Here is a 115,343-nt window from a genome sequence, read left to right as displayed (position 1 = left end):
AGTTCTGATAAGGTAATTACAGCACCTTTGGCAGAGCTATAGGCAGCTAATCCAGGAAATTTCATGCTTCCTTGAATTCCACCCATACTACTCACTGTTACCACATGACTCCCTTTTTGCATAAACGGTAGAAGGGTTTTAGTCAATTCAGCAACTGCAAAAACATTCACTTTATAAACCTCTTCAAAATCTTGCGTAGTTAGTTGTTCAAAAGGTTTGTTAACCAACTTTCCTGCATTATTGATAAGGATATCTACCTCTTTCCATTTAGTTGAAACAAATTCAACTGCTTTTTGTAAATCTCTTTCGTTCGATAAATTAACAGAGATAATAGTGATGTTTGGGTGGCTAACCAGTTCTAAAGGTTTTGTGTTTCTTGATAAGGCTAATACTTGATGTCCTTGATTAGCAAACTGCTGTGCTAATTCAAAACCAATACCTCTACTAGTTCCTGTAATAACAACGTTCTTCATGTAATTGTCAAAATTTAAAAAGGCAAGCTACATAAAAATCACTACATTTATTGTTTAATCATTCTTAAATTATCATGAAAAAAAGACTTTTTTTAGCGGTTCTCCTAACAATGTCAATCACAACATTTGCTCAAAATACCTATATATTTTGTGGGAAATTAATTGATACAGAAAAAGGTAAAATAAAAGAACAACAAACTATAATTGTAAAAGGTAACAAGATTATTGATGTGTTAAAAGGATATGTGAACCCTGAAAACACTGATGATATAACGATAGATTTGAAAGATAAGGTGGTAATGCCTGGATTGATTGATATGCATGTGCATATTGAAAGTGAACATAGTCCGAAAACAAGACTGGAAAAATATATTTTGAATGATGCTGATAGAGCTTATAACTCAGTTAAGTTTGCCGAAACCACTTTGTTAAACGGCTTTACCACGGTAAGAGATTTGGGAGGAACAGGGGTTAATATTTCTTTAGCTAAAGCAATTAAAGCGGGAAAAATTGTAGGTCCGAGAGTGTTTACTGCGGGGAAATCTTTAGCAACGACAGGAGGGCATGCAGACCCAACAAATGGAAGCAGTAGAAAGCTAATAGGAAACCCTGGGCCAAAAGAAGGAGTGGTAAATTCGGTAGAAGATGCTCGAAAAGCGGTTAGACAGCGTTACAAAAATGGAGCAGATTGTATAAAAATTACAGCTACAGGAGGCGTATTAAGTGTGGCCAAAAGCGGAGACAATCCGCAGTTTACTATTGAGGAAATAAAAGCAATTTGTGAAACAGCTAAAGATTACGGAATGCATGTAGCGGCTCATGCTCATGGAGATGAAGGAATGCAACGCGCTATAATTGGAGGGGTAAAAACGATTGAACATGGAACTTATATGAGTGATGAAACAATGGAGTTGATGAAAAAATACGATGCATATTTGGTACCAACTATTACAGCTGGAAAAGAAGTAGAAGAGAAGGCTAAAGTAAAAGGCTTTTATCCAGAAATTGTAGTGCCTAAAGCATTAGCTGTTGGTCCACAAATACAAGGAACTTTTGGAAGAGCTTATAAAAAGGGTGTAAAAATAGCTTTTGGTACTGATGCAGGAGTTTTTAAACATGGTAAGAATGGAAAAGAGTTTGGGTACATGGTTGAAGCAGGAATGCCTGCTATAGAAACGATACAGTCTGCAACAGTGACTAATGCAGCATTATTAGGCATGAAAAATGAGTTAGGACAGATTAAAAAAGGGTTTGTAGCAGATATCATTGCAGTAGGAGAAGATCCTATTCAAAATATTCATACGATGGAAAAAGTAGTTTTTGTGATGAAAGGTGGGAGGGTTTATAAAGAAATTATGAATTGAAAAACAGTACGTTAAAAATAAAAAGGAATGCTCAGCATTCCTTTTTTTATAGATATATATCTATAGTATTGCCCCCCGACAAATATTTTGATGTTTAGTGATTTCTTTTTTTAAAAAGAGCTATTCAATTTTATTAATAAAGAATAGCTCTTAACTAACCAAACTTATTAATTTATTTTATTACTATGAATGAAACAAATACACTACAAATATATTTTAGATTCTATGCTCTTTTACTTTTAATTCGATGAATGGAGTGTTTTTTAGGTTGAGAAGAAGCCTACTACAGATAAGTTATGTAAAGAAAAAAACAAGTAACATGTTTTTTAATTTGAATTTATTTTTGTAAAGAATTTATAAAAAAGAACAAAAAAGGAATGCTCAGCATTCCTTTTATTTATAGATACGTATCTATAGTGTTGCCCCCCGACAAATATTTTGATGTTTAATGATTTCTTTTTTAAAAAAGAGCTATTCAATGTTTATTAATAAAGAATAGCTCTCAACTAACCAAACTAATTAATCTATTTTATTACTATGAATGAAACAAATACACTACAAATATATTTTAGATTCTATGTTCTTTTACTTTTAATTCGATGAATGGAGTGTTTTTTAGGTTGAAAAGAAGTGTACTACAGGTAAGTTATGTAACGAAAAAAACAAGTAACATATTTTTTAGCTTGAATTCGTTTTATAGCTTGTAAGCTATATATCGCTTGATAAATATTTTAATGTTTAATGACTCTTTTTGAAGAGTTAAAAATTAGTATGTTGGTAAGCTCCAATATCAGAGGAAGTGCTTCTGTCTACACCTAAAATATCATTAGAAACAGCAGAAGGTTTAGCTTTATTAATGGCATCACTATTTTCACCAATGATAAACTCATTTTTAGTAACATCTTTAAAGTTAGGCTCTCCGTTTAAAATGTTATTTTGATAATGTTCAGTATCATTAAAATTCAATTCAGTATTATCTGTGAATGAATTATTAAGGTCATTAAATTTTATTAAGCAATTTTCAACCGAGTAATTAAAGGTTGTACCATCAATTCTATCAAGAATAAATTCAACGTTGTTGTTTCCTTCAATAATACAGTTTATAAAGTTAGCGGTAACCAAATCATTAGTCTCTGTAACTTCTTGGTTATCATTATTAAGATAACTAATGTGGTTGTTGACTAAAACCGAAGGTAATTGACGAATACTATTGTTCCAAAAGTTAGCAAAAGTAGCATGGGTAAAGTTATATTTACCACCAAAAGTACAAGCTAATGCAGATTGTCCTGCGCTACCTATTACTAAGTTTTCTCCTTCAATATGTGTATTTCTACCTAAAACACCATAGTTTGAACTGTTATATATTTCAGTGTTTTTTATTGTTAGCGTGGGAGAGGAGGTATCTTGTCCGTCAACAAGAAGTCCAACAGTTCCATTTTTAATTTGAGTATAATTTAGTTCGTTGTTAAAACTACCTTCACGTATCCAAATAGCTCCCCATTGTCCTGGAATTTCGCTAAACTGATGTTCTAATCGGTCTCCTTCAAAAATTACTTTTTCATCTAAAGTTCCATTCACTTTAAAGTTTGCATCTTTATCAATAATTAAGCCTGAATTATTGTGAAAATGAATTTTAGCTCCGGCTTCAACTGTTAGTGTTTTACTTGATGGTACAGCAGCGTAACCGTAAATGACATAAGGTTTTTCATTAGTAAAGGTTAGTTCTTCGTCAGTTAAAAAGCGACCCTGAATTTCGGTTTCTTTACCGTTAATAGTTAATGTTTCAATACCCGAACTGTTTTTAGAAGGAAAAATAAAATGAGCGTCTTGTACTAAAGTAACTAAATCTACATCTTGTTGGTTTTCTCCATTATCAAATAATATTTTATCAGTATATAAAGGATCGGTAATGGTGTTAACATTAATAGTAGTTTCTATAAAAATATAAATACTATCATTTGCCAAAATATCAATATTATTGAAACTGTCACCAGCTAATCCATCTACATTCAATCGATAATTTGAAGTATTTCCATTTTCCAATTTGATTTCTGGAATTGTAATAGTTTTACTACTCTTATTGTATACTTTTAAGTTATACGTAGCAGAACCTATATTGCTAAAAACAGTGTCTAGAAATACGGTGTCTTTTGAAAACTGTAACTTCCCATAACTAGGTACTGTATTGAAGTCTTTTCTACAAGATATTACAATAATGGATAGAATAAGTGCTAGTATGGGAAGGGTATTTTTCATGGTTTAGGATTATTGTTTGATTAATTCTATTTCAAATAATTTTCCCCAATGTTTTCCTGTAACAAATAAACGATTGTTTTCAGAATCATATGCAATTCCGTTTAGTACATCATCTTGAGTCTCCAAAGTTTGATCTTTAGCAACAATATCTCTCAATCCATTTAAGTTAGCTACACCTTCAACGACACCTGTTTCTGGATTGATAATAACTATTGAGTTTTGTTGCCATTTATTAGCATAAACTTTACCATTTATAAGCTCAATTTCATTTAAATTATCAACGGGATATTTGTTTGTGTATACTTGAACACTTCTTTTTTCTTGCTGATTATTGGCGTCTAAAAACCAAATTTTGTTACTTCCATCCGTTTTAATAAGCTCAGAACCGTTATGTGTTAATCCCCATCCTTGATTACTATTGGTGTAATTAAAGCTGCCAAGTTGTTTAAATGTTTCAAAATCGTATATAAATCCTTTTCGAGCGTGCCATGTTAACCAATAAATTTTATTATTAAAAATGGTCATTCCTTCACCAAAGTATTTTTCATCCAAATCTATCTTTTGTAAAACTTTTCCAGTTTCTAATTCAACTTTTCGTAAAGTAGATTCACCGTTTCGCCCCGTACTTTCATATAAATAACCGTTTTTATATTCTAGTCCTTGAGTATAGGCTCCTTTATCATGTGGGTAAATGTTTACAATTTTATAAGAGTATACAGCAGGAGCCTCTTTTGCTAAAATCTCAATAGAGTTGTTTAATTTTTTTGATTTATTAGGATAAAAAGCCAATGCGGTAACAGCATGTTTTCCTACACCAAAATCGGCAGTATTAATAGTAACACTTGTTTCGTTAGTATTTACACGTTTGTTGTTTACATAAAGGTGTACAGAATCTATCTGCTCCCCCTTCAATTGTTCAAACTTAATAGCGGCTTTTTCGCCTAGAGTGGTTTTTTTAGTAGTGTTTAATTTAAATTTGTAATTAGTTTCACTACAAGAAGTTATGAGTAAAGTAGTTAATCCTAATGATAAAAGTTTATAAAAACGCATATATAAAATGTTATTTTCTATAGTTTATAAAGATGTACTACAAATTAAAGCAAATTATTTGTTTGCAAATTAAAAAAAAGGGTTAAATTTGCACCCTCAAATAGCCATTGCAGGTTTTTGATATATGAAAGAACTATAAAGCTTTACCAACTTTATAATTTTTTCAACAAAAATAAAAGATTTTAAATTTACAAGAGATGAAAAAAGGTATACATCCAGAAAATTATAGAATGGTAGCGTTTAAAGACATGTCTAACGGAGATGTTTTTTTAACACGTTCAACTGCTAACACAAAAGAAACTTTAGAAGTAGAAGGAGTTGAGTATCCATTAATTAAATTAGAAATTTCAAGAACTTCACATCCTTTCTACACTGGTAAGTCTAAGTTAGTAGATACTGCAGGGCGTATTGATAAGTTCAAAAATAAGTACGCGAAATTCAAAAAATAATTTCAAGTATTCAAATATACAAGAAAGCTCTGGCTATATGTCAGAGCTTTTTTTATGCTAAAATTGTATTTTTGCAAAAAAATAAAAAAAAATGAGAGATACTATCTTATCTGTTGTTATTGTAATAAATATTTTATGTGGTGTGTTAGTTTATTTCATGCCAGATATGGGAAATTACATTTTACTAACAGTAGCTACAGCAGTTACTCTGTTAGCAATATATGATGCTTTTATTCAAAAAAAGCATTCATTAATGAGAGCTTTTCCAGTAATTGCTCGTTTACGTTGGGTATTTGAAGAAGAAAGAGAAAAAATTCAACAGTATTTTATTGAAGACGATTTAAACGGAAAGCCTATTAATCGTGAAAAAAGAAGTATTGTTTATCAGCGATCAAAAAAAGAAATTGAAACAGTACCTTTTGGTACTCAACATAATGTATATGCAAAAGGGTATGAGTTTGTGAAACATTCACTATTCCCTAAAGATCATCATCATATCAAAGGAGAAAGAGTACTTATTGGTTCAGATAAGTGTACACAAAAATATGACTCTTCTATAATCAATATTTCTGCAATGTCTTTTGGTTCGTTGAGTAAAAATGCAATTATGGCATTAAACCAAGGTGCTAAAATGGGAGGCTTTGCTCATAACACAGGCGAAGGAGGAGTTTCTCCTTATCATTTACAAGGAGGAGATTTAATTTTTCAGGTAGGTACAGGGTATTTTGGAGCAGGGAAAAGTGTAAATGGTAAACGTGTTTTTGATGCTGAGGTTTTTAAGAAAAATGCTGTTAGAGAAGAGGTAAAGATGGTTGAAATAAAGCTTTCACAAGGAGCTAAACCAGGTCATGGTGGAATTCTTCCAGCAAAAAAGAACACGAAAGAAATTGCTGAAATTCGTTCTGTAGAGCCTTTTACACGAGTAGATTCACCACCGGCACACGATGCTTTTTCTAATTTTGACGAAATGGTTGCATTTATTCAACAGGTGAGAGAATTATCTGGAGGGAAACCCGTTGGAATTAAGTTTTGTGTTGGAGACAACGATGAAATCGAAACGATGATTAAAGCTTTTGCTGATGCTAATAATTACCCTGATTATATAGCTGTTGATGGAGGAGAAGGAGGGACAGGTTCAGCACCTTTAGAGTTTTCAAACTACATTGGTACACCTTTATTAGAAGGACTATCTTTTGTAAATAAGATGTTGAAAAAATACGGACTAAAAGACCAAATAAAAATTATTGCAAGTGGTAAAGCTATTGATGCTTTTGATGTGATTAAATATCTAGCATTAGGAGCCGATGCAATTGGTATGGCTCGTAGCTTTATGTTAAGTTTAGGCTGTATTCAGGCACGTGAATGTAATTTAGATACTTGTCCTGTGGGTGTAGCAACACAAGAGAAGGACTTAGTAAAGGCTTTGGTAGTTAAGTATAAGAATATGCGTGTAAAGAATTACCATAATAAGACAATTAGTGCCATTAAAGAAATGGTTGCAGCTATGGGAAAAGATTCAATTAAAGATGTAGAGGCAAAACACATTTTTAGAAGAAAAAGAACAGGAGAAATAACTTCGTTAGATAAAGTTTACTACACTAAAGAAAAGGTTTTAGTTAGTTAAATAAAGAAAACTAGTTAAAATTGGATACTAGAGTAAAAATAAATTCAAAAACATATCAATTACAGCGTTACCCCAATACTTCCGATAAAAGTTTACGAGCTTGGAGTAACGCTGAACTCTTAGTGTTAGATTATATAACCGATAAGTATATAGAGGGGTTACACCTTTTTAATGACCGTTTTGGAGTGTGGAATTGCGCTTTACAGCATAAAAAAGTTACGACTGTTTGGACGTATGCTAGTCAGCAAAAAGCAATTCGTCAAAATTTAAAACTGAATAACATTTCTACGGAAGTCGATTTTAAAACTCCTTTAGACAACTTAGAGAGTATTGATTTAGCATTGATTAAAATTCCAAAGTCATTAGAGTTGTTTGAGTTGTTTTTACAACAAATACATAAAGCTTCACATGAAAATACTGAAGTAGTTTGTGGGTTTATGACTAAATATTTTTCAGTTTCTTTTATAAAAGTTGCTGAACAATATTTTGAAGAGGTTACTCAGTCAAAAGCATGGAAAAAAGCACGTTTGTTGATTTTAAAAGTACCTAAAAAAGAAGTCAAGCATAAGGATCTAATTAATACCATCCATTGGAAAAGCAAAGTCTTACAGCAATATTACGGTGTGTTTTCTTCTGGAAGCATAGATATAGGAACGCAATTTTTCTTAGAAAATTTAGAAGTTAAAACAGAGGAGTTAAAAGTATTAGATGTAGCTTCTGGAAATGGAATTATAGCTTATGAAGTTGCTAATCAAAATCCACGAGCAGCAGTAACTTTAGTAGATGATTTTAACTTAGCTATTGAATCATCTAAAGTTAACTTAGAAGGAAAAAAAGCAGAGTTTGTATGTGATGATACTTTAGAAAAATTAGATAAAAACTCATTTGATTTAGTTGTATCAAATCCACCTTTTCATTTTGAACATGAGAATAATATTGAAGTGGCACTAAACCTTTTTAAAGGAGTAGAAAATTGTTTGAAAAACAAAGGGAGGTTTTTGTTAGTCGCTAATTCCCATTTGAATTATAGTACGCACCTAACAAAGCTTTTTACTTCGGTGAGTGTGTTAGAACAAAATAAAAAGTTTCAAATAATAGAATGTATAAAAAAACGCTAAGAATTTTCTTAGCGTTTTTTGTTTGATTTGTAAACTTTAATACTACCAATAATATGATAAACCGAACATTAAATCAGTTGAGTTTATATTAAAGTCGAAAGAACTCCAAGTTCTTTTTGATGAATTTCTAGGCTCTTGTGTGCCATTGTTGTACCCTAAAGCTCCTATGTTAGCCTCTAAAGCTAAATTTTTGTTTAAGAAATAAGTTATTCCTGGTCGAACACCAATAAAATATTCGTTTGTATGACCTCCATTAGAATTTAAAGCATTATTATTTTCATATTCTGAATAGCTATATCTAAATTCTCCTTGTAACGAAATAGTCAATTTCTTTCCAACAGGAAAATATTTTTTGATGTAAGGGAAAACTCTAAAATGATTAGTTGTGTTTACTTGATTATTTGTTGTGTTTCCTGACTCGCTTTCCGTGTATCCATACCCTAAGCCCAACCCTAGAATTAAGTTGTCGTTGAAAGTATAACCTATCTTAGGGGAGAAGTTAAAATTAAAATACTTAGAAGTATTAGGTGAATCTTCAAATTCGGAATTGGTGTGTCCTAAAGAAACATTCCCACCAACATACCACGTATCTTTTTCAATAGTTAATTTTTCATTTTCTTTTTTTTCTTGCCCATAAGCAAATGACAATGCAAGTAGCATTGTACTTAATAATAATTTCTTCATAATTAAATTTTCTTTTATAGCAATCAAAAGTACTTGTCTTAGATTAATAAAAGGTTAGCTTAATGAAAAATCATAGGAAAATTCCTCTTCAATAATTTGTTCTGTACAATTTTTTAAATCATTTACAAATTCATCAATTTGAGTTTTTGTTACGTTAGGCATACAAATAACATGAGAAATGTTCCCTTCAGTAGCTAACTGCCATTTATCTTTAATACTTTGTGGAGTTTTTGGTAATACAACAGTAATTGCATTAGGGTTTCTCCAAGCATTTACTCCAATTTTTTGTAATTCAGCTTCGCAGTATTCAGCTACAGCTAAACTATGCTGATAACGCTGTTGTAAACCTTCGACACCTAATTGCTTTAAAGCATACCACAAGAATAAAGGAGAATGTCCGTTACGAGAGCCTGTAATAGTAGTGTCAAAAGAGCCGATGTACGAAATACCTTTAGCAATTCTATCTCTATTTGATCTTTTAGCCATTAATACACCAGTTGGGATTGGTGAACCAATAAATTTATGTCCACTAATAGATATACTGTCTGCACCATCCATAAAGTCAAAAGGAAGGCGAGGTTGCATGAACGGTCCAAAAGAGCCAGCTAAGGCAGCATCACAATGAATATAATGGTCTTGGATAGCAAGGTTGCTTAAAATTCCTTTAATTCTACCTATATCGTCTTTTGCTTCTTTCATCGTTGTACCAAAAGTTGCCAATACAATTACTGGTTTATGACGGTTCATACGAACAGTGTTTTCAAAATCTTCATAATCCATCTCGCCATTTTCTTGCGATTTAATTACAATACTTGGGATATTTAATAAATGGATATTCTTTCGCACACTATAATGAGTAGATTCAGAATAGTATACCATAGCCTTAGGAAATAATTCACGAGCAATGTATAAACCATACAGGTTACTTTCTGAGCCACCATTGGTAACATATCCCCAAAAGTCTTTCGGATTTGCTCTAAATAGTTTTGCGAAAAATGCAATAACCTCACGTTCCATTTCATGGGTTCGCACACGATAAGTGCCTTGCTCGAAAGGATCACCAAGGTTGTTAATTGGATATTGAAAAAAATTATTTAATTCTGAATAATCGAAATCTTTTGACACAGGATACCCTAAAAAAGTATCACGAGCAGAAACCAATTCTTCTTGTAACTTATCTAGTTTTTGTTGATCTTCTAATGATAATTTTCCTTCGTTAACCATAGTATATTAAAATTTAAGCGGGCAAATGTAAGCGAATCAATATTATTTGTCAGCTATTTGTTTAATATTTAGATTATTTTTCTAATTTATTTTTTTTGGTAGATAAATAATCTGGTTAGGGTTCTTTTTTAAGTGTAAAAGGAGATATATTTTAAGAGTAATATTAAAGAAAATAAAAAGCCCATCTAATTTAGATGAGCTTTTAAACTTTATAATTTAAATTTGATTAGACCTTATTCTGCGGCTTTATCAACCACAACACGATTCTCACGATTCGCAACTTCCCAAGCTGTATGAAAAACCAAACGAGTTCTGTTCTCTAACATTTCATAATTGATTTTGTCAGGAGTGTCAGTTGGTCTGTGATAATCGGCATGTGTTCCATTAAAATAAAAAATAATAGGAATGTTGTGCTTAGCAAAATTATAGTGGTCAGAACGATAATAAAAACGATTAGGGTCGTTATCATCGTTGTATTTATAATCTAAATCGATGTTAGTATACTTTTTATTCATCGCTTCAGAAATGTTATGTAATTCAGTACTTAACTTATCAGAACCGATTAAGTATACATAATTTGGATTTCCTTTATGGCGGTCATCAACTCTACCAATCATATCAATGTTCAAGTTGGTAACAGTATTAGCCAATGGGAAAATTGGATTTTCAGTATAATATTTAGATCCTAATAAACCTTTTTCTTCACCTGTAACGTGTAAAAATAAAATAGAACGTTTAGGGCCTTTACTAGCATCGGCAGCTTGTTTAAAAGCTTCCGCAATTTCTAAAATAGCTACAGTTCCTGATCCATCATCATCGGCACCATTGTATATTTCTCCATTTTTAACTCCCTCGTGATCTAAGTGAGCTGAAATAACTACTATTTCATCTGGTTTTTCCGTTCCTTTGATAAAAGCAACAACATTTTCAGAATCTTTTAAAGTCATTCCTCTACGGTTGTTACTTAAGTATTCAGAAGGTACTTCTTGAAAGTAATCATCACCACCTAAAGGAGAAGCTACTCCTTGACTAACATAAAAATCTTTTAAATACTTTACCGCTTTTTTTTGTCCAGGCTCCCCCGTGTTTCTTCCTTCAAATTCATCTGAAGCATAGATAAATAGATGTTTTCCTAAATCTTTTGCAGTAATAGTTTTGGCATATTTAGCTGCAAAATCAGTAGTATCATTATCAGTACTAGCTGTTTCTTTGCTAGAACCACAGGCTATCAGTGCAGCTGCACTAGCCATGTAAAGTAATTTTTTCATCAATAATTAAGGTTTGTTTAGTTCGATTAGTTTCAAAAGTAAGAAAATGTTACAATTGCTCAAATTTAATTTTTCTTGATAACGAATTGTTCTAATGTTTTGTTAAAACTTATTAATTCTTTTGGAAAAAGTTTTTCAAAAGCATTTTTACTAATTAAGTCTTGTGAAGTACCTGTATATAGTTGTTTTTCAGAAAGAAGTATGAATTCATCTGCAAGTTGAATGGCTAAATTCACTTCGTGGGTAGATATAATGATAGTTTTTCTTGTATTCTTTACGAGTTTTTTTAATAAAGAAAACACTTTGAATGTATGATGTATATCTAAATGAGCAGTAGGTTCATCTAAAATAATGATTTCGGTATCTTGAGCTAGTGCACGAGCAATAAGTACACGTTGTAGTTGACCATCGCTCAATTCATAAAATCGTTTGTCTTTTAAATGGGAGATTTCTGTCTGTTCAATTGCCCAGAGAATTTTTTTTAGATGTTCTTGAGTTAGTTTGTCAATCCAGTTAGTGTAAGGTTGACGTCCAAGAGCAACGAGTTCAAAAACCGTTAGCTGACTTAGCGGTAAACGTTCGGTTAATACTAAACTCAGCGTAGTAGATAATTCTTGATTAGTATAGGTTGAAAGTTCTTTTTGATTGATTTTTACAGTTCCGTTCAAAGGTTTTTGAACCTTAGAAATGGTACGGAGTAAGGTTGATTTTCCAATTCCATTTTTACCTAACAAAGCAACAAATTTTCCTTTTTCAATAGTTAAATCAATATCTGAAGCAATAAGTGTTTCTTGCTTTTTTGATTTATATCCTATTGAAAGGTTTTCTGTTTGTAAGACGATATGTTTTTGTTGTTGCTTGATGTTTACTTGTTTAACTGTTTATAATCTTAATTTTATACATATATTTTCTTCTTCCTAATTAATAGCCATATAACTACAGGTGCTCCAAATAATGATGTTATTGCGTTAATAGGTAAGGTGAATTCGCTTGTGGGTAACTGCGCTATACTGTCACAAATTAACAGAATAATTGCTCCAATTAAAGCAGCAGCAGGTAATAATACTTTATGGTTTGATGTAGAGAAAATCATTTTAGCAATGTGTGGAACAGCTAGTCCAACAAAAGCAATAGGACCTGAAAAAGCAGTAATTACTCCTGTAAGAATACTTGTGATTAGTAAAATAATGTTTCTACTTTTTTTAATGTTAATACCTAAGCTTTTTGCATAGTTTTCACCTAATAAAAAACTGTTTAAAGGTTTTATGACAGAAAATGTTCCGAGAATTCCTACAAGGTAAATAATTCCAAAAACAGAAAGTTCAGCCCAAGTTAGATTCCCCAAACTTCCAAAGCTCCAAAATAAATATTGTTGTATTTGTTCAGCTTCACTAAAAAAAGCTAATACGCTAATAACTGCTGATGTTAATGAGCCAAACATTAATCCAATAATTAAAATAGACATCGTATTACGAACTCTATTTGCAGCTATGATAACTGCTGATAATACTAAGAAAGATCCTGAACTTGCAGCAATGGCTAATGCCCAGTTAGAGTAAATAGCTACAAGAAAAAATCCTCCAAAAACACTAGAACCTAAAATGAGTAATGCTACACCAAGGCTTGCACCAGAAGATATTCCTAATACAAAAGGGCCTGCAAGTGGATTTCTGAATAATGTTTGCATTAATAAACCACTTATAGCTAATCCTGACCCAACTAGCATTGCTGTAATTGCTTTTGGCAAGCGGTAATTAATGATAATGGTTTCCCAACTATCTTTTACAACAGGGTTACCAAATAAGGAGTTGAAAATTTCTTTTAAAGGAATAGATACGGAACCTAAACTAATGTTTAGTAGTAGAAAAATAATCAGTAAAACTGATAAAAGTAAAAAGTGAACTGTGTATGTTTTTGATAAATTCAATTAACTAATTGATTTTAAAAAAGCGACTAATTGTTGAATAGCTAATCCTCTATGACTTATTTTGTTTTTTTCTTCTGAAGTCATTTCTGCAAATGATTTGTTGTATCCTTCAGGCTGAAAAATGGGATCATATCCAAAACCTTGTTCACCTTGCTTAGATGTTAAAATGGTTCCTTTACAAACTCCATCAAATAAAAATTGCTTTCCATCTAAATTTAAACAAATAGAAGTTCTAAACTGAGCATTTCTATCAGTTTTATTGTTCAACACTGTTAATAGTTTTTGCATGTTGTTTTCTGCATTAGCAGGTTCACCAGCATAGCGAGCAGAATATACTCCTGGTTCTCCATTTAAAGCTTCTACCTCTAAACCTGTATCGTCGGCAAAACAATTATATCCAAACTTTTCAGTAATATAATTTGCTTTAATTTTGGCGTTTCCTTCTAAAGTAGTTGCGGTTTCTTCAATATCATCAAAGCAATCGATGTCCTTCAAAGAAAGTAACTCAATAGAGTTAGGTAACATTTTTTGTACTTCAGCAAGTTTGTTTAGATTGTTAGTAGCAAAAACTAGTTTCATGTGTTGAAAATTAACAAAAGCAAATGTATTCAATTTTTATCATCTTTGCTGGTGTTTTTATTTTTATAAAAAAGGTATTCGTCTTGAAAGTCTTGTAAATAAAGAGGTGTTGTGTGAAGGTAGGGTTAAGGGTTATTAAGTGCCCTAAAAGGGTTCAAGGCCTCTTTTATTCAAATAACAAAGAAACCGATATAGCTTTTAAAAAGAAAAATTAAAAGGTTTATCGTAAAATTTTCTCAATTTTACGACCTTTAGCTAATTCATCTACAAGCTTGTCTAAATAACGAACTTGCTTCGTTAACGGAGTTTCGATTTCTTCTATTCGATAACCACAAATAACTCCTGTAATTAAATGAGCATTTAGATTTAAGTCGGCTTCTTTGAAGAAGGATTCAAAAGTTACTTTTTGATCAATTAATTTGTTTAATTTTTGATTGTTAAAACCGGTAAGCCATTCAATTACTTGGTGTAACTCCTCTTTTGTTCTTCCTTTTTTCTCAACTTTAGTAACATAATGAGGGTAAACAGAAGCAAAAGTCATGCTCGCTATTCTTTCGTCGTGTTTGGGTGTTGTTTTCATGACTTAGGTTAATGTGAAACGATTTTGAGTCCTACAATCGAAGTAATTAATGTTGTGATAAAAAATAATCGCCAAAATGTAGCGGGTTCTTTAAAAACTAAAATTCCAATTAGTACTGTTCCTACAGCACCAACTCCTGTCCAAACTGCATAGGCAGTTCCAATAGGTAGCTCTTGGGTTGCTTTTATGAGAAGCAACATACTGATAGATAAACAGATTAAAAAGCCAATATACCAATATGTGGCTTCTATTCCAGTAGTTTCTTTAGCTTTTCCAAGACAAGCTGCAAAAGCTACTTCAAATAAACCAGCTATAATTAACAAAATCCAATTCATTTGTAATTGCTTTTTAGATACTAAAATACAATAACTTTATTCAATTACAAGCTAAGGTGTGCTATCTTTTCACTTGTTTTATTTTGAAGTTAAAATATTACTGCTATTGAGCTGAGTTAAAGGTTTTACAAATCTTCTTTAATAATTATTCCTCCCCACTCGTTAGAATATACATATTTGTTGTTTTCAAGATTGGTACAATAGTTCTCAAAGAAAACCTTAAAAGAAGGTGCTATATACTCTCTTACACTATCGTCGTGCCACATTCTTATTATCTGTCCTTTAGTTCCATTTTCTGTAGGATCCATATCTATACATAGATGATTTCCAGAACCATCATAAGTAATTGGAACCCATTTAGGGTTCCACCAAAAGTCTTTAATTTCTTCATCGGGTTCAGCTTCACTATCTTCAAAATCTCCACCCTCATATAAATCATACCAAATTTTCCATTCATCAATTATTCTATTAGAAGAAAGTAGCTCTTCAGCATCTATTAAGCCTTCGGCATTTCTGTTTTGACCGTTGTGTATACTTAAAAAGGCTATAAAGTCTTCAGGTAGTTCTGTTTGTATGGTTTGTTGTAATTGTTTTATTTCTTCTGGTTGAATTGCAGGCTGAAGCTCTTCAGATAAATGAGGAGCATTAGAAGAAACCCAATTTTTAAAACGGTTCCATAAATTTTCTATTTCAATTTTTTGATTTTTCATTGTAATTATTTTTTGTAATGTAATATTAATGCTTACTAGACTTCTTGTAAAAAAATAGATAGAGCTTTTCACAGAACTATTTAAATTTTCAAGCTAAAGTACTATGTGTGGAAAATGCTTAAGGAAGTTTTTTCGCTAATTTTTCGTTAAAAAAGAGTAGAGAAGACTAAAATTGTACTCCTAACTTAAAGTTCAACACTCTTCCTGTCATATAGTTAGGAATACCGTATTGGTTTTTACTGTAAGCATCACGTACCCATGTATTGGTGTTGGAGTTACGGATGTCGAAAATGTTAAATAATTCTAAACCAGCGGTAAGTTCTTTAAAGTTACGTAAGAATCCAGTTTTATGTTGTTTGTTAGCATCAGCAAAAACATAAGAAATTCCTACATCGGCACGTTTATAATCGTTCAAACGATTTTGAAATTGATATACATCAGCGTAAGCAGGAGCTCCACCAGGTAACCCAGTGTTATAAACAAGGTTTAGATAAGCTTTTAAGTCAGGTAAGTTAGGCACATAATCTTGAAATAATACACCAAATTTTAAACGTTGATCAGTTGGTCGAGCAATATAACCTCTATTGTTAATATTTTCTTCGGTTTTTAAATAACCAAAGCTAACCCAACTGTCGTTACCAGGTACAAACTCTCCGTTTAAACGAACATCTAAACCGTAAGCATAGGCATTAGTAAGATTGTCTGCGCGATAACGAATGCGGACATTATCAACAGAGTAAGCATTTACATCTGATAGATCTTTGTAATAAAGTTCAGTAACTAATTTAAAAGGGCGTTCCCATACGTTAAAACTATATTCATTCCCAGCAACTATGTGAATTGACTTTTGCGCTTTTACTTTGGGGTGTACTTGTCCGTCATAATCACGTAATTCTTTATAAAATGGAGGTTGTGAATACCATCCACCAGATATTCTAAATAGCATATCGCTTTCCCAATCAGGTTTAATAGCAAATTGCGCTCTAGGACTCAAGATTGTTTGAGAATAACTATTAGTAGAAGCTGTTTTTATAGACCAATAATGAGAACGAACTCCAATATTCATCCAAACTTGGTGGTCATTCCACATTGCTTTTCTACTGAATTGTAAGAAACTAGTAATACGGCTAATGTTTGTTTCATTTTCTGCTCTCACATTTCTGTAAGGATCAATAGGACCTGTAAAAGGTTCGTATGGTTGATTATTTCCGGTGTGGTGTGGTGGACGAACAGAAAAACCTAAAGAGTCTATCACTTCCCATTCACGAATACGGTCTTTAATATTTTCCTTTTGGTATTTAATACCAGCTTTCCATTCATTATTACCATCTTTTAAAGTAGCTTTTAGCTGAATATTGTTGATTAAAGCATCCAAGTCGTTACGTGCATGATTAATTTGCGAACCTATTCCTTGAGAAAATTCAACTTCACCAAAATTTTCAGAACCAATATTGCTATTTACTTCTCCTATGGCGTAAGCGGCAGCAATATCAAAATATTCTTCTTCTTGTGTATTAAAAGAAGAAATAGTACCAGTAAGTTTTAGATTGTCGTTAACTTGATAATCAGCAGAGAACGCTCCAAATAAGGTTTGAAAACGATCTTTTTCTTGCCCTTGATAAAAAACAATTAATTCTAGCGGGTTTGTTAAGGTTCCAAATCGAGTTTTACGAGTTAGTGGTTTGTAATTATAGTTGTTAAGAGAGAAATTTCCTAAGAAATTTAATGTAAGTTTTCTGGTTGCTTGGTAGCTTAAAAATGATTGGACATCTGTAAATTGAGGTCTAAAGTTAACCTCGGTTTGTTTACTATTTACAAATAAGCTATTATCACGATAACGAACACCAACAATTGCGCTTAGTTTATTATTAGCAAAAGTATCTTCTATAGTAAAACTTCCTCCTAATAAACTCAAATCTAATTGTATGCCAAAGTTGGTTGGTTTTCGATAGGTAATGTCTAGTACAGAAGATAGTTTGTCTCCATATTTTGCTTGAAATCCACCTGCAGAGAAATTGATATTCTGAATCATATGCGGATTGGTAAAACTTAAGCCTTCTTGTTGGCCAGAACGGATTAAAAATGGACGATACACTTCAATTCCGTTAACATAAACTAGGTTTTCATCAAAATTACCACCCCGAACATTGTATTGAGTGCTTAATTCGTTGTTGTTACTAACTCCAGGGAGCGTCATTAATATATTTTCAACACCAGCATTAGCACCAAGTATGTTTTTTACTTTTTTAGTTTTTATTTTGGTAATTCCTTGGGCTTCTTTTTGTTGGCTTTTAACGATAACTTCTTCTAATTTTTCACTCTTAATTTGTAAAGTAGGAGAGAAGTTAAAGTTTCTTTTTCCTCTAGAAGTGAATTTTTTTACCAAAGTTTTATAAGAAACATGTGTGAATGTAACAGTAACAGTTTTACGGATAGGAATTGTAAATTGATACATTCCATTAGCATCGGTAGTAGTTCCTTTAGATAAATAGGAAATCGCAACTCCTTCAATTGGTGTATTGAATTTATTGGTAATGATTCCTTTTACTGTAGCTGTTTTTTGTGCAAAAACGAGTGAAGGGAACAGTAATAAAAGAATAAATTTTTTCAAGCTTGTTTAGTTTACTTTCTGAAAAATGTTGCTGAAACTGTTTCAGTATTACCCACATTATCAGAGACTACAAGTTTAAAAATATGTTTGCTACCAACCAACTTTTTATCATTAAAATCGTATGTAAGTATTCTTTTTTTATGGTTATACTCCATTAAAATCCATTCACCATCAATAGTAGCGCGGTAATTTTTTATTCCCGTTTCTTTATCCCCAATTTTAACTTTCAGTGTTTTATTTTTAGAAATCCACTGATTGTTACTAAAATTGTATAGCTTAATAGTTGGTTTTCCTATGTCAAAACGTAAAGCATAACTACCTAAGAGTTTAGTGGTAGTATATACTTTGTCAATTTTTTTTCTTGTAGATGTGTATCTTGGATATTTAGGATTTGTAACATTAGCGATATATACATGTTGTTTTTGATCTTCTGTTAAAAAAGAAGTCTCAAAAGTTAGTGTATAACGTTTGTCTAAAGGAATTGTAGGGTTGTGAATTTTTGCAGTACCATTTTCAACTTTAAAATCAATGAAACAATCTTTATAAAAAGTGTTTTTAGGAAAAGCAACTGTTACATTTTTTTGATGAAATTTATTAAAGTTAGTTGCTATAATTTTATAGTTAGTAGTATCTTTTTCCTTAAATACTAAATTGCTTGCAGTTCCTCTAACTGGTATCCTTACTTTAGAAGTGTTATGTTTGAAGTCTTTGGCTATAATCTCAATATTGTAATTAGCTCCGTTTTCAATATATATTTTTCCGTTGTTTATTAAATCTTCATATAAGCTAAGTCTATTTGCGTCTACCTTGTGTGTTCTTTGTACTCTATCTCTATATTTTTTATAATGCTTATAGTCAATTAATAAGTTAATATATTTACTCTCTGCGAAAGAAAAGGTTTCAACATCATGATAATACACACGTTTACCATTTACTTTCATTTCTAAACTATAAATTCCATTTTTATTTAAAGCACCATTTAACCTGTCAAACACGCTAATACCAAAACCAATAGTGCCACTGGCAGTAATTTTTTCGGCAACATAATTACCTTCACCATTATTTTTAAATGAAATAACAGATTTTAATGCCGAATTATTAATTCTAGCATCATCACTTAATGGATAGGCTACTAATTTTTGAACAGTAGGAGTTTTATCGTCTTCAGCTGTTAAACCAAAATGCATTGGGTTAATAATATATTCTGTTTTAGTATCTCGAATTTCATAATGTAAGTGCGGACCTCCAGAACTACCAGTATCACCAGTATAACCAATAAGTTGCCCTTTTTTTACAGGGAATTTATCTGATTTAAGAAAAAGGTTTCCTGTACTATATTTTTCTTTTTTGTACTGAATACTTTTTACATACTGTTGAATGCTTGGTTCAAAACGTTTTAAATGTGCATATACAGTTGTATAACCGTTAGGGTGCGTTATATATAAAGCCTTTCCAAAACCATATTGCTGCACTTTTATACGAGAAACATATCCATTAGCAGGAGCGTAAATAGGAATACCTTCTTTACCTTGAGTTTTAATATCTATTCCAGAATGAAAGTGGTTACTTCGTAATTCTCCAAAAGTACCAGACAATACAATAGGAATTTTTAAAGGGTTTGAAAAATAGTTTCGCGGATACTTATTTTGAGCTTGTCCGCTAATAAAAAAGATAAATAGAATAAGAGAAAAATAAAATTTCAAAATGCAACAGTTTTAAAGCAAAACTAATAAAATTCTATTAAAGCTGTTAAAGATTTAAAATCAGTAATTTAGTAAAAAACACTAAAAGAGTTGCTAATTATAAGTTATATTAATAACTTTGTAAATATAGTTTTATTCTCTAAAATAAATGAGTAACCCTTTAAAAGCAGTTCATTTACTGGAAGATAGATTGAAGGACTTACTTTCGAACTACGAGTTTTTGAAAGAAGAAAATAGAGTTTTACTTCAAAATAACGGAGAGTTACAAGTTTTATTACAGGAAAAAGAGAGGCAATTAGAAGAACAGCAAAAACAATTTAATTTGCTGAAAGTTGCAAAAACTATTGAGGGCAGTAACGAAAGTACAAGAGAAACAAAACTCAAAATAAATACTTTAATTCGAGAGATTGATAAGTGCATCACCCTTTTGAATACATAATATAAGTTTTTTTGCATGGCAAAAATAAAAGTTAATGTGGTAATTGCTGGGAGAACATATCCATTAAGTGTAAATAGTACAGATGAAGAAGAAGGATTACGAAAAGCAGCAAAAAGTATTAACGAATTAATAGCCAAGTTTGAACAAAATTATGCGGTAGCAGATAAGCAAGATGTTTTAGCAATGAGTGCTTTACAGTTTGCATCAAAAGCAGAAATAGTATCGTTAAAAAATACTAAAGAAAAAGCCGAAGTATTGCAAAAGATAAATGAATTGACTAACTTGCTAGAAGATCATTTATTATAACGTTCTTTAAAATATATTATTTAATATACTGCCTACATTAGTACATTGTTTGTTAAACTCAACGTTATTCAATTATAAAGGATGAGTCGTGATTAGTAAAGCAAGCCGATTTTACCTCGGATCCTTGATCAATCAGTTAATCCTAAACTTGTTATTTTGGAGTTTTTAAAACCCTATTAATGTGGGCTTTTTTTATACAATCAAATCAAAATTATGGAGGGAATATTATTTCCTGTTTTAGCAGGAATTATAGGTGTAGCAGTAGGTTTTTTTATTGCTAAAATGTTAGAAAAATCTAATGCAAATAAATTAATACAAGAAACAAAAAAAGAGGCTAATAGCATTCTTAAAGAAGCTAAAGTAGAGGCTGAAGTAATAAAAAAAGATAAAATATTACAAGCCAAAGAGAAGTTTATAGAATTAAAATCAGAGCATGAAAAAGTAATTTTATCTAGAGAAAAGAAAGTTTCTGATGTAGAAAAAAGAATTAGAGATAAAGAGAGTCAAGTATCATCAGAACTAGATAAGAACAGAAAACTTAATAAACAATTAGAAAAAAAAGAAGCTGATTTTGATTATAAATTAGAGTTCTTAGAAAAAAAAGAATCTGAGCTAGAAAAAATGCACAAGCGTCATGTAGACATGCTTGAGCAAATTTCAGGTTTATCTGCAGATGAAGCTAAGACAGAATTAGTTGCATCATTAAAAGATGAGGCAAAATCTGATGCAATGTCTTTCATACAAGATACCATTGAAGAAGCTAAAATGACAGCGCAACAAGAAGCTCGTAAGGTGGTTTTAAACACTATACAAAGAGTAGGAGTAGAGCAAGCTGTAGAAAATTGTGTGTCGGTATTTAATTTAGAATCAGATGACGTTAAAGGTAGAATTATTGGTAGAGAAGGACGTAATATTCGAGCTTTAGAATCTGCAACTGGAGTTGAGATTATTGTAGATGATACGCCAGAGGCAATTATTTTATCGTGTTTCGATCCTGTTCGTCGTGAAATTGCTCGTTTATCAATGCATAAATTAGTTACAGACGGAAGAATTCACCCAGCAAGAATTGAAGAGATCGTAAAGAAAACCGAAAAACAAATCACTCAGGAGATTATTGAAGTTGGTAAACGTACTGTTATTGATTTAGGAATTCATGGTTTACACCCCGAATTGATTAAAACTGTAGGACGTATGAAGTATCGTTCTTCTTATGGTCAAAATTTATTACAACACTCACGTGAAGTAGCAAATCTTTGTGGTATTATGGCAGCTGAAATGGGATTAAATGCTAAAGCAGCTAAACGTGCAGGTTTATTACACGATATAGGTAAAGTACCTGAAACAGAAAGCGAATTACCACACGCATTATTAGGGATGCAATGGGCTGAAAAGTACGGAGAGAAGCCAGATGTATGTAATGCAATTGGAGCTCACCACGATGAAATTGAGATGAAGAGTTTAATAGCTCCTATTGTTCAAGTTTGTGATGCAATTTCAGGAGCAAGACCTGGTGCACGTCGTCAAGTATTAGATTCTTATATTCAACGTTTAAAAGATTTAGAAGATATTGCTTTTGGATTTAACGGAGTTCAAAAAGCTTATGCAATTCAAGCGGGGCGTGAATTAAGAGTTATGGTAGAAAGTGCTAAAGTTAACGATACTAAAGCTGCTGAATTATCATTTAATATTTCTCAAAAAATTCAGAATGATATGACGTATCCAGGACAGGTTAAAGTTACTGTAATTAGAGAAACAAGAGCAGTAAATGTAGCGAAGTAATTATTAAATTATAAAATATAAAAATCCCTCATCAATTTTGATGAGGGATTTTTGTTTAATCATGGTTTCTTCTTGATTTACCTCTTTGTTCAGGCTTTCCTTTTCTATATTTATTGTTGTCGTTTTTGTAAATTTTATGTTTACGTCTTTTTATAACTTTACTACGCTTGCCAATTTTTGCATTAGGTAATGCTCTGTAGTAATAAAAGTTTTTATCTTCTCTAAACTGACGATAGTTTCTTCTAAAGTCTTTTCTGTAAAAATATACATCGTCATAATCAAAAATATCTCCTATGTTTATGTCGATATTTACATCAACTCCATCATCGTAATAATAATGATCATTTCCATAATAGTGATGTCCTCCTGATTTTACATGTCCTCTAAACCTTGGGTTTCCCCATCTATCATATTGAATATGTAGATTTCCAACCTTAAATAAGTTTCCGAATTTGTATCTCATAAATACACTACCAATTCTTTTTACATTTCCCCTGGCATCGTAATTTATATATACGTTTCCAACACTTCTAACACGTCCTCTTCTATCTCGTTTTATACGTACACCATAGTCAGAATATCTATCGTAGTGAGTGTTAAAATCGAAATCTCCATTTAAAAACACATGAAATTGGATTCCTCTTTCTACAAAGGTAACCGCTTCATTATAACGGTATGTAACCCCAATTTTGCTAGTTGATTTTTCAATGTTGTCGGCATTTACAGTTGTTAATGACATCATTGCTAATAATAAAAGTATCCCTGTTCTCATAATTGCTAATTTTAGGGTTATGCTTACTCTATATGCTTTTCGGCTTCCGCAGTTGTTATGTAATTTTCCAAAGAACGTGCCAAAAAATATTTTAAAGCTTTTTAAAAGTAATAATATAAAGTGATTTTTTACTTTAAACTACTGATACTTAGTGTCTTTTTTAGGATTTAAAAAATAATTTATTTCTCCCCGTAAAAAGTTCTATATTTATACGACTTACTTGAAAACTTATACTTACGAATGATAGCAGCTATTGATAAAAATTTACAAAGAGGGATTAAATTATTAGAAGCAATTAGTGATGAACAATATAGTGATACATCTATTCCGCCTTATTATTCGAGCATAGGGGCCAATATGAGACATATTTTAGACGTTTTTACCTGCATTTTTAATGGGCTAAATAAAAACTGTGTTGATTTTTCTGATAGAGAACGTAATCATTTAGCAGAGCAAAAAACAGCTTCAGGAATAGCATATTTTAATGAAGTTATAGAGCAATTATATTGTTTGAAGACAGAAGATTTTGATAAAATTATTTCTGTTACTGACGATTTAGGAACAGGGAAAGTAACAGCAAATTATACTTTAAGCAGTGCTTTAATCCAGGCACATAGTCATGCAATACATCACTTTGCCAGTATAGGTTTTATTATAAATCAATTAGGAATAGAGTTACCTGATGCAGATTTTGGGTATAATCCTACAACACCTAAGAAAATATTAATAAAGTAGTAATTAATAATTTATCGGTTAATATACACCCAACCTTTTTTCATAACGTTTAGCTTATCGGGTGAGTTACCTAGCTCTAAATAATAAAAATACGTAGCAGTAGGAAGTTTGCTTTCTTTGTTTAGTGTAGCTCTACCGTTAGAGGTTCCATCCCAATTATTCTTGTAATTTAAAGTTTCATAAACTAGGTTTCCCCAACGATTATAAATTGTTAATTTATTATGTGTATAGTTATTAACTTCATCAAAGACCAAGAAGTCATTAAGACTATCTCCATTTGGAGATATTAGAATGTTATTGTTATTACTTATTTCACTATTTAACAAAGAACCAATAGTTATTACTTCGTAATTATTAGGTGTAAATGCCGCCGATGTAATTGTTCCTTCAGACAAGTCTCCGGTAACTTGCATTACATTTAAGTTTACCCATTGATTTTCTGCTTTGCTCCAGCCAACAACTATTAATTGAGAAATTTGATTAGCTATTGATGTAATATCACTACGGTTATTCCATGTTAATGTAATTTGAGTTTCATTATTTCCATCTAAATCCCAAAACTCAATATTACTTACGTTTTCGATAACAGCTTGTTTTTGATCTGTTAAAAAAACTGAAGTAAATGTTGAAGGGAAATTTGGGTTTTCGTAAAAATAAGCTCCTTTGAACACATAATATTTATCATGGTTTGGTAAACTCATAGGACGCAACATACTTCCATCTCCAATTGGGAATGTAAAATTTGTAGTATTTTTATTTCCTTGTTCTACTAAGGCATAACCATTAATATGTCTAGAGTTATCTTCCCCGGCATAAAAATCATAGTCTAAAAATTGAAGAGAAATAGAGTTGTCGAGTCTAGGTGTGACAATTTGCCCGTTTATAAAGTCTAATTGATTACGAATTTTTAAAGAGTTGTAAAGTTCTATATTTTGTAAAGCATCAACTTCTACATTAAAAAAACTAACACTATTAGTACCGGAAATCGTTCTTACTTCATTATCAGCATAGAAACCAGCAAAACCTGTGTAATTATTTAATGTACCATTATTTACTACATTAGTATGAAAACCTATTTTGGCGTCGTTATGTAATTGCACATTTCCAACATTGTAAAATGCATTTTGAGCAAGTAATGAACTAGAAAATAATATGAAAAATAGATTTTTCATTTAAACTATTTATATGCTGTGTATAATACAACAAGGTTTTCGGAGCTAGCATTATTAGTTCTATTTACATTAATAGTAAAACCATTTGTATTAAAAGAGGTCATGGAAGCTGTAATTTTACCGAGATCATTACCATTTTGATCACTATATCTTAAACCTATACAGTTTGAAGAAGATGCAAACCTTGAAATATCATTTATAGAATTACCACTACCTCCAATATAAATAACTTGTTGTGTTATTGTTCCAGAGTCATTTCTAGCAAAACCGTTCATTGTACCAAAAGAATTAGCAATGCTTCTGTTGTTATCACCTATATTATTGTCTAGATCTAAGTTAAAAGATTCAACATTTGCGTGAGCTACAAAAGTTATTTGAGAAGGTTGAAAAGGTAGTGTATTTATAGTAACATTTCCGTTTGTATTAATTATAAAAGCACCAGTATATACAGTTGGTCCTAAATATACACCACCATTGGCTCCAGTAGAAATTTGATTATTACTTTCAGAGGCAATCAATTTTTTCTTTTCAACAACACCGTTTGTATTGGTTGTTAGTATATCATTATTTGTAGTAACAGTAGATATATCTCTAATACGTACTTTACCATTAACATCTAAACGTTCAGAAGGGATAGTGGTATTTATACCAACATTTTGATTAGATTGAAGAATTCTAACTGCTTCAGTATTGTTTGTTCTTAAAGATAAATCTTGAGCATCAGTAGTTCCAATAAAATTATTTGTAGGATTTGTGGCTGAGTTACCAGTAACTTTCCAATTATTATTAATATTATTTAGAATATTACTAATACTTACCCATCTAGTTCCATCACTCTGTACCTTTAATGTAGTATTATTGTTTATCGTAGATGTATCTGTGTTTGATTCGTTTCTGTAAGTAGAAGAATTAATGTTTCCACCAGATACATTTTTAATTATGTAGATTCTTCCTTTACAGGTATTTGCTGTAGGAAAGTTAATTGTAACGTTAGCTGTAACAACTACTGTATGATGGTCTTCATTAAGTGTAGTGTTAGAGTTAATTTGTTCAATAGATTTAGAGACAGATCCCTCAATTTGTAAAGTCGAATTAGCTATTAATTTAGGGTTTGTAACACCTCCGTTTGAAGGTGCATTTATATTGTCTGTTACAGAATATTGATTCTGATTAATATTAATACCAAAACGTGTTTTAGCATTCTCAGTAGCATTAGATCCTTGAACTCTAAAAAACTCTTTATAGAACTCTCCATTTCTATAGTCAAACCTTTTGAAAACAATAGGTTCGTTTCCATCATCGGCAATAACAAACTCTAAACGACCGTCATTAGTAGGACCAGCGGAACCTATTTCAAAAAAATCAGTACCTCCAGAACTACCTTTTAACCTAAAACTTCCATTAGAAGTTGTATAAAACATAGGTTTGTAAAAGCTAGCACCGTCAGCTCTAAATTGTAATGCAGATACACCATCAGAACCATTTAAATATACTAACGATTGGTTTGGGTTGTTATAATCAGTTCTAGTTGGTTCGTTTAAGCCTAATGTTTGTCTTCTACCAAACTCTAGCATAGAAACGTTATTAGAACGGATTTGCATTTTAACATCATCAATCGTTCCTAAAAAATTTGTATTCGTAGTTCCAGTATTACCTGTAATTAGCCAGTTATTCAAAGCAGGATTATCTATCCAATCTACACCGGTACCTGTAGAGGTTAATATTTGACCAGAAGTTCCAGCAGAATTATTAATATCTAATAAGCTACTGTTAAATTCAGTAGGACTTTGTAAAATAATATTACTTGGGGCTGTTAACTGCATTGTTGAAGAAGCAGATAGCTGCATAGGGCCTCCTGTAGTACTTATTTGGGTACTGCTAATACCATTTATTTGTATAGTGTTACTAAATAGTTGCAGATAGTTTAAGTTTTGTAAAGTTAAACCAAAGCTATTAGTACCGTTTAAAGTACGGTTTGAAGTTAAATCACCGTTGGCAGTATAGATATTTTGAGAAGCAATAGTAGAGCTAATTAACTTCCAACCGTCTACAGTGTCATATATTTTTATTTGACTATTGGTTGTATCGAACCAAACATCATTTTCAACAGGGTTGGTTGGTGCGGTTGTAGAAGTAGTAACGTTATTATTGTTTACTTTTTGAATAGTCCCTTTATTATCAACAACTCTAACTTCTTGAGCATTGGTACTAAAGTTTACTAGTACCAATGCAAAAGTTAGTATAAATGTTCTTATATGTTTAATGTTTTTAGGCATTAAATTATTTAATATATTGAATTTCTACTATGTCACCTGAATACATTGGTAACTCAGTAGCATCATAATTAATAGTTACAGTATCAGCAGTAACAGAAAAATCAGTACCAAAACGTAATTTTACACCGTTTCTGTAAACAAATAATTTAGCTGCAGTGGTAGCCGCTGTTAAAGTAGGTAAACCAGTTACTGTAATGTCAACATCAGCAGAAGCATCAGCTCCTTGTGTATGCTCAACTCTAATACCCTCTACTTTTAATAAGTCTGTAGCTAATATCTTTTCAACATTTCCAGTTTGCTCATTTCTAACTAACACAGTCCATTCATTTGCATTAGTAGCATCAGAAGCTGCTGTAGTCGCTGATGCAGCAGTACCAGTTGTTTGTGCAATATTTTCAATTTTGTAGTTTACACCATCTATTGTGAATTCGTTTGTGCCTAAACCAATAGAAGTATTTGTCTCTAAGCTACCCCCTAATTGCCATGTCGTAACAACACCACCTGAAGGTGTAGTGTTAGTAAAAGAGGTTAAACCGTTAACAGCTTGTAAATACTTAATAGTACCTTTGTTGTCTACAACTTTTACTGCTGTACCTGTAGAGTTTAAGGTAGCATTTGCTTGTTTATTTATATCTCCTGTTGTAGTTTGCGCACTAACAGTACCAACTGCTAAGAAACCAACGGCAAGTAGTGCTATTTTAAATTTGTTTGTAATTGTTTTCATGAATTGATAATTAAATTGTTTTTAAGATTTTTAATTAAGGATTGTTATTAATAAAGTTGAACTATTCGTATTTCATCACCTGCATAACATGTAGCATCAGGTTCTATGGTAATTGTTGTGGCATTATCAACCGTAAAGTCTATTCTAACTCCGTTTCTGTATACATTAATTTTATCAGTTGTATATAATGTAAGCCCCGTAAAAGTTACTTGACCATCTGTAGCTGTAATTTCTGTAACCTCTTCTTTCAGTAAGTTAGAGGCAGTAGTTCTTTTTAAAACGCCAGTAGTTCTATCTACTGTAACGATATCATCAGTAGTAGTGCTTCCATTTTCTAAACCACTAATAGCTAATGTATTTGTAGTACTAGTTTCAATAGTGGTAGGTTGAATTAATACGCCACCTAATTGAATAGTATTACTAGCATTTATTAAAAGTCCGTTATTTGCAGATGGTGTTGTGTTAGATGTTACCCAAGTTGTACCATCATAAGCATAAATTATACCAGTGGTTGTATCTACATAAACATCTCCAGAACTTGGATTCGGGGCAGTACTATTATTAGGTGTTCCATTTCCTCTTCTAGGGTTGTTGTCTATAGAAATCCAATTTGTTCCATCCCAAATACTGGTGGTATTATTTTGAGAGTCGTTAATCCAAAAATCACCTATTTCATTATCAATAGGAGGTGTGGAAGAAGTAGTTACGTCAATACTTTCTCTAGTTCCTGAAGAACATAAACTTCTCCATGAGCTACCATCGTACATGAAAACACAATTCTGGTCAATGTTGAAAACTAAAGCACCTCGCAAAGGTTGAATTGCATTCATTTGAGTGCTGGTCATTCTACTTATAACTAAAACTTTGTCAGAACTCTCTAGTTCTAGGATAGAGCTTAAATGAATTGAAGAGGGATTATCTCCAACTTTTACTTGAGAAAAGGTTGGGATAATAGCACAAACAAGAATCAAAGAAAAAAGTAATCTTCTTTCCATTCAGTTAAATAATTAATTGTTCTTAAGACTCGGGGGGATTCTTAAAAAATACATGGACATGTATTCGCTTACAAAGGTAAGAAAGATTTTTTATTTAGAAAGACGTTTAATTTTTTTTGTATATTTTTTTAGTAAAAAAATTTCATAAAGAAAACTTATCGAATTTTTATATGGAGTGTTGAAATTTTTATGGTTCGTAATAGCGATATTAAAAAGAGATTTCCAATGTACCCTTATAGCTTTTAAGGCTTTTAGATAGGTATAATTTTGTGAATCGTAAATATGAGTAGGTTCTGCTATAATTCCGTTGATTTCTAGTATTTTAAAATTGACACCCTTTTCTAGCTCCTCAAAAGTATTGTACTTTAAATCAATTCGTCCATAATACCAACCGGGAATTGATTTACTTAGTTTATCAAAAGTGTCAGTTAGTTTATCATTTATCAAATGATTACCATTAATAAACTGAGTTCCCTTAGAATGATTACCTATAGCAGTAAGTTTAATAACCTCATTTTTAACAGGTATTTCTGTAAGTTTATCTTGATGAATTTTAAAAAATAAATCTATGTATAATTTAGCTCTCTTATCAGCTAAAATTAATTCTTTTAAAGTAGAGGTTCCGTCTCCTGTAACAGATAAAAAATGTTTTAGGGTTAATGAAGAAATTTTTCCAGAATCATCCTTTGGGTTTCTATGATAAAATATCCCACACTCATTTTTATAGTCTAAAAACTCTTGAATAATAATGTCAATGGAATATTTTTCAAGATAGTTTTTTAGTGTTTCTTTTGTAGTTATTTTTTCAACTAATAAACCTCTAAAGCCAACATCGGGTTTTGCTATTAAAGGAAAATTAATTTTTTGTTCTTTGATATTTTTACAAACAGTTTTAAAATCAGTTTTTGGTTTAATTAAAACTGTTTTAGGTCTATGTTGTTCAGGAACTAATAAAATTGTTTCGTACTTGCTTTCAGTTCCATTTCCAGAGCTTTTTATACATGGATTAGCTGCACTAAAAAAAGCTAAATGTTTGGCTTTGAAGGCTAGATAAAAAGCGTAAGGAAGATTAGGAAGATAAAACATAGCGGATGGCCAATGCTCCCAGTCTGTTATTTTTTTTATTGAACTATTTTTAATCAAAAGTTATTTGCTAAAAAGGTGGTCTAATATAGTTTTAAAAGTTTTAAAGCCATAATATACGGTAAATAGTATTAGCAACACACCAACTGCGAGCAGACCATATGCAATAAAAACTTTTGGAGCATCTTTAAAAGCACGTAAGGCTTTAAAAGCAATACTTAATACTAGTGGAGAAATAATTAACAACCCTAAAAAAACTAAGAGCTTTTTTATACCAGCTTCAAAAGTAGTAGGCTTATTCATTTGTATAGTTTTTTATTGCTTCACGAACATTTCCATATTTTTTTAATAGCTCGCTAGCAGTTTCTTGGTCGATATTTAATTCAGAAGCTAACATTTTTTCTCCTCTATCTACTAATTTGTTGTTAGACAATTGCATATTAACCATTTTATTTCCCTTAACTCTTCCTAATTGAATCATGCTAGCTGTAGAAAGCATATTCAATACTAATTTTTGTGCTGTTCCAGCTTTCATTCTAGAGCTTCCAGTTACAAACTCAGGGCCTACAACAACTTCAATAGGAAATTGAGCAGTTAATGCTAAGGGACTTCCTTGGTTGCACGTTATACAGCCTGTAATAATACCGTTATTATTACACTCTTCTAAAGCAGAGGTAACGTAAGGTGTAGTGCCAGACGCAGCAATACCTACTACAATATCTTTTGGAGATATTTGATACTCTTGTAAATCTTTCCATCCTTGATTCGTTGAATCTTCAGCAAATTCAACAGCTTTTCTAATAGCATAATCACCACCTGCGATTAATCCAACAACTAACTCGTGAGGAACACCAAAAGTAGGAGGACACTCACTAGCATCTACAATTCCCAGTCTACCACTGGTACCAGCACCAATGTAAAACAATCGACCACCTTCTTTTAGTTTTAAGACAATTTGTTTCGTTAGTTCTTCTATTTGCGGTAGCGCTTTTTCTACAGCGAAAGGAACTGATTTGTCTTCTTTATTGATGTTAAACAGTAATTCAGATACACTCATTTTTTCCAAATTATTATAGTTGGAATCTTGTTCGGTTGTTTTTGTAAACTTCATGCTTCAAATTTACTAATTAAAAGTTTTAAGAAATTAGATTGTTGTGATTATAATTTTATGGTGTCATAATTATAAGTCAAAACAAAGTAATGGGGTTGAATAATAATTCGGCGGACATTATTGTTTAATAATTTGTTTGGTTTACTTTTTTAATAGAAAAAGCAGGTGATTTATCACCTGCTTTTGAATTTTATATAACTAATTAATTATATGTTTTGTAAAATATTATTAAGAGTTTTACTTGGCTGCATTACTGCATTAGCTAAATCATCATTTGGTTCATAATATCCACCAATGTTTACAGCTTTACCTTGTACAGAATTTAATTCTTCTACAATTGTCGCTTCATTAGTAGCCATTTTTTCTGCTATAGGAGCAAATTGAGATTTTAAATCAGCATCTTTGTCTTGAGAAGCTAAAGCTTGTGCCCAGTACATAGCTAAATAAAAATGAGAACCTCTGTTGTCTAGCTCACCAGTTTTTCTTGAAGGTCCTTTTTTATTATCTAACAATTTGCTTGTCGCATCATCTAAGGTTTCTGCTAATATTTTAGCCTTGGTATTATCGTTAGTTTCCCCTAAGTGTTCTAAAGAAACTGCTAATGCTAAAAATTCTCCTAAAGAATCCCAACGTAAGTGATTTTCTTCTACTAATTGTTCAACATGTTTTGGAGCAGATCCACCAGCACCAGTTTCAAATAATCCACCACCGTTCATTAATGGAACGATAGATAACATTTTAGCTGAAGTTCCTAATTCTAAAATAGGGAATAAGTCAGTTAAATAATCACGTAAAACGTTTCCTGTAACAGAAATAGTATCTTTTCCTTCTTTAACTCTTTCTAAAGTATATTTGGTAGCCTCTATTGGAGATAAGATTTTAATTTCTAAACCTGTAGTATCGTGGTCTTGTAAATATTTTTCTACTTTTTTGATGATTTCTGCATCGTGTGCTCTTTCTTTTCCTAACCAGAAAACAGCAGGAGTTTGTGTAGCTCTTGCACGAGTAACAGCTAACTTTACCCAATCTTGAATAGGGGCATCTTTAGTTTGACACATTCTCCAAATATCACCCGTTTCAACAGTGTGTCCTAATAATACAGTTCCATTAGCATCGATAACTTCAACTTTTCCGTCAGTAGTGATTTCAAAAGTTTTATCATGAGAACCATATTCTTCAGCTTTTTGAGCCATTAAGCCTACATTAGGAACTGTACCCATAGTAGTTGGATCAAAAGCTCCATTTTTAATACAGAAATCGATAGTTTCTTGGTATAAACCAGCATAAGAACTATCAGGAATCACAGCTTTAGTATCTTGTTGTTTTCCTTCTTTATTCCACATTTGTCCAGAAGTACGAATCATAGCTGGCATAGAAGCATCAATAATTACATCAGAAGGAACGTGTAAGTTAGTAATTCCTTTGTCAGAATTAACCATTGCTACATCAGGGTTACTAGCATAAATAGCTTCAATATCTGCTAAAATCTCTGCTTTTTTATCAGCTGGTAATTCTTCTAGGTTACTCAACAAGTTACCAAATCCGTTGTTTACATCAACCCCAATTTTTTTAAATGTATCACCGTGTTTAGCAAATAAATCTTTAAAGAAAACACGAACAGCATGACCAAATATAATAGGGTCTGAAACCTTCATCATGGTTGCTTTCATGTGTAAAGAGAATAAAACTCCTTTATCATTAGCGTCTTTAATCTGTTCTTCTAAGAAAGTTAACAATGCTTTTTTACTCATAACAGAAGCATCAATTACTTCTTCAGCTAGTAATGATACCTTTTCTTTTAAAACAGTTTTGTTTCCATTAGCATCAGTATGTACAATTTGTACATCTGTAGCATTTGGTACTGTAACTGATTTTTCACTGTGTGCAAAATCTCCTTCAGTCATTGTTGAAACATGAGTTTTAGAGTCTGTACTCCAAGCTCCCATTGAATGAGGATTCTTTTTTGCGTAATTTTTTACAGCTTTTGGAGCTCTACGGTCAGAGTTACCTTCACGTAAAACAGGGTTTACTGCAGAACCTTTTACTTTGTTATAACGTGCTAAAATAGCTTTTTCTTCATCGGTAGTAGCTTCTTCAGGGTAATCAGGTAAAGAGTATCCTAAAGCTTGTAGTTCCTTAATTGCGGCTTTTAATTGAGGTACAGAAGCAGAGATGTTAGGAAGTTTAATAATATTAGCTTCTGGCTTTTTTGCTAAATCTCCTAAAAAAGCTAAAGCATCTTCTACTTGTTGTTCTTTAGGTAAAAAATCTGAAAAGTTAGCAAGAATACGACCAGCAAGAGAAATATCTTTGGTTTCTACTTCTATGTTAGATGATTTTGTAAAAGCTTTTACGATTGGTAAAAACGAACGAGTAGCTAATGCTGGAGCTTCATCCGTTTTTGTGTACATAATTTTAGCAGTCTTATTCATATGTATAAGTAATAAATTAAATTATATTTTGAAGTGACGCAAATTTAAGAATTACGGCTGAGTTTTTTGATGGTAAATTATTATTAATTAGTGTGTTTTGTTGTGAATATGATAATTTAAAGAGGTGAAATAGAGAATTTGTTATTAAAAATAAAAGCCATATCAAACAATTTCTTGTAATTGATATGGCTTTCTTGAAATAGTAAGAGGTACTGATTTATATTACTACATTATCAAATAAACGGTGTTTATGCTTTTTCCTTAGATAAAGCTACGTTACTACCTCAAAAGAAACTTTACCTTATAAATTATGTCACCTATAAAATAAAAGTTTCGATGTTTTTAAACAGGTTAGTCCAGCTAAATTTAAACCAATAATACTTATAAACTTATAACTAGAAAACTATAAATTATTAATAACTTACAATTAATCAAAAATTATGATGATCGTATTTAGCTTTAATTACGTTTAAAAACAAAATATATAAAGAACGTTACTTTAATGGTTTACTTTTAGTGATTAATACAGTTAACTATAATTCTGACGTCACTTACTTTGTAAACTCTTTTCCAAATATAAGAAATAAATAACTCTTTTTTAGTGTTTTAGGTGTTTTGTTATCAACAAGTTGAATGTGGTGTTTTATTAACAAATGTGAATAAAAAAACACCATGATTTTCATGGTGTTTTTAATTTCTTTTGAGAAGAAGTTTTTAGTGTCTTCTTTCTTTAATTCTTGCTTTCTTACCAGTAAGACCTCTAAAGTAGTAAATACGAGCTCTACGTACTTTACCTCTTTTGTTTACTTCGATCTTTTGGATAGAAGGTAAGTTGATAGGGAAAATACGCTCAACACCTACAGTACCAGACATTTTTCTAATAGTAAATGTTTCAGAAGCTCCGCTTCCTCTCTTTTGGATAACAACTCCTCTAAAAAACTGAGTACGAGTTTTGTTTCCTTCCTTAATTTCGTAGTATACTGTAATAGTATCTCCAGCTGCGAATTCTGGTAATTCGTTTTTTGTTACAAATTCGTCTTGAACAAATTTTACTAAATCCATTTTCTTGTTATTTATGGTTGTATAAAAGCAACATTCACGATTTTCGTCAGAGGTTGATTTTGTGGCTGCAAATTTAGAACTTTTCTTTTGATAAAAAAAATAAATAAATCACTGATTATTAGTTAATCTAATAAATCTGGACGTATTTCTTTTGTTCTTTTGTAAGCTTGTTCTGAGCGCCATTCTTCAATTTTAGGGAAATTACCTGATAGTAACACCTCAGGAACCTTCATTCCTTCATATTCTGAAGGTCTAGTATATACAGGAGGTGATAGTAAGTTGTCCTGAAAACTATCGGTTAAAGCAGAAGTTTCATCACCCAAAACTCCAGGAATTAAACGAATGACAGCATCGCATAAAACAGCTGCAGCCAATTCTCCTCCAGTTAATACATAGTCACCAATTGAAATTTCTTTGGTTACATATTTATCACGTACACGTTGATCTACACCTTTGTAATGTCCCGTTAAAATAATTATATTTTCTTTTAAAGAAAGGGTATTTGCTGTAGCTTGATTTAGTGTTTTAGCATCTGGAGTCATGTATATGATTTCATCATAGGTTCTTTCAGATTGTAGCTTTTCAATACATTTAGCTATAGGTTCAATCATTAAAACCATTCCAGCACCTCCACCAAATTGGTAGTCGTCAATTTGACGATAATTACCAAAACCATATTCTCGTAGGTTATGAAAATGAACTTCAGCGAGTCCTTTGTCAATAGCCCTTTTCATCATTGAGTTTTCAAATGGGCTCTTTATTAAGTCGGGTTCAACCGTAATAATATCTATTCGCATGCGGCAAAGATAGATGTTTTAAAGATATTTATTATGGGAATATTTTTTTGAATTTCTTTGGAAGTTCTTTTGTAATGTTGATTGTTTCTTTAGTAAAAGGGTGCGTGAATTCGAGTGTTGAAGCATGAAGAAAAAGCCCTTTTCCTTTTAATACTTTATTTTCTATAAAGTATTCTTTATCACCTAAAATCGGATTGCCAATAGCGAAAAGATGCTTGCGTAGTTGATGTTTTCTTCCTGTTTTAGGATGTAATTTAACCAAGTTCAAGAAATCAAATTTAGGTGACTCAGCAGTTTCAATAACTTCAAACGAAGTAGAAGCTTTTTTATCATCAATAGGAAAGTTAATTTCACCTTTCCTCTCTATTTTACCAATACAGATTGCGTGATATGTTTTCTGAATCTCCTTTTTTTCGAATAGTTGGTTTAAAACAATAATACTTTCGGTTGTTTTTCCAATAAGTAACAATCCACTTGTAGGATAATCTAATCGGTGCACAGGTCGAGGGCGAGTAGCATTTGGTGAATCGCTTTTTTGTAAATTTTGTATTAGAGCATTATCAATTGTGGCAAAAGAATTTCCACTAACCAACATTCCTGCTGGTTTATAAATAATAGCTAAGTAATCATCTTCAAAAAGAACTTCTAAAGGGAAATCAAAATGTTTTCTTTGAGTTTTTTCTTCTAATTGAAATAACTCAATAGTATCACCTTTACTAATATACAAAGCTGTTGTAGCTATTTTACCATTGACCTTTACTAATCCTTTTTTAATAGCTTTTTTTAGGCTAGATTTAGTAGGGACGGTTTTAAAAATTCCGACAGCATATTCTTGTAGTCGAATCGGGGTTGCTATGCTTTCTACATTATGAGTTTCAGAAATTATCAAAACAAAGTACTTATTTTATTCAAAACTAAGCAAATAATTTTTGTTATCAATTAAGGTACGTCCATACCTTTTTTTCAAACATTAGTAGAAAAGAATTAAATACAAGAAAAAGAGTAAACTAAATTTAAGTCATATTGGAAAAACAAGGAAGAGTGAAAGGTGTAACTAGTTTACATTTAGTTGTTTGGAAGTAAGTAAAGAGGAGGTGAATACTCCTTTTAATATAATTGTAAAATAAATAAGTTATGTATAAGTCAGATAGTTGTATACTAAGAAATCCAATGCCTAGTGGAGCTATCGAACCTAATGAGAATTCTGTAAATGGAATGTTAGAGTTTGATGGGTATTATTGGTGGACTAATTATCCATTTGGAATATCTTATTCTGGATATTGGTTCAATAATCAACAATGGGATCCGCGTTGCGCGACTGTAGACAGTGATGGATTACATTTAAAAATGAAAGAAACACAACTGCCTAACGGTCCTAAACAATGGTCTTCAGTGGAGTTAGTGTTGTGGGGAAAGGTAGCTAACAATCCTAATACGACAGGAAACCCACCACAACGTATGTATCCTGGTTATGGAAAATACTTGGTGGCAGCAGAAACACCAGTAGGAAATTTTAACGATATAGCTAATAATTGTTGTTTTGGAGTGTTTACATATCAATTCGAAAAAGATTCATCAATAACTAATTGTCATAGAGAATTGGATATGTTGGAATGTAGTAGGTGGAATAAGCCTAGTGATTCAACAAATGCACAATTTACATTGCAGCCCTGGGAACCTGCTGGAAATGTACATAGAATTACATTGAAGGATAAAGGTAAAATAACTATTGTAATGGATTGGAAAAATGAAAATACTCCAGTAATTTATTCAATTTATTATGGCACATACGATTTAAATAACTTACCTGCTAAGCCTGATATAAGTTGGACAACAGCAGCGAGTCAAAATCAGTATATTCCTAATGAAGGATGTCAAACAGTGCATTTAAATTTATGGAGACAACCACAAAATTATACTCCTTCTGAGGAGCAAGAAGTTGTGATTAAGAAGTTTCAGTATAAAAGAAATAATTAAAATCCTACAGCGGTGTCGTCTCCTCTAGGGTCTGCACCGCCTTCTAGTTTTCCGTTAGGGAGTACTAAAATAGCATCTACCTTACCAATTACAGGAGAGTTGGTTTCGTCTAGTTTGTATCCTAATTGTTGTAAGTCTTTTTTTACTTGTTCGTCAAAACCTTTGGGCTCCATTTTAATTACATCTGGTAACCATTGATGGTGAAAACGTGGTTGATTCACGGCTTCTTGCATTCCCATGTTAAATTCATGTACATTTAAAATGGTTTGTAATACAGAAGTAATAATGGTTGAGCCACCAGGGGTTCCTACAATCATATACAAGTTTCCATTTTTTTCTATAATAGTAGGAGTCATAGAGCTTAACATGCGTTTTTCGGGTTCAATTTTATTCGCTTCAGCTCCAACTAAACCAAACATATTCGGCACACCAGGTTTGCTTGAAAAATCATCCATTTCATTGTTTAAGAAAAAACCTAAATCTGAACAATATAGCTTAGAACCGTAAGCTCCATTAATGGTTGTTGTGGCTGAAATAGCATTTCCAAATTGATCAACAATAGAGTAGTGGGTGGTTTCATCACTTTCAACCATTGTAATATTTCCATGAGAAACATCGGTTGAAGGGGTGGCTTTTTCAAAAGAAAAATCAAGCATTCTATTTTTAGTATATTCTTTACTGATGAGTGTCTTAATAGGAATTTCTACAAAATCAGGATCTCCTAAGTAAAAACTTCTATCTGCATAAGCTCTACGTTCTGCTTCAGTAATTATCTGCATAGCTTTTGTTGAATTATGACCGTATTTATCTAAATCAAACGGTTCAATTCCGTTCATTATTTGTGCTAAACAAATTCCCCCACTAGCAGGTGGAGACATCGAAATAATTCGTAAATCGTCGTAGGTAAAAGTGATTGGAGTTCTCCATCTAGCTTCATACTTAGCCAAATCTTCTTCGGTCATAATTCCGCCATTGTTTTGCATAAAATCAACAAGGCGTTTAGCGGTTTCTCCTTTGTAAAACTCATCACGACCATTTTTTGCAATACGTTCTAAAGTTGCTGCTAAAGCAGTATATTTGATAGTGTCTCCCTTTTTCCAAGGCTTGTCAAAAAGAATAGAATCTTTATTTACTTCTAAAAAATAATGTTGATACTTTTTTATACGGTCTTCTTGTTTTTGAGTAACTACAACTCCTTTTTTAGCTAAAGCTATAATTGGTTTTAAAATCTCTTGAATAGGTAATGAGCCGAATTTTTCATGTGTAGCAAAAACACCAGCCACTGTTCCTGGAATTCCTGCAGCCATAGCTCCTAAAGTACTTTTGTTTTTAATTACATCTCCTATGCTATCTAAATACATGTCTTTATGAGCAGCAAGTGGAGCTTTTTCGCGATAGTCAAGCGCACCAATTTCTCCCGTGTTTTTTCGATAAACCATGAATCCACCACCACCAAGATTACCAGCGTAAGGATATGTTACTGCTAAAGCTAATTCTGTGGCTACCATAGCGTCGAAAGCATTTCCTCCTTTTTGTAAGATATCCGAACCAATTTGTGAAGCTTCTTTACGGGCAGAAACTACCATAGCCTTTTCAGTAATTGTACCTAGAACTTTTTCTTTTTTACAGCTATATAATACTATGAGTGTTAAAAAAAATAAGAATGCTTTTTTCATGTGTTGTTAACTTAGTTCTTTTAGTTTTTGATGAGAGAATGTGCGAAGGTCTTTAAAAAAAGTAGTGAAATCATTTTCGAAAATCTGATAATTCTCTAACAAATCTCCGGTTGCTAAATTCATTTTTGATTTCCCATTAGTGCGTCTATTCATTCCGTTTAGGACTTCCTGAATCCCTTTAGCAAATTGATAATTATATAACCAGTCATACTGTATCATGTAGGGTAGCATTTCTTGTGTTTTTTCAGGAAGAATATCAATATTGTCTTGAAGTAAATTATAGACAGAGTTTACATAGACGTCTAGTGGAATTTGTGAATAATTTTTCCAGTTTTTGGCTAAATAATGATCGTAAAAAATATCGATAATTACACCATCGTAATGTCGATAGCGTTCATGTAAACGTCGTTTGCTTATTCTGACAGTTTTATGCGCATCTGTATAGGTGTCAATTTCACGATGTAATATAATACCTTTTTGAATGTCTTCATGATAGTGAGAAAAGTTTTTTCCTTTTACATGATCGGCAATAAAATTACCAATCATCACATTAGTATTGTTGTCAGAAAGATATAAATGCGCTAGAAAATTCATTTTATAAATGTAAACAAAAAACCACAACTGAAAAGCTGTGGTTTTAAAGTTTATGTATAAGTCTTTAACTCTTAACTGGAGTGTTCTTTAAAATCTCTAATAAAAAATTCCAGAATTTTTGTGTTGATGATATTTGTGCGCGCTCATCAGGTGAGTGTGCACCTTTAATGTTTGGACCAAAAGAAACCATATCCATTTCTGGATAGTTTTGACCTAAAATACCACATTCTAACCCTGCATGACATGCAGCTACAATAGGTTTTTCGTTGTGTAACTCTTCATATAAATTAGTTACAGTTTTTAAAATCTCAGAATTTACGTTTGGTAACCATCCAGGATACGAACCAGAAAACTCTACATCAAAACCTGCTAATTCAAAAGATGAACGTAATGAGTTAGCTAAGTCCCACTTATTTGTTTCAGAAGAAGAACGTGTTAAACATCCAATTTTAATAGCTCCATCTTTTACAATAATACGAGCAATGTTGTTTGAGGTTTCTACTAAACCTTCAATATCAGGGCTCATTCGATATACACCATTTAAAGCAGCATAAACGGCTTTAATTAATCCTTCTTGAACGCCTAGATCCATTACAGTTTCAGGAGTGTCAATTTCTTTTAATTCAATAGTTAGATTAGGTTCTAGTGTTGAAAACTCAGCTTTGATGTTGTTGATAAGCTCATGTATTTCAAATTGGAAAGGTTCTTTAGAAACAGCATCAATAACTACAGTTGAAAAGCTTTCGCGAGGAATCGCATTACGTAAACTACCTCCGTTAATTTCCGAAACACGTAAACCAAAGTTGGTAAACCCATCAAATAATAAACGGTTCATAATTTTGTTAGCGTTTCCTAAACCTTTAATAATATCCATTCCTGAGTGACCACCATTTAGTCCAGTAACAGAAATTTCATAGGCGATTGTGTTTTCAGGAGTAGTTTCTTCACTATAATTTCTAGTAGCGGTAACATCTACACCACCAGCACATCCCATTCCTATTTCATCATCTTCTTCAGTGTCTAGATTTAATAAAATTTCACCTTCTAATAAACCTCCTTCAAGTCCCATTGCACCTGTCATACCTGTTTCTTCATCAATTGTGAATAAAGCCTCGATAGCAGGGTGAGGAATATCAGTAGATTCTAAAACTCCCATGATAGCGGCAACACCTAAACCGTTGTCGGCTCCTAATGTAGTTCCGTCAGCTTTAACCCAATCACCATCTACAAACATTTTAATTCCTTCGGTGTCAAAATCAAAAACAGTATCAGCATTTTTTTGGTGTACCATATCTAAATGGCTTTGCATAACGACTGTTTTTCTGTCTTCCATTCCAGTTGAAGCAGGCTTACGAATAATCACGTTTCCTACTTTATCAACCATGGTTTCAAGATTTAGTTTCTTACCGAAATCTACCATAAATTGAATGACTCTTTCCTCTTTTTTTGATGGACGAGGTACAGCGTTTAAGTCGGCAAAATTTTTCCAAACAGCTTTTGGTTCTAGGTTTCTTATCTCTGAATTCATGTGAATTGAAGTTTTAATTTTAAAGCTACGAAGATACTTAATCCTTATCGAAAAATTGTAAATTCGCAACATGGATTTTTCGTCGAAATTATTAGAAAATGCAGTAAATGAAGTAAGCAGATTACCGGGTATTGGTAAGCGTACTGCACTTCGTTTGGTGTTACATTTATTAAAACAACCGAAAGAAAATACGAAGTATTTGGCAGAGGCTTTAACGCATTTACGAAATGATGTAAAATCGTGTAAAAAGTGCCATAATATTTCAGATACAGTGTTATGTGATATTTGTAGTAATCCGAAGCGAAATGCTGAGATTGTATGTGTAGTGGAGGATATTCGTGATGTAATGGCGATTGAAAACACAGCACAATATAGAGGTTTGTATCATGTGTTAGGAGGGAAGATTTCTCCTATTGAAGGAATTGGTCCTCAAAACTTACAGATTGAATCATTAGTAGAAAAAGTAAAAGAAGGCGAAATTAAAGAGTTGATTTTTGCTCTGAGTTCTACCATGGAAGGTGATACCACCAATTTTTATATTTACAAACAGATAGAAAAATACGGAGTAACTACATCAACCATTGCTAGAGGAATCTCGGTAGGAGATGAGTTAGAATATGCAGATGAAGTTACTTTGGGAAGGAGTATTGTAAATAGGATACCGTTTGAACAATCGATAAAGGGATAAAAAACAGCTTTGAAATTTATTTCAAAGCTGTTTTTTAGGATGAGTCAAAATGTAAATAAGTTACTTCCTCTTAAAAACAGTTATATCTGTAAGAGTTTCTCCATTATATTCCTGTTTATATACAGATGTCATAGTATTACCATTATCAGAAAAAGTAATGCTTGAATCAGATGATTCACCATTGTTTATTCTTGAATAAACCCCATTTCCTTTGTTTGTCCATGTAGCGGAAAACTCATCCTCTATAATACATTCATCATCAATAGATTCATATGATACTGAGTTAAAGGTTCCATTTTCTTTAAAAGTAACAGAAGATTTCTTTTCACAATCACTTGCTTCTATGCCTTCTTCAGAAAACTTATACCAAGTTCCTACTATAGGGTCTAAATTGTTTTCATCATCAGAAGAACAAGCTAATAAGCTAAACATAGCAATTGTTAAAACTAAAATTTTTTTCATAGTTAAATGTGATTTAATTTGAGGTTTATAATTTGTCGCGAAAGTAGTAAAGTTACTTGTTATAAAAAAGAAATTAATTGTTAGTTTTTTTATCATCATCCATCAATTCTTGCTCGTATTTATCCCACGATTTTTTAGCTCTTACTTTTTTGTAATAACGAATACCAATCATTAATAATACTCCAAATAAGATAATTCCTACCACACCCCAAATCCAGTTAATAGCACTTTTTAAAACGACTAAAAATACAACAGCGAATAAAATTACAGTTGGAATTTCATTAAACATGCGAAGCTTATTAGGTGAGTATTTAATCTCATCACGTTGTAGTTCTTTATAGATTTTGTGACAAAATCCGTGATAAAAATACAGCGCTAATACGAAGGCTAATTTTACATGCATCCAAGGCATTTTTAAATAATAAGGATTTTTATATAGCATCCAAAAAGCAAAAAAACTAGCTAAAAATAAAGAAGGCCAAGTAATAATGTACCATAAACGTTTAGACATTAACTTGTATTGTGTTTGTAATATAGACTTGGCTAGTTCGTCTTTTTTTTCAGCTTCTACATGGTAAATAAACAGACGACCTATGTAAAATAATCCTGCAAACCAAGTTACTACAAATATAATGTGTAATGCTTTTACGTATAGAAAATCCATGAGTTTTAATGTTTGAAAGTTGTAAAGTTACAAGTTTTTAATTTTGTTAACTGATAACTTGAAAGAGATTATCACGTCGTTATCACTCTTCATAATGACAATTTTTAGTGTCATTGCCAGCGAAGCGTGGTAATCTGTTAATTGTTTGTTGTTAACTGAAATTCATTAATCCATCCAGCTAAAACATCTACCCATTCATCATTATCATTAATACAAGGAACTGTGTGAAACTCTTCACCACCAGCTTCCAAAAATTCATGTTTGCCCTCCATTGCTATTTCTTCCAACGTTTCTAAACAATCAGAAACAAAAGCAGGGGTTACGATAGCTAGCTTTTTAATACCGTCTTTTTCAGCTTTATTTACGATAGTTCTGTCAGTATAAGGTTGTAACCAAGGATCTACTCCTAAACGAGATTGGAATGACGTTGATACTTTACTTTCATCTAATCCTAATTCTGAAATTACATTTTTTGTAGTTTGATAACATTGGTGGCGGTAGCAATACTTATGGGCTTCAGAAGATGTATTACAGCAACTTAAGTTTCCTGGGAGAGGGTTACAGTGTGATTTTGTAATGTCAGATTTTCTGATGTGACGCTCTGGTACTCCATGATACGAAAATAAAATATGGTCGTAATCTTTATCAGATAAATAATCTTTTATACTATTAGATAATGCTTTGATGTATTCTGGTTTGTTATAAAAAGCAGGGACATCGGTAATTTTCATGTTAGGAAAGAATTCTTTTCTTAACTCTTCAGCTAATACCAAAATAGTTTCAGTAGTTGCCATGGCAAATTGAGGATATAACGGAACTAATAAAACTTCAGTAACACCTTTGTCGTGTAATTCTTGTAATCCACTTTTAATTGAAGGGTTTCCATAACGCATTGCTAAGGAAATAGGAAGTTCTGTTTTTGCTTGTACTTTGTTTTGTAAACGTTCTGATAATACAATTAAAGGAGAGCCTTCTTTCCACCAAATTTTTTGATAGGCTTCAGCTGATTTTTTTGGGCGCGTATTTAAAATAATACCTTTAACAATAAATGTTCTTAGCCAGTAAGGAACGTCAATAACACGTTCGTCCATTAAAAATTCTCCTAAGTATTTTTTTACGTCTTTAGGGTTTGTGCTTTTTGGTGAGCCAAGGTTTACTAATAAAACTCCTTTCATACTATTTCAAGTTCTTTTCTTTTAACTGATTTGTCGTTTCGTATAATGCGATAGCTAAACTGTGAATTACATTCATGCTAGAATTTCTTCCGTACATTGGTATCGCAACTGTTGCGTCTACTAAATTTATGTTTTCTATACCGTTTCTTTCGCTACCCAAAAGTAATACAATTTTAGAATGTGTACAGAAATCGTAATCGCTAATATCTATGCTTTCATCGGTAATTTCAATTCCAATAATAGTGTTTCCTTCTTCTTTTAATTGATGGATAAGTTGTTCGAAATTGTTATACGTATTATGTGATATTTGTTGAATTGTATTTCGAGCAGTTTTTTTTACAATTCTATTATCTACAGAAGGAGAGCTTTCGTGTAAATATATTTTAGATACGCCAAAACTTTCTGAAATTCGAAAACACATTCCTATATTTTCAGGAGTACGGATAGTATCACAAACAATGGTTATAGGAAATTCTTGTTGGTTATTTTCTATATCGTAATGAGTAAGTTGTTTCATTTTATAAGATTATGAGTTTTTAATTTTTTTCTACTGTTGTAAACTCATTACATATTGTTTAGGGGTAGTGCCAAACTTTTTTTTAAAAGCAGCAATAAAATGACTAGAAGTACTATAACCAACCTGTAAACCAACTTCGTTAACATTATATTGGTTACTTTCTAATAGTTTTCTAGCATGATCCATTTTATAGTCAAACAAAAAGCTGTATACAGTATCTCCATAAATTTGTTTGAATCCTTCTTTTAATTTTTTTAAGTTTAAACCTACTTCGTTAGATAAATCTTGTAAACTAGGAGGCTCACTCATTCTAGCAATGATTATATCTTTTGCTTTTCTTATTTTTAAAACTTCACGATCATCCACCAAAAAAGGACAATATTCTTCGTTGGTGTTTTCACCGCTGTCAAAATGTAAACTCAATAGCTCGTATGTTTTTCCTTTTATATAAAGGTCTTTCATAGAGCTTTGGTTTTTCGCTGTTAAAATTTGTTGAAGTACGAATAAAACATTAGCACTTATTTCTGCGTTGTCGTAATATTTTTTATTTTTATTATTTTCACTTAAAAAAGGTATATAACTAGCTTCTTTAGAGAAAAGAGCGTGAAACTTTTCAATAGAAATTAAAACTGAAACCAAAGAGGTTTTAGGTAGTATTTCTAAATTGATAGGTAAATCTTGTTGTGGGTTATATAGGAAAATTGAATGTTTGTCTAAAACATTAAAAGTATAACTATTGTTATTGAAGTTAAACTTACAATTACCTTTAACACAGTAGTGTAGTTGTATGTATGAGTTGTCTATATCTCTTTTAAAAAACTCCGTTTGGTCAGAATTGTTTTGAAATTTTAGGACAAAAAACCCTTTTTCTATAGAAATTTCTCTAAATGTACTTTCTGCGATGTTTTTTGACATGAATTTAGTGGTTTACGTAAAACTTGTTATTTAGAATGGTTCTAAAATAAAATGTTTTCCCTAGTCTATTTTACTACAAAAATACACTTTTACAGAAGTTTTTAGGGGGTTTTTAAGTGAAAAAACAAATAGCGACATTAAAAGTTCTTTTAGCGATACTTTTTTTTGTTCAATATTTATATTTTTGACCGACTTTTTTGAAGAAGACTCAATGATAGTAGAAAACAAACATCATAATAATTTATACAATATAGGCGTTAGTTATAAAAAGGCTGATGCTTTGATTAGGGGGAAATTTAGTATTTCTAAAGAAAATCAAATACAACTTTTAGAAGAAGCCAAGCAAAGAGGTATAGACGGAATTTTTGTGTTGTCTACTTGTAATAGAACAGAAATTTGTGGTTTTGCAGAACATCCTTTTCAGTTAATAAGCATGTTGTGTAAATACTCAAATGGTTCGGTAGAAGAATTTGCAAACGTATCAAACGTATACAAAAACAAAGAGGCTATTAACCATCTTTTTAGAATGGGAACAGGTTTAGATAGCCAAATTTTAGGTGACTACGAAATAGTAGGGCAGTTACGTCAGGCATTTAAACAAGCTAAAGAAGTAGGAACTACAAATGCTTATTTTGAGCGTTTGTTGAACCATGTAATGCAAGCAAGCAAGCGAGTTAAAAATGAAACTAAGTTAAGCTCAGGTACCACTTCAGTATCATATGCAGCTGTTCAATACTTAATTAATAATTTGCCAGATTACAACTCGAAAAATATTTTAGTATTTGGATTAGGTAAAATGGGAAAACATACCTGTAAAAACCTAGCAGAATACACACAAAATAAATCGGTAAGTTTAATTAATAGAACTGAAGAAAAGACTTCAGCATTTGTAAAAGAACATAATTCTATTAGAAAAGCGTCATATGCAAATTTAGCAAAGGAGGTTTCAAATAGTGATGTTCTAATTGTTTCTACAGGAGCAAGTTTTCCTACGGTTACAAAAGAACATGTTTCAACAGATAAGGAATTATTGATTTTAGATTTATCAATGCCAGCAAATGTGTCAAAAGAAGTGGCAGGTTTAGAGAATGTAACAATGGTAAATGTAGATGATCTTTCCAAAATAACTGATGAAACATTAGCAATACGCCAACAAGAAGTACCATTAGCAGAGGCGATTATTGAAACTCATAACCAAGAATTTCAAGAATGGTTAAATCATAGAAGATTTACGCCAGCAATTACTGCTTTAAAAGAATCATTACAAAATATTCAACAAGGAGAAATAGCCTTCCATAAGAAGAAAATTAAAAATTTTGATGAAGAACAGGCAGAAATATTAACATCAAGATTTATTCAAAAAATAACCACACAGTTTGTTAAACACTTAAAAGACGAAGAAACTTCGGTAAATACAAGTATTGAAGTAATGGCTAAAGTGTTTGGAGCAAATTTAGAAACCATCCATGCAGAAGATAATTAGAATAGGTACCCGCGATAGCCAATTGGCTATGTGGCAAGCAAGAAAAGTTCAAAAACTTTTAGAAGAATTAGGCCATCAAACTCAATTAATCCCCGTTAAAGCAACGGGTGATTTAGTTTTAGATAAACCCCTTTATGAATTAGGAATTACAGGGATTTTTACTAAAAATTTAGATATCGCTATGTTGAATGACGACATTGATATTGCAGTACATTCTATGAAAGATGTTCCTACAGTATTGCCAGAAGGTATTATACAAGCAGCTGTTTTAAAACGTGCTAATTATAACGATATATTGTTGTTAAAGGACAATGAAGAGTTTATGGCGCAACCCAACGGAGTAGTTGCTACAGGTAGTTTACGTAGAAAAGCCCAATGGTTAAATCGTTATCCAACTCACAAGGTAGAGGGTTTACGTGGAAATGTAAATACACGCTTGCAAAAGTTAGAAAGTAATGACTGGAACGGTGCTATTTTTGCAGCAGCAGGATTGGAACGTGTAGGTTTAAGACCTAAAGGAGCTGTTAATTTGTCTTGGATGATTCCTGCACCAGCACAAGGAGCTATAATGGTTACAGCTTTAGATGAAAATCAAGAAATAAAAGAAATTTGTGCTAACCTAAATGATAAAGACACTGAAATTTGTACAGGTATAGAGCGTGAGTTTTTAAATCGTTTAGAAGGAGGATGTACAGCACCTATTGGTGCATTAGCTTTTATAAATGAGAAAGAAGAAGAAATTAACTTTAAAGGAGTTTTACTAAGTAGAGATGGTAAAAAGAAAATTGAAGTTAGCAAGAAAGTAAAAGTAGGAAAACATAAATATATAGCAAAAGATTGTGCGAATTACGTGATAGATAAAGGAGGGAAGCTAATTATGATGGAAGACGAAGGAATTGAAAAACAGTTTTCAATCTATTCGACAAAAAAACTATCAGAAGCACAAAAAAAACTATTACCAACAAGCATGAATGTTCAGGATAGTGATTTTATTAAAATTCGTTTTAATAGAATTGCTCCTAAAGTAGTTAAGGAAGAAATAGAAAATGTAATTATTACTAGTAAAAACGGAGTAGAAGCATTACTAAACTCATTTACTTCAGATGAATTACAATTTAAAAATATTTATTGTGTTGGTAGAAGAACCAAAAAGTTAATTGAACAACGTATAGGAAAAGTAACACACTCAGAAAGAAATGCTAAGAAACTTTCTGATTATCTATCAAAAGAATTAAAAGGGCAGGAGGTAACTTATTTTTGTAGTAATCTACGTTTAGATACTTTACCACTTATCTTAAAAGCAAAGGGCATTACTGTAAATGAAGTAGAAGCTTATAAAACAACGTATAGTCCAGCAAAAGTTAATGAAAAGGTAAATGGAGTGTTGTTTTATAGCCCATCAACAGTAGAGAGTTACATGGAAAAAAATACTGCAGATAAAATAGCCTTTTGTATTGGAGATAGTACTGCTAACGAAGCAAAAAAACATTTTAAAGAAGTACAAATAGCAAAATTACCAACAGTAGAAAGCGTTTTGGAGTTGGTTAATTTACATTTTGTAAAGGAATAGAAATGAAGGGAATGTTTTATTTTATGTGTTTTTTGTTTCTTTTTAGCTGTAAAAATAAAAAGACAGAAAAACTTATATATCCACGTCAAATAGGAGATATTGGTTATGATGTAAAGTTAGACAGTCCAAGTTTTATTCCATGCAACGGAAATGATAAAATATTTCAATACTTCAATAATGGCAAAGGTTTAGAGTATAAAGGAAGTAAAAGAGAAATAGAAAATTTATTTAAAAAAAAGTATACTCATATAAAAGTGGATGAAAGCGGATTGATAAGGATTCGTTTCATTGTTAACTGTAAAGGAGAAACAGGTAGGTTTAGAGTTATACAAATGAATAATAACTACGAACAATTTACTTTTGATAATAGAATCACTAATCAGCTATTGATGTTAACTCAAAGCTTAAATGGCTGGAAAACAAAACAAGATGGTCGAGATAGAGAAATAGATTATTATCAATACTTGATATTTAAAATTGAAAAAGGAAACCTTATTGAAATTTTACCATGAGATCTATTATAATTTGTTTGTTAAGTTTTTTTGCGAGTAATACTTTTACTCAAAACTGCAATGCATACAAATGGGAAGGGGAGATTAAAAAATATGAGGCTTGTAAAAAACAAAAAGAAGCCTATCAATTTTATCAGTTCACCAAAGAGTATCAAGAATTATTAGATGAAGCCATACAGATAGATTCTACTTATGATAAAGCTTATTGGGCTAAGTCAATTGCATATTTAAAAAGTGGAGATTTTTTATCATGGAAACCATTAATTGACAAGGCTGTAGAATTAAATCCTAAAATGCATTTAGGTTATAGAGGATGGTGTAGATATCAATTTTTTAGAGATTATAAAGGAGCTATAAAAGATATAGAACAATATGAAAAAATTATAAAAGATGATATAGGTTACTGTCAAAATGGAGACTATCATTTACGAATAGCAAAAGCAATTTGTTATAAAGCAGTTGGAAAAAAAGATAAGGCAATTAAAATAATAGAGGATTATTTAAAAGATAATAACGAAGAACCTGATCTGTACAACTATTTTCATCTAGGAGTTTTGTATTTCGAAAAAGGAAATTATAATAGAGCTTTAAGTAACCTTATGAAGCAAAAGGAGAATAATAATTTAGCAGATAATAGGTACTACATAGCAATGTGTTATAAAAAAAAGAATAACCTCAATAAGTATAAAGAAATAATATTAGAAGCAAAGAAGTTATTTGAAGAAGGATATTTATTAAATGATCCATACACTCATCACTATGATAAGGTGTATTTGTCTCAAATAGAAGAAGAAATTAATAAAAGTAAAAGATTTACCCCTTAAACTTTTAAAAAGAAAATTAATGTTTAGAACACGAAGACTAAGAAAAACAGAAAACATCCGTCGATTAGTTAGAGAAAATAAGCTTTCGGTAGATGATTTTGTATACCCATTATTTATTGAAGAAGGAACAGGCATTGAAACCGAAATTCCATCAATGCCAGGAATCAATCGTTATTCATTAGATACTATTTCTAAAGAATTAGATGAAGTTGTAGCTTTAAAAATTCCAGCAGTATTGTTATTCGGTATTCCATCTAAAAAAGATGATGAAGGGACTGAAACTTGGAATGATAACGGAATTATGCAACAAGCTATCCGATTCATAAAAAAGAATTACCCAAGTTTATATGTAATTACTGATGTATGTTTTTGTGAATATACAAGTCATGGTCACTGTGGAGTTATACACGATAATGATGTAGATAACGATGCAACTCTAGTTAACTTAGCAAAACAAACCGTATCACATGCGAAAGCTGGAGCGGATATGGTAGCACCATCAGGAATGATGGACGGTGCTATAGCTATGATGCGTGAGTCGTTAGATAATACAGGTTTTGCGAACTTACCAATAATGGGATATTCTGTAAAATACGCATCAGGATTTTACGGACCTTTCAGAGAAGCGGTAGATTCAGCACCGTCGTTTGGAGATAGAAGAACGTATCAAATGGACCCTTCTAATAGAGATGAAGGTTTACGTGAAGCAACTTTTGATGATGAAGAAGGAGCAGATATTTTAATGGTAAAACCAGCTCTATCGTATTTAGATATCATAAGAGATTTAAAAAATAATTTTGATAGACCTATTGCTTGCTATAATGTAAGTGGAGAATACTCAATGGTAAAAGCAGCAGCCGAAAAAGGTTGGATTGATGGTGAAAAAGTAATGATGGAGAGCTTACTTTCTATGAAAAGAGCTGGAGCAGATATTATCATAACCTATTTTGCCAAAGAAGCAGCTAGAGTTTTAAATAGATAATTAAAAAATGAGTTAATCAACTAAAAACTCATAATTAACAACTAATAATTAGCGAAGAATGAGCTTTAAGAAATCACAAGAATTATATAACAAAGGATTAGAAAACTTAGTAGGAGCAGTAAATTCACCAGTGCGTGCATTTGCATCCGTAGGAGGGAATCCTTTATTCATAAAAAAAGCGAAAGGAAGTAAGATTATTGATGTAGATGGTAATTCTTACATCGATTTAGTATTGTCATACGGTCCAATGATTTTAGGACACCGTCATAAAAAAGTAGAAAAAGCCATTAGAAAAGCTTTGAAAAAAGGATATTCTTTTGGAGCATCAACAAAAGGTGAAATTAAATTAGCAAAAATTGTTTGTGATGCTTTCCCGGGAATGGATAAAGTACGCTTTGTAAATTCTGGTACAGAGGCGGTATTAAGCGGAATTCGTTTAGCGAGAGCGTTTACAGGAAAAGATAAAATTATAAAGTTTGCAGGTTGTTATCACGGGCATCAAGATGCTTTATTAGTAGCTGCAGGTTCTGGTTTAGCTACGTTGAGTTTACCAGGTAGTAAAGGAGTACCAGAAGGGGCTGTAAAAAATACCTTGATTGCAAATTACAACGATTTAGAAAGTGTAAAAGCACATTTTGAAGCTCATGATGATATTGCAGGAGTTATTTTAGAACCTATCGCAGGAAACATGGGAGTAGTAACTCCACAAGATGACTTCTTAAAAGAATTAAAAGAGTACGTAAACTCAAAAGGAGCTTTATTAATTATTGATGAGGTAATGACAGGTTTCCGTTCTAAGTTTGGGGGAGCTCAAGAAATATTAGGTGTTGAAGCTGACATTACTTGTTTAGGAAAAGTAATTGGAGGAGGTTTTCCAGTAGGAGCCTATGGAGCACGTAATGAAATTATGGAAACAGTAGCCCCATTAGGAGGAATGTATCAAGCAGGAACATTAAGTGGTAACCCAATTGCCATGGCAGCAGGAATTTCAACCTTAACAGAATTAAAGAAGCAAAATCCATACGAAAAGTTCAATGAGATAGCTCAAATTATTGAGGTATTCTTACTAGAATCAGCAAAAAAGCACGGAGTTGAAATTACAGTTAACCGATTTGGTTCGATGATTAATCCATTCTTTACTAATAAAAAAGTAACCAACTTTGAAGATGCACAAACTTCAGATACGAAGAAATATGCAACTTTCTTTTGGGAAATGACTAAAAATGGGGTGTTTTTACCTCCAAGTCAGTTTGAAGCTTGGTTCTTATCATCAGCATTAACAGAAAAAGATATTCAAGAGATAGCTAATGCCATTGATAAGTCGATGGAAGCAGTATCAAAAATGTAGAATAAATAATTGTCATTACGAGGAAGAATGACGTACAGATAGACATGATAAAAAACGATTTATTTTTAAGAGCATTAAAAGGAGAAACAGTTGATCGTCCACCAGTATGGATGATGCGTCAAGCAGGAAGGTATTTGCCAGAGTTTATGGAAATTCGAGAAAAGTACGATTTCTTTACACGTTGTAGAACTCCAGAATTAGCATCAGAAATTACAGTACAACCAATTCGTAGATACGGAATGGATGCTGCAATATTATTCTCAGACATTTTAGTAATTCCACAAGCAATGAATATTGAAGTGGAAATGAAACCAAATTTTGGACCTTATTTACCAAACCCTGTAAGAGACAAAAAAGGATTAGATAGTGTAATTATACCTGATATTCATGAAGAGTTAGGCTATGTAATGGATGCTATTAAAGCAACTAAAGAAAAGCTGAATGATGAAATACCATTGATAGGTTTTGCAGGGTCTCCATGGACAATTTTATGTTATGTTGTACAAGGACAAGGGTCTAAGAATTTTGATAAGGCAAAAGAATTTTGTTTTACGCAACCAGTTTTGGCACACGAATTGCTTCAGAAGATTACAGATACCACAATTGCTTATTTAAAAGAAAAGGTAAAAGCAGGTGTGAATGCTGTACAAGTTTTTGATTCTTGGGGAGGAATGTTATCTCCAACAGATTATCAGGAGTTTTCATGGCAATACATTAATCAAATAATAGAAGCATTAAAAGATGATGCACCAGTAATAGCTTTCGGTAAAGGATGCTGGTTTGCCTTACATGAAATGGCACAGTCAAACGCCTCAGCTTTAGGAGTAGACTGGACATGTTCTGCAAGAAATGCACGTTATTTAACAGGAGGAAATATTACATTACAAGGTAATTTTGATCCTTCAAGATTATTGTCTCCACCAGCCGAAATAAAAAAGATGGTACACCAAATGATAAATGAGTTTGGTAAAGACAAATATATTGTTAACTTGGGGCACGGAATTTTACCAAATATACCGATAGAGAATGCAAAAGCATTTATAGATGCGGTAAAAGAGTATAAAGCCGACAGATAACCCCTTTTAAATAATTAAAAATGAAGAAATTATCTTTTGTTTTGATGTGTTTTTTAACGACTGTTATTTTCGCACAAAATAAAACGTATTACAATTTTGCAGTAAACAATTGTGTAGAAGAAAGTGCCGAAGGTTTGATTGATAAGTGCATTAAAGGCTCTTATTTGTTAAATTATAACTTTACTACAATTGACAGTAAAACAGTAAGTACAGACAAAATTAACAAGCCAATTGTATTGATAGCTAATGCTACTTGGTCGGCTCCTTGCTGGGGAGATGTACCAGCCCTAAACAAAATGGTAGAAAAATATAATAATCAATTGGAGTTTATTATGATTTTTTGGGATAAGGAAGCTAAAGTTAAAAGAATGGCTGAAAAGTTAGATAAGAGAATTAAGCTTGTTCCTGCAAGAGACATCGATAAAGTTCAAAAAGGATTTTTAGATATCAGTGGGTTTGTTCATAAGTTAGACTACCCAACAGCATACTTAATAGGTAAAGACAAACAGTTTGTTAATGTTAAAAGAGGAGCTGCAACACCAACAAAAGAAGTAGGTTGGGATAAAGTTAACGAAATAAATACCAAAAACTTTGAAGATTTTTTAGCACCAATATTAAAATAAATCATTTGAAATAATATTACTAGTAACCTCTTTCTTTATTGAAAGAGGTTTTTTATTTTCACACAAAAAAAGATATGATACAAAATATTGTAAAAGGAATTAAAGCCTATTTTGGTGCTTTCGGAATGATTTCAAAACTAAAGCTATGGAAGTATTTTATTATTCCAATGTTTATAAGCCTATTAACAGCAACGTTTATTGGTTTTATGGCCTATACATTTTCAGATAATATTGGTCATTATGTAGCCAATTTCTGGAAATGGGAGTTTGGTAAAGAAACCTTTGAGGTTATCAGTACTTTTATAAGCGGATTACTTATTGTGGTAATAGGTTTGGTATTGTATAAACATATTGTAATGGCTTTATCTGCGCCTTTTATGAGTCCAGTTTCAGAAAAAATTGAAGATCATCTTAGAGGAGAAGACCATACACATAGAATAACTTCTTTTCAAGAGCAATTAATTAGAGGTTTACGAATAAACCTTAGAAATTTAACTAGAGAGCTCTTATTGACAATCCCTATCTTATTGTTAGGTTTTATTCCTGTAATTGGTATTATTTCAACGATATTACTGTTTTTAATGCAAGCATATTATGCCGGTTTTGGAAATATGGATTATACCTTAGAACGTCATTTTAAATACAGAGAAAGTATCAATTTTGTAAAAGAAAATAAAGGGCTAGCTATAGGAAATGGAGTGGTATTTATGTTGTTTTTATTAATTCCTGTTATCGGAGTAATTTTGGTATTACCACTATCAGTAACCGCAGCTACTACAGAAACTATTAAGAAAATACAGCTTAAAAAATTACCAGAATAAGTACTTTTGTACGTCAATAGAAACAAACACATGAAAGAACAATTTTACGCCTACATTCAAGAATTACAAGATACCATAACATCAAAGCTGGAAGAAATAGATGGTGAAGCTAAGTTTCAAGAAGATTTATGGAAGCGTGCTGAAGGAGGAGGAGGTAGAACTCGTGTAATTGAAAATGGGAATATTTTTGAAAAAGGTGGCGTAAATATATCTAAAGTATTTGGAGAGTTACCAGAAGCATTAAGAAAGCAGTTTGGAGTAGAAAGTGGAGATTTCTTTGCCTGTGGATTGAGCTTGGTAATTCACCCGAAGAATCCATTTGTACCTACAGTACATGCTAATTGGCGTTATTTTGAAATGTATGATGGTGAAGGAAATATTGTTACCCAATGGTTTGGTGGTGGACAAGATTTAACTCCGTATTACTTATTTGAAGAAGACGCAATACATTTTCATGAGATATGTAAAGAAGCTTGTGATAAGCATCACCCAGATTTTTACCCAAAGTTCAAAGAAACTTGTGATAATTATTTTTGGAATGCGCATAGAAATGAAGCACGTGGCTTAGGAGGCTTGTTCTTTGATTATTTAAAAGAAACAGAAGAGTTCTCTATGCAAGATCGATATGATTTTGTAACTGAAGTAGGAAATAGCTTTTTAAACTCCTATGTACCTATTCTCGAGAGAAGAAAAGACACTGCCCACACTCAGGAGCATAAAGATTGGCAGGAAGTTCGTCGTGGTCGTTATGTAGAGTTCAATTTAGTACACGATAGAGGAACCTTATTTGGTTTAAAAACCAATGGACGTATCGAAAGTATTTTAATGAGTTTACCACCAACAGTACAGTGGAAATATAATCATCATCCAAAAGAAGGTTCTGAAGAAGCAAAATTATTAGAGGTATTAACAAAACCTAAAAATTGGGTGTAAACATTTCTTTTTAAGATAAATACAAAGGAAAAAAGACAAAACAGATAAAGTTTTGTCTTTTTTTGTTAGATAGAAAATTAATATTAAAAATAAAATAGTGCTTAATAATTTTAATTAGGTTAAAGAGTTCAAAAATAGAATTTTGAGTAAAGAAACAATAGTTTAATTAGATATTAGATTATTCGTAATGATATTCTCTGTTTATAGAGATAACAATAATCTATTTGTTGTTTTTTATAGTTGAATTGAGGATAATTTAATTGGTAAAGAAAAAATCAAAAATATTTAACGTATAAAACCATGAAAAAATCGTTGCTTTTTAGTAACTTCGCAAGCGTTTAAAATTATACACTATGGCTAGATACGAATTGAAGTTGCCTAAAATGGGCGAAAGTGTTGCAGAAGCAACAATAACTTCTTGGGTAAAAGAAGTTGGAGAAACTATTGATATAGATGATACCGTTGTTGAAGTAGCTACAGATAAAGTAGATAGCGAAGTACCTAGTGAAGTTGAAGGAACTTTAGTTGAAATCTTATTTGAAAAAGATGCTGTTGTGCAAGTAGGTGAAACTATTGCAATTATAGAAACAGAAGGAGAGGAAGGAGCAACAGCTGATGCGTCTAAGAAAGAAGAAGTTAAACCACAAACTGTAGCTGCTGTAGAGAAAACTGTTGAAGTAGCTAAAGAAACAGTAGCGACCACGATTGATACTTCATCAAGCGATCGTTTTTATTCACCATTAGTTAAGAGTATTGCCCAAACAGAAGGAATATCTGTTGAAGAGTTAGAAAACATAAAAGGAACTGGCAAAGAAGGAAGAGTTACTAAGAATGATATTTTATCATATTTAGAAAACAGAGGAAGTCAGCCAGAAGTTGTAGCTCCAGCTTCAACAGAAAAGAAATCAGTACCTCAGTCAGTACCAGCACCAACTCCTGTTTCGTTAAGTGGTCAAGATGAAATTATAGAAATGAGTCGTATGGGGAAATTAATCTCTAAACATATGGTTGACTCTATTCAAACATCAGCACACGTACAATCGTTTATTGAAATTGATGTAACTAATATTGTTAATTGGAGAAATAAGGTTAAAAAAGCCTACCAACAAAGAGAAGGAGAAAAGTTAACATTTACACCAATATTTATGCAAGCTGTTGCTTCTACAATAAAGAAGCATCCAATGATAAACATTTCTGTTGATGGAGATAAAATTATTAAAAGAGGGAACGTAAATTTAGGAATGGCAGCTGCATTACCTGACGGAAATTTAATCGTACCAGTAATTAAAAATGCTGATATGTTAAATTTGGTAGGTATGACAAAGCAAGTAAATGATTTAGCTACTAGAGCTCGTGCTAATAAGTTAAAACCGGATGAGATTCAAGGAGGAACTTATACAGTAACGAATGTTGGTAGCTTTGGAAGTATTACAGGTACACCAATAATTAACCAACCTCAAGTAGCAATTTTAGCTTTAGGAGCTATTGTTAAAAAACCTGCAGTAATTGAAACTCCAGAAGGAGATTTTATAGGAATCCGTCATAAGATGATTGTATCACATTCTTATGATCATAGAGTAGTAAATGGAGCTTTAGGAGGTATGTTTATAAAAACATTAAAAGAAATTTTAGAATCTTGGGATGTAAATCAAGATTTTTAAGAAAGAAGAAATAATATTTTAAAAGGCTTAGGTAAATACCTAAGCCTTTTTGTTTCAACTATGTTGGTTATTTAACTATTAATATTTTTATTGATACATTTTGAGAGTACAGTTTACCAAATATTAAGGCTTGCTTGAAGAATCTAGGAGTTTATTGAGAACTCTTATTTTTTATGAAAATACCACCAATTCATATCTCGTGTTAGTCGATATCCTAATTTTTCATAAAGCTTAATTGCAGGATTTCCTTTATTAGTATGTAAAATAGGATGTTTTCCAGCTTTTAAAATTTCTTTAGTAACATGTTGAGAAAGTTGTTTAGCCAATCCTTTTCTTGTATGTTCAGGATGAGTAACTACAGCACTAACTTCAATAAAGTTATCAGTTTGCATACGTTGTCCAGTTACAGCAACAAGTTTGTTATCCTTAAAAATCCCAAAATACTTTCCCATATCAAAAGTTCTTTTTCTATAATAACCAGGCATTACTAACCATACAAGGTTATAAATTTCATCAACATGTTCTTCAGTTAACGGAATTATTTCTTCAATAATATCAAAATCAGTTAAGTCTTCAAGTATCATTTGGCAACCATCAATCTTTTTGTATAGAAGAATTTTGTCTTTGCCATAAGTAGGTGTTTTATTTTCAGAAACTAAAAAGAATTTATCTGTAAGCTTTGCATATTCATTTAGAGCATACGTTGTTTTTGAAGCCTCAGTAAAAGCACCAAAAGGACAAATAGTAGGATTATAAAACTTTACACTATTATAATTAATAGCAAATTTTTCATGTGTTTCACACAACGAATGCCAAACAGGATTTTGAAGTTTGTTATTCATTATAAATATTGGTTAAAGCAGTATTTAAGTTTGAAAAAATAAAATTATAAACATTACTTGTTTTCTCATAGGAAATCCTACTTCCTTTTAATAAAATATAAGCCATTTCACCTAAAGCTATTTTCAAAATAAATGAAGGAGCATTCATGGGAAGTACAGGTTTATTAATAACCTTTCCTAGTAGCTTTGTAAAACTTTCATTAGTCTGATGTTCGGGAGCAACAGCATTATAAACTCCAGTAAAACCGTTGTCTTCTATCGCTTTTGTATACAGTTCACATAAGTCATGAATGTGAATCCAAGGCATATACTGTTTACCATTTCCTAAGGCAGATAGAAACAAAGGAGTATTCATCTTTTGTAATGCACCACCATTTTTAGAAAGTACAACACCAGTTCGTAAAATGGTTACAGGAATATCTATTTGTTCGAATTGAAGAGCAGCATTCTCCCATTTTACACAAATTTTAGAGATAAAATCATTTTCAGGTTTATCATTTTCTGTATAGATTTTATTAGAAGTAATTGCTCCATAATATCCAATACCAGAAGCAGAAATAAATTTCTTGATGGATATTTGATACTCTTGTATTTTATTAAATAGTAAAGAAGCTGTTTTTACACGGCTATCAATCAATTCTTTTTTTCTTTCATTAGTCCAACGTTTATCAGCAATTCCAGCTCCTGCCAAATGAATAATATAACTTACATTATTAAAAGCATCTTTATCAATAAAGCCTTCTTTAACATTCCAACGAAATTCGTTACTCTTTTTTGGAGTTCTGGTAAGAATGTTAACCACATGCCCTTTACTAGTTAACCTTTTTGTTAACTCTTTTCCGATTAAGCCAGTTCCTCCTGTAATTAATATAGTTGCCATAGTACTCAAAAATAAACATTCATTTTTAAAAAAGAGGAGAGTAGGAGAAAGATTATAAAAAAAATAATCATCAAATACCTAGTAAAATTAAGACTTACGAATCTTTTATAAAAAAAAGTTAAAAAAATAAAAACCGTCATCACCATTTTCTCGTAAGTAAGGTAGAATGAGTAATTAACTTTAAAATTTACAACCATGAAAAAAATGAAATTAATTATTGGAGCCGGTGCTTTAGCATTAATAGGTTTAGTCTTATTAGCAGCCGATCACATTGATGCTCCAGATGTAACAGGAGGCTCAAGTGATATTACAGACTTTTACGCTTTTCAAGGAGAAAATACGAGCAATCTTGTGTTTGTAGCAAATATTCAAGGATTACTAAGTCCTTCAGCTACGGCAGCAGCAAGTTTTGATGAAAATGTATTAATTGAGTTTAATATTGACAATACTGGTGATAATGTTGAAGACTTGGTAATTCAAGCAATTCCTAGAGATGGAAAAATGTACTTTTTTGGTCCGTATAGTCCATCAACTACTGGTTTAAGTAGTACGTTACCACAAGATGGATCAGAATATGGGGTTTCTATAACTCCTTATGGATCTAGTGCTATTATTGGTAGTAAGGGAGGAATGCAATTTTTTGCAGGGCCTAGAGACGATCCTTTCTTTATGGATTTTGCACAATACGGTGAAATTATAGCTGGAAATGCAGGTGGTTTTAACGATCCAGGAGCAGATACTTTTGCTGGAACAAATGTATTATCAGTAGTAGTAGAGGTGCCAAAATCTATGATTGGAGGCTCAGGTACTATTAATACTTGGGTAGAAACTAAAACGAAGCAGTAAAAATCAATCAACTTTAAAATTCAAAGACATGAAACTTAACAATATAAAAATTTTAGCAATTTCAATTCTATCAATCTTTGCCTTAGCAAGTTGTAGTGATGATGATAATAACATGCCGCCAATAGCTTCTATTGACTTCTCGGGAAGTTACATGCAAAAAGACCAAATGGGTAGACCAGCAGTAAATACAGTATTTGTAAATAGCGATATGAAAGATGCGTTTAATGTAACAATACCGTCAGAACAAGGAGCAAATTTTGCTGCAATGTTTGAAACAAATTTAAAAGCGTTAAGCCCAGCATATGCAAATGACGGAGATACCAACGCATTAGGTTTAGATGCAGCAACTTTTGCGAGTGTTTTAGCTACCGATGTATTAACCGTTTCATTAGATGGAACAACAACTTTTTATGATGGAACAAATGTGTTAACAGGTAGAGCTTTAGCAGATGATGTAATTACCGTTGAATTATTATTGATTTTCGGAGGCGAGGACTTTTCTGAAAATCCTACATTATCAGATGATCATGTAGATGGAAATGATAAAGACTTCTTAAGTTCTTTTCCATATTTAGCAAGTCCTTGGTAAAATGGGGAGACTAAACCTCCTGGGGTTAAAATTGGTTGCTTTTTAGCAACCAATTTTTAAACAAATTATTAACTAAAAATCCTTCTAAAATGAAAACTATAAAAATAATTATTTGTGCTATTTTAAGCAGCACAATACTAAGTTGTACAACTTCAAAAACAACAAAGGTAGCTAACCAAGAAGAGTATAATAAATATCTACAAAGTACAACCACCACTTCAGAATCGTTAGCTCAAAAAGAACTAGATTTTTGGCAGAAAAAACTAAACAATCAGCCAAGGCAGTATCCATATTTAAGTAAAATAGCAAAGGCTAATTCATTACTTTTCTCAGAAAAAGGAAATATTTCTTATTTGATAGAAGCTGAAGAAAAGCTGTTAAAAATCAATCAAAAAACAAATTATAACAAGGCTTCACATTTACGATCATTAGCAAGAAACTATATTTCTCAACATCGATTTAAAGAATCGTTAGAATTATTAAAAAAAGCAGAAGTAAATGGAGAAAACCTAAATGCTACTCAAAAAATGTTGTTTGATGTTTATTTAGAGTTAGGAGAACCTGAAAAAGCTTCAGAATACTTAGCAGAAATTGAAAATTATGCTGACTTTGATTATCTAATAAGAGTTTCTAAATGGCATGATTATAAAGGAGACTTATCTTCAGCAATTCGTTTTATGGAAAAGGCCATGAAAAAAGCAGAAGAAGCTAATAATAAAGATTTAAAAGCATGGAGTTATACTAACTTAGCTGACTTTTATGGACATAATGGTCAAATAAAAGATTCTTATAAATTATATTTAAAAGCATTAGAACTAGATAACAGTAACGCGTATGCAAAAAAAGGTATTGCTTGGATAGTATATTCTCATGATAAAAATCCAGATGAAGCACTCCGAATTTTAGATATCATAAGTAACGAACATTCTTCTCCAGATTACTATTTATTAAAGGCAGAAATAGCCGAGTTTAAGAATAATTTAACAATAAAAGAAAGTAATATAGAGGTATATTTATCGGCTGTAAAAAATAGCTCATATGGTGTAATGTATAATCAGCATTTAGCTAAATTATATTTAGAAGAATTTAATGACACATCTAGTGCGTTATCATACATCGAAAAAGAAATTGAGAGTAGGTCTACGCCACAATCTTACGATTTACTAGCTTGGTATTATTACAAAAATAAAGATTTTAAAAAAGCTTTAGAAGTAATTAATACATATGTAGTAGATAAAACTTTCGAGCCCGAAATACAGTATCATATAGCTGAAATTTACAAAGCAAATGGAATTAATGATAAAGCTATGGCTTTAAAAGAAGAGTTATTAGACAGCTCTTTTGAATTAGGTCCGTTGATGACAGAAAAAATTTTAAATATATAACCAAACTTCAGTATTTTGAAAACAAAGATTTTATTTTTAGCATTATTGCTAGGTAGTTACCATGTATTTTCACAACAATTTAAAGGAAAGGTATTAAATACCAACAAAAAGCCTTTAGAGAATGTATATGTATATAATACTACTAGTAACAGCCATACACACACAAAAGTTAATGGAGAATTTATCTTAGATAATTCAAAAGTAGGAGATATTATTGAATTTGGAATTCTAGGATACAAAAAAATCAACTTAGAATTAGGTAGTGACGATCTAAGCTCTCCAAAAACAATTATTTTAGAAATGAAAAGTTTTTTGTTAGATGAGATGGTATTATCTAACAAGAGAGATCCATTACAAACAATTGTAAGAGTTGATTTAGATAAAAAACCAGTAAGTTCATCTCAACAAATATTACAACGAGTACCAGGACTTTTTATAGGTCAACATGCTGGTGGAGGAAAAGCGGAACAAATATTTTTAAGAGGTTTTGATATTGATCACGGTACAGATATAGCGTTGTCGGTAGACGGAACACCAGTAAATATGGTTTCTCATGCACACGGACAAGGGTACAGTGATTTACACTTTATAATTCCAGAAACCATCGAAAAAATTAATTTCGGAAAAGGACCTTATTACGCTAGTAAGGGAGACTTTAATACAGCCGGATATGTAGATTTTAAAACAAAAACATATTTACAAAACAGTCAAGTTGAAGTAGGCATAGGTCAGTTCAATACTTTTAGAACTTTAGGAATGTTTAATTTGTTAGATAAAAACAATACAGACAATGCCTATGTAGCTATTGAGTATTTAGAAACAGATGGCTTTGTAGAATCTCCTCAAAATTTTAGTCGAATTAATATTTTCACGAAGTATAGAACCTTTTTAAAAGATAATAGTAGTTTATCATTATCAGCTTCACATTTTACGAGTAAATGGGATGCTTCTGGACAAATACCGCAAAGAGAAGTTGATAATGGAAATATTACTCGTTATGGTTCAATTGATGATACTGAAGGAGGAACAACATCAAGAACAAACATAAACTTAGAGCACTCAAAAGTTTTAAAGAACGATGTTAGCGTAACTTCAAATGTTTTTTATTCAAATTATAATTTTAATTTATTTTCAAACTTTACCTTCTTTTTAGATGATCCTGTGAACGGAGATCAAATAAAGCAAACTGAAAACAGAGATGTTTTCGGGTTCAATACACAGTTTAAAAAGAAAACCCATATATCAAATACACCTGTAGAGTTAACTTTTGGAACAGGTTTACGTGCTGATATTGTAGATAACTTAGAGTTATCGCATACACTTCAAAGAAAAGAAGTTTTAGATCAAATTCAATTAGGAAAGGTAAATCAAACTAACTATTATGCTTTTGTAAATAGTGAGTTTGAGTTTGGAAAATTTATGGTGGCACCAGCTTTACGTTTAGATTATTTAAAATTTAACTACAATGATTATTTACTAGATGAATACAAAACGTTTTCTGAATCACAAGTGGTTGTAAACCCTAAAATTAATGTAACCTATACTCCAAATGAAAAAATTCAATGGTTTTTAAAATCAGGAATAGGCTTTCATTCAAACGATACTAGAGTAGTAGCTACACAACCTAATAGGAAAACATTACCTAGAGCTTATGGTGTTGATTTAGGAACTGTTTGGAAACCAACCTCAAAAATAGCTATAAATACAGCATTATGGTACTTACTTTCAGAAGATGAGTTAGTATATGTTGGAGATGCTGGTATTGTAGAACCTTCAGGAGAAGCACAGCGTTATGGTATTGATTTAGGTCTTAGATATCAGCTAACAGATTGGTTATATCTTGATAGTGATGCTACTTTTACAAAAGCAGAAAGTGTTGACGATCCGTCAGGAGAAAACAATATTCCTTTAGCTCCTAAAGTGACTGTAACAGGAGGATTATCAGTAAATAATTATAAGAACTTTTCAGGAGGAGTTCATTACAGATATATAGGTGACAGAGCAGCAAATGAAGATAATTCAATAGTAGCAGAAGGTTATTTTGTTACCGATGCGAATATTAGCTATAAAATAAATAATATAACACTAGGTGTAGCGTTAGAAAATATTTTTGATGTAGCTTGGAATGAAACACAGTTTGCTACAGAATCAAGGTTGCAAAATGAACCAAATTCTGTAGAAGAAATTCATTTTACACCAGGAACTCCGTTTTCTGCAAAAGCCACCATACGATATTCTTTTTAAAGATAATGATAGTCCGGGGGGGCTTGATAAGTTGTCATTTTTTAGAAGGATTAATGGCAACAAAAATATAGCCGCTTTAAGCGGCTATATTAATTTATAAAATAGATTATTATACTGCACCTAGAGTATATAATTGTTCTAAAGTAGGAGTTTCGCTACCACCTGCTGGCTCAAGAGTAATACCAAAAGCTTGTGAATCATTAGGATTGTTAATAGTAAATATTTTACTATCACTAGCAGTAAAGTTATCTATAGTACCTAAACTAGTTGGAGATAACGGATCAAGCTTTAAAGACCATACTTGGTATACTTTTCCTTCTGGTGGATCAGGTAAACCTTGAACATCTAAGAAAATATTTTTAGAGTTTTTATTCCAATATACCTTTGCATAGGCTTCAGGATATACTTTTTGTCCTTGTAAAGGAACTGTAACTATATCTTTACTTCTTATTACTGCTAAAAGTTTTTTGTTTTCAGCTAAATTAGCATTAGTTTCATCTAACTGAATTTCATATTGTTCTTTAGCTTCATTAATAGTGTCTATTTGCCCTTGTAAATTAGCACTCTTATTTAACGATAAAATTAAAGTACTACCAACTACTAAAGCAGCAGCCCACCCTGTATAAGTTACCCAATTATTTTTAGATGTTCGTAAAGGAATTGTTTTAGCTGAATCTTCTTTTTCTTGTAACATTTTTATTAAAACGTCTTTAAAAGAATTTTTAGCATCTTTAGGAGCAACATGAGAAGTAAGAATAGAAATTGATTTTTCAATTTCTTTTACTTCTTCTAAAATCTCAGGATGTTCCATCATCAAACTATATACTTGCTCATTTTCTTTATCAGAAAGAGCACCAGCTATATATAGTTCTAATATTCCAGATTCTATGTGTTTGTTTGTAGCCATTATTTAAGCATAAGTCTTAATTCGTTAATACAATTTCGGCTTCTAGTTTTTACAGTACCAAGAGGTATTTTTAAACTTTCAGAAACTTCCTTTTGTGTAAAGCCTTTAAAATAAAGAAGCTCTATAACTTTGATACAAGTGTCTTTTAACTTGTTTACAAAGTTTTTTATACCAATTGCATCAGTTTTAGAGTCCAAGCTATCGTGGTTCTCTAATATATCTACGAAAATTTTGGCATCAAGGTTTTTAGAACTGTTTTTAAAGTTTTTAGACCTTGTTTTATCAATAGCTGCATTTCTAGCAATATTGATAATCCATGTAAAAAAACGTCCTTTTTTCTCAGAATAAGAGTTTGCGTTATTCCAAGCTTTTATAAAAACATCTTGTGTTATTTCTTCAGCTATTGCTTGATCTCTAACAATATTAAAAACTACACCAGTAACGCTTTGTTTGTACATTTCGTAAAGGCTTTCAAAAGCTTTTACATCTTTGTTTTTAAAATTTTTTATGAGGGATTCTAGTTGCATATAGTTAATTGATTGGAGTACAAAATACTAAAAATCATTTAGATTTAATATTAGCTTCACACAAACGAATAATTTCATCAATTCGTTTTACTCTAGTAGCTTCTCTTTTAGCTTGATGTATCCAGTACAAGTAGTTCTTACGGTAAGAGGGAGCAAAATTTTGAAAGTTGTTAAGAGCAGTGGGGTTTTTATCAAATTCAATCTGTAGGTCTTTTGGAACTATTAAGTTTTCTACAGCATCTAAAGCATTCCAAGAACCATTTTTTTTAGCAATTTCAACAGACGCAATTCCAGCAGGGTGGATTAAGTTGGAAGTAGTTAGTTCCTTAATATATTTCTTGTTTAAAGCACTCCAAACACTTTTAGGCTTTCTGGGGCAGAAATATTGCCTCCTTTTACCATCGCCTAAACTTTTCACAGTACTATCTATCCAACCAAAGCATAAAGCTACTTTTACAGCTTCTTCCCAACGCATACTAGGTATGTCTACGTTAACTTTGTATAAAATTAGATGAACTCCATCACTTTCGTTATGGTTTTCTAATAACCACTTACGCCATTCTATGTCTGTTTTAAAATATAGGTGAGGTTTGTCGTCCATTTGTTAACGTATAATTTTAGAAGGGAATGAAACGATACTTTCGTGTCCGTTTTTTCCTACAGCACTTACACCAAAGAAGTAGTTGTCAAGAACAATTCCTTCTAAAGTAAACTTAGTAGTTTTTTCTACATATTTGAAGTTATCCCAAGTTGGTGAAGTAGTATCTCTCCAATAAATTTTGTACCCTTTAGCACCATCAACTTTATCCCATTGTAATTTTGCAGACGCTTCAACAATACCACCAATTCCTACATTTTTAGGAGAAGGTGGAGCAGAAGCGACGCTTGCTAAATTAATAGCATTTACAGCAGTTAATTTTTTAGCATATTCAAAATTTACAAATTGTAAGCGGTCTCCATATTCAATACCATTTTCAGTTCTAATATCTTGGTGTTGTTGCGTGTAGTTTTCATGTGCTTCCATAATTCGAATGCCAGCAAAACCTCTATCGTTAAAAGGTCTGTGATGTCCGCCACGACCAAACCTATCTAGGCGATAAATCATTTTCGGATTCATTTCTGGCATATACGTTTTAGTTGTTGTATAAATATAACGTGCTAATTGACGTGAAATTCCGTCCACTTCACCACCATAAAAGCGACGTGCTTTTCGTTGACGTTCAGTTTCGGTTGGAGGTACGGGTTCAGAAAAGATTCTAAATGTACGATTGTCTATAATTCCATCAACACCTTTTATGTTTCCAATCATATCATTATTCATAACTCCCACAATATTCCAATTTTTTTCCTTGGCATAAGCAGCCAATCCTTTTCCACCAAATAGGCCTTGTTCTTCACCAGACAATCCTACATAAATAATACTATTTTCAAATGTATAGTTACTTAATACACGTGCTGCTTCAATAGTTCCTGCCATTCCAGAGGCATTGTCATTAGCCCCAGGAGCATCATCAATAAAGTTATTAGGACCGGAAATTCTTGAATCTATATCACCACTCATTACAATGTAATTGTTAGGATATTTTGTTCCTTTTTGAATAGCAACAACATTAACAACCCAAACATCTTTGGTGATTCTGCTATTAGTTCCTTTTTTTACAAAGTCTTTTTGGTAAAATACTTTTAAACAGTTGTTGCAATTAGAAGAAATTTTGTCGAATTCAGACTTAATCCATCGACGGGCTGCACCAATTCCACGTGTATTTGAAATAGTATCGCTTAATGTATGACGGGTACCGAAATTTGTTAGTGTAGTAATATCTGATTTAATTCTATCTGCTGAAATAGCATTAATAATATCGTATATTTTAGTGTCGGTTTGTGCTGATATTGTTGTAGAAGTTAGTAAGAATAGTACTATGAATTTTTTCATAATTAAGGAATTTAGCTTACTAAATTACAAAACAAAAAAGAGAATAAATTGTATTTATTCTCTTTTTACTTATTGTGGAAGTGTACTTTGTGAAAAAGTTAGACTTATAAATTTATTTTACAAACCTAACCACAGCAATTTTACCATTAACTATCTCATAGATGGCGACAGCATGAAAGGTAGCTCTGTTTGCTGTAACTTCTTCCTCATCTATCACTACATTTCCTTTAACTATTCTACTAATAATTTTACAGTGTAAATCTTTTGTTGTTTCAAACTTAGGGGCATATCGTTTGCGCATTTCTTCAATACCTTCATATTCTAATTTATTTGGGTAGCTATATACTTTTACACCTTTAGCGTAAGGTTTTAAAAATGCATCTATATCCCTTTTATTATAAGCTTCTAATTGTTCTTGTGCCAAAGCTCTGGGAGATACTTCTGCTACGATTGCTAGTTTTGTTCCTTCTGGGTTTGCCATAATTCTTGAAATATTATTGATGTTCTCATTTTCAAACTGATGAAAAACAATTATTTCTTTGTCTGTTTTAGGGTTGTATTGAAAAATCATATTCTGATAAGCAATTAACAGTGTACCATTAGGAAGCCAACAAACATCTTGACTTTTACCTGTTGAAACGATTTTTTTAGTTTCTTTAGAAAAAGGGTTTAATGACCAAACTTCCCATTTTTTACCGTTTTGTTTCATGAAACTAACTAAGTTAGAGTTTGGAATTTTATGAAATGAACGTCCTGTTTGTTTAGCTATTGAAATGTTAGTGTTCTTTTTTAAGTCACTCATATAAAGTTCAAGAGTATCATTTACAATTACGGAAGAAATTACAAGGTTTTTAGTATACCACATAGGGTATGCTACTATCAAGTCTTTAATTACTTCTTTACTTTTGCCCGTTTTAAAGTTATACTGATAAAAACGTTGTAAACCATTATTATCTAAACGTACTGCCGATACATCTTTTGACTTGGGAATTCGTTGAGGTGAATATTCACCTCCATTTGGTGTGTTATTAATAAACCTCTTAGTTTCACTATCTATAGAATATTTTACAATATCGGTTTGTCCATTTCTATTGGAAGCAAACAAGATGATATTATCATCATAAAAATAAGGTTGACTATCATATCCATCATTGTTAGAAATATTTTTTCCATTGGTCACCTTCCATTGTCCATTTTCAGAATTGATGTCAAATAAATGAATTTCGGTATTTGTTTGAGCGAAAGTAAATGAAGTAACAAGTAGGGAGTATAATAGCTTTTTCATCTGTTTGTTTTTATTGTTTTTTATTGGTCAGATGTAATTCGCTAACAGAGATTTTGATAGATTTCATATTCTTTATGGCTCATTTCATAATAAATAAATTGAGGTCTAAAATACTAAAAAAGTCCGCTCTAAATAGTAAGAACGGACTTTTTATGAAGATTTAGAAAGTTATTTTAGAGAAGCAATCCATTTGTCAATTTTGTTTTCTAAAAGTGCTAACGGAATACATCCAGTTTCTAAAACTTGATTGTGGAATTCTTTAATATCGAATTTGTCACCCAATTCTTTTTTAGCCTTAGCGCGTAATTCACGGATTTTTAATTGTCCGATTTTATATGATAATGCTTGTCCAGGATTCGCCATATAACGCTCAATTTCAGAAATGATACTAGCTTCACCTTCCGCTTCGTTATCTAATGAATATTGAATTGCTTTTTCACGACTCCAACCTTTAGCATGTATTCCTGTATCTACTACTAAGCGAATCGCTCGGTGCATTTCCATACCTAACATTCCAAAGTATTGATAAGGATCTGTATATAAGCCTAATTCTTTTCCTAAGTTTTCAGTATACAATGCCCAACCTTCACCATAAGCGCTGTACCATAACGTTTTTCTAAAATCTGGTAAGTCTTCATTTTCTTGCGTTAATGAAATCTGATAATGGTGCCCTGGAATAGCCTCGTGTAAAAATAAAGCTTCATCAGAAAATACATTGTATTTAGTAGCATCAGGAATTGGTGTATAGAAAACTCCAGGACGAGTTCCGTCTAACGAACCAGGGTTGTATTCAGCACTAGCAGAAGCTTCTCTGAATTTTTCAGTTTGCTTTACCACAAATGGAGTTTTTGGTTTATTACCAAATAATTTTTCTAATTGTGGCTTCATTCTTTCATGAATCGCATTAAAGTTATCAATAATTTGTTGCGGTTCAGTATATGGCATTAACTCTTTGTTGTTACGAACAAAATCAAAGAATTCTTTTAAGTTTCCTTCAAATCCAACTTGTTCTTTTACTTTTTCCATTTCTGATAAAATTCGAACAACTTCTTTTAGCCCTAATTCATGAATTTCATCAGCAGTCATGTTGGTAGTCGTATAATTTTTGATAGCATGTTGATAGTATGCTGTTCCGTTAGGAATATCAGAAATACCGCTACTTTCTCTACCAGCAGCTAAATAATCAGCTTTTAAAAATTCATACATAGCTTTGAATGACGGAATTAATTTATCATTCAATATATTGGTATACGCTTCTGTTAATCTTGTTTTATCAGCATCCGAAAAATCAGCAGGTAAAGTGTTTATCGGAGAATAGAATAAATGCTCAGAAAAATCGGTAATTCCTTCAGATGATTTTTTTACAACAGTTAAGCTTTCGAATTGAGGAATTACTTTTTTGATTAATGATTTAGGTAAAACATATCCTTCTTTGATTCCTTGTTGCATACGTTTTTTAGCAGATTGTAACCACGTATTGTATTTATCTAATCTGCTTAACCAATTGTCGTAATCTTCAACTGTTTTAAAAGGTTGCGCGCTACTACCACTTGCCAATTGCCCCATGGTAAGGTTAATTGTCCACATTTGGTTAATAGGCATTAATAAGTCGTTTTTATAACTAGCCTGTGCTAATGCCATATCACAATCCCAATCCAATACAGCTTTGCTCATTTGTTGACTTTCGGTTAAGTCAGCATCTTTGAAACTGCTAAGTTTAGCTTTGAAGTTTTTGAAAAATTCGTTGCTTTTTACTTGATATTCGTCAGAAAGTGTGTTAGGAAATTGATCGTTAAAACGATTATCACCCGCAAAAGTTGCATTTACAGGGTTTAATTGTAGTTTCCCTTCGTTATAGTCTTTTAGTAACTGATTAAACTCCATGTTTTCTGGAGTAGGAGTGTTAACCGCTTCTTTTTTTTCTTGCTTACAAGAAGTAAGAAGTGTAGCGGTAGCTACTATGGTTAAGAGGATTTTCTTCATGGTTATGTTTTTGATTATGAACAAATATATTAAAAAGAAAACCTCTCTGTTTTCACAAAGAGGTTTTTAAAAATGATCTATGACGATTCGCTATTATTTAATTAGTTCGTATGAACGTTTGATAAAATTTGTTAACTCTTCACCATGTAATAGGTTTTGAGATAATTTAGCTAAATCAAATGCTTGTGTAACTAATTGTTTTTGCTTGTCTTCATCAGCATTTAATATTTCCGATACTAACTCGTGATTCGTATTTACTACTAAGTTATACATTTCTGGCATGTTACCCATTCCCATCATTCCACCACCAGTAGCACTCATTTCTTTCATACGACGCATGAATTCTGGTACAGTAATTATGAAAGGAGAAGCACTAGAATCCATAGCTTCTAATTGTACTGTATAACTTGTATTATTTACAGCTCCTTCAATAACAGGTTTTAATTGCTCTTTTTCTTCGTCAGAAAGTTTAGAAATTACTGTATCGTCTTTCTTAATTAAGTTGTCAATATGGTCAGCATCTACACGTTTGAATTGTACTTTAGCATCGCCAGACTCCATTTCTAATTTTTGCATTAAATGCGAAACGATAGGAGAGTCTAACAACAATACTTCATAGCCTTTGGCTTTTGCATCTTCAATATAACTGTGTTGCGCATCTTTATTGGCGGCATATAAAACGATGTGATTTCCATCTTTGTCAGTTTGAGCATCTTTAGTTTTTTCAACTAACTCATCAAACGTAAAGAATTTATCATCAACAGTAGGGTATAAGGCAAACTTCTTTGCTTTGCTAAAGAATTTCTCTTCCGATAACATTCCGTACTCAATAATAACCTTGATGTCGTTCCATTTTTGTTCGAAATCTTCACGATTATTTTTGAATAAAGAAGAAAGCTTATCTGCTACTTTTTTAGTGATGTATCCAGAAATCTTTTTAACAGCTCCGTCTGCTTGTAAGTATGAACGAGAAACGTTTAATGGGATGTCTGGAGAATCAATTACTCCTTTTAACATTTGTAAGAAATCAGGAACGATTCCTTCTACGTTATCTGTTACAAAAACTTGGTTTTGGTATAATTGAATTTTATCCTTTTGCATATCCAAGTTCTGCGTTAACTTAGGGAAATATAAGATTCCTGTTAAGTTAAATGGATAGTCTACATTTAAGTGAATATGGAATAAAGACTCCTCAAATTGCATTGGATACAATTCACGGTAGAAGTTTTTATAATCTTCATCTTCCAAATCCGCTGGTTTTTTAGTCCATGCAGGTTCAGTATTATTGATGATATCATCAACTTCAATTTGTTTGTGAGGCTCAGTTACTTCTTTACCGTCTTCGTCTTTAGTGGTTTTTGGAGTAAAATCTGGATCATTTATTTTCTTAGTTCCAAATTTAATCGGAACTTGGTTGAAACGATTATATTTTGTTAATAGTCCACGGATTTTACCTTCTTCTAAAAATTCAGTAGAATCTTCAGCAATATGTAATACAATTTCTGTACCTCTGTCAGACTTGTCGTGCTCCACTAAAGTATATTCAGGTGAACCATCACATGTCCAGTGAGCAGCTGGCTCGTCTTTGAATGATTTTGTGAAAATTTCTACTTTATCAGCTACCATAAAAGCAGAATAGAAACCTAATCCGAAGTGACCAATAACACCTGTTTCGTTTTTATCGTCTTTGTATTTTTCTAAGAACTCTTCTGCACCAGAAAAAGCGATTTGGTTGATGTATTTTTCAACCTCATCCATTGTCATACCAATTCCTTGGTCTTTAATGGTTAGGGTTTTCGCATCTTTATCGATACTTATTTCAATTTTAGCATCGCCTAATTCTGTCTTAGCTTCACCAATTGAAATAAGATGTTTTAATTTAGTTGTAGCATCAGTTCCGTTAGAAATTAATTCACGTAAAAAGATTTCGTGGTCAGAATACAAGAATTTTTTAATCAGTGGAAATATATTTTCAACCGATACATTAATGTTTCCTTTACTCATAAGTATATATTTTAATTGATATTATTTTCTGCAGAATCAATAGTCAAAAAAAATACCAAATAAGAATTAGTGACAAGATGGCACTTTTTGTACGAATTATATAAAATTCATACTTTTACAAGCTTTTAATTTGTTAACTACAGAATAATCAACATAAAAAATATGTATAACTCAAAAATTACAGGATTAGGTTATTATGTTCCTGAGAACGTAGTGACTAACGATGACTTGACTCAGTTTATGGAGACGAGTGATGAATGGATTCAGGAGAGAACTGGTATAAAAGAGCGTCGTTGGATAGACCCAAAAACTTCTGATGATTCTACATCAGTAATGGGAGCAAAAGCCGCTAAAATAGCTATTGAGCGTGCGGGATTGACTAAAGATGATATTGATTTTATCATTTTTGCTACGTTGAGTCCTGAATTATATTTTCCAGGAGGTGGAGTACAAATTCAAGATTTATTAGATATGCCTACAATTGGTGCGTTAGATGTACGTAACCAATGTTCTGGTTTTATTTATTCACTTTCTGTTGCTGATCAATTTATCAAAACAGGAATGTATAAAAATGTTTTAGTAATTGGTTCTGAAAATCATTCAGGTGGTTTAGAACGTTCTACACGTGGTCGTGGAGTTACTGTAATTTTTGGAGATGGAGCAGGAGCAGCTGTTTTATCACGTTCGGAAGAGGAAGGAAAAGGGATTTTATCTTCTCACTTACATTCTGAAGGAAAGTTTGCGAAAGAATTAATGCTAGAAGGGCCTTCAACAGGACGTTGGGTTCCTGAAATCATAGAGGCCAATGACCCAGATGATACTTCGTATTATCCATATATGAACGGTCAGTTTGTATTTAAGCATGCAGTCGTTCGTTTTTCAGAAGCTATTATGGAAGGATTACAAGCAAACGGACTGCAAAAGGAAGATATTGATATGTTAATTCCTCATCAAGCGAATTTACGTATTGCACAATTTATTCAAAAGAAGTTCCAGTTATCTGATGACAAGGTGTATAATAATATTATGAAGTATGGTAATACTACTGCTGCTTCGGTTATTATAGCATTGACAGAAGCTTGGGAAAAAGGAAAAATAAATGATGGTGATTTGGTAGTGTTAGCTGCCTTTGGTAGTGGATTTACTTGGGGATCGGTAGTGATTCGTTGGTAATGTTAGACTACCTACTTATAAAATAAATAAATCCGAAGTATTAACTTCGGGTTTTTTATTAAAACATACCTCCTTGTGCTTCATTATTATCTCTGTATTTTCTGCCTTTACTTTTGTTTTTTCCACTTCCAAAATTATAGGAAAATCCTAGGTAGACAGAGTTGTACTCTAGTGTATACTTTCCTTTTTGCATAAAAGGGGTGTTAGATGTATAATCAAAATTTACATTATTAAAAATGTCAGTACTTCTTAAGGTAATACTTCCTTTACCGTCAAATAGCTTTAACCTAGCTCCGGCATTAATCATAGTATATGGTTCTATAGAATACTGAATGTTTTTACTTTTACCTCTAAAAATACCTGATAGCTGGAAGCTCAGTTTTTTTGAAGCTTTAAAAGAGTTGCTTATACGTCCTTTTACTAAGGTGTTTTTTACCGTTTCAAAGTTACCATTTAAAACACCTTGAGAGTCTTGAATGTACGTTTCAAAAGAAGAATTGAGTGTCCACCATTTTTTTGGCTTAAAACTAGAAGAAAGTTCAATACCATAACTATCTGCATAATCGTAATTGGTAAACGAAGTAATGACTTTGTCTGAATTTTGTTCATCTTGCTGCAATAGTCGACCAATTTTTTCATTTGTTCTTCGATAAAATGTTCCGAATGATATATAACCTTTAGTGACTGTTTTAGTATAATTAAGCTCTAGAGAGTTTGTAAATTGCGGCTGTAAATTAAGGTTTCCTCTTGATATAGTTAGAGGAGAAAACCACTCTTGAATTGGTGTTATCTGATATGCAGAAGGTCTGTCAATTCTCCTACTATAGGCAAGTTGTAACTTATCTTTTTCAGTAAAGCTGTATAGAATTGATAATGAAGGATACCAACTAAAAATATTATTTTTTAAAGTGGTGTTTCCTTGTTCTGTATTCGAAAAAAGAGCATCTAGGTAAAATTGTTCTAATCTTAAACCTGTCTGAATTGAAATTTTTTTGAACTCCTTGTTGAAATTTATATATCCTGAATAAATATCTCTATCATAATTTAACGTTGTATTTCCTATAGGTTCAAGAGAAGCAGAATCATTTATGTTTTCTCTATCGGTAAGTATTAGATTGTAAAAATCTTGCTTTCTAAATTCAAATCCTAATTCTAGTTTTCCTGACTTTATAGGTTTTATATAATCAATGTTCAACAACCAAAGTTTACGTGTGTCTTTAATGTCATTTGTATAATTATATTCTTTTGAACTGGGATTTATAAACTCTTCGTTAGTCGTTTTTTCAGGATTTTTGGTTAGAGAGTGATTAAGTTCAATCTCTAAATTCTGTCCTTTATCATCAAAATTGTAAACATAATCAGCATTATAGGTTTCATTTTTTTGATTGTAATTAGAAAAACTTCTATTGTCAAAAGTCAAAGAATTGTTTTCGGTTACTAGTGTATTCGTTATTAAACTATTGTTATCGAAATTTTGATAAGTGTATATAGATAAAATACTTTTAGCTGTAAGATCTATATCTATTCCAAATTTGATGTTATGATTTTCAGAATTATTTAAAAAGTAAAGGTTTTGAGACAGATTACTGTCTACTCTTGTTAAGTTATTAAAAGTTTCATAATCGCCCCAACTAGTATTATAGTTTAGATAAAAATTAGTAACTCCTGCCTTGTAATTGGTGTTTAAGATTATGTCGGGTTTGGTGTTTCTACTGTGCTTAATACCTGCAATAATACTACCATTAAAACCAATTTTGGTGTTCTTTTTAAGGATTAAGTTGATAATACCACTCATACCTTCAGGAGTGTGTTTTGCTGATGGGTTTGTAATTATCTCAACGCTTTTTACCGAGTTAGAAGGTATTTGTTTTAATAATTGAGCTGTATTTACGTTGGAAGGTTTTCCATTCACTAAAACTCTAACATTTTCATTTCCTCGTAAGCTTATAGTTCCAGAAAGTTGATTAATATCTATTGAAGGAATATTTTCAAGCATTTCTAAAGAGGTAGTTCCAGTAGCTGTTAGGTCATTACCTACATTAATAATTTTTCTGTCAATTTTTTGAATAAAGGCTGAAGTTTCTCCTTGTATTTCAACTTCATCTAGCTGTGTGGTGTTCTCTTCGAGTAAAATTGTTCCTATTTTACTATTCTTTTTTAAGTCAATTTTCTTTTCAAAAGCTCTGTAACCAATAAATTGAAAAGTTAAAAGTAAATTTTCCTTTGGAAGTTTTTCAATTTTAAAATTCCCTTTTTCATCAGAGATACTACCAGTAAGTATTTTGTCAGAAGTATTTTTACAAGAAATAGTAACGAAGGGTATTGGTTGGTTATTTTTTTTATCTAAAATAGTTCCTGTAACCTGTAGGTTTTGAGCTAGGCTCAAATAAGTACTTAGGAATAAAATTAATATTAGCAATCTTTTCATATATTGAAGGGAATGAAATTCTGCTAAAAATAAAAAAAACGAAGTATTTAACTTCGTTTTTTTTAAATAATTAAAGAAATGTAATGCTACATGAAGCCTCCGCCTCCTTGCTTTTCATTATTATCACGTTGTTTTCTGGCACGAGCTTTGTTTTTTCCTCCACCAAATCTATAGTTAAATCCAATATAAGCAGTTCTACTTTCCCATTTAAAACGTCCATTTTGAACAAAAGGCCTTTCAGAATTAAACTTAAATCTCATATCGTTAAAGATATCATTTACTCTAAGGTTAATATTTCCTTTTCCTTTAAGAATACTATAATTAGCACCAATATTTACCATTTTCATAGGGTCAACATTCCATTGAATGTCTTCTCTTGGACCTCTATACATTGCAAACAATTGTAAACGTAATTTTTTAGATACTGTAAAACTATTACTTATACGAGCATTAAAAATATCTGTTTTGACTTCAATAGTTGGTGAGTTCGGGTCGCTTAAATCAGTAGTTCCAAATTGCTTTTGAGAATAATAATCCATACTAGCATTTGCTCTCCACCATTTTGCTATCTTATAACTAGCAGAAAATTCTAAACCGTAAGCGTCTGTGTCATCAAAATTAGCAAAAGTTAATATTTGCCTAGTGTTTGTTTCATCTAAAGGATCCATGTAAGTAGCTCTATTAATTACATCAGTGATGTTTCTATAAAAACTTCCTAATGTTATTGAACCACCTTTTATTTTTCTTGTATAATTAAATTCAACTGAGTTTGTAAATTGAGGAACAAGATCAGGATTACCTACAGAAGTAATTAAAGGAGTACTCCATTCTCTAATAGGGTTTACTTGCTGTATTCCTGGTCTATCAACTCTTTTACTATAGCTTAACTGAAATTGATCTGCATCATTAGGATTGTAAGTAAAAAAAGCAGAAGGGTATACGCTGAAAATATCATCAGTAACTTTATCTTTCTTTACATCACCATTTTCATCTAGTCCTGTAAAGTTTCCTTCAATTTTATATTGCTCAAAACGGGCACCTAATTGCATAGATAGTTTTCCAAACTTATGACCATAGTTTATGTAAGCAGAATAAATATCTCTGTCATAAGTAAAATAAGAATCTCCTACATCTCTATATGTTTTATTTCCATTAATATCTTCTAATACAATTTGTTGGTTTGTTAGGTTTACATTGTCGGTATTATTTACTCGATACTCTAAACCTAACTCAAGTTTACCATTTTTAGAAATAGGGTTTGTATAATCTAAATTTAATAATGTACTTTTTCTATCATTATTAATATCATTGAAATAATCAGGTTGAGTACCTTCTAAGAAGTAATTATTTAAGTAGTTTGGAGCATTGTTTTTAGAATAGTTAGCTTCAAACTCTATGTTATGTCCTTCTTTTTCAAAATCATGTTTATAATTTACATTATAGGTTTGATTATGACTATCATTGTTTTGAGTATTAGGTGAATGTTCAATTAAATTACCATTATTATCTGTAATTATAGCACGTCCTTTAGCAAAAACATTAAACCAGTTTTGAGTTGTGTAAAGCGAAAGAGTGTTTTTATCATCTAAATAAATGTCTGCTCCAATTTTAAATAAATGTGATTCATCATCATTCTGAAAAATAAAGTCTTGATAATTTTCTCCAGGTCTACTAATGTATCCAAAATTGTAATTATCACCACCTCTAAAGCCATAGTTACCAAAAAAGTTCACTTTTCCTGTTTTGTAATTCATGTTTGTAGAAGCATTGTAACGAACATAATGACCAGCTTCAACTCCAGTATTTATAGAACCATTAAAGCCCATATTGGCATTTTTATTAAGAATTATATTAATAATACCACTCATTCCTTCAGGGTTGTATTTAGCAGAAGGATTGGTAATTAACTCAACACTTTTAATAGATGATGAAGGTATTTGTTTTAATAATTCAGAAGCAGGAATGTTGGTAGGTTTACCATCAACTAATACACGTACATTTTCGTTACCACGCAAACTAATGTTACCTGATTGGCTATCAACACTTACAGATTGTACGTTATTTAATAAATCAGAAGCAGTAGCTCCTGCTGAGGTCAAATCTTTACCAACGTTAATAACTTTTCTGTCTACTTTTTGAGTTACTGAAGAAGTTTCTGCTCTAATTTCTACTTCATCTAAAGTAGTGCTATCTTCCTCTAGAGGAATAGTGCCCAAATTAACATTGCTTGATTTACGACTTACAGAAATAGGTTTAGAGAATGTTCTATACCCTATAAACTGAACTTCAACAATACTATTTCCTTCAGGTATATTTTTTATAGAGAATAAGCCATTGTCATCAGTAATTCCACCAGTAATAATTTTTTTGGCAATATCTTTGATTATAATATTTACATAGGGAAGAGGTTGCTTGGTTGCTTGATCGACTACTTTACCAGAAATTACTCCTGGTTTGGGTAGGCTACTTTTAGGCATTTGTGCATAAATACTTGTAGTAAATACAGCTAAAAGTATTAGTAATATGTTTTTCATTTTTGTTGTTTTGAATTGTTTTGATGCTTAATAGACTCTTTATTACCTAACTTTGTTACTTAACTTAAGAGAGTTTAACGTATTATTAACAGAAAATGAAAAAACGAACTTTGGTACTAGGAGCCTCTTTAAAATCCTCTAGATATTCGAATATAGCTATTAAAAGGCTAAGAGATAATGGAATAGAAACTGTAGCAATTGGTTTACAAAAAGGAATTGTTGCAGATGTAGCTATTAAAACAGAAAATATTTTTTTCGAAAATATTGATACTGTAACTTTATATTTAAATCCAAAGCGACAGGAATCTTATTATGAGTATATAATTAACTTACAACCTCGCAGAGTGATTTTTAACCCTGGAACCGAAAATATTGAGCTTATGGAGTTGTTAAAGGAAAATGGTATTGAGAGTGAAATAGCATGTACTTTGGTACTTCTATCAACAAAGCAGTATTAATTTAAAATTTCAACAGGAAAAGAATTAGTACTATATCGTTTCCCTGCTTCCGCTAATTCAGTATTCTTAAAAACTGTTTGAGCCTCAATTTTAAAATCGTTAATGTTTTTATACCTGCTAGAATAATGCCCAATAATTAATTTGTTTGCATTTGCTTTACTAGCAATAGAAGCTGCTTGTTCTGCAGTAGAATGTTTAGTTTTATCACATAAATCTTCTCTGTCTTTTAAAAATGTAGCTTCGTGGTATAACAAGTCTACATCTTTAATAATAGGAACAATGTCTGGTTTATAGGCAGTGTCACTACAGAAAGCAAAACTTAAAGGTTTAGGAGGATCAATTGTAAGCTCTTCATTAGGAATTACTTCACCCGTAGAGAGTGTAAAGTCTTTACCAGCTTTAATGTTATGAAAGTCACAAGTTTCTATTTCGTTATATTGCTGAATATTCTCAATGTGTAACTTTCTAAGTTTAGGTTTTTCAGTAAATAAAAAACCATTAGTATACACTCTATGATTTAAAGGAATGGTTCTTACAGAAACTTTATCATCTTCAAAAATAAGCTCACTTTCTTTTGATTCTAATTCGTGAAAAATAATAGGATATTTAGTCCACGATTTTGAAATTTTTAACTGAAGTGTTGTCACTTCTTTTATGCCTTTTGGGCCGTAAATATGTAACTCTTTTTCTCTGTTTAGAATCCCAAAAGTAGCGATGAGTCCAACCAAACCAAAAAAATGATCACCATGCAAATGAGAAATAAAAATATGGTTTATTTTTGAAAAACCAACCTTGTATTTTCGCATTTGGCGTTGTGTACCTTCTCCACAATCAATTAAAAAATGACGATTGTTAATTTCTAAGTATTGAGCGGTAGGGTAGGCATTAGCTCTTGGAGTAGCAGAATGACAACCTAAAACAGTTAAGTGTAAACTCATTTATTTGATTACAAAGCGTTTTGAAATTATTTCTTTATTACTTTGTATTGCATAAATGTACATACCAGACTTTAAATCATTACGTTGAAAAGGGAAAGAGTTACGTCCCTTAACCACTTTAAGCTCTTTATTATAAACAGTTTTACCTAGTACATTTCTAACAGTTAAAATAACTGTTTGACTATGTTTAGCATTAAAGTAAATAGTAGTATTGTTCGTAAAAGGGTTAGGAGATGCTATTAACTTATTAATTGATTTTTCTTGTGAAAAAGCAACAGAAATAGTTAAGAAAAAAGTTATAAAAAGTATTTTTTTTATCATAAATTATCGTTTAGGGGATGGATAATTATTAAAATTAAAGGTTAAAAACCTAAATCACGCTGAATGTTTTCCATTTCTATAACATCTTCTGCTTCAATTAAAGTAGGAACAATGTTAAAAGTTTCAGGAAAATCATCAATAGTAACATCTTTAGATATAACAACAAAAGATGTGCCATTGTTTTGATGTTTTTCTGCGTATTCCAAAAATAGTAAAATATTTTTGTTAGAGGGGTTAAATTCTTCTGAAATTACAACAATTAAATTTTTATCTGTAAGGTTTACATGTTCATTTTCAAAGCTTTCAAAGAAGTCAGAAAATGTTTTTTCATCAGAAGTTACTAGGGTGTAATTAGTTTTATCAGTTATATTCATGACTATCTTTTTATTTGTTGTGCTAACAAATAAATAACTGCCATACGAACAGCAACTCCATTTTCTACTTGGTTTAGAATAATTGATTGATCACTGTCGGCAACATCACTTGTTAGTTCTACACCACGGTTTATCGGGCCAGGGTGCATTATGACAATTTTTTTGCCAAGATTATCTAAAATTTCTTTGTTAATACCAAAAAGCTGTGTGTATTCTCTAGTTGATGGAAAGTATTTTATATCCATACGTTCGTGTTGCACACGTAATACATTAGCAACATCACACCACTCTAAAGCTTTTTTTAGATTTGTTTCCACTTCAACTCCTAAACTAGAAATGTATCTAGGAATTAACGTACTAGGTCCGCAAACTTTTACTTTAGCTCCTTGTAATTGTAGTGCAAAAATATTTGATAAAGCTACACGTGAGTGTAAAACATCACCTACAATTACAATTTTCTTTCCTTTTAAGTCGCTATTTAAAGCTTCCCGCATAGAAAAACTATCTAATAATGCTTGGGTCGGGTGTTCATGTGTGCCATCTCCAGCATTAATAATCTTAGCATCTACATGGTTTGATAAGAAAATTCCTGCTCCTACATTTGAATGTCGCATCACAACAATATCAACTTTCATCGACAAAATATTGTTAACAGTATCAATTAAAGTTTCTCCTTTTTTTACTGAAGATTGCCCTGCAGAAAAATTAATAACATCAGCAGATAAACGTTTTTCAGCTAATTCAAAAGAAAGCTTTGTACGTGTGCTATTTTCAAAAAATAAATTAGCGATGGTAATATCACGTAACGAAGGAACCTTTTTTATAGGTCGGTTAATGACTTCTTTAAAATGAGCGGCAGTTTCAAAAATAAGCTCAAGGTCATTTTTGTTAAGGTATTTGATTCCTAATAAATGTTCAACACTTAACTGCTTCATTTTAGTTTGTTTTTTTAATCATAACTAATCAAGCTTTGAGGGCTTGGGTTCAAGGTAAATTGTATCTTCTTTATGAGTTTCTTGCCAGTTCACAACTACTTTTTCTTCATTGATGGCATCTACTTGTCTTCCTCTATAATTAGGTTGAATAGGTAAATGACGGCTAAAGCGACGATCTATTAATACTAATAACTCAATATTATCAGGTCTTCCATACGATTGTAGTGCTGTTAAAGCACTTCGAACGCTTCTTCCTGAAAATAATACGTCATCAATAATAACCACCTTTTTTCCTTCAATTAAAAAGTTAATTTGTGTAGAGGTGGCTTCTAATGGTTCTTCTCTTCTGCGAAAATCATCACGATAAAAGGTAATATCTAACAAGCCTAATTTTAGACCTTTAATTTGATACTCTTCTCTTAATAATTTAGCCAATCGATTAGCTAAATAAGAGCCTCTAGGTTGTAATCCTATTAAAACGGTATTAGAAAAATCGTTGTGATTCTCGATTAACTGACACGCTAATCGATGCAGAATGATTTCAATTTCTTTCGAAGTAAGTAGTGTTTTTCTGCTCATTTGTTGCTACCAAATTGGTTTGATAGTTCAACGTTCAAAATTAAGGCAAAAATTTACGCTGACAAAATTAAACTTAATGAAAGCTAAAACTTGGTCTATAAAATTATCTTTACATTTGCGCATTTTTACAAAAGACTCTTAGAAATTATGATGAAATACATTAAAAGTAAGAAGATTAATATAAAAGACGATTCGTTAGCAGGTATTACGGTATCGTTAGCAATGATACCAGAGGTAGTAGCTTTTGCTTTCGTAGCTCAAATTAGTCCTATTGTAGCTTTGTTTGGAGCTTTCGTGGTAGGGATTGTTTCTGCAATTTTTGGAGGAAGACCTGGTTTAATTTCAGGAGCAGCTGGTGCTGTGGCAGTAATTTTTGTAAACATGATACAGGAAGGACATGCAAAAGGACTGCTGTTTGATACTCCTGTAGAAAATATGGGATACTTTTATTTACTAGCAGCTGTAGTTTTAATGGGAGTTATTCAAGTGTTAGCAGGAGTATTTAAATTAGGGAAATTAGTTCGGTTAATTCCACATCCAGTAATGATGGGATTCGTAAATGGTTTAGCTATAGTTATTTTTATAGCTCAACTAGGAATGTTCAAAGAAAATAAGAAGGACATTTTTGGTCAAAATATGCGTAAAACTGAATCGAAAGAGTTGGTGTATAAAGTTGCAGATAATGAGGTACAAGATCTAGTATCAAGTGCTGCATTGTTTTCAATTAAAGGAAATTCAATTATTAATAATGAAACAAACAAGGAAGTTTTTGTAAAATCAGAAACACAAGTTTTTGATGCAAAAACAAAAAAAGTTGTTTATAATATTGAAAATGGCGGATTTTATTCAGTAAAAGATAGTGGGGTAGTAAAATCTACTTTACAAGGAACAAAGCTATATACTATGGTTGGGTTAGTGTTGTTAACGATGCTAATTATATGGTTGCTTCCAAAATTAACAACAAAAGTACCAGCAGCGTTAACAGCTATTTTAATTGTTACGTTTGTATCTATTTTCGGTGGATTAGAGTCTATAAATGTTGGAGATTTTATTAGAGATGGAGGAGGAGCTGGTTTAAATGGTTTTGATGAAATTTCTAAGAAAATGAATTTAGCAGAACTTTGGAGTAATTTGCCATTTAATTTAGATACATTAAAGTTTATTGCACCGTATGCCTTTTTAGCAGCTTCAGTTGGGTTGATTGAAACGTTAATGACGATGAATTTAGTGGATGAGTTAACAGATTCAAGAGGTGATGGTAATAAAGAATGTGTAGCACAAGGAGCTGGAAATATGTTAAGTGGATTGTTTGGAGGAACTGGTGGTTGTGGTATGATTGGTCAAACAGTAATTAACATTAACGCAGGTGGTAGAGGGCGTTTATCAGGAGTTATGATGGCGGTTACTTTATTAATTTTTATCCTTTTTGCAGATAAATATATTGAACAAGTACCTATCGCAGCTTTAGTAGGAGTAATGTTTATGATGGTTATTGATACGTTCGCATGGTCTAGTTTTAGAATTATGAATAAAATTCCAAAATCGGATGCAATTGTATTAATTATAGTATCTGCGGTAACTGTAATTTTTGATTTAGCAATTGCTGTATTTGTTGGGGTAATTATTTCAGCATTAGTTTTTGCTTGGGAAAATGCAAAAAAAATTAGAGCGAGAAAACGTTTTAAAGAAGATGGAACTAAGATTTACGAAATTTGGGGACCATTATTCTTCGGAAGTATTACTGCTTTTAACGAAAAGTTTGATATTAAAAATGATCCTGCTAACGTGGAAATTGATTTTGTAGAATCGCGTATTTCAGACCATTCAGCTATTGAAGCTATTTTTATATTAGTAGAAAAATATCAAAAAGCAGGGAAGAAGGTAACCTTAAAACATTTAAGTGAAGATTGTAAGGTATTGTTATATAAAGCAAGCCCGATTTTTGCAGGTGTTATTGAAGAAGCAGTAGATGACCCTCGTTATCACTTAGCTGCAAATCCAGAAGATTTTCCAAAACCTTTATCAGAATATAGTTTTTAAATCGCAGAGCGATAAAAAATAAAAAATCCCGCTATTAGCGGGATTTTTTATGTGTTTTTTAGAATTAGGCATATAATGATTATTACAACTATAAATAATAGATACTTTAGGAATTTCGTGTTTAGTTGGGTGTTTTTATTTAAGTTATCAAGAGGAGAAGAAACTTTTCTTATGTTAGTAGGTGTTTTTGAAAAACTATATCCTTCGAAATTAGTATCAAATAATAACTCATCATCTGAATCCAATTGCTTTCCAAAATACCTTGTACATAACTCAAATACAAAATTTTCACCTACTTGATCTTCAGTAAATTCTCCTTCAGTAAATTCATCGAAATTATAAAACCTATTTCCATTTTCATCTATTTTTGACTTAGATAATAGTTTTTCTTCCTCTTTAAGAGGTTTACCGAAATCAATAAAGGTGCCTAGTTCTGATGTTCCTCCTTTAACCCTTAATTTTTGATTATTTTTAGTAACAGAATATCCCCAAAAATTAACAGTGCTTTGAAGAGCAATAGAACATATTTCTGTATCAGGGAAAAAATCAGATAGTGTATTTTCCTCATAGGAAGTGTTTTCTTCAAATGATTTTATGGGTAATTCTTGTTCACATATTATCCAATTTCCTTTGTATTTTGTAATATAAACGGTATTACCAGGAGGTAACATAACCTCTTCAAACGTTTTAGGAACTATTTTTTTTAGATTATGAAAACCGATACTATTTAAGAGTTTTTCTTTCTCTATTTCTTTGTTAGAGTTAATAATTACGCATGATATTTTCCATCCCATAGCTAGGTCAGTTATTTTAAAATGTTAGCTTAATGAGGTTTATTTTTTCTGAAGTGGACTTATAATTTCTACATCACTAAAAGCAATAGCGCCTCTAATTACACTGTCAATAGTACTTTTTAAAGCTTCAATCAATTGCATTTTTAATTGCGATTTGTGATAAATCAAGCTAACTTCACGTGCAGGAGATGGAGATTCAAATTCTCTTAAATGAGTTTTGTCTCGTTCATTTAAATCCAGCGTATTTAAATAAGGAAGTAAGGTCATTCCTAATCCGTCTTTAGATAACTTTATTAATGTATCAAAACTTCCACTTTCTAACTGAAAGTGATGTGTAGAGCTTCTTTTATTAGTTCTACAAAGATTAATTACACTGTCTTTAAAACAATGTCCGTCTTCTAACAATAAAATATCATCAACTTCTAAATCATCAACTTTTAATTTCTTTTGTTTAAATAATCGATGTTCACTTGGAACTAAACCTACAAAAGGTTCATAATATAAAACACGCTCTTTTATGGCTTCATTTTCTAATGGAGTAGCAGCAATAGCAGCATCTATATAACCATCCATTAACTTTCTAACAATTTCTTCTGTAGTTAATTCTTCAATAACTAATTGAACTTTAGGGTAGTTCTTACTAAATGTTTTTAAAAACATAGGAAGTAGTGTAGGCATAATTGTAGGGATTATTCCTAGTCTAAACTCACCACCTACATAGCCTTTTTGTTGATGTACAATATCAATAATACGATTACTTTCATCAACAATTACTTTAGCTTGTTCTACAATACGTTTACCAACTTCAGTTAATTCAATAGGTTTTTTAGAACGATTAAAAATTTTAGCATCTAATTCTTCTTCTAATTTCTGAATTTGCATACTTAACGTTGGTTGCGTGACAAAGCAATGTTCTGCAGCTATGGTGAAGTTTTTATATTCAGCAACGGCTAGTGTATATTTTAATTGTGTTATAGTCATTTCAATAATAATTTTTGATAAAGATATTAAAACAATCGATTACGTTTATAGTAAAACTGTTAAAACTTGCCTTAAATTTGTAATAGAAAAAGTAAAAAACTTAAAATCAAAACAATATGTCAACTACAATTTTAGGATTAGATAAACAAAAAACTGAAAACTTAGTAAAAGAGTTAAATGCCTTATTAGCAAACTTTCAAGTATATTACCAAAATGCAAGAGGTTTACACTGGAATATTAAAGGAAAAAACTTTTTTGAGTTGCATATGAAGTTTGAAGAATTTTATACAGATGCACAAGAAAAAGTAGACTTAATAGCAGAACGTATTTTAACATTACAAGGAACACCATTGCATACTTTTGAAGATTACACTAGTGTATCAAAAGTACCAGTAGGAAAAAATATTTCAAATGATGTTGAAGCAGTAAAATTAATTATTGATTCGTTATCAGAACTATTAAAAATAGAACGTTTAATTCTTGATTTGTCTGATGAAGCAGAAGATGAAGGAACGAACTCAATGATGAGTGACTTTATTGCAGAACAAGAAAAAACATTGTGGATGATGAATGCTTGGTTAGGCTAAGAAATAGTTATCTATGTTTAGGGGATGAAAGAGCAACGTGTTTACGTTGCTTTTTTTATGTAGAAGAAAATAATATGAATAGTTGGCTAATATAAATACTTAATTAAAATCCGAATACTCACAAAGGCAATCAAAATAGCGGTTGCTTTTTTCAGTTGTGTGGAATTAAAGAATTGGTTACTCATTCTACTACCAATTTGACCACCAATAAAAACAGTAATTAATAAAATAGAAGTAAGCTTCCAGTCGATAGAAAATTCAGGGTTCACATATTGACCTATCAATCCAGATATAGAATTTACTAAAATAAAAAAGCTTGCTGTAGCAGCTATTTTTTTAGGAGTGTCCCAATTGGTTAAATGAAGTAACGGAGCTAAGAAAATACCACCACCAATTCCAACCATTCCAGAAATAAAACCAATAATTCCGCCATAACCTGCATTTTTTGCTATGTTTAAATCGGTAGTTTTATTGCTGTTGGTAACTACTTTGTTTGAACTCCACATGGTAATAGCAGCAAAAAGTAGTGTGAAACCTAAAAGAATAAAGAAAAAAGTTTGACTTATTCGTAAATAGCCACCCAAAAAAGCCATAGGAATACTAAATAAAGTAAGCGGAATAACCTTTTTCCAATTATATTGTTTTTGTTGCATATAAAGTAAAACATTACCTGTAACAACCATTACATTACAAAGTAATGCTGTAGCTCTTATTTGTGTAAAAAGTAAGCCAGTGAGTGCTAAAACAGCCAAGTAACTGGAACCACCACCAAATCCGACAGAAGAGTATAGAACAGCCACAATAAAAAAGAGTAAGACTATGTACAAATTAGTACTTAAAACATCTAGAAAAAGAGATATCATCATATCAAACAAATGTAGCTATAAAAGTTTTTTGAAAAAAGTTGATGATTTGATTTACTCTTTTATAAAAGACTTTTTAAACTGCTGAGGAGTAATCATCTCCATTTTTTTAAATTGTCTGTTGAAATAGCTAATGTTATTAAAACCTGATTTGTAGGCTATTTCAGAGATTCGTAGGTTTTTAGATTGTTTTATAAGTTTTTTAGAAAATTTAATTTTTTCAGAGTTTATGTAGTCAATAGGAGAAATTCCTAAGGTGTTTTTAAACTTTTTATGAAAATGAGATGTACTCATACAAGCCTTCTTAGCTAACAATTCTACAGTAATATCTTTATTTGTGAGGTTGTTTTTTATAAACTTAATAACCATACCAATGCGGGTGTCTGTAAGCGTGTCAGAAGGATCGTTTAAGATAAAAGCTTTAGCTTTCGTTTGTAATAATCTAACAATCAATTCCTGTATCATAAGATCAAGAAGAATGTCTTTAGATTTGTTTTGATCGGTAAACGTATGTACTAAACGTCCAACTAAATGATTAATATCCGTATTATGAACAAGGTGAGAAGAAGTTTCGTTTAATTTCCAATTATTGTTTTCGCGCTCTATAGTAATATTGTGATTAAACTTATCTACTATCTCATCAATCTTATCAGAGTCAATACCTAAAGCCAAACATTGAGTAGGATTATTTTTTTCAGCCAAGGGGAAATCTATAATCATTTCTTTATTAGTTGGCATTACCACAGATTCACCAGGGAAAAAATCAAAAGGTTCCATACCTTCTAAATGCATTACTTTTTTTCCAGTGAGCATACTTGCAATCACAGGAAAATCAAAAGTCAAAGAAACCTGTTCAGCACTTTTATGAGTCTCAAAAATATTCAACTCAGCATATTCAGCATTATACGTAGTTCTGTTCTCTATTAAAGTAGTAAGTTTTCTACTTTCTTTATGTCGACTTAATAAATGGTTCATAATCAATAGTACAAAAATCTATTTATCCTTTTTTTGAGATAATAGATATGTGTTACAATTTAATAAATACGTTCAATATATTGACTATATGATATTTTAATTTTACAAAAATTACGAAATATTCATTTTTAATATATGTTAATTAGAGAAGTGTTATTTCGGGATGGTTAATTTAAGTAAAGAACAAAAATACAAAGTTTTATGAGTTACACGAAACCAAAATTTAAAGACATGTATGCAAATTTTATCAATGGGAAGTTTGTATCTCCCTTAGGTGGAGAATATTTTGAAAATAAATCTCCAGTTGATAATAGCATCATAGCAAAATATCCAAGATCACAAAAAGAAGATATAGAACTAGCTTTAGATGCAGCCAATGCAGCGAAGGAAAGTTGGGGAAACAGTTCAGCAGCAGAACGAGCTTCATTGCTAAATAAAGTAGCAGATATAATTGAAGCAAATTTAGAAGAGTTTGCATTAGTAGAAACCTGTGATAATGGAAAACCAATACGAGAAACATTAAATGCTGATGTTCCTTTGGCAGTAGATCATTGGCGCTATTTTGCGGCTGCCATTAGAGCAGAAGAAGGAAGTGCAACAGAGCTTGATCAAAATACCTTATCAATGAACATTAAAGAACCTTTGGGGGTTGTGGGGCAAATTATTCCTTGGAACTTTCCTCTTTTAATGTTATCGTGGAAGTTGCCACCAGCATTGGCTACAGGTAACTGTGTAATATTAAAACCAGCAGAACAAACTCCGTCATCAGCAACATTGTTAATGGAAAAAATAGCCGATGTTTTTCCTCCAGGAGTTATTAATGTAGTTCATGGTTTTGGTCCAGAAGCAGGAAAACCATTGGCATCAAGCCCAAGAATAGATAAAGTAGCATTTACAGGAGAAACTACTACAGGACAGTTAATAATGCAGTATGCTTCTAAAAACTTAAATCCAGTTACGATGGAGTTAGGAGGTAAGTCTCCAAATATCTTCTTTAATAGTGTAATGGATGAAGATGATGCTTTTTTAGATAAAGCAATTGAAGGAGCGGTGTTGTTTGCTTTTAATCAAGGAGAAGTTTGTACCTGTCCTTCACGTATTTTAGTACAAGAAGACATCTATGATAAGTTTATGGAGCGAGTGGTGGCAAGAACAGAAGCAATAGTACAAAAAAGTCCGTATGATGTAAACACAATGGTAGGAGCACAAGCATCAAATGATCAATATGAAAAAATTCAAGCGTATATTAAAATAGGAAAAGAAGAAGGAGCGAAAGTGCTATGTGGAGGAGAAGCTAATACACTAGAAGGAGAGTTAGCAAATGGATTTTATATTAAACCAACTATTTTAGAAGGACACAATAAGATGCGCGTATTTCAAGAGGAAATTTTTGGGCCCGTAGTTTGTGTTACAAAGTTTAAAGATGAAGCTGAAGCTTTAGAAATAGCAAATGACACAATGTACGGATTAGGAGCAGGGGTTTGGACACGTGATGCGCATCAATTATATCAAATTCCAAGAGCGATTAAAGCAGGTAGAGTTTGGGTGAATTGTTACCATGCATACCCTGCACATGCACCTTTTGGAGGTTACAAAAAATCAGGATTTGGTAGAGAAAACCATTTAATGATGATGGATTACTATCGTCAAACTAAGAACATGTTGATATCGTATGATAAAAACAAGTTAGGGTTCTTTTAGTTGTTTGAAAATACTGAGCTTTAAAAAGCTCAGTATTTTATAAAAAAAATATAATATGCAAAGAGTAGCAATAACAGATGCAGCAAAAGAAATAGTTGAAAAACTAAAAAAGCAACATGGCGAATTAATTTTTCATCAAAGTGGAGGGTGTTGTGATGGATCATCACCAATGATTTTTCCTAAAGATGAAATGTATTTAGATGAAAGTGATATTCTGTTAGGTGTGTTAGATGAAGTCCCCTTTTATATGAATAAAGATCAATATGAATACTGGAAGCATACGCACTTAACCATTGATATAACTGAAGGAAGAGGAGCAAGTTTTTCATTAGAAATTCCTTTAGGAGTTCGTTTTATTATACATTCACGTTTATTGCAACAGGAAGATGAAGGTTAGCATATGTTTTAAGAAGAAGAATTAATAAATTGATAAACAATTAAAAATGATTTATTTTAGTAGCTTAAGCTAAAATAAAAAGGAGTATAAGAATGAGTAACTACCACGTAAAAACATTAGAAGAATATTTTCAAGTATATAGAAAGTCCGTTAGAAATCCAGAATTATTTTGGGAAGAAATAGCAGAAGAACATTTTGTTTGGAGGAAAAAATGGGATGCCGTTTTAGACTATGATTTTGAGAAAACTGAGTTCAAATGGTTTGAAGGAGCAAAGCTAAATATTACAGAAAACTGTATCGATCGTCATTTGCATATTAGAGGAGACAAAACAGCCATTTTATTTGAGCCTAACAATCCAAAAGAAGAAGCTCAACATATCTCCTACAAAGAACTACATAAACGTGTTTGTAAGTTCGCTAATGTGTTAAAAGACCACGGAATTAAGAAAGGAGACAGAGTTTGTATTTACTTACCAATGATTCCAGAATTAGCTATTTCGGTTTTAGCTTGCGCACGAATTGGAGCAGTACACTCGGTTGTTTTTGCAGGATTTTCATCAACAGCATTAGCTACGAGAATTAATGATTGCGAAGCAAAAATGGTAATTACTTCAGATGGTTCTTATAGAGGAGCAAAAACTATTGATTTAAAGAGTATTGTTGATGAAGCATTAGAAGACTGTTCTACCATAGAAAATGTATTTGTTGCTAAAAGAATTAATTCAGATATTCAATTAAAAGAAGGACGAGATAAGTGGTTAGCACCTTTATTAGAAGAAGCTTATCAAGATTGTGTTCCAGAGATTATGGATGCTGAAGATCCATTATTCATTTTATACACTTCTGGTTCAACAGGAAGTCCAAAAGGAATGTTACATACCACAGCTGGTTACATGGTGTACACAGCATATACGTTTAAAAATGTTTTCAATTATAAAGAAAATGATGTGTATTGGTGTACCGCAGATATTGGTTGGATTACAGGGCATAGTTATATTGTATATGGTCCGTTAGCAAACGGAGCAACAACTGTAATGTTTGAAGGCGTTCCTAGTTATCCAGATTTCGGTCGTTTTTGGGAAATTGTAGAGAAGCACAACGTAAATCAATTTTATACAGCGCCCACAGCAATTAGAGCATTAGCAAAAGAGAATTTAGAATTTGTTGATAGCCATAACCTTTCATCAGTAAAAGTGTTAGGAACGGTAGGGGAACCTATAAACGAAGAAGCATGGCACTGGTATAATGATAATGTTGGAAAAAAGAAAAGCCCAATTGTAGATACTTGGTGGCAAACTGAAACTGGTGGAATTATGATTTCTCCTTTACCTTATATCACTCCAACAAAACCAACTTACGCAACGTTGCCCTTACCAGGAATTCAAATAGCATTGATGGATGAAAACGGAAAAGAAGTAAAAGGAAATCAGGTTGATGGAAGATTGTGTATAAAATACCCTTGGCCTTCTATGGCAAGAACTATATGGGGGAATCATCAGCGTTATAAAGAAACATATTTCTCTGCATTTGATGATATGTATTTTACTGGTGATGGTGCTCTTCGTGATGAGGTAGGCTATTACCGAATTACAGGTAGGGTAGATGATGTAATTATTGTTTCAGGACATAACTTAGGAACTGCACCTATAGAAGATGCCATTAATGAGCATCCTGCCGTAGCAGAAAGTGCTATAGTTGGTTTTCCGCACGAAGTAAAAGGAAATGCTTTATATGGTTATGTGATTTTGAAAGAAACCGGAGAGGTAAGAAACCAAGATAACTTACGTAAAGAGATAAATCAAATTATTACGGAGCATATTGGTCCGATAGCGAAGTTGGATAAAATTCAGTTTACTGAAGGAGTACCTAAAACACGCTCAGGAAAAATTATGCGTCGTATTCTTCGAAAAATTGCACATAATGAATTAGATAATTTAGGAGATGTTTCTACACTCTTAAATCCAGAAGTAGTACAGAGTATAATTGATAACAGATTGTAAAATAGTGAAAAGGGATTCTTATAAGAATCCTTTTTCTTTTGCTATTAAAATCAAATCACGATCATCAGAATTGTCAACCTCAAATATTTTAGCCATTTGTCGTTTTCTTTTTTGTACTGCAGCTAAAGATAAGGGTAGGATGTTAGGTAGTTTATTTACACGATTACCAATAGATAGTTCATACAAAATCTTTCTATCCAAATCATCTAAAAAATACTCATTGGACACTTGATTTCTCAGCATTTTCATTACCGTTTTGCTGTAGTAAGGAGGGTCGTTAAGTACTTCTTCAATAGCATGAACTAATTCTACCGGGGTAATGTCATTTTTAACTAAGAACCCATCAGGGTTTACGTTTTTTAAAATACTATGTACTCGGTAATTATCGTTAAAAGTAGTGGAGATAATAATTTTAGACTCAGGAAGTTTTTCGTTTATAATCAAACCTAAATCCTCACCAGATAAAATACCTTTTTCTTCTAGAGGAGGTAAACTAATATCTAAAAAAATAATTTCAATAGATCGATTAGAAGAAGAATACGTTTCTATAATTTCATCGGCAGCACCACAGTTATTTGCTATTTGAATATGAAAAGAAATATTTTCATTTTGACTTTCGATATAGGCAAAAGCACTTTTATAAGCTTCTGATATTAAAGGATGATCGTCAATTATTAAAGCGTTATATTTTTTACTTTCCATTTTTAGTATTAAAAGGGGTTATAATAACAAGTGTAGTTCCTTGGTTTTCTTTAGAAATAAACTCTAAAGTACCACCTAATTTTTGTACCCTTGCTGTAATATTTTTTATTCCAATTCCCTTTTTCTTTTTCTCGGCATTAAAACCAATTCCGTCGTCTTTTAACGAAATAATAAGCTCTTCTCTCTTAAAAGAAGCGTCTAAGGTAACATTTTTTGCCTTAGCATGCTTAATAATGTTTTGTAAAGCCTCTTGAATGATGCGGTATACGTTAGCTTTAGTAACCTCGTTAATTTCGTTCCATGGAATGGTTTTATCAAAGTTAAACTTATAAGAAAAATTACCAATAGTACTTCTATCTTTTAAAAGTTGGGTTAAGATAGTTGTAAAGTTAATATTTGAACTATCAAAATTATCGCTTAACCTATGAGAAACATCTCTGATTTCCTTTTCTATCTCTTGTAACTCATCTAAAAAAGCTTGGTGTTTTTCTTGAGTTTCAGGCTTCATTTGCATAGCTAAAAAGCCAAGATTTACTCGAGTACCGAAAAGTTTTCCTAAAACACCATCATGAAGTTCTGCCGAAATACGGTTACGTTCGTTAACACGTTCTTCTTCTAATTTGGCTTGTTGTTGTAGTGTTAATACATATACTTCTTCATTGGCTTTTTGTTGTTCCGCTTCTAGTTTTAATTTTTCATTTCTTACCTTTTGTACACGTAAAAAATATAATAAACTAAGAACTAACAGACCTGCAAAACTAGTTACTATAATCCATATACGTTGTTGACTTAATCGCTCGGTTTCTTCAATGTATTCATCTGTTTCAAACTCAATACGCGTAAATTTGTTTTGTATTCTTCGTTCAGCACTAATTAAACTATCGTTAAACTCTATATAACGATCTAAGTATTTTTTAGAATTTTGTTTGTCTAAATTGGCGAGTTGATTTAGGGTAGTTAAATAATCCCTTCCATTTTTTAAATCCTTGGCTAAAAGGTTAGCCTCTTTGGCGTACTGAAGTGCTTTTATAGTGTCCTTAGTATATTTATAATAGTCTGAAATATGAATTTTAGAGGTTAAAATTCCTTCTTTATTATTTAAGCTATCTCTTATTGCTAATGCTTTGTAAAAATCTTTTTTAATATTTAGAGTGTCATTCATTAAGAGTTTGCAGTGTGCTTTGTTGTTTAATATAATAGCTTGTTGAGTGGGGGTAAGTTTATTATTTAGTTCTAAATTGTAGTTGTAAAGAGCTTTTTTGTAGTTTTTGATGTCTTTGTATATGTTACCTATGTTGTTATACACGGCGATATATTTTTTTTTCTTACTTTTTTTGTAGTTTTCTATAGCTTTATCATAATAAGTTAAAGCTTTCTGATATTCTTTTATATCATATTGTATAAGCCCAAGGTGGTTATAACAAGAATAGAGTCTTCTGTAATTTTCCGTCTGATTGAAGAGTTTTATAGCTTTTATAGTAAGAATTTCACTACCTGAGTAATCTCTATATCTTCCTTTTATAAAAGCCATTCCATAAAGCATAATAGCTGCATAGTCTATGTGATTTGTTTTTGTGAAATTTTGATAAGCATTATTATAATGATAATAAGCTTTTTCATATTCTTTTATTTTTTTATAAAAATTAGCAAAACTCCAATGAACATCGCCAATAATATAAGGGTTGTCAATTTGTCTTGCTAGCTTAAATGCTTCATTGTTAGTTTTAAAAAAGGAGATTGAGTCGTTTAATTCATAATATTCATAAGCGATGGAGCTAAGGTTAATAGCTTTAAGACTATCATTATTAATGAAAGTATTTTTAGAATAGGCATTTTGTAAGGATAGCTTTCTTTTGTGTATATTTAAACTTTCGGTCTTAGCTTGTTTGATTAAAAAAATGATACTATCATTTTGTCTTTGATGATTGTTGTTGTTTACAACTGTCTTTTTACATTGTATTGTAAGTAATAGTAATAAAATCAACACTAAGAAGTTATAAAAGCTTAATTTTCTCATGAAAGCAAAGCTAAAAAAAAAGCCTTAAGCAAAATGCTTAAGGCAATAAAAGAATTAACCTTTACCCGTTCCGTCACCGTCACCGTCATCACCTGTATCCCCATCTACTGGTGGATCCGTTTTGTCTGTTGAGCCATCATCTAGAATTAATTCAATATTATCAACAGTGCTGTTTGGTACAATATCTTCTGTTAAGTCTGTACAACTTGTAGTTAACAAAAATAACATGCTTATTAGTAGTGTAAATTTTAAAGTTCTCATAATTTCAATTTTTAAATTTTGACAATAGTTTTCCTAGCCGCATGTGCGGCTCGTATAGCATCGAAATAAATTTTCGCGTGTATTACATCATTTTAAAATGAGGCAATAGTCATCTAACCCAAGTGTTTGGTTAGTAGGTAGAATTAAATTGATTGAAACATCAATTCATGAAGATGCGTTACTACTAAGGCCTATTGAGTACAACAGACTTCAGGGAATTCTACTTTGTCATAAAGGAAGCGTTTGCAATTTTTAAATGAACGCTAGTTGATTTTTAATTCTAAAATAGTGACAACATTATATATAATGAAGATGATTTTAGTAAGCGTTCTTGTTGAATGAGTAAACGTCCTTTTTCATTTAGTATGTGCAATTTTAATGTTTTCATAGCATTTATTTTGTCTTCTTAATATAATGAAAAAAAACGAATTATACAAGTTTTAACTTGTTAAAAATGTGTTTTTTAATAAAAAAAGCGTCTTTTTTAAAAAGACGCTTTTTTGTTATATATAAGTGTAGAATAATTGCTAACTCCTCATTAAATATTTTGCTCCACAATAAACATCCTTGTCTTTTTTTGTTCCGTAATCTGCTCCTTTTCTATAAGCTAAGCTGATACTTCTGTTTATGTTAGTTAATACCATCGTTTTAAATTTTTATTTATTAATAATACCAATTAAGTGTATCTTAATAAGTATGGTACAAATATACTAAATTTTTACAATAAAACAAGTGTTTTTTAGATTTAAGTTGTTGTAAATCAGTTGATTATGTTGTTGTTAAGGTAAAGAAGGACTGTCCGGATAATATCCAGATAAGTAGTGTTTTTGTAACGTTTTGTACGTTAGTAGCTTAGAGTTCAATTAAGAGTTTTTAGTATGTTTAAATTAAAATTCCATTTTTCAAAAAAAATATAAAAAAAGCGCCCAAAATTAATTGGACGCTTTATATATCATTAGTTTTATAATCAAATCATATCTGAGTTTTCATTATAATTAACATACAACGTCCGGTTTCGAAAGATTCCTTCATCAGGATTCCCACGAAAACCACATGTTGAGCTTACAAGCTCTTGTGTTATATGTAAATTCATTTTTTTCATAAAAAACAAATATATAAAATTTTAAATAATTTCTGTTTTAACGAAATTTTTGGCTTTTGAGGTCTTTTTTACCTCATTTTGGTGAAAAAGTAAGTCAGTGACTTACTAAAAGTAAGTCACTGACTTACCAAAAAGAAAATTAGACGACTTATTTTTGTCTCGGTTAAAATTTAGACCTTCAATAAGGTTAAGATATAAAATGGGGAATTATATCACGTCGTAGGGAAAGTTCTATGAAGAAAAAGAAAAACAAAATGATTTTTACTCTAACCAAAGTAAAATATTCAAACTGAGAGTGTCTTTTAAGGCGCTCTTTTTTTATTAGAAAAAAGCTATATAGTCAGAAGATAAACGAGTTAAGTAAGTTAATAAATAGTTAAGTGCTGTGTTTTAATAACAAGTGTTTAGAGGTGGGAATAAAAATAGTTGTTTAAGTTTAGTTAAAGTTGGTAACCTTTTAGTGAGCTAGATTTAAACTACAGCTAAGAGCTTCTTAAAGTAAGTGTTGTTGATTTGCGGACATAACACAAAAATTAACATAATAATGAAAAACTTACTTAAATTAGGGTTCTTAGGCGTTTGCGGAGCTATAGCTTTAACATCTTGCGATTCTGATAGTACACCTAGTCACGGAGATTCAATTGAATTAAAAGCACACTCAAAAACTCCAAACTTTTTAAAATTAGAATCAGAGTTTTCTGGAGTAAACATTTTTCCTTTATTGTCTTCTGAAGATAAGTTAGAAGATACACCAAACTTTGTATACGGTTCTATGGCAGATGGAGCTGGGTTAATGAGAAACTCAGATGGAACTTATACTTTAATAAACAATATTGAGGCAGATTATTCAATTGCTCGTATTAAATTAGATAAAACTTTTAAGCCTGTACATGGTGAATATATTTTAAATGCAAATGCTACTGCTAGTACAGCACAGTGCTCAGGTTCATTAATTACAGAGGCAGAACACGGTTTTGGTCCATTATATTTATCTGGTGGAGAATGGGGAGGAGCTTCTAAAGGGGTTTTTGCAACTGATCCTTTAAAAAATGTTTCAGCAGCAAGTACTCCAAAAATGTTAACGGCTATGGGACAATGGTCTACAGAAAATGCAGTGGCAATTGGTAAAGATGCGTACGCAGATAAAACTGTTGTATTTATTGGAGATGATCATTCAGATAATGAAGTACCTTCAGGTCAATTAGGAATGTATGTAGGTGATAGAGGAGATTTAGAAGGTGGTAAATTATATGGTTTAAAGGTAACTGATGAAGGGATTGCTTATGAGGTAGATATGAAAGAAGGTACAACTTATAATGCTTCTTTTGTTGAGTTAACCGAAAAGAATATCGATTTATTAGATGCAGAGGCTAAAGAAAAAGGAGTGATGGGATTCTCTCGTTTAGAAGATATTGATTGGAGAAGAGGTTCTGCTAAAAACAATCGTGAAATTTATTTTTGTGTAACAGGTCGTAAAAAAGACGGTTTAGTAGGAAAAGGAACTATCTATGGGCGTGTATATAAAGTAGAGTTAAATGAAAATGATCCTACTGGAGCAGCAAAAATTACCTGTGTTTTAGATGGAGATAAATTAGATGGTAAAGCAAAAGCTTTCCATAGTCCAGATAATATCGTAGTTACAGAAAACTATGCGTATATTCAAGAAGATCCAAACGGATATTTTGATGGTGAAAAGAATCACGCAGCTAGCTTATATCAATACAACTTGAAAACAGGAGAGGTAAAGAAAGTGTTAGAGTGCGATCAGGTTGCAGCTTCTGCTCAAGGTTACGGAGCGTCTTATCAAGATAAAGCATGGGAAATTACTGGTATGATTGATGTTTCTGAAACTATTGGAGTAAGCAATACGTTTTTATTAATTACTCAAAATCATGGCTGGGAACCTGCTGATGGAGGAGCATTTACTGACCCTATGGCAAACGATGCAGCGGAAACAAGAAAAGAAGGAAGTCAATTATATGTAGTTCAAGGATTAGATAAATAATGACAAACAATTTTCAAAAAATAAAAAAGGCACATGTTATCATGTGTCTTTTTCTGGTATCTATAATTGGTTGTAAACAAGAAAAAACAACAAGCTATTCAAAGCTAGATAATCGAGCTTTGGTGGCAAAAGTTCAAGAATATTATTCAAAGCGTCTTGATGACTGCATTTTAAGTTTAGAAGAAATTAATGTTGTTGATGAGGTTTCCGAAAAGCTCAATAAGTATAAGTTAGCGAGAAGGGAATTTAAGTTGATAGAACCTATATTAGCTTTTGCTGATAAAGAAAACTACAAGAGTCTAAATGCTCCTAATATTTTAAAGATTGAAGAGGAGGATGCTACGGATATTAAAATAAGAGCCCCTTTTGGGTTTCAAGTTATTGAAGAGTTATTAAATGAGGATGAAGTTGACGTTGCAGAGGTAGGGAGCATTATAAAAAAGACAGTAAGTAGGCTTAAACTAATAGCGGCAAATAACACGTTGTATTTAAAAAAACACCATGTTTTATGGCTGTTACGTGATCAAATTGCCCGTATAGCTTTGGTAGGAATAACAGGTTTTGATTCACCAGTGTTAGAGCAATCTTTATTAGAAGCAAAAACAAACTACGAAACCTTACTCTTTATTATAAATACGTATAAAAGTGAGTTTTCAAAAGATAAATTGTATACTGATTTTGTAAATGAGTTGCAGACAGCTCAAAAAATGTTACAAGAAGGCAATTTTGAGTCGTTTAATCGCTATGATTTTATAAAAAATCATACACATAAACAATTGGAGCTGTTGGCAAAAACCTCAGAAGATTGGAAAGTAGAGTTCCCTTTAACTATGGCGTTCAATAATAACATTACTTCATTATTTTCTAAAGAAACATTTAATATTGATTTCTTTAACGATTATCATCAGTTAGAAAAGGCGATGTCTAATGAAAAAATAGCTTTAGGAAGAAAACTATTTAATGATAAGAATTTATCAAAAGACGGTGTGATGAGCTGTGCTACTTGTCATATTAAAGATAAGGCTTTTACAGATGGGTTAGCAACTTTTCCAAAACAAAAAAGAAATACACCAACCTTACCGTATGCTGCTTATCAACAAACCTTTTTTCACGATGGAAGAGCAGGTAGTTTAGAGGGGCAAATTGTGGGAGTTGTTGAAAACAAGAATGAGTTTCATACCAATTTAGAAAACTTGACAGAAACTGTAAAAAATGACAGTGTATATACAAAGTCGTTTGCTAATCTATATGGAAAAGTAACTGATTTTAACATCCGAAATGCAATAGCAAATTATATTAGAAGTTTAGGCGATTTTAGTTCTAAGTTTGATAAAAATATCAACAATAAAGAAAACACTTTAACAACTTCTGAAATCAACGGATTTAATCTTTTTATGGGGAAAGCAAAATGTGCCACTTGTCACTTTCCACCTGTATTTAACGGAACAGTTCCACCTAATTTTACGGAAACAGAAGTAGAATCTATTGGAGTTCCAAATATGAAAGAAACAGGGTTAGATGATGATTTAGGAGCTTATAATATATTTAAAACTGAAGAACGAAAATACTTTTTCAAAACTTCTACCGTTCGTAACATATCCAAAACGGCTCCCTATATGCATAATGGGGTGTATGAAACCTTAGAACAAGTAGTTGATTTTTATAATAAAGGTGGTGGACAAGGATTAGGATATAAAGTACCAAATCAAACGTTACCATCAGATAAATTGAATTTGTCTGAAAAAGAAATTAAAGACCTAATCGCTTTTATGGAAGCCTTAACGGATGAATAATTCATTCAATTTTTATAGTTAACATAAAACTCTCTAATATATATTTAGAGAGTTTTTTATTTTTACTGTAATTTCTAATGGTAGTTTCGACCAATTAGAACAAATCAATTATCATGAAAAAAATACTAGTACTAATCGCTATAGCTCTTGTTTCAATAGCATGTAAAAAAGAAGTTAAAAAGGAAACAATTAAAAAAGAAGAGGTAGCAACATTAAAATACCCGAAAACATTAGAAAAAATTCTTGAAAAACATGGAGGGATTGAACAATGGAAAAAAATGAAAACATTGTCATTCACACTAAAAAATGAAGAACATACTACAGACTTACATTCACGAAAAACAGTAGTGAATTCACCAGAATATTCTTTAGGGTTTGATGGAAAAGAAGTGTGGTTACAACAACAAGATTCAACAGCGTTTAAAGGAAACCCGGAGTTTTATTACAATCTATATTTTTATTTTTATGCAATGCCTTTTGTATTAGCTGATGATGGCATTGTGTATTCAGAAACAAAACCGCTGACTTTTGAAGGAGTTAGCTATCCAGGAATAAAAATTTCATACAAAGCCAACGTAGGAACTTCACCAGATGATAATTATTTTATATTTTACCATCCAGAAACAAAACAAATGGCATGGTTAGGGTATACGGTTACTTATTTTAGCAAAGAATCAACTGATGCTTATAAAATTATAAGATATAACGATTGGGAAAATGTTAACGGTTTGTTATTGCCAAAATCCATAACTTGGTATGCTAAAGATGAAAATGGGCAACCAACAGAACCAGGAAGAGAACCAATTCAGTTTAAAATGCCTTTGTTAAGTGAAGCATCATTAGCCAATAGTTTTTACGAAAAACCAAAAGAATAATCAACTAATAAAAAACAAAGTATGGATAAAAAGTATGTATGGAAAAAAGAGTATACATTAGTCTTAGTGGCTAATTTAGTATACATCGTGTTGTTTTACATAATCACTAACATATATACAAAATAAACCATGCAGCTAATAGATTGGATTGTTCTTTCGGTAACCTTATTGTTTATTGTTTTATATGGAGCTTGGAAAACCAAAGGAAGTAAAAATGTTGAAGATTACATAAAAGGAGGAAACGAAAGTAAATGGTGGACGATTGGTTTGTCAGTTATGGCAACACAAGCCAGTGCGATAACCTTTTTATCAACCCCAGGACAAGCATTTCATAGTGGAATGGGATTTGTGCAGTTTTACTTTGGATTACCAATAGCCATGGTAATTATCTGTTTGGTGTTTATTCCTATTTACCACCGATTAAAAGTTTATACAGCCTACGAATATTTAGAAGGAAGGTTTGATCAAAAAACTCGAACCTTAACTGCAATTCTGTTTTTAATTCAACGCGGATTAGCAGCTGGAATCACCATTTTTGCACCTGCTATTATTTTGTCTGCTGTTTTGGGTTGGGATTTAATTACTTTGAATATCATCATTGGGGTTTTGGTAATTATTTATACTGTTTCTGGAGGAACAAAGGCAGTGAGTGTTACGCAAAAACAACAAATGGCTGTAATTTTCGCAGGAATGTTTGTAGCTTTTTACTTGATATTACAATACTTACCCGACGATATTACATTTACCAAAGCACTAGAAATTGCAGGAGCTTCCGATAAAATGAAAGTGCTTGATTTTTCTTGGGATTTGAATAACCGTTACACGGTTTGGACAGGTATTTTAGGGGGGACATTTTTAATGTTATCGTATTTTGGAACAGACCAAAGCCAAGTACAGCGATACTTATCAGGAAAATCATTAAGAGAAAGTCAATTAGGATTGATTTTTAATGGGCTGTTAAAAGTACCGATGCAGTTTTTTATTCTGTTAGTAGGAGTGATGGTGTTTGTATTTTATCAGTTTAATCCGTCACCGTTAAATTTCAACCCAAAATCAGGAGAAGCAATAGCAAATTCCAACCTTGAAACAATAGAACAATATGTAAAATTAGAAGAGCAACATCGTTTTATTGAAGGAAGAAAAAAAGCGCTGATTTTTGAAGGGTTAACTCCTGAGAATGTAGCACAGATTCAAGAGTTTAATGAACAAGATAAGGTACTAAAGGAAGAAGCGAAAAATATTATTTCAAAAGTAGATCCGTTAGTAGAAACAAATGATAAAGATTATGTGTTTATTCATTTTATTCTGAATAATTTACCCAAAGGATTAATAGGTTTGTTGTTAGCGGTAATTTTATCTGCAGCAATGTCTTCTACAGCATCTGAATTAAACGCCTTAGGAGGTACTACAGCTATTGATTTATACAAACGAAATACGAAAATAGAATATAGCGAAGAGCATTATGTAAAAATGTCAAAATGGTTTACCCTAGGTTGGGGGATTTTGGCAATTTTAGTCGCCTGTATAGCAGATTTATTTGATAATTTAATTCAGCTTGTAAATATTATTGGTTCTATTTTTTATGGAAATGTGTTGGGAATATTCTTATTAGCCTTTTTTATAAAGTTTGTCAAAGGAAATGCAGTATTTATTGCAGCGATAATCACGCAATTAATTATTATCGCAGTTTGGTACATCGATTGGCTACCGTATTTGTGGTTGAATGCTTTAGGGTGCGGTTTAGTAATGCTATTAGCAATACTAATTCAATCAACGTCTAAAGAAAACTAACTTTTTTCTATTTGTAATGCATCAATAATATCAGAAGCAATTAGGGCGTTGTATCCTTTTTTGCAAGCGGCATCATCGCCTGCTTTTCCGTGGAAAAATACCCCTAATAAAGCGGCATGTAGAGGAGTGTAGTTTTGTGCTAATAAGCCTGTGATAATTCCTGTGAGTACATCACCGCTACCACCTGTTGCCATTCCTTGGTTTCCAGAAGTGTTGAAGTATAAATTTCCTTCAGGAGAAGAAATCACAGTATATGCATTTTTTAAAACTACGATACATTGATATTTTGCAGAAAACTCAAGTTGCTTTTGAAAACGTTCGGTTGAGATGTCAGACTTTCCTACCAATCTATCAAACTCTTTAATATGTGGAGTTAAGATAGAGTTTTTAGGAAGTAACGATTTTAATTCTTCGTTTTGAGCAATAATATTAATAGCATCGGCATCAATAACTAACGGGCTACTACTTTTCGATACTAATTTTTTTACAAGTTGTGTTGTTTTTTCGTTAATATCCAATCCTGGACCTATCGCGAGAATGTCGTATTTGAAAATTTCTGGGAGTTGGGTCACGAATTCTTCATTCTCGTCGGTTAGGCATATTGCTTCTGGAATGGAAGATTGCATAATTTGATACCCGCATTTTGGTACGTAACTAGTTAGCAGACCTACACCACTTCGTAAGCAAGCTTTTGAAGAGAGTACCGCAGCTCCCATTTTTCCATAAGAACCTGCAATTAATAAAGCGTGTCCGTAACTTCCTTTGTGTGATTGACGTAATCGGGGTATTAAAATTTCAGTAATCTTTTCGTTTAAAATAAAATAGTTACTTTTCTGCTGTTGAATAAAATCTTCATCTAAACCAATATCAACTGTTTTCCAATTTTTTACATGGTTTCCATTTTCAGGAAAAAAGAATGAAAGTTTTGGTCTTTGAAAGCTCACTGCTATATCTGCATGTACAACAGTTTCAGAATCAGGAAGCTTATCGCAATATAAACCAGAAGGAAGATCAACAGCGTATATGGTTTTTTTAGCATTATTAATGTTTTCAATAACATGCTTTATAAAACCAGTAACAGGCTTGGAAAGCCCAAAACCAAAAATAGCGTCAATAATAACATCATATTCAGAAAAATCAGGAATTCTACTGGTTGATTTTATAGTGATAGTATCATCAAGTTTTTGAAAATTAATATCACAATCTGAGCTAAGTACATCTTTAAACTGAACTAAAAAAGGTTGTACAGTATATTTCTTACTTTTTAAAATTCTAGCAATAGCAAATCCGTCACCACCATTATTACCAACCCCACTAACAATAGCAATTTTTAGAGAACGGTTTAGTAAAGGTTCAATAGCTTTTACAAAGGCTAAAGATGCTTGTCCCATCAGAGCAAAAGAAGTAATTCCTTTTTTACTAATAGTATGTTCGTCAGCTTTTCGTATTTGTGTAACGTTGATTATTTTTTGAAGATTTTCCATGTTAGAAATTTACAACTTTACATAAAAAAAGCAAAAATAAACCCACAAAATTCTTTGTGGGTTTATTATAATCAATAGTATATGAAGTTTTTATTGAATTCTAGCATTAACTAAACTCATAATACGTTCAAATTGTTCTTTAAGTCCCATGTCAGAATTATCAAACTCAATAGCATCGTCTGCCATGACTAAAGGAGAATCTTCTCGGGTAGAATCTATTCTGTCACGTTCTTGTACGTTTTGTAAAATTTCTTCGTAGTTAACCTTGTCACCTCGGTCTATTAATTCTTTGTAGCGACGTGTAGCACGTTTATCGGCAGAAGCAGTCATAAATAATTTTAGTTCAGCATTAGGAAAAACTACGGTTCCAATATCACGACCATCCATAACAATACCTTTGTTTTTACCCATTTCTTGTTGCTCACGAACTAACTTTTTTCTAATTTCAGAAACTTCAGCAACTTTACTTACTAATTTAGAAACCTCAATACTTCTAATTTCTTTTTCAACATTAGTTCCGTTTAAAAATATTTCAGCAAAACCAAGTTTTTCATTAAATGTAAAAGACAAAGAAATATTAGGTAAATCAGCAACTAAATCTTCTGAGTTAAAATGATTTTCAGAAATATAATCATGTTGCATGGCATATAAAGTAACAGCTCTATACATAGCGCCAGTATCAACATAAATATAACTAAGCTCTTTAGCTAATTGTTTAGCAATAGTACTTTTTCCTGTAGATGAAAAACCGTCAATGGCTATGGTGATTTTCTTTGTCATGATTCAAAAAAATAGATAGCAAATATACGGTGGATTTTTAATATTACGAGGTTGCTTTTTTGTGGTTAAGTTTAAGATTGTTGATTTTTTTTTAAAGTATTGTATTGTAGTGTTTTATTGGTTGTTTTTTTGTGTTTTTAAACTTTAGTTGTGGGTTACACATAGATTTTATATATTTCGGCGTTAAATTTTGTTAATTTTAATACCGTTTTTGTTAAGAAAAACTATAAATTTGACACCCCTTAAAGGATCCCTTAGATGAAAAATTACACTAAAAGCATTTTATTACTTTTAGCGACACTTCTGTTTTGTGCAACAAGTGCTGTATCTCAGACGCTGCTTAAGCCTGAGATTCAGTTTTCTAATGCTTGTAATGGTGCAGCTACAGATTTTAATGTGATTTTTAAATACTCGGGTTCAGATTTTAACTCTAATAATGTATTTACGATAGAATTATCTGATGCAGATGGAAATTGGGGAAGTCCGATCAATGTAGGTACAGTAACTACTGAAAATTCTTCATATACTTTTTCTAGAACTTTTCAATTGCCTGATAATACTTACGGAACTAATTACAAGATACGTTTGGTTGCTAGTTCACCAGTAATGACCAGTCCAGATTCAGATTCGTTTGCAGCATATAAATTTTCAACAGATACTTTAGTTTTAAATAATTATGATGATGTTGTACTTTGTGATAGTGGATCAGCAGAACTCATATTAAATACTAATCAGAATGGTAATTACGAATGGTACAAAGATGATGTATTATTTACCACTACAACGGAACCTAAACTAGAGGTCACTTTACCTGGAAAGTATGAAGTGAAAATTGATTATGGAGCTTGTGGGTTTAGAGAGTCTACAATATCTAATGTAATTATCTTAGATAATACAGCCAAACAAATTAAAGGGGCTTCAACCGTAGAAATATGTGGAGATGAGTCACATACTTTTGAAGCTAACACAAATCGTTCAGGTTTAACCTATAATTGGTACTTAGATAATAAATTAGTACAATCATCTAATTCTTCAACCTATACAACACCAACAACAGGACAGTTTGGAACGTATCATTTGGTAATTGATACAGGAACCTGTACTACCAAGTCAAACGATGTAGTGTTACAACAACAGACTACAGCAGGTTTTACAGTAACGAATGTTGGAGCCTTAGAAAGAATTATTTTATTTGGTGAAAAAAAAGAATTGTGTATTACACATGATGCTGACCCCTCAGAAGTTACTATAGAATGGTATAGAGATGATGTAACTATGGGAACTGCTGTTAGGAATCAGTTATGCATAGATGCAGCTACAGCAGGGGTATATTATGCAAGAGTAACAAAGAGTACAGGTTCAGCTTGTGATGATATAGTTGATTCTGAAAAGTTTACATTGTTAAATGTAACGTCATTTGAGCCAACCATTAGAGTGGAAACGAGCTATGAGGAATGTAATACTAGAAGTACAGAGTTAAGTATAGTAGGGGTGAAGGCAGAGGCAGAAAATGGAGATATGTATGATCTAACATCAGATCAAATAGCTTTACTAAGTTTTGAATGGTATAAAAATAATGTATCAACAGGAGGAACAGTAAGCGAATACGAAGTTAATTCGTATTTAGATAATGGGACATATACACTAAAAGTAAGTTTTAATGGTGTAGAGGGGGAGTCTAATGAATTAGATGTTAAGTTGGCTGAAGTACCCGAAATAAGAAGCACATCAACTTCAAACTCACTTTGTGCTGGGTCTTCTATAACTTATACAATAAATAATATAGTAGCAGGTTATACGTATCAATGGATTAAAGATGGTACGGATGATGTTACCCCTGCTAACCCTGAAAACTTAATAGTAACTGAAGTTGGAGAATATGTGTTGAAATATTCAGGTTTTGGTTGTGATAATGAACTAGAGCCTATAAACGTAGTGATGTTTGATGATTCTGCGGTAACCATTACTCCTTCTGAGATTGTGGTAATGGAGGAAGGAAGTTCAGCTACTATAACAGCAGCAGGGGGAGAGTCATATGAGTGGTATCAAGGAGAGAGTATATCAGGAACCACATTATCAACAACAGAACAGTTAGAAGTAACAGAGCTAGGTTTTTACACAGTATTAGTAAAAGTAGGGGCCTGTTCGGTAACAAGAACGGTAGAAGTTGTAGAGCCAGATGATCAAATTATAGTACCCAACACCTTAACTCCTAATGGAGACGGTAAAAATGACACATGGAAGATATCAAACAAATATGCGTTTCAGCCACTAGTAACTGTAATGTTGTATAATGCTAATGGTAAAGAGATTTTAAAAACAACTGAGTACAAAAATGATTGGCCAACAGAAGATTTAGGAAATCAAAAAGTTTTTTATTATAAAATAATAAGAGAAGACAAATTGATTAAAGCTGGAACGATATCTGTTTTACACTAAAAAGGTTAGAATGATTAGAAAAATTACCTTACTTATTATATTGATATTAAATGTGTTTGTTATACAAGCGCAAACTTCTGGTAATGAACAGCAATATAATAGTTTCAGTTCTCGTAACTTTATGAAGTTTAATCGCTTTTTAACCGTGCCAACATTTTCTGCATTACGAGAAAACAAAACATCTCTTTCAGCTATAGTAAGAAACAGTAACATAGATTTTGAGGATAATCCCCGTTTATATGTGCTTACGTATTCAGGGAAAATGAGAGAAAATGTTGGAGCGGGAGTGGCTGTATATCAACAAGATGTAGGGTCGGTAAAAGATTTTGGAGCTATAGCAAATTATGCACATCGTTTACAGTTAAATGAAACGATGGATTTAACTTTTGGATTTAATTTTTTATATAGTAGAAGAAGTTTAAATTGGGGGAAGGTTCTAGTAACTGATGATGACGATACTTTTTTAAGTAATTATCAAGATGATCCTGTGGTTAATTTTCAACCAGCAGTAACGTTGTCTATTGGAAAGTTTGATGTTGGTGTCTTTTTCGAGAATTTAGTAGACTTTAATCTTAAAAAAAGTGAGATGGCAACTTCTTTTGGAGAAAAAACATTTTCGGGACATCTAATGTACTCTCATGAATTTACTTACGCATCAGGGCTTTTTGAAGGAGCTGATGTAAGATTCCTAGCAACCGCTAGAAAACCAGGGAATGATGACTTTGGTTTTGGAGGGAGCGCTATAGTAGATTTACCTAAAGCAGGTTGGGTTAAAGCTGGTTATGACAAAACATATGGAATTTCAGCTGGTGTTGGAATAAACCTTTCAGAAAATTTAGCGATAGGATTTAGTTACGAAAAAAGTAGTTTTGCAGCAACAAATGAAGTTGGACTTATTTATAATTTTGGTAAAAAAAGGTTTACAAGAGAACGACCTAAGAGGAGAACAGGAAATATTAAAGTAAACCTCCCAGAAAGAACACCTAAAAAAGAAATAGAATATAAAAACCCAGAACATAACGATTTATCTGACGAGATTCAACAAGCACAGGATTCTATTGATATACTAAATAAAAAGATAGATGAAGTATTACGAATACTGAAAAATCAACCGGCTCCTAAAGTAATTACCAATACTAATACAGTAATTATTAAAGATAGTGCTCAAACAAAAGATACCACATTAAGAAGAAGATCAAATAAACCATGGCGTAAGAGTACTGTAACTCGCTCTGGTGGAGGAGGAACTATGTATTATGTGGTTTCGGACCAATTTAGAAGTAAAGAAAATGCAGAAGCTTTGATAGATAAATGGGCCCGATTAGATATTGAAGCTAAGTATGTATTTGAACCTAATAAAAAATTATACTATGTATACATAGATAGGTTTGCTAAAGAAGAGGAGGCAGAAGAAAAGGTAGACGATTTTAATGATAAAACACGTTTATTTGAAAAGAATGATGAGAAAAAAGATAATTCTACAATAAAGGTTAATAAGACTACTAAAGACCCTGTGTACGTAGTTAAAATTACCTTAGGAGGAGAGCTTAGTAGTTATGAAGAGCCAAAAACTCAACCACCAGCGAGGGTTTATCCAATGCAGGCCGAAGGAGTTGAGCCCGGATATTATTTACGAGTATACGTAAATTCTCAGAAAGCATTAGCTGATAGAAATGTAGATGAATTAAGAAACGATGACATAGATGCAGATTATTTTGTAGATCCAAAAACAGGCTACATGCATATATATATATTTAAAACAACAGATAGATCGGAAGCGATTAAAATGTACAATACAAATTTAAATGGTGCTTTTTATGATCGTAAAGCAATCATTCAAATTAAATAATATAAAAAAAGAACTTGATTAATTAATTTCCCCAATTGATATTATGAAGAGAATAATTACCCTACTAATAATTGTATTATATGCACTTGTTGGTTTTTCACAAGAAAACAATAAGAGTGAATCTTCAGTTCCCATAGAGCATTCTAAAAGTGAGGCAGATTCATACCAAGCATTCAAAGCTAAAATAGCTAAGCCTTCTAGTAGAGCTGCTGGATTTAATCAGAGAGTTGTTAAGCCAGATGGAACAAGTGGAGGTATTAATGTAAAAGGAGACATTACTTTTATAGGAAATAACATATTGAGTAAGTATGTTGGGTGGCCCAATTATAATGCAAATAGACCATATGATGGATATGAGGCAAATGGTCAAGTAAATATGCAGTACATTGACATAGATGGAGATCCATCAACAGTCTCTTCAAGTTCAGATCAATTAAATTTACCTAATTGTTCAAGAGTTGTTTATGCAGGATTATATTGGGCAGGTATTTATCCTTATGAAAATTGGTACACTAGTCCATACAGTAGGCAACATAATCCTAATAATATTAAGTTTCAGTTACCAGGTCAAGGATATCAAGATATAACAGCTGACGAAACTATTTTTGATGATAACTCTACATACATTAACTACAAAGATATTACAAGTCTTGTACAAGGTTTAGTTACTGTAGCAACCCCTAATGGACATAACGGAAGGTATATGGCTGGTAACATCAGAGCTATTAGAGGACGACAAGGGGGAGTCGGAGGAGCAGCAGGATGGACAATGGTAATTATTTACGAAAATGATTTAGAATCTAGTAAAAATATATCTGTTTTTGATGGTTATGCTGAAGTTGATGGTAGAAATGATGTAGACTTAACGTATTCTGGTTTTTCAACAATCCCTTTAGGTCCAGTTAGAGTTAATTTATTAGCAGCAACGTTAGAAGGAGATAGAAGCATTCCAGGAGATAGATTTAGAATACGTGATAGATTTGGAAATTTCATTAGCCAAACAACTGGAAGTAATAATTTAACTAATAACTTTTTCAATGGGAGTATGACTCGTTACAATAACTTCGTAACGTCAAGAGTGCCTGATGGAGAAAACACTTTAGGGTTTGATGTAGATTTGTATGAGTTAAACAACGGAGGGAATAGTGTTATTGAAAATAATCAGAGTTCAATAGATGTACAATTCACAACTGGGGGAGATGTGTACTGGCCTTTTTTAAATGCCTTAGCTGTTGAAATCATAGAACCAAAAGTACAATTAATTAAAACAATTGAAGATGCTAGTGGAAATGATATACAAGGCACACCTGTAGGTTTAGGAAATGAATTATTTTATAACATAAGCTTTCAAAATGTAGGAACAGATCATGCAAGAAATACAATAATTACAGATAGATTACCAAAAAATGTAGATTTATTAACAACTACAGCACCAAATGGCTCTGTGGCTCCAGATGGAACACGTTTTGATATAGATTTACCTCCAGGAGTATCTATAACAGCATACGATCCACCAAGCGCAGCTAATGACAATAGAGCTGAATTAGAGATTTCAGTACCAGATAATATGGTTTTAGAGGGAGGTGCCCTTTATAATATTCGTATGCACGTTCAAGTAGTAACAGACTGTAGTCAATTAAGAGATGTGTGTTCTAATGAAGTTAGAAATCAAGCTTTTGCCAGATACGAAGGAGTTAGAGGAGGAGTAGTTATTAATAATGAGCCTAGTTTTTCGGGATTAGATGATTGTAATTTTGGTATAGTTGGTACTTCAAACTTTTTAGTTGATACAAGTGGATGTTCTTTTGAAACGACACAAGTAATGTGTGGTTCTAGTATAACATTAACTGCTGGAGCAGGATTTGAATCATACGAATGGAGAGATGCCTCAGGTACTTTATTAGGAACTACTACAGTACCATCTTTTGATGTAACTAATGAAGGAACTTACACAGTTAATAAGATAGCCTCAGCAGCATCAGGATGTATAAATGCTGAAGAAACCATACATGTTGTAGGATATAATTCAGAACCAAATCCATTACAACCATTTGCAGACCAAGTATTAACTTGTGCAAGTAATGGAGAAGAGTTAGCTGAAGTTTACTTATGTGGTGATAGTGGTTCTAGAACTATTAATTTACCATTTGATACCTCTTCAGCTACAACAGTACAATGGTTTAAATTGGATGAATCTTCTTGTACCGATGTAACAGAATCAGGATGTCCTAATATAAATACAGGCTGTACATGGAATGAGGTAGGAAGCGGAGAATTTTCTAGAAACTTTGCAGATGCTGGAGAATATCGTTTAGATGTTTTATATGATGGAAGGTGCCCTAAAAGTTACTACTTCAATGTGTACAAAGCAACTTTAAATCCTACCTTTATTACACAGGATATTTTATGTGGTAACAATGGGTCTATTACTGTAAACAATATACCAGCAGGTTATCAATACAGTTTAACAGGTCCAGGAGGTTATAATGCTCCTTTTCAAAATAGTAATGTTTTTTCAAATTTAACAGCTGCAGGAAACTATAACCTTTCAATTCGTGTAAGTAGTGCGTCTGCTGCTTCATGTACATATACTTTTCCTCCTATTAATATTCAGGAAAATGACATAGATATGGACGTCATTACAACACCTATGCAGTGTTTTAATGATTCAGCACAAATAAGAGTTCAAGTAAATAATGTTCCTGGAGATTATACATATGAATTATTACAAGGTGGAAGTGTAGTAGGAATAGAAGGTCCAACTGCTAATAACGATTTTACTTTTAATGTTACAGATGGTGGGGCTTACACAGTGAGAGTTACAACACCTCAGTGTACCGCTACAGAAACGATTGTTATTAATGAACCAGATGAGTTATTACTTACAGCATTAAAAACTAAAGATATAACTTGCGAATCAGGAAGTTCAGACGGAATTATTCAGTTAACTGCAAGTGGAGGAACATTAGACACATCGTCAGGTAATAATTATAATTTTGCTGTATGGACGAGTCAGGGAACAGATTTATATACAAACCCATCAGACATTCCTAATACTGCGTTTTTAACACCAGCAACAAACCCATACACCTACAATGTGCCAGTTGGTAGTGAAGGAATATATCGATTTATTGTTATTGATGATAATAACTGTTATACAATTTCAGACCCGGTAGAAATTACTGTAGAGCCAGAATTAGCTTTTATTCATTCAGAAACAGATGTAACTTGTAATGGTTTAACAGATGGAACTATTAATGTTAGTGTTAATGGAGATAATTTAGGATATGCAGTAGAATATAGCATTGATAATGCTACATGGAACACTACAGGTGCTTTTGATAGTTTAGATGATGGAACTTATACCATTTATATAAGGGCATCAAAAAATTCTTATCAGTGTTTATATGAAATTCCTAATGTAGTAATAAATGAGCCAGCACCACTTAATGGAGGAAGTGCTACAAAAACTGATTTAGAATGTAACACCTCTGGAGGAACTACTTTTGGTACTATAACCTATACAGCACCAACAGGAGGTACTCCTAATTATACATATTATTATAAGTTAAGTTCAGCTGCAACTTATACATTAGCAGCAAATAATCCAGTAACAGGGCTCCCTGCAGGAACATACAACACAAGAGCAATAGACGCAAGTGGATGTATAATAGATTTAAACAATGTAACTATAAATGGTTTACCATCAGCACCAAATGTAACAAGTACTGTGGTATATAATTGTGATGGTACAGGAAACGTAACAATAGCAGCTAATCCAGCAGGAACATATACTTATACTTTAAATGGAAACTCAAATACTACGGGGGTATTTAATAATGTTCCAGTAGGAGGATATACCGCTGAAGTAACTTATGGAGGTAGTTGTGTAGAAGACATTAGAGTTAGGGTAAATGCAGGAAATGAATTTTCAGGAAGTATTGTTGGCTCTACAGATAGTGAGTGTTATGGTTCAGATAATGGGTCAATCACAATATTAGCAAATAACGTTATAGGAGGAAGTTTTGAGTATTCGACAGATGGTGGAGCAACTTGGTCAATGACAGCCGATAACCCTTATAGAGTTGTAGGTTTAGCAGCGGGAACATATAATGTGTTTATAAGGGAAGCTGATGGAGGAGTGGCAAGTTGTGTAATTGATTTAGGTAATGTTACAATAGGGCAACCAGAAGAATTAACCTTAGCAGCATCGGTAACTCAAGAAGTAACTTGTAATATTGCAACAGGAACTATTACAGCTACTGCTACAGGAGGAATCCCTCCATACGAATATAGTATTGATGGAGGTACTAGTTGGCAAAGTAGTAATGTATTTAACAACGTGCCACCAAGAGCAACCGATTACATTGTAATGATCAGAGATAGTAGAAATTGTAACGAATGTGGTTGTACAGCTAAACTATTCCAAAATGGAAGTTTTGAAAGACCAGCAGAAACAACAACAAGATTCAGATTTTATAATGAAGATGATATACCAGGTTGGGATTCTACTGCGTCTGATAATCAAATAGAGCTTTGGCATAATGGATTTAATGGTGTTACCGCTTATGAAGGAAACTCTTTTGCAGAACTAAATGCTAACAGAGTATCATCATTATATCAAGAATACTGTACTCAACCAGGAGATATAATTACTTGGTCTGTAGCGCATAGAGGAAGAAGTGGTTTAGATAGAGCAACAGTGAAAATAGGAGGTGATTTAGCCACAGCCGGAGTTGTTGAAACTATGGAAACAAATAACACCGCTTGGAAAGTTTATACAGGAAGTTATACCGTTCCAGTAGGGCAATCAACCACAATAATTGCTTTTGATGCATTATCAACAGCTGGAGGAAATAACACTGTAGGGAATTTTATAGACGACGTACAAATTAATATTGCGAGTACAACTTGTGTACCTGTAAGTGTACCTGTTATAGAACCAAATACAGTAGATTTTGATTTAACACCTACATTATGTTATGATGGAAGTGGGAATGGTGAGATTCGTGTAGAAGTTACATCGGGTAATAATGATTACCAATTTAGGATTGATGGAGGAATTTGGCAAAACC

Annotated in this window: 97 protein-coding genes, 1 other RNA gene and 1 pseudogene (1 of these 99 running past the window's edge); 40 read left to right on the top strand and 59 right to left on the bottom strand. The window is 31.8% G+C overall.

Annotation, left to right across the window (positions count from 1 at the left end):
* Window positions 1–473 carry the 5' portion of an SDR family NAD(P)-dependent oxidoreductase gene (locus tag MHM83_RS13435; RefSeq protein ID WP_159611820.1) on the bottom strand. 208 nt of this gene lie to the left of the window's left edge, so the window shows 473 of its 681 coding nt (coding positions 1–473); it begins with the start codon at window positions 471–473; its stop codon lies beyond the left edge, outside the window.
* A gap of 74 nt (window positions 474–547) precedes the next feature.
* On the opposite strand from MHM83_RS13435, the gene MHM83_RS13430 reads away from it, so the two are divergent.
* Entirely contained in the window at window positions 548–1,837 is a 1,290-nt protein-coding gene (locus MHM83_RS13430; protein WP_159611818.1) for a metal-dependent hydrolase family protein, read from the top strand.
* Window positions 1,838–2,596: 759 nt separating this feature from the next.
* Here MHM83_RS13430 and MHM83_RS13425 read toward each other — a convergent pair.
* Together MHM83_RS13425 and MHM83_RS13420 are read right to left on the bottom strand one after the other, a co-directional pair.
* Window positions 2,597–4,093, bottom strand: coding sequence for a hypothetical protein (locus MHM83_RS13425; protein WP_239180279.1), 1,497 nt, complete (start codon window positions 4,091–4,093; stop codon window positions 2,597–2,599).
* Window positions 4,094–4,102: 9 nt separating this feature from the next.
* Window positions 4,103–5,143: a glutaminyl-peptide cyclotransferase gene (locus tag MHM83_RS13420; RefSeq protein WP_173360107.1), complete on the bottom strand. Its 1,041-nt coding sequence runs from the start codon at window positions 5,141–5,143 to the stop codon at window positions 4,103–4,105.
* Between the two features lie 197 nt (window positions 5,144–5,340).
* Here MHM83_RS13420 and MHM83_RS13415 point away from each other — a divergent pair, with 197 nt between their 5' ends.
* The 3 genes from MHM83_RS13415 (at window position 5,341) to MHM83_RS13405 (ending at window position 8,334) form a co-directional block, all read left to right on the top strand.
* Complete coding sequence (locus tag MHM83_RS13415; RefSeq protein ID WP_047789607.1) at window positions 5,341–5,592, top strand: type B 50S ribosomal protein L31; 252 nt, start codon at window positions 5,341–5,343, stop codon at window positions 5,590–5,592.
* Between the two features lie 91 nt (window positions 5,593–5,683).
* Window positions 5,684–7,216, top strand: coding sequence for an FMN-binding glutamate synthase family protein (locus tag MHM83_RS13410; RefSeq protein WP_239180277.1), 1,533 nt, complete (start codon window positions 5,684–5,686; stop codon window positions 7,214–7,216).
* A gap of 20 nt (window positions 7,217–7,236) precedes the next feature.
* On the top strand, window positions 7,237–8,334 hold the full coding sequence (locus MHM83_RS13405) for a methyltransferase (protein WP_239180275.1): 1,098 nt from the start codon (window positions 7,237–7,239) through the stop codon (window positions 8,332–8,334).
* 42 nt (window positions 8,335–8,376) lie between these two features.
* Here MHM83_RS13405 and MHM83_RS13400 read toward each other — a convergent pair whose 3' ends face one another.
* The 11 genes from MHM83_RS13400 to MHM83_RS13350 all read right to left on the bottom strand — a co-directional run bounded on the left by MHM83_RS13400 (window position 8,377) and on the right by MHM83_RS13350 (window position 19,955).
* On the bottom strand, window positions 8,377–9,018 hold the full coding sequence (locus tag MHM83_RS13400) for an outer membrane beta-barrel protein (protein ID WP_239180273.1): 642 nt from the start codon (window positions 9,016–9,018) through the stop codon (window positions 8,377–8,379).
* Window positions 9,019–9,072: 54 nt separating this feature from the next.
* Window positions 9,073–10,242, bottom strand: coding sequence for a histidine decarboxylase (locus tag MHM83_RS13395; protein WP_239180271.1), 1,170 nt, complete (start codon window positions 10,240–10,242; stop codon window positions 9,073–9,075).
* Window positions 10,243–10,475: 233 nt separating this feature from the next.
* Window positions 10,476–11,510, bottom strand: coding sequence for a M28 family metallopeptidase (locus MHM83_RS13390; protein ID WP_239180269.1), 1,035 nt, complete (start codon window positions 11,508–11,510; stop codon window positions 10,476–10,478).
* 65 nt (window positions 11,511–11,575) lie between these two features.
* On the bottom strand, window positions 11,576–12,280 hold the full coding sequence (locus MHM83_RS13385; protein ID WP_370642005.1) for an ABC transporter ATP-binding protein: 705 nt from the start codon (window positions 12,278–12,280) through the stop codon (window positions 11,576–11,578).
* A gap of 125 nt (window positions 12,281–12,405) precedes the next feature.
* Window positions 12,406–13,437 (bottom strand): FecCD family ABC transporter permease, encoded by a 1,032-nt coding sequence (locus MHM83_RS13380; protein ID WP_239180267.1) that lies wholly within the window; start codon window positions 13,435–13,437, stop codon window positions 12,406–12,408.
* A complete protein-coding gene (locus tag MHM83_RS13375) occupies window positions 13,438–14,016 on the bottom strand; it encodes a non-canonical purine NTP diphosphatase (RefSeq protein WP_159611806.1) in 579 nt (192 codons plus the stop codon).
* Window positions 14,017–14,236: 220 nt separating this feature from the next.
* Window positions 14,237–14,596, bottom strand: coding sequence for a DUF2200 domain-containing protein (locus tag MHM83_RS13370; protein ID WP_159490651.1), 360 nt, complete (start codon window positions 14,594–14,596; stop codon window positions 14,237–14,239).
* 8 nt (window positions 14,597–14,604) lie between these two features.
* On the bottom strand, window positions 14,605–14,931 hold the full coding sequence (locus MHM83_RS13365) for a DMT family transporter (protein ID WP_239180265.1): 327 nt from the start codon (window positions 14,929–14,931) through the stop codon (window positions 14,605–14,607).
* A 125-nt stretch (window positions 14,932–15,056) separates the two neighbouring features.
* Window positions 15,057–15,641, bottom strand: coding sequence for an SMI1/KNR4 family protein (locus MHM83_RS13360; RefSeq protein WP_159611802.1), 585 nt, complete (start codon window positions 15,639–15,641; stop codon window positions 15,057–15,059).
* Window positions 15,642–15,807: 166 nt separating this feature from the next.
* A complete protein-coding gene (locus MHM83_RS13355) occupies window positions 15,808–18,252 on the bottom strand; it encodes a carboxypeptidase-like regulatory domain-containing protein (protein WP_239180263.1) in 2,445 nt (814 codons plus the stop codon).
* A gap of 11 nt (window positions 18,253–18,263) precedes the next feature.
* Window positions 18,264–19,955, bottom strand: coding sequence for a M23 family metallopeptidase (locus MHM83_RS13350; protein ID WP_239180261.1), 1,692 nt, complete (start codon window positions 19,953–19,955; stop codon window positions 18,264–18,266).
* Between the two features lie 148 nt (window positions 19,956–20,103).
* Between MHM83_RS13350 and MHM83_RS13345 the strand changes: the two genes are divergently transcribed.
* The 4 genes from MHM83_RS13345 (at window position 20,104) to rny (ending at window position 22,479) form a co-directional block, all read left to right on the top strand.
* Window positions 20,104–20,394: a hypothetical protein gene (locus MHM83_RS13345; RefSeq protein WP_047789618.1), complete on the top strand. Its 291-nt coding sequence runs from the start codon at window positions 20,104–20,106 to the stop codon at window positions 20,392–20,394.
* A gap of 15 nt (window positions 20,395–20,409) precedes the next feature.
* Complete coding sequence (locus MHM83_RS13340) at window positions 20,410–20,700, top strand: cell division protein ZapA (protein ID WP_047789619.1); 291 nt, start codon at window positions 20,410–20,412, stop codon at window positions 20,698–20,700.
* 56 nt (window positions 20,701–20,756) lie between these two features.
* Window positions 20,757–20,865, top strand: a non-coding RNA gene (gene ssrS, locus MHM83_RS13335) — 6S RNA.
* A gap of 48 nt (window positions 20,866–20,913) precedes the next feature.
* Window positions 20,914–22,479 carry a ribonuclease Y gene (gene rny / locus MHM83_RS13330; protein WP_239180259.1) on the top strand — a complete coding sequence of 522 codons (1,566 nt, stop codon included), beginning with the start codon at window positions 20,914–20,916 and terminating at the stop codon, window positions 22,477–22,479.
* 55 nt (window positions 22,480–22,534) lie between these two features.
* Here rny and MHM83_RS13325 read toward each other — a convergent pair whose 3' ends face one another.
* The gene (locus MHM83_RS13325) at window positions 22,535–23,251 is read right to left on the bottom strand and encodes a hypothetical protein (RefSeq protein ID WP_073183261.1); all 717 of its coding nucleotides are present in this window, start codon (window positions 23,249–23,251) and stop codon (window positions 22,535–22,537) included.
* A gap of 240 nt (window positions 23,252–23,491) precedes the next feature.
* Between MHM83_RS13325 and MHM83_RS13320 the strand changes: the two genes are divergently transcribed.
* Window positions 23,492–23,986 (top strand): DinB family protein, encoded by a 495-nt coding sequence (locus MHM83_RS13320; protein ID WP_047789621.1) that lies wholly within the window; start codon window positions 23,492–23,494, stop codon window positions 23,984–23,986.
* A gap of 11 nt (window positions 23,987–23,997) precedes the next feature.
* Here the strand turns inward: MHM83_RS13320 and MHM83_RS13315 are convergent, their stop codons facing one another.
* The 11 genes from MHM83_RS13315 to MHM83_RS13265 all read right to left on the bottom strand — a co-directional run bounded on the left by MHM83_RS13315 (window position 23,998) and on the right by MHM83_RS13265 (window position 36,527).
* Window positions 23,998–25,158: a gliding motility-associated C-terminal domain-containing protein gene (locus tag MHM83_RS13315; protein ID WP_239180257.1), complete on the bottom strand. Its 1,161-nt coding sequence runs from the start codon at window positions 25,156–25,158 to the stop codon at window positions 23,998–24,000.
* A 5-nt stretch (window positions 25,159–25,163) separates the two neighbouring features.
* The gene (locus MHM83_RS13310; protein WP_239180255.1) at window positions 25,164–27,434 is read right to left on the bottom strand and encodes a hypothetical protein; all 2,271 of its coding nucleotides are present in this window, start codon (window positions 27,432–27,434) and stop codon (window positions 25,164–25,166) included.
* A gap of 4 nt (window positions 27,435–27,438) precedes the next feature.
* The gene (locus MHM83_RS13305; RefSeq protein ID WP_239180253.1) at window positions 27,439–28,158 is read right to left on the bottom strand and encodes a hypothetical protein; all 720 of its coding nucleotides are present in this window, start codon (window positions 28,156–28,158) and stop codon (window positions 27,439–27,441) included.
* Between the two features lie 47 nt (window positions 28,159–28,205).
* A complete protein-coding gene (locus tag MHM83_RS13300; protein WP_239180251.1) occupies window positions 28,206–29,153 on the bottom strand; it encodes a hypothetical protein in 948 nt (315 codons plus the stop codon).
* 90 nt (window positions 29,154–29,243) lie between these two features.
* On the bottom strand, window positions 29,244–30,296 hold the full coding sequence (locus MHM83_RS13295) for a D-alanine--D-alanine ligase (RefSeq protein WP_239180249.1): 1,053 nt from the start codon (window positions 30,294–30,296) through the stop codon (window positions 29,244–29,246).
* A gap of 3 nt (window positions 30,297–30,299) precedes the next feature.
* Complete coding sequence (locus MHM83_RS13290; protein ID WP_047789626.1) at window positions 30,300–30,539, bottom strand: DUF6095 family protein; 240 nt, start codon at window positions 30,537–30,539, stop codon at window positions 30,300–30,302.
* Window positions 30,532–31,347 (bottom strand): N-acetylmuramic acid 6-phosphate etherase, encoded by an 816-nt coding sequence (murQ, locus tag MHM83_RS13285; protein WP_239180247.1) that lies wholly within the window; start codon window positions 31,345–31,347, stop codon window positions 30,532–30,534. The genes MHM83_RS13290 and murQ overlap by 8 nt, the downstream gene beginning before the upstream one ends.
* Window positions 31,348–31,553: 206 nt before the next feature.
* Entirely contained in the window at window positions 31,554–33,779 is a 2,226-nt protein-coding gene (locus MHM83_RS13280; protein WP_239180245.1) for an NADP-dependent isocitrate dehydrogenase, read from the bottom strand.
* 714 nt (window positions 33,780–34,493) lie between these two features.
* Window positions 34,494–34,841: a 50S ribosomal protein L19 gene (gene rplS, locus MHM83_RS13275; protein WP_047789705.1), complete on the bottom strand. Its 348-nt coding sequence runs from the start codon at window positions 34,839–34,841 to the stop codon at window positions 34,494–34,496.
* A gap of 122 nt (window positions 34,842–34,963) precedes the next feature.
* Window positions 34,964–35,638, bottom strand: a complete 675-nt coding sequence (gene trmD / locus MHM83_RS13270) for a tRNA (guanosine(37)-N1)-methyltransferase TrmD (protein WP_073183128.1) — start codon at window positions 35,636–35,638, stop codon at window positions 34,964–34,966.
* Window positions 35,639–35,669: 31 nt separating this feature from the next.
* Window positions 35,670–36,527: an RluA family pseudouridine synthase gene (locus MHM83_RS13265; protein ID WP_239180243.1), complete on the bottom strand. Its 858-nt coding sequence runs from the start codon at window positions 36,525–36,527 to the stop codon at window positions 35,670–35,672.
* A 245-nt stretch (window positions 36,528–36,772) separates the two neighbouring features.
* On the opposite strand from MHM83_RS13265, the gene MHM83_RS13260 reads away from it, so the two are divergent.
* Window positions 36,773–37,615: a hypothetical protein gene (locus MHM83_RS13260; protein ID WP_239180241.1), complete on the top strand. Its 843-nt coding sequence runs from the start codon at window positions 36,773–36,775 to the stop codon at window positions 37,613–37,615.
* Here the strand turns inward: MHM83_RS13260 and ggt are convergent.
* From ggt to MHM83_RS13245, 3 genes are all read right to left on the bottom strand, one after another.
* Window positions 37,612–39,291, bottom strand: a complete 1,680-nt coding sequence (gene ggt, locus MHM83_RS13255) for a gamma-glutamyltransferase (protein ID WP_239180239.1) — start codon at window positions 39,289–39,291, stop codon at window positions 37,612–37,614. The two genes, MHM83_RS13260 and ggt, sit on opposite strands and share 4 nt — an antisense overlap.
* A 6-nt stretch (window positions 39,292–39,297) precedes the next feature.
* Window positions 39,298–39,885, bottom strand: coding sequence for an acyl carrier protein phosphodiesterase (locus MHM83_RS13250; protein WP_239180237.1), 588 nt, complete (start codon window positions 39,883–39,885; stop codon window positions 39,298–39,300).
* 64 nt (window positions 39,886–39,949) lie between these two features.
* Window positions 39,950–41,413 (bottom strand): aminoacyl-histidine dipeptidase, encoded by a 1,464-nt coding sequence (locus tag MHM83_RS13245; protein ID WP_239180235.1) that lies wholly within the window; start codon window positions 41,411–41,413, stop codon window positions 39,950–39,952.
* A gap of 70 nt (window positions 41,414–41,483) precedes the next feature.
* Here MHM83_RS13245 and recR point away from each other — a divergent pair, with 70 nt between their 5' ends.
* Window positions 41,484–42,101, top strand: a complete 618-nt coding sequence (gene recR, locus MHM83_RS13240; RefSeq protein WP_167714022.1) for a recombination mediator RecR — start codon at window positions 41,484–41,486, stop codon at window positions 42,099–42,101.
* 60 nt (window positions 42,102–42,161) lie between these two features.
* Here recR and MHM83_RS13235 read toward each other — a convergent pair whose 3' ends face one another.
* The 5 genes from MHM83_RS13235 to MHM83_RS13215 all read right to left on the bottom strand — a co-directional run bounded on the left by MHM83_RS13235 (window position 42,162) and on the right by MHM83_RS13215 (window position 45,834).
* On the bottom strand, window positions 42,162–42,563 hold the full coding sequence (locus tag MHM83_RS13235) for a lipocalin family protein (protein ID WP_159611774.1): 402 nt from the start codon (window positions 42,561–42,563) through the stop codon (window positions 42,162–42,164).
* A 73-nt stretch (window positions 42,564–42,636) separates the two neighbouring features.
* Window positions 42,637–43,227, bottom strand: coding sequence for a CopD family protein (locus MHM83_RS13230; RefSeq protein ID WP_239180233.1), 591 nt, complete (start codon window positions 43,225–43,227; stop codon window positions 42,637–42,639).
* A gap of 137 nt (window positions 43,228–43,364) precedes the next feature.
* The gene (gene hemH, locus MHM83_RS13225) at window positions 43,365–44,402 is read right to left on the bottom strand and encodes a ferrochelatase (protein ID WP_239180231.1); all 1,038 of its coding nucleotides are present in this window, start codon (window positions 44,400–44,402) and stop codon (window positions 43,365–43,367) included.
* A gap of 1 nt (window position 44,403) precedes the next feature.
* Entirely contained in the window at window positions 44,404–44,919 is a 516-nt protein-coding gene (locus tag MHM83_RS13220; RefSeq protein WP_073183164.1) for a TrmH family RNA methyltransferase, read from the bottom strand.
* Between the two features lie 30 nt (window positions 44,920–44,949).
* Window positions 44,950–45,834, bottom strand: a complete 885-nt coding sequence (locus tag MHM83_RS13215) for a helix-turn-helix domain-containing protein (RefSeq protein ID WP_047789684.1) — start codon at window positions 45,832–45,834, stop codon at window positions 44,950–44,952.
* 211 nt (window positions 45,835–46,045) lie between these two features.
* Between MHM83_RS13215 and hemA the strand changes: the two genes are divergently transcribed.
* The 11 genes from hemA (at window position 46,046) to MHM83_RS13160 (ending at window position 57,667) form a co-directional block, all read left to right on the top strand.
* A complete protein-coding gene (gene hemA, locus MHM83_RS13210) occupies window positions 46,046–47,317 on the top strand; it encodes a glutamyl-tRNA reductase (protein WP_239180229.1) in 1,272 nt (423 codons plus the stop codon).
* A complete protein-coding gene (gene hemC, locus MHM83_RS13205; RefSeq protein WP_047789685.1) occupies window positions 47,301–48,887 on the top strand; it encodes a hydroxymethylbilane synthase in 1,587 nt (528 codons plus the stop codon). Before hemA ends, hemC begins: the two co-directional genes overlap by 17 nt.
* 2 nt (window positions 48,888–48,889) lie before the next feature.
* The gene (locus tag MHM83_RS13200; protein ID WP_073183160.1) at window positions 48,890–49,399 is read left to right on the top strand and encodes a hypothetical protein; all 510 of its coding nucleotides are present in this window, start codon (window positions 48,890–48,892) and stop codon (window positions 49,397–49,399) included.
* Window positions 49,396–50,223, top strand: a complete 828-nt coding sequence (locus MHM83_RS13195) for a tetratricopeptide repeat protein (protein ID WP_047789687.1) — start codon at window positions 49,396–49,398, stop codon at window positions 50,221–50,223. Before MHM83_RS13200 ends, MHM83_RS13195 begins: the two co-directional genes overlap by 4 nt.
* A gap of 19 nt (window positions 50,224–50,242) precedes the next feature.
* Window positions 50,243–51,205, top strand: coding sequence for a porphobilinogen synthase (gene hemB / locus MHM83_RS13190; RefSeq protein ID WP_047789688.1), 963 nt, complete (start codon window positions 50,243–50,245; stop codon window positions 51,203–51,205).
* 58 nt (window positions 51,206–51,263) lie between these two features.
* Window positions 51,264–52,553 (top strand): glutamate-1-semialdehyde 2,1-aminomutase, encoded by a 1,290-nt coding sequence (hemL, locus tag MHM83_RS13185; protein WP_047789689.1) that lies wholly within the window; start codon window positions 51,264–51,266, stop codon window positions 52,551–52,553.
* Window positions 52,554–52,597: 44 nt separating this feature from the next.
* Window positions 52,598–53,629 carry a uroporphyrinogen decarboxylase gene (gene hemE / locus MHM83_RS13180; protein ID WP_047789690.1) on the top strand — a complete coding sequence of 344 codons (1,032 nt, stop codon included), beginning with the start codon at window positions 52,598–52,600 and terminating at the stop codon, window positions 53,627–53,629.
* A 20-nt stretch (window positions 53,630–53,649) separates the two neighbouring features.
* Entirely contained in the window at window positions 53,650–54,252 is a 603-nt protein-coding gene (locus tag MHM83_RS13175; protein WP_082118662.1) for a TlpA family protein disulfide reductase, read from the top strand.
* A 74-nt stretch (window positions 54,253–54,326) separates the two neighbouring features.
* The gene (locus MHM83_RS13170) at window positions 54,327–55,073 is read left to right on the top strand and encodes an EI24 domain-containing protein (RefSeq protein ID WP_239180228.1); all 747 of its coding nucleotides are present in this window, start codon (window positions 54,327–54,329) and stop codon (window positions 55,071–55,073) included.
* Window positions 55,074–55,103: 30 nt separating this feature from the next.
* The gene (gene hemF, locus MHM83_RS13165; protein WP_239180227.1) at window positions 55,104–56,006 is read left to right on the top strand and encodes an oxygen-dependent coproporphyrinogen oxidase; all 903 of its coding nucleotides are present in this window, start codon (window positions 55,104–55,106) and stop codon (window positions 56,004–56,006) included.
* A gap of 353 nt (window positions 56,007–56,359) precedes the next feature.
* On the top strand, window positions 56,360–57,667 hold the full coding sequence (locus MHM83_RS13160) for a dihydrolipoamide acetyltransferase family protein (protein ID WP_239180225.1): 1,308 nt from the start codon (window positions 56,360–56,362) through the stop codon (window positions 57,665–57,667).
* Between the two features lie 164 nt (window positions 57,668–57,831).
* On the opposite strand, the gene MHM83_RS13155 is transcribed toward MHM83_RS13160, so the two are convergent.
* Together MHM83_RS13155 and MHM83_RS13150 are read right to left on the bottom strand one after the other, a co-directional pair.
* On the bottom strand, window positions 57,832–58,509 hold the full coding sequence (locus tag MHM83_RS13155; protein WP_239180223.1) for a GNAT family N-acetyltransferase: 678 nt from the start codon (window positions 58,507–58,509) through the stop codon (window positions 57,832–57,834).
* Window positions 58,502–59,389, bottom strand: a complete 888-nt coding sequence (locus MHM83_RS13150) for a TIGR01777 family oxidoreductase (protein WP_159611752.1) — start codon at window positions 59,387–59,389, stop codon at window positions 58,502–58,504. The genes MHM83_RS13155 and MHM83_RS13150 overlap by 8 nt, the downstream gene beginning before the upstream one ends.
* Before the next feature lie 195 nt (window positions 59,390–59,584).
* Here MHM83_RS13150 and MHM83_RS16180 point away from each other — a divergent pair, with 195 nt between their 5' ends.
* From MHM83_RS16180 to MHM83_RS13130, 4 genes are all read left to right on the top strand, one after another.
* Window positions 59,585–60,235, top strand: a complete 651-nt coding sequence (locus MHM83_RS16180) for a DUF4331 family protein (RefSeq protein WP_159490756.1) — start codon at window positions 59,585–59,587, stop codon at window positions 60,233–60,235.
* 28 nt (window positions 60,236–60,263) lie between these two features.
* On the top strand, window positions 60,264–60,824 hold the full coding sequence (locus tag MHM83_RS16175; RefSeq protein ID WP_255724853.1) for a DUF4331 family protein: 561 nt from the start codon (window positions 60,264–60,266) through the stop codon (window positions 60,822–60,824).
* Between the two features lie 89 nt (window positions 60,825–60,913).
* A complete protein-coding gene (locus tag MHM83_RS13135) occupies window positions 60,914–62,209 on the top strand; it encodes a cell surface protein (protein ID WP_239180221.1) in 1,296 nt (431 codons plus the stop codon).
* Between the two features lie 15 nt (window positions 62,210–62,224).
* Window positions 62,225–64,453, top strand: coding sequence for a TonB-dependent receptor (locus MHM83_RS13130; protein WP_239180219.1), 2,229 nt, complete (start codon window positions 62,225–62,227; stop codon window positions 64,451–64,453).
* A 109-nt stretch (window positions 64,454–64,562) separates the two neighbouring features.
* On the opposite strand, the gene MHM83_RS13125 is transcribed toward MHM83_RS13130, so the two are convergent.
* The 7 genes from MHM83_RS13125 to htpG all read right to left on the bottom strand — a co-directional run bounded on the left by MHM83_RS13125 (window position 64,563) and on the right by htpG (window position 73,092).
* A complete protein-coding gene (locus tag MHM83_RS13125; RefSeq protein WP_047789700.1) occupies window positions 64,563–65,360 on the bottom strand; it encodes an anti-sigma factor in 798 nt (265 codons plus the stop codon).
* On the bottom strand, window positions 65,360–65,887 hold the full coding sequence (locus MHM83_RS13120; RefSeq protein WP_239180217.1) for an RNA polymerase sigma factor: 528 nt from the start codon (window positions 65,885–65,887) through the stop codon (window positions 65,360–65,362). Before MHM83_RS13120 ends, MHM83_RS13125 begins: the two co-directional genes overlap by 1 nt.
* Before the next feature lie 34 nt (window positions 65,888–65,921).
* Window positions 65,922–66,488, bottom strand: coding sequence for a YdeI/OmpD-associated family protein (locus MHM83_RS13115; RefSeq protein ID WP_239180215.1), 567 nt, complete (start codon window positions 66,486–66,488; stop codon window positions 65,922–65,924).
* Between the two features lie 3 nt (window positions 66,489–66,491).
* Complete coding sequence (locus tag MHM83_RS13110; RefSeq protein ID WP_239180213.1) at window positions 66,492–67,820, bottom strand: M28 family peptidase; 1,329 nt, start codon at window positions 67,818–67,820, stop codon at window positions 66,492–66,494.
* Window positions 67,821–67,932: 112 nt separating this feature from the next.
* Window positions 67,933–69,105: a nuclear transport factor 2 family protein gene (locus MHM83_RS13105; RefSeq protein WP_239180211.1), complete on the bottom strand. Its 1,173-nt coding sequence runs from the start codon at window positions 69,103–69,105 to the stop codon at window positions 67,933–67,935.
* A 168-nt stretch (window positions 69,106–69,273) separates the two neighbouring features.
* Window positions 69,274–71,088, bottom strand: coding sequence for a DUF885 domain-containing protein (locus MHM83_RS13100; RefSeq protein WP_239180209.1), 1,815 nt, complete (start codon window positions 71,086–71,088; stop codon window positions 69,274–69,276).
* Between the two features lie 93 nt (window positions 71,089–71,181).
* On the bottom strand, window positions 71,182–73,092 hold the full coding sequence (htpG, locus tag MHM83_RS13095) for a molecular chaperone HtpG (protein WP_047789708.1): 1,911 nt from the start codon (window positions 73,090–73,092) through the stop codon (window positions 71,182–71,184).
* A 162-nt stretch (window positions 73,093–73,254) separates the two neighbouring features.
* On the opposite strand from htpG, the gene MHM83_RS13090 reads away from it, so the two are divergent.
* On the top strand, window positions 73,255–74,265 hold the full coding sequence (locus tag MHM83_RS13090) for a 3-oxoacyl-ACP synthase III family protein (protein ID WP_047789709.1): 1,011 nt from the start codon (window positions 73,255–73,257) through the stop codon (window positions 74,263–74,265).
* A 58-nt stretch (window positions 74,266–74,323) separates the two neighbouring features.
* On the opposite strand, the gene MHM83_RS13085 is transcribed toward MHM83_RS13090, so the two are convergent.
* Together MHM83_RS13085 and MHM83_RS13080 are read right to left on the bottom strand one after the other, a co-directional pair.
* Window positions 74,324–76,693, bottom strand: coding sequence for an outer membrane beta-barrel family protein (locus tag MHM83_RS13085; protein ID WP_239180207.1), 2,370 nt, complete (start codon window positions 76,691–76,693; stop codon window positions 74,324–74,326).
* Between the two features lie 86 nt (window positions 76,694–76,779).
* Window positions 76,780–79,227, bottom strand: a complete 2,448-nt coding sequence (locus tag MHM83_RS13080) for a TonB-dependent receptor domain-containing protein (RefSeq protein WP_239180205.1) — start codon at window positions 79,225–79,227, stop codon at window positions 76,780–76,782.
* A 95-nt stretch (window positions 79,228–79,322) separates the two neighbouring features.
* Between MHM83_RS13080 and MHM83_RS13075 the strand changes: the two genes are divergently transcribed.
* Complete coding sequence (locus tag MHM83_RS13075; protein ID WP_047789712.1) at window positions 79,323–79,685, top strand: CoA-binding protein; 363 nt, start codon at window positions 79,323–79,325, stop codon at window positions 79,683–79,685.
* On the opposite strand, the gene MHM83_RS13070 is transcribed toward MHM83_RS13075, so the two are convergent.
* The 5 genes from MHM83_RS13070 to pyrR are packed head-to-tail and all read right to left on the bottom strand — an operon-like array spanning window position 79,682 to window position 82,832.
* The gene (locus MHM83_RS13070; protein WP_047789713.1) at window positions 79,682–80,623 is read right to left on the bottom strand and encodes a ribonuclease Z; all 942 of its coding nucleotides are present in this window, start codon (window positions 80,621–80,623) and stop codon (window positions 79,682–79,684) included. The genes MHM83_RS13075 and MHM83_RS13070 overlap by 4 nt on opposite strands.
* Window positions 80,624–80,944, bottom strand: coding sequence for a T9SS type A sorting domain-containing protein (locus MHM83_RS13065; protein WP_073183117.1), 321 nt, complete (start codon window positions 80,942–80,944; stop codon window positions 80,624–80,626). It abuts the gene before it with no gap.
* A gap of 41 nt (window positions 80,945–80,985) precedes the next feature.
* Complete coding sequence (locus tag MHM83_RS13060) at window positions 80,986–81,318, bottom strand: hypothetical protein (RefSeq protein ID WP_047789715.1); 333 nt, start codon at window positions 81,316–81,318, stop codon at window positions 80,986–80,988.
* A gap of 2 nt (window positions 81,319–81,320) precedes the next feature.
* A complete protein-coding gene (locus MHM83_RS13055) occupies window positions 81,321–82,253 on the bottom strand; it encodes an aspartate carbamoyltransferase catalytic subunit (protein ID WP_099213737.1) in 933 nt (310 codons plus the stop codon).
* Window positions 82,254–82,277: 24 nt separating this feature from the next.
* Window positions 82,278–82,832, bottom strand: coding sequence for a bifunctional pyr operon transcriptional regulator/uracil phosphoribosyltransferase PyrR (pyrR, locus tag MHM83_RS13050; protein ID WP_239180203.1), 555 nt, complete (start codon window positions 82,830–82,832; stop codon window positions 82,278–82,280).
* Between the two features lie 147 nt (window positions 82,833–82,979).
* Here pyrR and MHM83_RS13045 point away from each other — a divergent pair, with 147 nt between their 5' ends.
* Window positions 82,980–84,872, top strand: a complete 1,893-nt coding sequence (locus tag MHM83_RS13045; protein WP_239180201.1) for a SulP family inorganic anion transporter — start codon at window positions 82,980–82,982, stop codon at window positions 84,870–84,872.
* A 47-nt stretch (window positions 84,873–84,919) separates the two neighbouring features.
* On the opposite strand, the gene MHM83_RS13040 is transcribed toward MHM83_RS13045, so the two are convergent.
* Entirely contained in the window at window positions 84,920–85,666 is a 747-nt protein-coding gene (locus tag MHM83_RS13040; protein ID WP_047789719.1) for a hypothetical protein, read from the bottom strand.
* A gap of 39 nt (window positions 85,667–85,705) precedes the next feature.
* Window positions 85,706–86,647, bottom strand: coding sequence for a hydrogen peroxide-inducible genes activator (locus tag MHM83_RS13035; protein ID WP_047789720.1), 942 nt, complete (start codon window positions 86,645–86,647; stop codon window positions 85,706–85,708).
* Window positions 86,648–86,763: 116 nt separating this feature from the next.
* Here MHM83_RS13035 and MHM83_RS13030 point away from each other — a divergent pair, with 116 nt between their 5' ends.
* The gene (locus MHM83_RS13030) at window positions 86,764–87,234 is read left to right on the top strand and encodes a Dps family protein (RefSeq protein WP_047789721.1); all 471 of its coding nucleotides are present in this window, start codon (window positions 86,764–86,766) and stop codon (window positions 87,232–87,234) included.
* A gap of 86 nt (window positions 87,235–87,320) precedes the next feature.
* Here MHM83_RS13030 and MHM83_RS13025 read toward each other — a convergent pair whose 3' ends face one another.
* Both MHM83_RS13025 and MHM83_RS13020 read right to left on the bottom strand, forming a co-directional pair.
* On the bottom strand, window positions 87,321–88,100 hold the full coding sequence (locus MHM83_RS13025) for a sulfite exporter TauE/SafE family protein (RefSeq protein ID WP_047789722.1): 780 nt from the start codon (window positions 88,098–88,100) through the stop codon (window positions 87,321–87,323).
* 51 nt (window positions 88,101–88,151) lie between these two features.
* A complete protein-coding gene (locus MHM83_RS13020; RefSeq protein ID WP_239180199.1) occupies window positions 88,152–89,072 on the bottom strand; it encodes an AraC family transcriptional regulator in 921 nt (306 codons plus the stop codon).
* A gap of 201 nt (window positions 89,073–89,273) precedes the next feature.
* On the opposite strand from MHM83_RS13020, the gene MHM83_RS13015 reads away from it, so the two are divergent.
* From MHM83_RS13015 to acs, 3 genes are all read left to right on the top strand, one after another.
* Window positions 89,274–90,773 (top strand): aldehyde dehydrogenase family protein, encoded by a 1,500-nt coding sequence (locus MHM83_RS13015; protein ID WP_239180197.1) that lies wholly within the window; start codon window positions 89,274–89,276, stop codon window positions 90,771–90,773.
* 55 nt (window positions 90,774–90,828) lie between these two features.
* Window positions 90,829–91,170, top strand: a complete 342-nt coding sequence (locus tag MHM83_RS13010) for a DUF779 domain-containing protein (protein ID WP_239180195.1) — start codon at window positions 90,829–90,831, stop codon at window positions 91,168–91,170.
* A gap of 92 nt (window positions 91,171–91,262) precedes the next feature.
* Window positions 91,263–93,170, top strand: a complete 1,908-nt coding sequence (gene acs, locus MHM83_RS13005) for an acetate--CoA ligase (RefSeq protein ID WP_239180194.1) — start codon at window positions 91,263–91,265, stop codon at window positions 93,168–93,170.
* An 18-nt stretch (window positions 93,171–93,188) separates the two neighbouring features.
* Here acs and MHM83_RS13000 read toward each other — a convergent pair whose 3' ends face one another.
* The 3 genes from MHM83_RS13000 to MHM83_RS12990 are packed head-to-tail and all read right to left on the bottom strand — an operon-like array spanning window position 93,189 to window position 96,150.
* Window positions 93,189–93,872: a response regulator transcription factor gene (locus tag MHM83_RS13000; RefSeq protein ID WP_047789727.1), complete on the bottom strand. Its 684-nt coding sequence runs from the start codon at window positions 93,870–93,872 to the stop codon at window positions 93,189–93,191.
* A complete protein-coding gene (locus MHM83_RS12995; protein ID WP_239180192.1) occupies window positions 93,862–95,889 on the bottom strand; it encodes a tetratricopeptide repeat-containing sensor histidine kinase in 2,028 nt (675 codons plus the stop codon). The genes MHM83_RS13000 and MHM83_RS12995 overlap by 11 nt, the downstream gene beginning before the upstream one ends.
* Window positions 95,890–95,943: 54 nt before the next feature.
* The gene (locus tag MHM83_RS12990; protein WP_239180190.1) at window positions 95,944–96,150 is read right to left on the bottom strand and encodes a hypothetical protein; all 207 of its coding nucleotides are present in this window, start codon (window positions 96,148–96,150) and stop codon (window positions 95,944–95,946) included.
* A gap of 1,646 nt (window positions 96,151–97,796) precedes the next feature.
* On the opposite strand from MHM83_RS12990, the gene MHM83_RS12985 reads away from it, so the two are divergent.
* The 4 genes from MHM83_RS12985 to MHM83_RS12970 all read left to right on the top strand — a co-directional run bounded on the left by MHM83_RS12985 (window position 97,797) and on the right by MHM83_RS12970 (window position 103,716).
* Window positions 97,797–99,257 carry an alkaline phosphatase PhoX gene (locus MHM83_RS12985; RefSeq protein WP_239180188.1) on the top strand — a complete coding sequence of 487 codons (1,461 nt, stop codon included), beginning with the start codon at window positions 97,797–97,799 and terminating at the stop codon, window positions 99,255–99,257.
* On the top strand, window positions 99,257–101,050 hold the full coding sequence (locus tag MHM83_RS12980; protein WP_239180186.1) for a cytochrome-c peroxidase: 1,794 nt from the start codon (window positions 99,257–99,259) through the stop codon (window positions 101,048–101,050). The genes MHM83_RS12985 and MHM83_RS12980 overlap by 1 nt, the downstream gene beginning before the upstream one ends.
* A gap of 113 nt (window positions 101,051–101,163) precedes the next feature.
* A complete protein-coding gene (locus MHM83_RS12975; RefSeq protein WP_239180184.1) occupies window positions 101,164–101,925 on the top strand; it encodes a DUF6503 family protein in 762 nt (253 codons plus the stop codon).
* A gap of 129 nt (window positions 101,926–102,054) precedes the next feature.
* A complete protein-coding gene (locus MHM83_RS12970) occupies window positions 102,055–103,716 on the top strand; it encodes a sodium:solute symporter (protein WP_073183086.1) in 1,662 nt (553 codons plus the stop codon).
* Here the strand turns inward: MHM83_RS12970 and MHM83_RS12965 are convergent.
* Together MHM83_RS12965 and cmk are read right to left on the bottom strand one after the other, a co-directional pair.
* Complete coding sequence (locus MHM83_RS12965; protein WP_239180182.1) at window positions 103,713–105,200, bottom strand: NAD(P)H-hydrate dehydratase; 1,488 nt, start codon at window positions 105,198–105,200, stop codon at window positions 103,713–103,715. The genes MHM83_RS12970 and MHM83_RS12965 overlap by 4 nt on opposite strands.
* Window positions 105,201–105,290: 90 nt before the next feature.
* Window positions 105,291–105,980, bottom strand: a complete 690-nt coding sequence (cmk, locus tag MHM83_RS12960) for a (d)CMP kinase (protein ID WP_239180180.1) — start codon at window positions 105,978–105,980, stop codon at window positions 105,291–105,293.
* A gap of 258 nt (window positions 105,981–106,238) precedes the next feature.
* Between cmk and MHM83_RS12955 the strand changes: the two genes are divergently transcribed.
* The 3 genes and pseudogenes from MHM83_RS12955 to MHM83_RS12945 all read left to right on the top strand — a co-directional run.
* Window positions 106,239–108,419: a gliding motility-associated C-terminal domain-containing protein gene (locus tag MHM83_RS12955; RefSeq protein ID WP_239180178.1), complete on the top strand. Its 2,181-nt coding sequence runs from the start codon at window positions 106,239–106,241 to the stop codon at window positions 108,417–108,419.
* Between the two features lie 10 nt (window positions 108,420–108,429).
* On the top strand, window positions 108,430–110,268 hold the full coding sequence (locus MHM83_RS12950) for a PorP/SprF family type IX secretion system membrane protein (RefSeq protein WP_053056712.1): 1,839 nt from the start codon (window positions 108,430–108,432) through the stop codon (window positions 110,266–110,268).
* A 43-nt stretch (window positions 110,269–110,311) separates the two neighbouring features.
* A pseudogene (locus MHM83_RS12945) lies at window positions 110,312–115,343 on the top strand (hypothetical protein); the annotation flags it as partial.

Source organism: Tenacibaculum sp. Mcav3-52 (assembly GCF_022347665.1).
Lineage (GTDB): Bacteria > Bacteroidota > Bacteroidia > Flavobacteriales > Flavobacteriaceae > Polaribacter > Polaribacter mesophilus.
This window is presented reverse-complemented; position numbering and strand designations above follow the sequence as displayed.

What these genes read in the sequence shown, in the direction of transcription:
- MHM83_RS13155 (WP_239180223.1), bottom strand. Translation starts at nt 58,509, where the DNA reads ATGAATAACAAACTTCAAAATCCTGTTTGGCATTCGTTGTGTGAAACA.
- hemF (WP_239180227.1), top strand. Translation starts at nt 55,104, where the DNA reads ATGAAAGAACAATTTTACGCCTACATTCAAGAATTACAAGATACCATA.
- MHM83_RS13430 (WP_159611818.1), top strand. Translation starts at nt 548, where the DNA reads ATGAAAAAAAGACTTTTTTTAGCGGTTCTCCTAACAATGTCAATCACA.
- MHM83_RS13120 (WP_239180217.1), bottom strand. Translation starts at nt 65,887, where the DNA reads ATGCAACTAGAATCCCTCATAAAAAATTTTAAAAACAAAGATGTAAAA.
- MHM83_RS13305 (WP_239180253.1), bottom strand. Translation starts at nt 28,158, where the DNA reads ATGAAAACAATTACAAACAAATTTAAAATAGCACTACTTGCCGTTGGT.
- MHM83_RS12965 (WP_239180182.1), bottom strand. Translation starts at nt 105,200, where the DNA reads ATGGAAAATCTTCAAAAAATAATCAACGTTACACAAATACGAAAAGCT.
- MHM83_RS13150 (WP_159611752.1), bottom strand. Translation starts at nt 59,389, where the DNA reads ATGGCAACTATATTAATTACAGGAGGAACTGGCTTAATCGGAAAAGAG.
- hemB (WP_047789688.1), top strand. Translation starts at nt 50,243, where the DNA reads ATGTTTAGAACACGAAGACTAAGAAAAACAGAAAACATCCGTCGATTA.
- MHM83_RS13400 (WP_239180273.1), bottom strand. Translation starts at nt 9,018, where the DNA reads ATGAAGAAATTATTATTAAGTACAATGCTACTTGCATTGTCATTTGCT.
- acs (WP_239180194.1), top strand. Translation starts at nt 91,263, where the DNA reads ATGAGTAACTACCACGTAAAAACATTAGAAGAATATTTTCAAGTATAT.
- MHM83_RS13175 (WP_082118662.1), top strand. Translation starts at nt 53,650, where the DNA reads ATGAAGAAATTATCTTTTGTTTTGATGTGTTTTTTAACGACTGTTATT.
- hemA (WP_239180229.1), top strand. Translation starts at nt 46,046, where the DNA reads ATGATAGTAGAAAACAAACATCATAATAATTTATACAATATAGGCGTT.
- MHM83_RS13300 (WP_239180251.1), bottom strand. Translation starts at nt 29,153, where the DNA reads ATGGAAAGAAGATTACTTTTTTCTTTGATTCTTGTTTGTGCTATTATC.
- MHM83_RS13420 (WP_173360107.1), bottom strand. Translation starts at nt 5,143, where the DNA reads ATGCGTTTTTATAAACTTTTATCATTAGGATTAACTACTTTACTCATA.
- htpG (WP_047789708.1), bottom strand. Translation starts at nt 73,092, where the DNA reads ATGAGTAAAGGAAACATTAATGTATCGGTTGAAAATATATTTCCACTG.
- MHM83_RS13030 (WP_047789721.1), top strand. Translation starts at nt 86,764, where the DNA reads ATGTCAACTACAATTTTAGGATTAGATAAACAAAAAACTGAAAACTTA.
- MHM83_RS13395 (WP_239180271.1), bottom strand. Translation starts at nt 10,242, where the DNA reads ATGGTTAACGAAGGAAAATTATCATTAGAAGATCAACAAAAACTAGAT.
- MHM83_RS12990 (WP_239180190.1), bottom strand. Translation starts at nt 96,150, where the DNA reads ATGAGAACTTTAAAATTTACACTACTAATAAGCATGTTATTTTTGTTA.
- MHM83_RS13345 (WP_047789618.1), top strand. Translation starts at nt 20,104, where the DNA reads ATGAGTAACCCTTTAAAAGCAGTTCATTTACTGGAAGATAGATTGAAG.
- MHM83_RS13170 (WP_239180228.1), top strand. Translation starts at nt 54,327, where the DNA reads ATGATACAAAATATTGTAAAAGGAATTAAAGCCTATTTTGGTGCTTTC.
- MHM83_RS13425 (WP_239180279.1), bottom strand. Translation starts at nt 4,093, where the DNA reads ATGAAAAATACCCTTCCCATACTAGCACTTATTCTATCCATTATTGTA.
- MHM83_RS12975 (WP_239180184.1), top strand. Translation starts at nt 101,164, where the DNA reads ATGAAAAAAATACTAGTACTAATCGCTATAGCTCTTGTTTCAATAGCA.
- murQ (WP_239180247.1), bottom strand. Translation starts at nt 31,347, where the DNA reads ATGAAGTTTACAAAAACAACCGAACAAGATTCCAACTATAATAATTTG.
- MHM83_RS13320 (WP_047789621.1), top strand. Translation starts at nt 23,492, where the DNA reads ATGATAGCAGCTATTGATAAAAATTTACAAAGAGGGATTAAATTATTA.
- MHM83_RS16175 (WP_255724853.1), top strand. Translation starts at nt 60,264, where the DNA reads ATGAAACTTAACAATATAAAAATTTTAGCAATTTCAATTCTATCAATC.
- pyrR (WP_239180203.1), bottom strand. Translation starts at nt 82,832, where the DNA reads ATGAGCAGAAAAACACTACTTACTTCGAAAGAAATTGAAATCATTCTG.
- MHM83_RS16180 (WP_159490756.1), top strand. Translation starts at nt 59,585, where the DNA reads ATGAAAAAAATGAAATTAATTATTGGAGCCGGTGCTTTAGCATTAATA.
- MHM83_RS13055 (WP_099213737.1), bottom strand. Translation starts at nt 82,253, where the DNA reads ATGAAGCAGTTAAGTGTTGAACATTTATTAGGAATCAAATACCTTAAC.
- MHM83_RS13315 (WP_239180257.1), bottom strand. Translation starts at nt 25,158, where the DNA reads ATGAAAAATCTATTTTTCATATTATTTTCTAGTTCATTACTTGCTCAA.
- ggt (WP_239180239.1), bottom strand. Translation starts at nt 39,291, where the DNA reads ATGAAAAAAGCATTCTTATTTTTTTTAACACTCATAGTATTATATAGC.
- MHM83_RS13375 (WP_159611806.1), bottom strand. Translation starts at nt 14,016, where the DNA reads ATGAAACTAGTTTTTGCTACTAACAATCTAAACAAACTTGCTGAAGTA.
- MHM83_RS13110 (WP_239180213.1), bottom strand. Translation starts at nt 67,820, where the DNA reads ATGAAAAAATTCATAGTACTATTCTTACTAACTTCTACAACAATATCA.
- hemH (WP_239180231.1), bottom strand. Translation starts at nt 44,402, where the DNA reads ATGAAAGGAGTTTTATTAGTAAACCTTGGCTCACCAAAAAGCACAAAC.
- hemE (WP_047789690.1), top strand. Translation starts at nt 52,598, where the DNA reads ATGATAAAAAACGATTTATTTTTAAGAGCATTAAAAGGAGAAACAGTT.
- MHM83_RS13390 (WP_239180269.1), bottom strand. Translation starts at nt 11,510, where the DNA reads ATGAAAAAATTACTTTACATGGCTAGTGCAGCTGCACTGATAGCCTGT.
- MHM83_RS13060 (WP_047789715.1), bottom strand. Translation starts at nt 81,318, where the DNA reads ATGAATATAACTGATAAAACTAATTACACCCTAGTAACTTCTGATGAA.
- MHM83_RS13085 (WP_239180207.1), bottom strand. Translation starts at nt 76,693, where the DNA reads ATGAAAAGATTGCTAATATTAATTTTATTCCTAAGTACTTATTTGAGC.
- MHM83_RS13135 (WP_239180221.1), top strand. Translation starts at nt 60,914, where the DNA reads ATGAAAACTATAAAAATAATTATTTGTGCTATTTTAAGCAGCACAATA.
- MHM83_RS13160 (WP_239180225.1), top strand. Translation starts at nt 56,360, where the DNA reads ATGGCTAGATACGAATTGAAGTTGCCTAAAATGGGCGAAAGTGTTGCA.
- MHM83_RS13020 (WP_239180199.1), bottom strand. Translation starts at nt 89,072, where the DNA reads ATGAACCATTTATTAAGTCGACATAAAGAAAGTAGAAAACTTACTACT.
- MHM83_RS13260 (WP_239180241.1), top strand. Translation starts at nt 36,773, where the DNA reads ATGTATAAGTCAGATAGTTGTATACTAAGAAATCCAATGCCTAGTGGA.
- MHM83_RS13360 (WP_159611802.1), bottom strand. Translation starts at nt 15,641, where the DNA reads ATGAAAAATCAAAAAATTGAAATAGAAAATTTATGGAACCGTTTTAAA.
- trmD (WP_073183128.1), bottom strand. Translation starts at nt 35,638, where the DNA reads ATGCGAATAGATATTATTACGGTTGAACCCGACTTAATAAAGAGCCCA.
- MHM83_RS13075 (WP_047789712.1), top strand. Translation starts at nt 79,323, where the DNA reads ATGAAAAAACGAACTTTGGTACTAGGAGCCTCTTTAAAATCCTCTAGA.
- MHM83_RS13410 (WP_239180277.1), top strand. Translation starts at nt 5,684, where the DNA reads ATGAGAGATACTATCTTATCTGTTGTTATTGTAATAAATATTTTATGT.
- MHM83_RS13415 (WP_047789607.1), top strand. Translation starts at nt 5,341, where the DNA reads ATGAAAAAAGGTATACATCCAGAAAATTATAGAATGGTAGCGTTTAAA.
- MHM83_RS13195 (WP_047789687.1), top strand. Translation starts at nt 49,396, where the DNA reads ATGAGATCTATTATAATTTGTTTGTTAAGTTTTTTTGCGAGTAATACT.
- MHM83_RS13025 (WP_047789722.1), bottom strand. Translation starts at nt 88,100, where the DNA reads ATGATGATATCTCTTTTTCTAGATGTTTTAAGTACTAATTTGTACATA.
- MHM83_RS13080 (WP_239180205.1), bottom strand. Translation starts at nt 79,227, where the DNA reads ATGAAAAACATATTACTAATACTTTTAGCTGTATTTACTACAAGTATT.
- MHM83_RS13235 (WP_159611774.1), bottom strand. Translation starts at nt 42,563, where the DNA reads ATGAAAAAAATTTTAGTTTTAACAATTGCTATGTTTAGCTTATTAGCT.
- MHM83_RS13230 (WP_239180233.1), bottom strand. Translation starts at nt 43,227, where the DNA reads ATGGATTTTCTATACGTAAAAGCATTACACATTATATTTGTAGTAACT.
- MHM83_RS13035 (WP_047789720.1), bottom strand. Translation starts at nt 86,647, where the DNA reads ATGACTATAACACAATTAAAATATACACTAGCCGTTGCTGAATATAAA.
- recR (WP_167714022.1), top strand. Translation starts at nt 41,484, where the DNA reads ATGGATTTTTCGTCGAAATTATTAGAAAATGCAGTAAATGAAGTAAGC.
- MHM83_RS13290 (WP_047789626.1), bottom strand. Translation starts at nt 30,539, where the DNA reads ATGAATAAGCCTACTACTTTTGAAGCTGGTATAAAAAAGCTCTTAGTT.
- MHM83_RS12950 (WP_053056712.1), top strand. Translation starts at nt 108,430, where the DNA reads ATGATTAGAAAAATTACCTTACTTATTATATTGATATTAAATGTGTTT.
- MHM83_RS13280 (WP_239180245.1), bottom strand. Translation starts at nt 33,779, where the DNA reads ATGAATAAGACTGCTAAAATTATGTACACAAAAACGGATGAAGCTCCA.
- MHM83_RS13045 (WP_239180201.1), top strand. Translation starts at nt 82,980, where the DNA reads ATGATGAAATACATTAAAAGTAAGAAGATTAATATAAAAGACGATTCG.
- rplS (WP_047789705.1), bottom strand. Translation starts at nt 34,841, where the DNA reads ATGGATTTAGTAAAATTTGTTCAAGACGAATTTGTAACAAAAAACGAA.
- MHM83_RS12985 (WP_239180188.1), top strand. Translation starts at nt 97,797, where the DNA reads ATGAAAAACTTACTTAAATTAGGGTTCTTAGGCGTTTGCGGAGCTATA.
- MHM83_RS13250 (WP_239180237.1), bottom strand. Translation starts at nt 39,885, where the DNA reads ATGAATTTTCTAGCGCATTTATATCTTTCTGACAACAATACTAATGTG.
- MHM83_RS12970 (WP_073183086.1), top strand. Translation starts at nt 102,055, where the DNA reads ATGCAGCTAATAGATTGGATTGTTCTTTCGGTAACCTTATTGTTTATT.
- MHM83_RS13010 (WP_239180195.1), top strand. Translation starts at nt 90,829, where the DNA reads ATGCAAAGAGTAGCAATAACAGATGCAGCAAAAGAAATAGTTGAAAAA.
- MHM83_RS13365 (WP_239180265.1), bottom strand. Translation starts at nt 14,931, where the DNA reads ATGAATTGGATTTTGTTAATTATAGCTGGTTTATTTGAAGTAGCTTTT.
- cmk (WP_239180180.1), bottom strand. Translation starts at nt 105,980, where the DNA reads ATGACAAAGAAAATCACCATAGCCATTGACGGTTTTTCATCTACAGGA.
- MHM83_RS12980 (WP_239180186.1), top strand. Translation starts at nt 99,257, where the DNA reads ATGACAAACAATTTTCAAAAAATAAAAAAGGCACATGTTATCATGTGT.
- MHM83_RS13070 (WP_047789713.1), bottom strand. Translation starts at nt 80,623, where the DNA reads ATGAGTTTACACTTAACTGTTTTAGGTTGTCATTCTGCTACTCCAAGA.
- MHM83_RS13125 (WP_047789700.1), bottom strand. Translation starts at nt 65,360, where the DNA reads ATGGCTACAAACAAACACATAGAATCTGGAATATTAGAACTATATATA.
- MHM83_RS13215 (WP_047789684.1), bottom strand. Translation starts at nt 45,834, where the DNA reads ATGTCAAAAAACATCGCAGAAAGTACATTTAGAGAAATTTCTATAGAA.
- MHM83_RS13310 (WP_239180255.1), bottom strand. Translation starts at nt 27,434, where the DNA reads ATGCCTAAAAACATTAAACATATAAGAACATTTATACTAACTTTTGCA.
- MHM83_RS13340 (WP_047789619.1), top strand. Translation starts at nt 20,410, where the DNA reads ATGGCAAAAATAAAAGTTAATGTGGTAATTGCTGGGAGAACATATCCA.
- MHM83_RS12955 (WP_239180178.1), top strand. Translation starts at nt 106,239, where the DNA reads ATGAAAAATTACACTAAAAGCATTTTATTACTTTTAGCGACACTTCTG.
- MHM83_RS13200 (WP_073183160.1), top strand. Translation starts at nt 48,890, where the DNA reads ATGAAGGGAATGTTTTATTTTATGTGTTTTTTGTTTCTTTTTAGCTGT.
- MHM83_RS13245 (WP_239180235.1), bottom strand. Translation starts at nt 41,413, where the DNA reads ATGAATTCAGAGATAAGAAACCTAGAACCAAAAGCTGTTTGGAAAAAT.
- MHM83_RS13220 (WP_073183164.1), bottom strand. Translation starts at nt 44,919, where the DNA reads ATGAAACAACTTACTCATTACGATATAGAAAATAACCAACAAGAATTT.
- rny (WP_239180259.1), top strand. Translation starts at nt 20,914, where the DNA reads ATGGAGGGAATATTATTTCCTGTTTTAGCAGGAATTATAGGTGTAGCA.
- MHM83_RS13015 (WP_239180197.1), top strand. Translation starts at nt 89,274, where the DNA reads ATGAGTTACACGAAACCAAAATTTAAAGACATGTATGCAAATTTTATC.
- hemL (WP_047789689.1), top strand. Translation starts at nt 51,264, where the DNA reads ATGAGCTTTAAGAAATCACAAGAATTATATAACAAAGGATTAGAAAAC.
- MHM83_RS13000 (WP_047789727.1), bottom strand. Translation starts at nt 93,872, where the DNA reads ATGGAAAGTAAAAAATATAACGCTTTAATAATTGACGATCATCCTTTA.
- MHM83_RS12995 (WP_239180192.1), bottom strand. Translation starts at nt 95,889, where the DNA reads ATGAGAAAATTAAGCTTTTATAACTTCTTAGTGTTGATTTTATTACTA.
- MHM83_RS13090 (WP_047789709.1), top strand. Translation starts at nt 73,255, where the DNA reads ATGTATAACTCAAAAATTACAGGATTAGGTTATTATGTTCCTGAGAAC.
- MHM83_RS13100 (WP_239180209.1), bottom strand. Translation starts at nt 71,088, where the DNA reads ATGAAGAAAATCCTCTTAACCATAGTAGCTACCGCTACACTTCTTACT.
- hemC (WP_047789685.1), top strand. Translation starts at nt 47,301, where the DNA reads ATGCAGAAGATAATTAGAATAGGTACCCGCGATAGCCAATTGGCTATG.
- MHM83_RS13325 (WP_073183261.1), bottom strand. Translation starts at nt 23,251, where the DNA reads ATGAGAACAGGGATACTTTTATTATTAGCAATGATGTCATTAACAACT.
- MHM83_RS13115 (WP_239180215.1), bottom strand. Translation starts at nt 66,488, where the DNA reads ATGGACGACAAACCTCACCTATATTTTAAAACAGACATAGAATGGCGT.
- MHM83_RS13370 (WP_159490651.1), bottom strand. Translation starts at nt 14,596, where the DNA reads ATGAAAACAACACCCAAACACGACGAAAGAATAGCGAGCATGACTTTT.
- MHM83_RS13105 (WP_239180211.1), bottom strand. Translation starts at nt 69,105, where the DNA reads ATGAAAAAGCTATTATACTCCCTACTTGTTACTTCATTTACTTTCGCT.
- MHM83_RS13065 (WP_073183117.1), bottom strand. Translation starts at nt 80,944, where the DNA reads ATGATAAAAAAAATACTTTTTATAACTTTTTTCTTAACTATTTCTGTT.
- MHM83_RS13040 (WP_047789719.1), bottom strand. Translation starts at nt 85,666, where the DNA reads ATGGGATGGAAAATATCATGCGTAATTATTAACTCTAACAAAGAAATA.